Raw genomic sequence first — 87,432 nt, forward strand, 5'->3', positions numbered from 1 at the left:
TTTTACAAAACACAGGTTAGCACATTGTTTAGCAAAGTTAGGGTAAGAGCCAAGGTTTGGAAACCAAGACAGCCAGTGGTTTTTAAAATATTGCCAGATTTGTTTGTCTTGATCCATGCCCATAAACTCACCAACTAGCTCCATACATATAATTTCAGTATCGCTAAGTTTAGGCGCAAATCCGCCTCTTCTTAACGGTTTTTGAACGACTAAGTTGTAATATTGCTCTACCATCAGATAGATATTAATGATAAATTCGTCAAGTGGCATCTCATTGTCCTTGGTCTTCTTGGTCGAAAACTTTAAGGATAGTGAGGTGTCATTTTTTTTCAACCCCTAAAAGTGTTGAGAGTGGGGTAATATTTTTTAGTATCAATGGAGTTGATATGAGTTTGCCCAATCCTTTTTATCCACAAAACCCCATTCAGTTTTCAGCACAGGAGGTATTAAATCCAGAATATATTGATAGACCTTCTAGGCAGTTATTTAAATTAATATCACCCCTTTATAGTGCTGATGAAGAGGAGTGGCTAGGTCAATTATTGCCTCTAGCAGAACCTAGAGTGACTAACGGGGTGAGTGAACGAGATGCCATTAGCGAGCAAACCAAAAGCTTGGTTGAGCATGTCCGCAGCAATGATAAAGCTGTAAAAATGGTGGATTCATTATTATTAGAATATAGCCTTGATACCCAAGAAGGTATCTTATTGATGAGTCTGGCTGAAGCTTTGATTCGGGTGCCAGATAACGCCACTGCAGATGCTCTAATTCGTGACAAAATGAGTGTGGCAGACTGGAAAAAACATCTAAAAGATGACAACGGTTTTATCGTCAATGCTTCAACCTGGGGCTTGATGATGACGGGCCGTGTGGTGAGTATTGACAGCTCTACCACAGCGGCTGGCTTCTTGGATCGTATGACGAAAAAAATGGGTGAGCCGGTGATTCGTAGTGCCATGCAGCGGGCTATGAAAATTATGGGCCAACAGTTTGTATTGGGCGAAAGTATTGAAGAGGCTAACCGTAACAGCCAGCCTTATCGTAATAAGGGCTACACCTATTCATTCGATATGCTAGGGGAAGCTGCGGTTACCCATAAGGATGCTGAGAAGTACTTTAGTGACTATCTACATGCCATTCGCTCTACTGCCGATATCAAGGTCAAAGAGGGGATGCCCAAGCCTTCAGTGTCTATCAAGCTGTCGGCATTACATCCTCGTTATGAAGCGACACAAATGGATCAGGTTCTAGGGCTACTGCGTCAACGCTGTATCTTGCTGATTGAAGCGGCGCGTGAAGTGGATGTTGATATCAGTATTGATGCAGAAGAGGCAGACCGTCTTGAGGTGTCATTAAAGCTATTTGAATCCTTATATCGTGACACCATGACTCAAGGCTGGGATGGCTTAGGACTGGTGGTACAAGGCTATTCAAAACGAGCTCTCGCCGTATTAACTTGGCTTGCCAGTCTGGCAAAAGAGGTGGGCGACCGTATCCCAGTGCGTTTGGTTAAAGGCGCTTACTGGGATTATGAAATTAAGTTGGCCCAGCAAAAAGGGATTACTGGCTATCCGGTGTGGACTCGTAAAGAGGGCACGGATGTGGCTTATCTAGCTTGTGCCAGATTCTTATTAACTGAACAAGTTCGCGGGGTGCTTTGGCCGCAGTTTGCTACCCATAATGCCCATACTTTGTCATCGGTGATGACCATGAGTCCGCACAGAGATTTTGAATTCCAGCGACTGCATGGCATGGGCGATGCTCTATACGATCATATCCTGCAAACCTACAACATTCCGGTGCGTATCTATGCTCCAGTCGGTGCCCATAAAGACTTGCTGCCTTATTTGGTTCGTCGTCTATTAGAAAATGGCGCTAACAGCTCATTCGTGCACCAGTTATTGGATAAAAGTCACCCGATAGAGCCGTTGACTGTGCATCCTTATGACACGCTGACCCAGCACGAGACGCTGCATAACCCCCGTATTGTGATGCCATTGGAGATTTACAAAGATAGGCAGGCAAGCTTCGGTCCAAATATCTTTGTTGACTCGCAGTGGCAGCCGTTTAAAGCGCAAGTGGACAGCTATCTACAACACACTTGGTCAGCAAATCCTGTTATTGAGGGACAACAAATTGATAAGACAGTGGCGCAAGAGTTAACTGCCCAGACTGTAGTAGCGCCTTGGAATCATGATGTGGTGGCCGGTGAAGTGGTCTACGCTGATGCGCAGCTTGCAAATAAGGCGATTGAGGCGGCAGTAGCCGGTCAAGACCAGTGGCAGCAGGTGTCGGTAGCTGAGCGTAGTGCTGTCTTAAAACGGATCGCAGACCTCTATGAACAGAACTTTAGCCAGTTGGTGGCTATGTGTCATAAAGAGGCTGGTAAGACTTTACAAGACAGTATTGATGAAATTCGTGAGGCAGTGGACTTTTGTCGTTATTATGCCAATGAGGCTGAGTGCTTAAGTCAGCAAACCAATACCTTTACCGATATTGCTGGCAACCAAATTACCCAAAGGCGGACTGCTCGCGGTACAGTGGTCTGTATTAGCCCTTGGAACTTCCCACTGGCTATTTATACCGGACAAATTGTCGGCGCCTTGGCCGCAGGTAATACCGTGGTTGCTAAGCCTGCTGAGCAAACCAGTTTGATTGCCTACTTTGGGGCACAATTGATGTATCAAGCTGGTGTGCCTGAATATGCCTTACAGTTTGTCACTGGGGCTGGCGAGGTAGGGGCAGCGTTGACCTCATCGCCATTAATTGATGGGGTGGTATTTACCGGCTCTACTCAGACCGCACAACTGATTAATAAGTCGCTACATTCTACTGAGCGTGTGCTTCAGTCGGGTACTGAGCAAAATACTGCTAAAGAGCTACCTATCTTGATTGCAGAAACTGGGGGTCAAAATGCGATGATTGTTGACTCAACGGCATTGCCTGAGCAAGTAGTGAAAGATGCGGTGTTATCAGCATTTGGTTCGGCAGGGCAGCGTTGTTCAGCTTGTCGTGTGTTGTGCTTGCAGCAAGACATTGCTGACACGGTTATTGAGCTGCTCAAAGGTAATATGGCTGAGTTGGTAGTGGGTAATCCTGCCAATGTGACCACCGACGTTGGGCCAGTAATTGACAAGGATGCACAGCAAACCCTGCGGGCTCATATTGAAGCTATGCGTAATGACAGCCGAGCTCGTGTCATAGCCCAAACCCCAATCAGCTCAGAGTCTGCAGAGCACCTAAGTAATAGTACTTTTGTATTGCCAACCGCTATTGAAGTGGAGGGTATTGATGTGATTGGTGGTGAGCATTTTGGCCCCATCATGCATATCTTACGTTATGAAGCTGGCAAGCTTGATGAGCTTATAGAGGAGATCAATGCTACCGGTTATGGGCTAACGCTAGGTATCCACAGTCGTATTGAAACGGTGGCTGATCATATTGAGCGCCGTACTAAAGTGGGTAATACCTATATTAACCGTAACCAAATTGGTGCAGTGGTAGGCGAGCAGCCCTTTGGCGGTCGTGGATTATCAGGGACAGGGCCCAAAGCAGGAGGCCCGCGTTATGTGGCTAGATTGACGAAGTGGCAAAACGTATAAAACAACGTTAGCCCTTCGATGAGGTACAGGTTATCTCATAACTATAAGCAATGACATTAAGGATAAGCTCATGAATAAAGTATTTAAACAAGATCAGGCCCAGCAGTGTGAAGCTTGGGCGCAATTAGGGGCGGTAAAGCGCAGTATTATTTTGGCAGAAGCGAGTAGCGATTTGGCCGACATTAGTCCCAATGGGGAGCAGGCACAACATTTATTTAATCATTTGTTGGCTCAAGCCCAAAAACTAGAAGAGGTTATGCGCTTGGAGGGAGCTACAGGGGAATCTAATGACTTGTACTTAGCCCCTCGCGGGAAAACCATGGTATTGGCTACTGAGTCTGCCAATCCTATTGCTTTTTTAGGAACGCTTATCGCAGCATTGTTGACGGGTAATGAAGTGTTTTTACGTTATCCAAGTCAGCAGCAGCTTTGTGAAGAGGCTATGGCGGTTCTCAATCAAGCTGGGGTTTACGCTGGTGTAATGAGTATTACCAACGATTCCGAGTTGACCACGCTACTTAATATCAGTCGTTTGGCGGTTGTGGGTGCAGTGGGTACACCGCAAGAGTTATTGCAAATTGGGAAAGACTTGTCTGAAACAGAGGGTATTTTAACGCAGCTAGTAGCGGTAACAGATCTGGAAGGCTGCAGTGAAATGTTCCAACCCGACTATCTGGAGCGCTTTTGTACCGAACGCGTTAAGACGGTAAATACCACGGCTATTGGGGGTAATGCGAGCTTAATTGAGTTGGGTATGGGCTAGCAGATTTAGGATATGATTTATTTTTAGCCTATTGTCTATTAGTTAAGCTGAGGTCGCAATACTGGAGAGGTTTAATAAATAGCCTAAGCAAAAAAAGCAGCCATTAATAATGGCTGCTTTTTTTATTTGATTCCAGTTAACTTACAAATTAGGATTTAACAAACTAGGACTTAACAAATTAGGCTCTGCGAGCAGGCTTCTCTAAAGTGATATTTAGGAAGTGCTCTAAAGAGTCATCCATAATTTTTAGCCAAGGTTTAGGTAATTTAGGGGCCAAGGTACCGGTTAGAGTAGAGCGATAAGATTTCTCTCGGAACGTCATAATGCCTTCTTTTTTGTCTTTCTTCCACTGTTTGAAAATCTCACCTTGCTTTTCAACTTCAAACTCTGGGTAATCTGTGGCGTTATATAAATCACGGATATAGCTGGCTTGGAAGTCAATTTCGCTGTCAGCATCGGTTAACTGAGCCTGACGTTTTAACCACTGCTGCTCATCTTTTTGACGCTCCTCTAAGCTAGGTAATTCAATCTTACCTAAAATGACATCACGAGCGTACCAAGCCTGGGCATCAAACATATTAAAGGTGAAGTACTGATCTTGCATGCCTAAATATATTAACTGTGGGTTAGGCTGCCAGAAAATCCCTTTGTATAAATTTGCCGGATATAAGCAGTTGTGGGTCTGTAGACGAAGTTCATCGGGTAAGAATGGGAAATGGAATAAATACCCGGTACACATAATGACCGCGTCAAATCTTTGGCTAGTGCCGTCTGAGAAGAAGGCTTTATCGTCTTCAAAATGAGTAACTAAAGGTTTTTCTGAGATACCTTCAGGCCACTCATAGCCAAGAGACTGGGTACGATAGCTAATGGTAACTGATTTTGTCCCATACTTATAGCATTGGGTACCGATGTCTTCAGCCGAATAGCTACTACCAACCAGTAGAATGTCTTGGCCTTCAAACTCTAGCGCATCACGGAAGTCGTGAGCATGCAGCACCCGCCCAGTATAGTGCTCTAGGCCCTCAAAGTAAGGCATATTTGGGGTTGAGAAATGACCTGTTGCCACAATGACATGGTCGAATTCATTGGTTTCTTGTTCGCCTTTTTTGTGATCCATAACGGTGACAGTAAACTTTTTGGTTTCATCATCGAAGGTCACCCAACGTACAGGACACTCAAAGCGGATGTACTTATTAATATCTTGTTTTTCTAGACGACCCATAATGTAGTCGCGCAAGACTTCACGAGGGGGATAAGAGGGGATGGGAGCGCCAAAGTGTTCTTCAAATGAATAATCGGCAAACTCTAAACACTCTTTTGGACCGTTTGACCATAGATAGCGATACATACTTCCATGCACAGGCTCGCCGTTTTTGTCTAAGCCGGTTCTCCAGTTGTAGTTCCACATGCCACCTATTGCATTTTGTTTTTCATAACAGACGATTTCTGGTAGGTTTTTAACGCCTGCTTTACGGGCCGCTTCAAAAGCTCGCAATTGAGCTAGACCGCTAGGGCCTGCACCTAGAATTGCAATCTTTTTATGACTCAAAATTATCTCCTATATAATTAAAGTTTATTGATCGGGCTATTTACCATAACATTTTTGCAATGGTTTTTTTAGGGAAATGACTGCTTAGTTCTGTGTCGATGATAAAAATGCTTGATTTATTTCTGACGACACGAGCTGACGTAAATAAACCAAAGTTAACGATTGTTCTCTTGTTTACTACCTAGAAATTGCTTAACCTGATAGCAATATATAAGGTTAAGAATACTAAATAATAAAAAAATATAAGGCTAAATTATGGAATTACTTTCATTTATCCCTATGACTCTAGCATCAGTCTTAGCATCGTTTTCGACAGACAGTGCCAATATAGAAGAGGCAGTTATTAGCACTCATGTTAGTCCAGAAATTGCAGGGGTGTGGGAATTAGATCTGACGGTCACGCCTGATTTTGCTTTGCCTAATGCAACTATTAAGAGTCAAGACAGCAAAGGTAATGCCAGAAACGAAGATTTAGAAAATTTGATACTGGCCATTCAAGAGTCGAGTCGCATTGCTTATGAGGCTGAAGCTGCTGCTGATGAGGCAGAGACTATGAGTAGCTATCAGCAGAGTGATGTTGATAGCATGGTTGATGAAATTAAAAGCTCTGCACAAAGTACCCAGTGCCGCGAGCGTTATAATTTTGGCGCGGATAATGTGGTAATGACTACCAGTGGTGAAGAGTGGACCTATGGTAAATATGTATATCATCACCAAGAAGAGGGCCTGCCTATTATTGCCATTACTACCACTTATGATAATAATGAACCGGATTGCTCAGGGATGCAGATTGATCAAAAGGGCGAATCCATGATTGCTTATGTTGATTATCAGCCTGAAAATAATCAAATGCGTTGGTGTATCGATGGGGAAGCGGATAACTGTTTCTTAACTTTTAGAAAATTATTGCCTTAGCAACTGCTAATCTAATAAGCCAGCCTACGAAGTTACTGTTACAAGTCCTATGATTGATAATTAAAAAATTAGGCTTTAAAGTTTGTACTTTAAATTTTGTGCTTTAGAATGGGGCTCTCGCTTCAAAAGCTATAATCGATCACTAGGCCATTACTCACGAGCCCATGGCGCTATCCAGTGCGGGCAACTCCTCAGTTATGTGAGAGAGGTCAGTAAAAACCTTAATACCCTATAACATAAGACCGTACTCATGAAACAAGCGACCGCACTCGATATTTTAAAATCCGGTAAAAACGTATTTTTGACAGGCTCGGCAGGATCTGGAAAAACCTATACGCTAAATGAGTATATCCATTATCTACGCGCCCGACGGGTGCCAGTGGCCACAACGGCAAGTACTGGCATTGCTGCCACCCATATGAACGGGATCACTATCCACAGTTGGTCTGGTATTGGTATTAAAGATGAGTTAAGTGAACGAGATCTTGCCAACTTATCACGTAAGAAAATTCTAAAGGACCGCTTGAGAGAGACAGCGGTGCTTATTATTGATGAAGTCTCCATGCTACATGCCAAGCAATTGAATGCGGTCAATCAAGTGTTAAAACACATGCGTCAAAGCGAAGAGCCTTTTGGCGGCATTCAGTTGGTCGTCGCGGGAGACTTCTTCCAGTTGCCTCCTGTCGGCAGTCGCGGTGAAACTAACCGTGAAAAGTTTGCTTTTATGTCTGAGGCTTGGTTAGAGGCAGGATTTAAAATTTGTTATTTGACCGAGCAGCATCGTCAAAACACTGACGAAGAAGATGACACTATAAATCTTGATACTATCTTGAACCAGATACGAGGTGAGGAAGGGGTAAGTTTTGAAGCCATTGAGGCTCTACAAAACACTTTTTATCAAGATGTGGATATCAATAGAACACGACTATTCACCCATAACGTTAATGTCAATAAGATTAATGAGCATGAGCTGGCCTTATTAAACGGAGAAACCGTTACCTATCATGCAATAGCCCACGGGGATAATAAGCTGGTAGAAACCCTGAAGAAATCGGTGCGCACCAGTGATGAGCTGATCTTAAAGGTGGGCGCTAAGGTTATGTTTATAAAAAATAATAATGAACTTGGAGTCTCTAACGGTACCATGGGCGAGCTGGTAGGATTTACTACCATAAAACCGTTGACCTCTAGTAGTGACCGTAGCGCTATTAGTGATGATTCAGAACCTGACGACCTAGATAATGAGGTTACAGAAACTGATAATGAAGAGACTGACGAGACGATAATTGCAGTAGATGGCGAGGACGAACCTGAAAGCAAGGCATTGGTCTCTACAGATCGTTATCCGGTTATTAAACTCAATAATGGTCGGCAAGTTATCGCTGAAGCAGAGGAGTGGGTTGTAGAGGATGAGAATGGCGAGATTTTAGCCAGTTATAGCCAAATACCACTGACACTTGCCTGGGCGATTACCATTCATAAATCGCAAGGGATGACCTTAGATGCTGCCGAAATTGATTTGTCTAAGACCTTTGAGCTGGGTCAAGGATATGTGGCACTGTCTCGTCTTAAATCGCTAGAAGGATTGAAGCTGTTAGGCATGAATGACCTAAGTTTGCGTTTAGATCCTTTGGCTCGGGGAGCAGATGCAAGATTTAAAGTGCTTTCTTCTGAAGCTGAGCAAGCCTTCGAGAAGATTAAGGCGGAAGTGCTAGAAGAGTCACATGATAGATTTGTGTTGGTTTCGGGAGGAACTTTGAATAAAGCGCATATTGAAGCTTTTGAGAAAAGTTTGAAAAATCGAAAAAAGAAACAAGCTCAAATGCTAGCACAAAAAGACAAGCTGCGTAATCAGTTAAGCGATCATTCAGACAGTACACTAATGACCACTAAGCTGTTGTTAGAGGAGAGCTTAACCATTGCTGAGATTGCTGAAAGTAGAGGTCTGGCCCAGTCGACCATTATGGGTCATGTAGCCCGCTTAAAGCGTCAGTATCCAGATTTAAACTGTGAGCACTTGCGCCCTGATGTGTTGACTTTGGATAAAGTAAGCGAGGCAGTAGAAGCAATCGTAGCGGCGGCTGATCCCAATGATTTTCAACCAGACTCCATGACAGAGGACGCTGGCGAAGCTGCTAATAGCAAACAGGCTATCAATCAATTTAGTAAAGACAGAATCAAGCTACGTCCTATTTATGAATATTTAAAAGAGCAAATAGACTATAATACTATTCGTTTGGCCTTAATCTTTATTGATTAATGCTAAGTGTTTGATGGTCGTTGGTTGTTTTGTTTATTCCTTGAATTTAAGTAGCTTCTATGTCATTTTCTGCGCTATCAGCTGTTAACCTTACCACTAACTCAAAAGCGCCTCTACGAGTTGCCATTAATGGCTTTGGGCGCATTGGGCGCAATGTACTTCGGGCTTTAATTGAGCGCTTTGAAGTATTAGGAACCTTGGTGCATATTGTGGCCATTAATGATGTCGCAGACGCTGATACCTTGCTGCATTTGCTGAGGTTTGACAGTACTCATGGTCGACTTAGTAGGTTAGGGGTAGAGGCGAGTGTACAGCCGACAGGCTTTGGTGCGCATCAGCTGTGCCTTAGTAAAGAAGGTGAAACCTACTGCATAGATTTATTGGCGATATCGGCTCCAGAACAGCTGCCTTGGCAAGATTTGAAGGTGGATGTGGTGCTTGAATGTACCGGTCACTTTAGATCTTACGAAGATGCCAGTCGCCACCTTAGTGCCGGTGCCCAGCAAGTTATTGTTGGCGCTGCTCCCTTTGATAAAGTGGATGCCAGCATTGTCATGGGCGTCAATGATGAGTTATTGACTCGAAACCTGCCCATTATTTCTAGTGTCTCCTGTACCACACAGGCTTTGGTGCCGCTAATTTATGTGTTAGATAAGGCCTTTGGCACCCAATCGGTGATGATGACAGAAATTCATGCGGTAACCGCTGACCAAAATGTGTTGGACCAGCCGCACCGAGATAAGCGTAGAGCTCGAGCCTCAGGACACAATATTATTCCCACTACCTCCAGTAGTATTGCCGCCACAGAGCGTACCTTGCCCAATATGTTAGGCAAAATTGATGGTCACTCGATTAGAGTGCCGACCATTGATGTGGCCGCAATCGATGTCAATTTCATTTTTGAAAAACAGGTGACCTTAGAGCAAGTTAGAGAGGTGTTGAAAGCTGCCTGTGAGCCTGGTAGCTCGCTATATGGCATTATGGGCTACACAGACCTGCCATTGGTCTCTAGCGACTTTATTCACCAGCCAGAGTCGTTAATTATAGATGGACAGCAGCTGATGCAAGTCGGCTCTCAAGTGAAAGTGTTCGCTTGGTATGATAATGAATGGGGTTACGCTAACCGACTGCTAGACATGTGTCTGTACTTACAGCAAGCTAAATAACCATCAGGCCAAATAGCATAAGAAATAGGGTAAGGTTCACGTTTACTTAATCTGTAAAAACGAAGCGTTGTTTAATCACAATGATTGTTAAAATTTAGACAATAAAAAAGGGCCAACTTAGTGATAAGTTGGCCCTTTTAATATCTGGCGGAGTCGGAGAGATTCGAACTCTCGAAGGGCTATGAACCCTTGCCGGTTTTCAAGACCGGTGCATTCAACCGCTCTGCCACGACTCCAATAGGTTGACTATTATAAGCATTTTTTGAATGATTGCAAGGGCAACAGGCCCAGAATTTTAATAAAAATTTATTATGGTTTATAGTCAGAGCATCACCCAAATTTTAAGTATAAAAAAAGCCAACTTATTGCTAAGTTGGCTTTTTAGTATCTGGCGGAGTCGGAGAGATTCGAACTCTCGAAGGGCTATGAACCCTTGCCGGTTTTCAAGACCGGTGCATTCAACCGCTCTGCCACGACTCCGTAGGTGCAGTATTATAGAGGGTTTGATTTTGATTGCAAGTATTATTTTTGATTTATCACAAAAAAGTAATTTTTATTTATTATCTTTAGGCTCAAGCTGTTCTTCTAATAAGCCTTTGGTTGCAAAACTGCTGTGGGTATCAATAATCGCCTTTTCAATAATTGAGGCACTTACTCCGTTGGCACGAAGTTTTTCGATGAAGACTTCATCATCGGCTAGGGTATAGCCATCATTATCACGGTCTAAACCCTGGCGAATATATAAACGGATTAAGCCTTGGATACGCTTAAAGCCATGCTCTTCAGCAGTCTCTTTTAGCAGCCTGATCATCTCTTCAGATAATCTGATGCTAACAGGACGGGTAATCTTTTGAGGGTGATCAGAAAACTTATTACGAATACGTGGAGGAATCATAGCCATGTCATTTCTTATAGTAAATTTGAGTTAATACAGTACATTATAAACTAACATAATCTGTCAGGCTTAACTAGTTGAGGTGACAGGTTTTGGGGCATAAAAAAAAGTCCTAATCATATGATTAGGACTTTTTATAAGATTTCAAATTAATTGATAAGTATTTAAAATCTTTTAGAATTTGGCTCCCTAACCTGGGCTCGAACCAGGGACACACGGATTAACAGTCCGATGCTCTACCAACTGAGCTATTAGGGAAGAACTTGTTTGACACCTATGTTTTGCAAGGGGTCTTAACTAAGTGATGCGTATTCTAGGCAATCTTCGGATGAGTGTCAAGCCTTAAAATCAAAAAAAATGCAAAATCTTCTATTTTTTTGATTTTATGTCCAAAATTAGCGGTTATTGCTTGATTTAATAAATCTTTTTAACCAAATTGGTATCGCTGTCTCAATAATAGGGAGACAGAAATAACGTAAATGATTAATCTAAAGAAAGATTATGCTCAATAAAAAACCATCTCACTCACGACCATGACCAAGCTAAATAAAACAACTAGACTATAGTATTTAAAGTAGCAGTGCTTTAAAAAAACATTATATTCAAAAGACAGCTAGTTTTATAATAGCCTGAATTGAATTGTGATTAAGACTAAATTTTGCACAAAAAAAAGTCCTTATCTATCAAGATAAGGACTTTGGCATATGCCATAAAAGAATTGCTTAGTAGCAATGTAGCATGAAATGCAAGTAAAGAGTCATGCTAGAATTTGGCTCCCTAACCTGGGCTCGAACCAGGGACACACGGATTAACAGTCCGATGCTCTACCAACTGAGCTATTAGGGAATAACTGGGTTAACCTGCTTATGTGTTAAGCTGTTTGCGTTAAGTGGGGCGTATTCTATCAAATATTTTTTATCCGTCAAGCCTTTTTTGAAAAAAAAATTGAAAATTTATCAAATTTTATCGATTTTGACGTTTTTTAGCTATAAATAAGCAGATTCCGATTGCGGCAAAGCAGTTTTAGTTGCTCGGTATGTTTTAGTTGCTTTGCATATAGTTCAGTATAGCAGATATGCTGCGATAGTCAGTACGGTTTAGCCTCAGTTTTGATAAAGTAGTATACTTACAATGATTTAGTGTAGTAAATCAATACAAACTTACCCCTTACTTTTTTGTCTATATAATAAAATAATAAAGGAAAACTATGTCACAAATTAATACCTCAACCAGTTCAGTTAGGGTCCCTGTAAAACATGAGTTGTATATGTCAGTGTTAATGACGCCAGATATGGCTAACTTTATTGGCAATGTACACGGGGGTGATTTACTCAAGATGCTCGATCAGGTCGCTTATGCTTGTGCTAGCCGTTACAGTGGCGGTTATGTTGTGACCTTATCTGTGGATCAGGTTATGTTTTTGGAGCCTATTTATGTGGGTGAATTGGTTACTTTTGCGGCCAGCATCAACCATGTGGGCAGAACCTCAATGGAGGTGGGCATTCGAGTAGAAGCTGAGAATATTCAGCAGCGCACTGTGCGTCATACCAACAGCTGTTATTTTACTATGGTTGCAGTAGATGATAATGGAAGGCCAACCCCTGTACCACCGTTAGAGATTAAAAACGAACTCATGCAGTGTCGATTTGATGCAGCGGAACAGCGAAAAAAGATGCGCATGCAACAATCCAATCGTCCCAGTTGTGAAGCACATAAATCACCTAACGAAGAGCTAACAGGGGCTCATAAACCTAGCGATGATTTATCGGACAAGTAAGGTAGGGAATAGCAGTCATTGCCTAATGCTTTTTAAGGTCTAAAACAATTTAAAGGTATTAGCTCTACCGTCATTATTAGTCCTGTCGGCTCTGTTAATGCAAAAAGCATTACCAATAGTACCAATAAGCAGCAGGTACCCTCGATGCCTCGTTAATTAAGCTCCTTGAAATCACCCGTATGACAGAAATGATGCAATCTATATCCGTTACCCAAAGCGATATGATGGCGTCTATCATCGAGTCTACGCTTAAGCAAAAAGACTTAGAGCAGATGACAGCGAAGCAAAGACAGGAAATGACGCGAGTGCTGACCCGATATACTCAGCAGATGCTTGCAGAGACCAACAAAGCGACCGTAGAGTTGGCACAGAAGCACTTTATTACTGTGGCAAAAAATCACTACACTCAAGCGGAAGTGGATGCTCAAATAGCTTTTTTTAGTACGGAGGTGGGTCAAAGTATACTGGATAAACAGCCTAAAATGATGTAGGAATATATGAAGGTGCTAATGCCTGAGATTATAGAGATAGCCAATGCTACTCGTGAGAAGTTAACTCCGCAGTTGGAAAAAGATCTGAAGGCTATCTTTAAATAATTCCATTGTAATAGTTACTCATAGCAATAGTTTCTCATAGCGTTAATATTTGAGCAGCAAGATACTGTAACTATCCGTCAGTAGTAAAGTGAACAGTGACTCCCTAAAATTGAGCGCAAACTTTGCAATAAAAATTATTTAGGTCAATATTTATGTCAGTTTCTCACCCGTCTTTGAAATCTGCCTTTAAGCCGCTGTTGAGGATGGCTTTGATGACATCATTAACTGCTGCATTGGTAGTCCCAGCGCAGGCAGAGCTTGTTATCAGTAGTGGTAGCGACTCATCAACTGTTCGAGCTGTTGGTTCGGTAAATAAGGGGCAACAACTAACCCATACCCAAACGACACCCAGTGATGCCTCAGTGCTCAAGCTTATGCAAGTAATGCATGTGGATGAGCAAATAGAGGCCATTGTAAACAGCCAGCAAGCTATGGCAGATATCCTTGAGCAGCAAGGAGATAAGACTTCTGTAGACGATAAAAAGCTCAATAAGCGCCAGCGTGAAATGGCGCAAAGCATGCAGGGGGTTCTAGAGCAATATACCAAAATCCTAGCAGGTGGTATCCAAGGGACAGCGACTAAGGAGGAAATGGTTGAAGCTTATAAAGCAGCAGCTAAGGCCCACTATACTCAGCAAGAGGTTAGTGCCTTAATTGATTTTTATGACACGCCGATGGGTCAAAGTATTTTGGAAAAAAATCCTAAAGTAACCTCCCAGTTTCTAAAAGCATCTTTGCCCGATGAAGGTGAAATGAGGCAAACCACTAAGCAGCTTGAAGAGCTGATGCCTCAGATAAAAGATATTTTTAAGGGCATCTTTTGAACAAAAGCTCTTAAGTAAACAAAAGCTTTTAAGCAAAAAACTTTAAGCTTGCTTTAAGACATTTTTTCTAAAACACTTTTGTTCTAAAACACAGAAGGGAGGTTGCTAATTAGCACCTCCCTTTTTTTATAGGTTTTTAATATAAGTTATTTTGATGAAGTAAATAGCTTACAGGGGCGGTGAGGGCTTTAAATTATTGGATTTAACCCCATAATAACAGCTATAAACAAACATAATAAACGAAAAGATACTCATTATGCGAATGCCTGAACCAAGATCTTCAAGACAATTAAACCAATTGGCCACTCAGCTTCAAGACGAAGCTGAAATTACTGGGGTTAACGTCTCTGGTACCCTAATCTCTAGCCGTGCTTTTGAGATGGTAACCGACTTCGAACCTGCCGGCGATCAGCCTCAAGCCATTGAAAAACTGGTAAAAGGGGTAGAGTCGGGTATGGATGCCCAGCTATTACTGGGGGTAACCGGTTCTGGTAAAACTTATACCATGGCTAAAGTGATTAGTGAGACCCAGCGTCCAACTATTATTATGGCGCATAACAAGACCCTGGCGGCTCAGCTGTATGGCGAATTTAAATCCTTTTTCCCCCATAACGCGGTTGAGTATTTTGTTAGTTATTATGACTATTACCAGCCTGAAGCTTATGTGGCGGCTAGTGATACTTTTATCGAAAAAGACAGTGCCATTAACGATCATATTGACCAAATGCGTCTGTCTGCTACCCGAGCCCTGCTTGAGCGCCGTGATGCGATTATTATCTCCTCGGTATCCTCAATCTATGGTCTTGGTGACCCAGAAAGTTATCTAAAGATGCTGCTGCACATTGTGGTTGGCGATGTGGTAGATCGCAATGCATTAGTCAAACGCTTGGTGGCTTTGCAATATACCCGTAACGAGCTTGACTTTGAACGCGGTACTTATCGCCTGCGTGGTGAGTTATTAGATATCTATCCTGCTGAATCGGAACAATTGGCTGTGCGTATCAGCATGTTTGATGATGAGGTGGAGAAGATCAGTTGGTTTGATCCATTAACTGGTAAAACGGTACGCAGTGTGCCACGCATAACTATTTATCCTAAGTCGCACTATGTGACCCCGCGTGAGAAGCTGGAAGCTGCGAGTAAAACCATTCGCGCAGAGCTTGAAGAGCGTCTGCAGTATTTTCGCGATAACGATAAACTGATTGAAGCTCAGCGTATCAAAGAGCGTACTCAGTATGATCTAGAGATGATCCAGCAGCTGGGTTATTGTAATGGTATTGAGAACTACTCACAGCATTTGTCGGGTCGTCCAGCAGGTGAGGCGCCGCCCACTTTGTTTGACTATATTCCTCCTGATGCACTGCTATTCATCGATGAGTCTCACGTGACTGTGCCTCAAATCGGGGCGATGTATAAAGGCGACCGCTCGCGTAAAGAGAACTTGGTTAACTACGGTTTCCGCTTGCCAAGTGCCATGGACAACCGTCCTATGAAGTTTGAAGAGTGGGAGAAAATCAAACCGACCACAATTTTTGTTTCAGCCACGCCGGCGCAATATGAGCTGGAGCACAGTGAACAAATCGTTGAGCAGGTAGTACGCCCAACCGGTCTGATTGACCCTGAGATTGAAATACGTCCAGTATTGACTCAGGTTGATGATGTGTTATCGGAGATTACCAAGCGGCGTGCCGTTAACGAGCGAGTATTAATTACCACGTTAACTAAGCGCATGGCTGAGGACTTGACGGATTATCTAAAAGAATATGATGTCAAAGTGGCTTATCTGCATTCAGACATTGATACGGTAGAGCGGATGCAGATTATTCATGAGTTACGTACAGGCGTGCATGACGTATTAGTGGGTATTAACTTGCTGCGTGAGGGCTTGGATATGCCCGAAGTATCTCTGGTGGCAATCTTTGATGCGGATAAAGAGGGCTTCTTACGCTCTGAGCGTTCATTGATTCAGACCATTGGCCGGGCCGCGCGTAACTTAAATGGTAAAGCTATTTTATACGCGGACAAAATCACACCGAGTATGGAAAAGGCGATTGAGGAGACCGAACGTCGCCGAGAGAAGCAGATTGCCTTTAATGAGGAGCATGGCATTATTCCCAAATCAGCTACGCGTAGCATTACCGATAAGATTGATACTGGTGAGGATGAGGAAGATCTGAATGACAATCAGGCCATTCCAACCAGTAGTGGTCTGCCAGATGTGGATATTGAAATTCTACGTAGCCCAGACTTGCTGGCAAAAGAAATCAATCGTTTGGAGAAGCAAATGAAGCAGCTTTCTCGTGAATTAAAGTTTGAGGAAGCGGCCAAAGTGCGGGATACTGTGCTTCAGCTTAGAACTTATATTGTTCAGTAAAATTCAGGTTTAACATTAAAAGGCGTACCTATTAATTAGGTACGTTTTTTTTATTGTCTCTATTTTTATTGTTTCTACAGCTCTTCAATCTGTCTCGCCAAAGCCTGCAGATGCGGCACAATATAACTGATATAGCTGTCAGCCTCCCATAGCGCTCGTGGCACACTAGCATTTAACGAGTGAGTATATTCGCCCTTGATACTGTCGTATAGCGGAATGGCTACAGCCAAAATATCGGGTGAGTATTCCCCATCGGACAAACAATAGCCTTGCTTATGATAAAAATCAGCTGCTTTATTAAGTTTATTTATTGCTTCAATCTTTTGCTGAGAGTCATCTGTGTAAGGCAGGCTGTTGATGACTTGCTGCTGCATTGAAGGGATAATTGCAGCATAATAAGCTCTGCCCAAAGCCGTCTTTTCAAGTGGCACCGTTGACCCTACCGACAAATTCACCGCCAATCGTGCTGGACTGCGATAACAGGCCACATAGCGCATTTCTCCCTCATCTTCGGTAGCAATATTGACCGAGACCTGATGGTTGAGTGCAAACTCTCGCAGTAATGGTAGTGCTTCTTCGACAATATCCTGACTTTGCCAGACACTGCTGCTTAATTTGAGCAAATTTTTGCCGAGCTTATAACTGTCATTCTTATTGCGCTTGATAAAGTTTAACTGCTGCAAAGTATGCAATAGACGGCTGACAGTAGCTTTAGGCAGAGCGGTCTTGTCACACAGCATCTGATGGGTCAGTTCTTGCTCATCTTCAAAGGCACTTAGCAACAGCAGCCCTCGACCTAAAGCGGTAATAAAGGCTTTGTCATCCTGCTGTTTGGCTGTATCTAAATGATCTTTTATTTCTGAAATTAGTGAATTTTTCATCAGCCTTATATCCCTTGTATTTTTTCTTATAGAGCTTAAGAGTAGGTCTTTTTGACTGTTTAGGCTCTTATCTTTTTAAGATCTTATTCTCACAAAAAACAAAAATATCTTTACTTCAATAATTAATTCTGTTTTAATTAATTCAATAAATGAAACACAGTTTCACTATGCGAAACAATACTAAGTTTAGCAGTTTTATTTCAACTAATCTAGATTTATCAAAACTAGATTTACTTAAAGTAGGCTTATTAACAATAGCTAGCGCTTTTGATTCGCAATCTCATCAAGCAAGTTGTACAAATAACAGTTGATAAAAACAAGGAGCCAGTTATGTCAAATGAAACCAATACCGCTTATGCCACTCAAAGACCAACCTTCGAATGGTCAGATCCTTTTTTATTGCATAACCAATTAACCGAAGAAGAGCAGATGGTGCAAAGATCGGCACATGATTTTTGTCAAAGTGAGCTGATGCCAGGAATTTTACAGGCCAACCGTCATGAGAATTTTGATCGCAATATCATGCGTCAAATGGGCGAGTTGGGTCTACTGGGTGTTACCATTGATGGTTATGGTTGTGCCGGTTTATCAAGTGTGGCGTATGGGGTAATTGCCAAGGAAGTAGAAGCAGTCGACTCAGGCTACCGCTCTGCCATGAGCGTGCAATCAAGTTTGGTGATGCATCCAATCTGGGCTTATGGTACAGAAGCACAAAAAGAGAAGTACTTACCTAAGCTTGCCTCAGGCGAATACGTGGGCTGCTTTGGACTCACTGAACCAGACGCTGGCTCTGATCCAGGCTCAATGAAAACCCGTGCCAAAAAGGTAGACGGTGGCTATAAGCTGAAAGGCAGCAAAATGTGGATTACCAACAGTCCGATTGCTGATGTGTTTGTGGTGTGGGCCAAAGACGATGAAGGTGATATCCGCGGCTTTGTATTAGAAAAAGGCATGAAAGGCTTATCGGCACCGAAGATTGAAGGTAAGTTCTCACTGCGAGCTTCTATCACCGGTGAAATCGTAATGGACGATGTGTTTGTCCCTGAAGAAAACGCTTTTCCCGATATCCGTGGCTTAAAAGGCCCGTTTGGTTGCTTAAATAAAGCGCGTTATGGTATTGCTTGGGGTTCTATGGGCGCAGCAGAGTTTTGTTGGAAAGCAGCTCGTCAATATACATTAGATCGCAAACAGTTTAACCGTCCGTTGGCAGCTACTCAGCTAGTACAGCTAAAGCTTGCTGATATGCAAACTGAGATTGCGCTAGGATTGCAAGCAGCGCTACGTGTTGGCCGTTTGATGGACGAACACAACGCTGCACCTGAGATGATCTCCCTAATTAAGCGTAACAACTGTGGTAAGGCATTGAACATTGCTCGTGTGGCACGTGATATGCATGGCGGTAATGGTATCAGTGATGAGTTCCATGTGATTCGTCATGTGATGAACTTGGAAGCGGTGAATACTTATGAAGGCACACATGACGTCCATGCGCTTATCTTAGGCCGTGCTCAAACGGGTATTCAGGCCTTTGGCTAGATAACTTTAATTTGGCTAGAAAGCTCTTATTTGGCTAAATAGTTTTTATTGGGCTAAATAGAGTTTATAGCCATATAGATGGAAGGCAACAGCCGCCATAAGAGAGGTTTTGTTTCGGCTGTCATCAGCTGGTCAATCCTAACTTATGGCGGTTTTTTTATCGCCAAAACAGACATGAGGGATGATATGTTACACAATCAATCAACTGAGCCAAAGAGCACAGAGCAAAATCCAAAAGCCTTAAGCGGGATTAAGGTTTTGGATTTATCGCGGGTGCTGGCAGGACCTTCGAGTACCCAGATTCTTGCAGACTTAGGTGCGGAGGTTATAAAGGTAGAGCGCCCCGTGGTCGGTGATGAAACTCGGCATTGGAACCCGCCAAGTTTTACCGATGACAATACGGGAGAGCAAACGGCCGCTTACTTTGCTACTGTTAATCGTAATAAGAAGTCTATCACCGTAGACATCACCACGGCTGAAGGTCAGCAGCTGATTAAAAAATTGGCAGCAGACAGTGATGTGTTGGTAGAAAACTTCAAAGTTGGGGGCTTAAAAAAATATGGGCTGGATTATGACTCCCTAAAATCAGTCAATAAACGGCTGATTTATGCTTCATTAACGGGTTTTGGACAGACTGGTCCTGAAGCGCATAAGCCGGGGTATGATTATATCATTCAAGGCTTATCAGGCCTGATGAGTATAACTGGCCCTAGTGATGGTGAACCGCATAAAGTAGGTGTGGCTGTGGTAGATTTGTTCGCCGGTTTGCAGCTGACTGTGGGCATTCAAGCGGCACTTCTGGCACGCGCTAATACAGGAGAGGGACAGCATGTGGACGTGGCTTTACTCGATAGTGCCATTGCCATGCTCGCCAATATCGGTATGAATCAATTGGCCTCAGGCAAAACACCCCCAAGATTGGGCAATGCGCACCCCAATATTACGCCTTATCAGGTATATGCAACTGCCGATGACAGTCACTTTATTTTGGCTTGTGGTAATGATGCTCAATTTGCCAAAGTGTGTGCGGTGATTGGCATACCACTGCATGAAGACAGCCGATATAGTACTAACCCTGCACGAGTGGAAAATCGTGATAGCTTACAGCAAGTACTCACTGGGGTGTTTAAAACCAAAACTCGTGAGCAGTGGCTACAACTACTGCAACAAGCTGGCGTGCCATGCGGTCCTATTCATAATGTGACTGAAGCTCTTGCTATGCCCCAAGTTGCGGCGCGGGAGATGATTGTTAGCTTTGAGGATAGTCCAGTGCGTGCTTTGGGCAGTCCGATTAAATTATCTGCAACACCTGTCAGTTATCACAGTGCACCGCCTGCCCTGGGCGCTGATACCTTAGCTGTATTGCAAAATATAGGGTTAACTGCTGCACAGATACAGCAGTTGCAAGATAATCAGATTGTCTGAGTGAGTGACTAAGCGACTTTATAACTGTATAACTATATAACAGTGTGATTGCTTGGTTAATTACCTTACTGACTGTATGTATGTATGTATGGACGGCTGAGACCAGTGACAAATGATATAGCCAACAAACCTCTGCTTGTTGGCTATATTTTTATAGCTTTACTTTATACCCAGTGTTAAGGAGATATCTTTAGCCAATGACAGTAAAGCTTGGCTCACCGCTTCACGATGCTGCTCAAACTCCTCTTTGACGAAGCTGATGGCCATGCCAGCTAATGGGTTGCCGTCATTATCCACCACACAGGTGCCTAAGCAGTACATCCCCTCTCTTAATTGTCCATCATCTAATGAAATCCCCGTCTTGCGGATGTCATTTAACTCATCAATTAGCTTCTCAAGTGTTTGCACACTGCGCGAGGTATAGGCTTCAGGCATGTATTGTCCAAATAACTGAGCCAGTGTTTCATCATCATAAGTTGCAAGCATGGCTTTACCTGTGGCTGCAAATGGAGCAGGAACACGAACTCCTGATCGGAAAGTAAAGCCAAGCGGAGCAGGAGACTCATGACAGGCTAAGAAGACCACCTCTGTACCATCAATCTTAGATAGGGTGACGGTGTGCTGCAATAACAGGGGATGATTGACAATTAAATTATGGAATACATCGATAATGCTGTGCTGTTTTTCATACTTTCCTGCCCAGTAAAGTAGGTATGAGCCAAGGTGAAAACGATTGTCACGGTCTTTGAATACCAAGTGCTTAGACAGCAAACTCTGCAATAGATTGTGAGTACTACTACGTGGCAGCTGTAATTGTTCAGCAATTTCTGCAGAAGTTAGGGGGTAGTTGGTTTCAGTAATTAAATCGAGAATCAAACACATTCTGTCTATGGCGGGAACGCTAGCAGAGGTTTTTTGGTCATTAGGTTTCAAGTTGGTCATCCTATAAATAAAGCACTCAGGTAATGATTAAGTTAAGTCTGTTCAATATGTTGTAAGCAAAACACCCTCTGCTTTAATCCAATTAGAGTTAGCTTATGGATTGTGATAGTTGAAATGTGTAATTGAGGTGTTGCAATTATGCTCAAAGTAAATTTATAATAAGTTATCTTGTATATGAAATGCAAATTCAATATACTGAATTACAAGGATAAGTAGTTACAATATTATGATGGCGCAGTGATCTGCTAGGCGGCATTAAGTATTTAATAATAAAGGCAGTAGCGAGCTGCATAAGACAAGGATGGTTGATATGGTTACTTTGCAAAACCCTGATCTATTAAAAACTCAGTGCCTAGTTGGTGAGGGCTGGGTAGATGCCGAAGATGGCTCAACAATTGATGTCACCAACCCCTTCAATGGCGAAGTGTTAGGCAGTATTCCCAGCTTAAGCCAATCTCAAATTGAAAAAGCTGTCGCTGATTCTGAGCAAGCACAAATAAGCTGGGCTGCCAAAACTGCTGCTGAGCGCGCTAAGTTATTACATAAGTGGGCCGATCTGATTGATGAAAATCATGAGGATTTGGCGGTATTAATGACTGCTGAGCAAGGCAAGCCTTTAAAAGAGTCTCGTGGTGAAATTACTTACGCCAATAGCTTTATTCGCTGGTTTGCTGAAGAAGGCAAACGTGTTTATGGCGACGTCATTCCTTCCACCAAAGCCACTCAGCGTATTACGGTTCTAAAGCAGCCCGTTGGTGTCTGCGCGGCCATCACGCCTTGGAACTTTCCCTCAGCTATGATTACCCGCAAAGCCGCTCCTGCCTTAGCGGCTGGCTGTACCATGATTGTCAAACCTGCCACTGAAACCCCGTTTTCTGCATTGGCTTTAGGCGAGCTTGCGATTCAAGCAGGTATCCCCGAAGGTGTGCTGCAAATTGTTACTGGTAAATCATCTGTGGTGGGCGGCGTACTCACTTCTGATAAACGGGTTCATAAGCTGTCTTTTACGGGATCCACTGAAGTGGGTCGTACGTTGATGGCACAGTGCGCACCTACTATTAAGAAGCTCTCTTTAGAGCTTGGCGGTAACGCACCATTTATAGTATTTGACGACGCAGATTTAGACAAAGCAGCTGATGGCTTAATTGCTGCTAAGTACCGTAACGCAGGCCAAACTTGTGTTTGTGCCAACCGCATTTATGTTCAAGATACTATTAAAGATGAATTCTTAAAAATATTCTTGAAAAAAGTGGCTGAGTTATCAGTTGGTGATGGTCTAAAAGAGGGCGTAGATATTGGTCCTTTAATCAACCAAGATGCCCTCCAAAAAGTCACTGCCTTACTACAAGATGCCTTAGATAAAGGGGCAAATTTATTGGCTGGCGGCGATGTCAATGACATCTCTGAGTTGACCATGAATCCTACAGTTATTAGTGATATCACTGCTGATATGGACATTGCTCATGAGGAGATTTTTGGCCCAATCACTACAATTTTTACCTTCAGCAATGAGGCAGAAGTCATTAAGCATGCCAACGATACCATTTATGGCTTGGCTGCCTATTTTTATAGCAACGACTTAGCACGTTCATGGCGGGTCTGTGAAGGCTTAGATTACGGCATGGTGGGTCAGAATACCGGTATTTTGTCGACTGAGGTGGCGCCTTTTGGTGGGGTCAAGCAATCAGGCTTTGGCCGTGAAGGTTCTAAATACGGTATTGATGAGTACATCACTATTAAATACTGGGCCCAAGAGCTGGGCTAGAAATCGGTTACATAGCCACTTAATTAGCATTCAATTAGCGACAGAAGACTGGTTAATATCAGTATTAGCCAGCCAAATCAAATCATAGTTGGGTTAACCAACGACATTTCATAACCAAGCAATTGCCTAAATACAAGGGATGTAGATATGAGCAAACAAACCAACAAATCACTATTAGAGCGCCGTCTGGCTGTATTACCAAAAGGTCTTGGTGTGGCTTTCCCAGTCTTTGCTGACAAAGCATTGAATTCAGAGCTTTGGGATGTAGAAGGCAACCGTTACATTGATTTTGTCGGTGGTATCTCAGTATTAAATACAGGTCATAACCACCCAAAAATCACAGCCCGTGTGCGCGAGCAACTAGATAAATTTACTCATACTGCGGCTCAAATTGTTAACTATGAAAGTTATGTAAGCCTTGCTGAGAAGCTGTGTGAGCTAGCCCCAATTAGTGGCGATAAAAAAGCTGTGTTTTTTACTACCGGTGCTGAAGCCGTTGAAAATACCATGAAAATTGCCCGCGCTTATACTGGCCGTCATGGCGTTATCTCATTCTCCGGTGGCTGGCATGGTCGTACTCATATGTGTATGGGGCTAACTGGTAAAGTGATTCCTTACAAAAATAACTTTGGTCCTATGCCAGCTTCTATCTATCACGCCATGTTTCCAGCACCAGAGCTTGGGGTAACTGAAGAGCAGGCGCTAGAAAGTATTGAGATGATTTTTCAGTCATCAATTCACCCCAGTGACGTGGCAGCAATGATTGTTGAGCCAGTGCAGGGTGAGGGCGGTTTCCACCAAGTGACACCCACGTTTGCCAAAAAACTGCGTGAGATCTGTGACGAGCATGGCATCATACTAATCTTTGATGAAGTACAAACCTGCTTTGGTCGTACCGGTACTTTATTTGCCACTGAGCAATTGGGTGTTGAACCAGATTTAATGACCAGTGCTAAGAGTTTGGCCGGTGGTTATCCTCTCTCAGCAGTTATCGGACGTGCTGAAGTAATGGATGCACCACAGACAGGTGGGCTGGGTGGTACTTACTCAGGGAACCCACTGGGCTGTGTGGCTGCACTTGCAGTGATTGAAGTTATCGAAGAAGAAGGTCTACTTGAGCGCAGTAAAGTTATTGGTCAAACCATTGCTGATTTCTTACAAGGCTTAAATAGCGACAAGATTGGTAATATCCGCTACAAAGGTGCGATGTTAGCTTTCGATCTAGTAGATGCACAGGGTAATCCAGATGTAGAGGCAACCGTTAAGTTACGTGCCGATGCTTTTGAAAAAGGCTTGCTGCTGGCTTCCTGTGGCCGATATGGTAACGCCATCCGTATTATGGTGCCATTGACGGTTTCGGATGAGGTGTTACAAGAGGGTCTTGAGATCATTGGGGCAGCGTTATAGCGCTAAAGATTATCAGGAAGCAATCGCTATACCTAATAATGTTATGCATAGGAAAGTGGGTGGCATTATTAGGTTAAATAATCAGATGAAATCAGGGAGTTGATATGTCTGGATTAAAAAAATCATTAGGAATGATAGATATCATTGCACTGGCCTTCGGTGCGATGGTAGGTTGGGGCTGGGTAGTGCTAGCAGGGGGCTGGGTTATGTCAGCTGGCATTTGGGGTGCAGTACTGGCCTTTTTAATTGGAGGACTAGCGGTTATCTTTATTGGCTTTGCTTATGCAGAGTTAGCAGCTTCCATGCCCATCACTGGTGGGGAGCACACCTATACCCATAGGGCACTTGGGGTGCATGTCTCCTTTATTTGCTCATGGAGTATTTTATTCGGCTATTTGTCGGTTGTGGCGTTTGAGGCAGTTGCACTACCGACCGTTATCGAATATCTGATTCCGAATTTCAATCAAGGGCTGCTCTGGAATGTGGCGGACTGGGATGTCTATGCCTCTTGGGCAGGTGTGGGGATGATTGGCTCGATTGTGGTAACTTGGTTGAACATTCGAGGTATGGAAGTTAGTGCCTGGTTTCAGAAATTAGCGGTTGGCGGTATTTTAATTGTGGGCACTTTATTAATGATAGGAGCCATTTTATATAACCCTGCCAACTCTGATGCGGTTCAAGCACCAGCCTTTATCGGCGGTATCGGTGGCATGATGGCGGTTATTGTAATGGTGCCATTTATGTTTGTGGGATTTGACGTTATTCCACAAGCTGCAGAAGAGATTGATTTAACGCGACCAAAAATCGGCATATTTTTATTATTATCTTTGGTAGTGGCGGTTGCTTGGTATGCGGGCGTGGCTTGGAGTGTGGGTAAAACATTACCTTTGATTCAAGCTCAAAACTCAACGCTTGCCACAGCCGATGCTATGACCAATGCTTGGGGCGGTAAATGGGCCGGTATATTACTGGTTATGGGCGGTGTGCTCGGTATTTTATCGAGCTGGAATGCCTTTTTGGTAGGGGGCAGCCGTTTAATGTTTGCGATGGCCAAATCGCACATGTTGCCTAGCTTTTTAGCTAAGCTGCATCCGAAATATAACACCCCGGTTAATGCGATTTTATTAATTGGTGGTTTGGCTACCTTAGCTCCATTATTTGGTCGTCAGATGCTAGTATGGATTGTTGATGCCGGTGGCTTTGGTATTGTTATTGCTTATACCTGTGTTGCGATTTCCTTTTTGGTATTGCGTTATCGCGAGCCCGATATGGTCAGACCTTTTAGAGTTCCTGCCGGTAAGCTAATAGGGGTAGTAACCATTATTTTAAGCTCTGGTTTGTTGTTGTTATATTTACCAGGTATGCCTTCAGCGCTTACTGGAATTGAATGGGTTATCTTCTTAGGTTGGACCTTGTTTGGTATATTGTTATATGCTTACTCTATTTCAAAAAATCCGGGTAAGAGTAAAGCCTTTATGGATGCTGAAATTGTCGCTGTAAAAGAGATGAATGTGCAGTGGTTAAAAGATAATAAGCTGCTTTAAGTGGCCTCCTAACCCAATAAATAATTTAATAAAGTTCATAAAAAAGCTCTGCCAATGGCAGAGCTTTTTTATATAGGGCTATAGCATGTATAGTTTTTTGGGGGATAAAAAGTAAAAAATATGCACATAAGTTTGGTATTGTAATATTTGTAATAATTTAGTAACATTCGCTATCAATGTAAATGATAATAGTTCGTATTATTGATTGCATTAGTGAGATAAGAATTAAATAACCGAAAACTTAGTCATTGCCAAATTAGCAGAGTGTATATTATGCGTAAAACTAGCCTTAATAATTTATCTCCTCTATGCCTTGCCATTATGTCCATCCTTGTTACACAAGCGGCGAGTGCTGAGACAGACATGCCCACTATGACGATGCAGAAGATAACTGTCAGTGCCAATAATTCGATCGGTAACAGGGTACAAAATGAAGCAGTTTATAAGGAAGAATATGTGCCAGCTCAGCAAGCCTCTCATTTAAGTGACTTTTTAGAGGTGGTGCCTGGGGTGAGTGTTGGGGGTACTTCTTCAGTAAACCAACGTATTCGCGTGCGTGGTCTTGATGATACCAATCTTAAAGTTACCATTGATGGTGCTCGTCAAGAAGGGGCATTGTTTTATCATATGGGAGATGTGACTATCGATCCAGACCTGCTAAAGCAAACAGAGGTAGCCGTTGGTAACAACTCAGTGACACTTGGTAATGATGCTTTAGGGGGCGGTGTGGCCTTTAAAACGGTGGATGCCGCTGATTTATTAAAGCCTGGTCAACAACTCGGGGCCAAGTTACATACCGGCTATGCCAGTAATAATGATGAGCTATTAACTTCAGCAACGCTATTTGCTGCTCCGACAGATAATATAGATTTACTGGCCTATTACGGTAAGCGTGATATTAGCTCTGGTGAAGATGGTGAGGGCCGTGAATTATTTGAAGACAGTAAAGCGGAAAATATTTTATTGAAAGCGGGTATTGTCGTTGCAGATGACCACCGTGTTGGAGCGAGCTTTAACCGTACCGAAAAAAAAGGTACTTTCCCATTTCGTCCAGATTTCCCTTTAAGAGCTGACGATCCTATTCCACAACAAGTTAAACGCGATACTTATAATGTAGATTATGGCTTTAATCCTTCCAACCCACTGATTGATGTCTCTGCTAATGCGTATCAAACCAAGACCCAAATTTTACGTGATTCGGACCGCATACCCGGCTATGAATTCGATGCTGAAGTCAAAACTACCGGTGCAAAAGTTGAAAACATCAGTGTTATTGAGGGCCGCTTTGGTAACCATAAACTCATCGCTGGTGTGGAGCATTACAAAAAAGAGTCTGCAATGAGCCGTGATTTCGCTAAAGCAAGTAGTGATGATGCCAAAAATACTTCAGTATATTTAGAAGACCAATGGCGCTTTGACAAACTTACTTTAACCCCAGGAGTTCGCTATGACCGTTATAAATCCCCAGAATTCGTAGCCGGCGGCAAAACGTATGACAATGTTGTAGGAGCATTGGCAGCCAGTTATGAAATCGCTCCGAATACCCAAATTTTTGGTAGTTATACGGAGCTGTTTAATGGTCCTGACTTGGGACAGGCTGTTTTTAATAGTGATGGTGAGGGTATTTATGTAAATAAAGATCTAAAACCAGAAGAGGGCTACAACTCTGAGGTGGGTATTGCAACCACGCTAAGCGATTTGAGCACAGCCAATGATTCTCTGCTGTTAACTGCCAAATACTTTAAGTCTAATATTGAAAATTTCCAGCAATTTATGCGCACTGGTAATAGACCAGGTAGACATGGTATTGATTGTGAAACTGGGGCAATAGGGGGTAAATGCCAAGGTATTTATAATAGTAACGAAGATTATGAAATCAAAGGGGTAGAGCTGGCTGCTAACTATTCGACCAATAACTTTGGCATGGGTCTAAGCTATTCACGCGCGCGTAGTGAGGGCGATAAAACAGGCAATAGCATTCCATCGGTTAGTGGCGGCAGTGCCGACTCAGGTGATCGTTACACAGTCAACTTCAACTATGATCCAACTAATGAGGTGGGTCTAGGTTGGCGCAGCACTTATGTGGCCTCAATCACAGATAATAGCGGAGTTAGCAAGCCAAGTTATGATGTCCATGACGTGTATATGAGTTATGCACCTCGTAAGTTTCAAGATATAAAGGCAACCCTTGGCGTGTATAATATTTTTGATGAGACTTATGCTAGCCACTCTTCTCGATTAAGTGCAGATGAGGCTACTACTGACTTTGAACCAGGCCGTAACATCAAAGCCTCTTTGACATATCAGTTTTAATCCACTCAGTTAGCTTTTGAGTTAAAAAATCCCGCGGCCTTAATGGTGGCGGGATTTTGATTTGCTAAAGTATTAGAGTTCTTTATTTACCAGTCTATTAGCTTATTTGTACTAGGCTATTGCCTATACTCAGCTACTGCAGTTTAGCATCCTCTTTTGAGAACACCTGACCAGTTACGGTTTTATATAAAGCACAAACCATAATGACCATGCCCAATAAGCCTAAAGCAGGATAAAGCACGTTAATTAGGGTGCTAAATGGGAATAAAGAGGCCAGTAATGACAACACCACAAGGCTAATGGTTAAGGTGCGGAATTGTAGCGGATTCTTTTGTGAATCATAAAAACGAATCACACAGCCATACAAGTTAGTCACCGCCGTAGTAAACACTGCAACTACCAATACGATGCTAAATAAGATACCTACTATTGGGCTGATGTTTTTGGCAATTTGTAGGAAGGGGATTTGATATTCAATGACATTGCTTAGATCAGATAGCAAGGCCACAGTGATAAATAACAAACACAGACCCAAGAAGAAACCACCCATTACCCCAGCAACTCTCAGGGTTTTTAGATTCGATTCCTTACCGCCCATCGCCGTTAAAGTTGAGGTGGCCAAACTAACGTTGTAAGACACATAGACAACGGCTGAGGCCCACCAAAAAGGGGTAGCTAAAGTCGGAGTTAGGTTTTTTATGCTTTCATCAACCGTTGATAGTTGATCAAAGTGTGAGCCTAGGGTGACTAAAGAGATGGCAATAACGCTAAAGATAATAATAGGGGAGACGATGCCCAAAGCACGAACCGAGGACGAAAATCCGAAAATAACAGTGGCTAAAGTCATCCCCGCAATAATTAGCTTGCCGGTCATAACAGACAGTCCCCAATACTCATTAATGGCTGCCCCGCCGCCTGAGAACATAATACTTACACAGCCAAACATAAAAAATAGCAACACATAGTCGCCAATAAAGCCTAATTTGTTGCCACATAAATAGTTGAGTACATCTCGATGGCTGCAGGTTTGTAGTTTATTGCCAAGCTCCATAAACACTGAGCCATACCAGATAAACATAATGGTGGTGATAATTGCACCAATAATACCCACTAGACCATAGCCGGCAAAAAACTGTAACACTTCTTGCCCGCTGGCATAGCCTGCACCGATTACGGCGCCCACATAAACGCCTGCATAGCTAATGGCCCTTAAAATCGAGTTACTCATACCTTTATATCCCTATTAAAACTATCTGCTACACAGCAGTTGATGTAAAGCTTCTGAAGTTAACCCTGATGTTCTAGTTAACTGATAACGAATTTTGGGAAGTATATTAACAGTAAGTTATAAGAATACAAGGGCAGTTATTAGACGCTCAGTTAAACGATCGAAGGAACGATTGGTAATAATAGGGGTGGGTAGGCCGATATGAAGCTTCAAGTTGGATATGAATCTGAAGGTAAGAGTGAAGATAAGATTGTAGGTAATAATTGGTTAATAAATAGATAATAATTAGCCAAAAAAAAGAGGCCTGACATCAATCAGGCCTCGGCTTATCAAGTTAAGCGGTTGGTAATTATAGCTCTAAAGATATAGCTGTATTAAGAGTGCTGGTTGATCCAGTTTTGCATTAAATCAATTTCGGCCTTTTGGGCATCAATGATTTGTTGAGCCAACTTTTTCATCTCATCATTCTTACCATATTTTAATTGTACTTCTGCCATAGCTACAGCGCCTTGATGGTGAGGTAGCATACCTTTAGCAAACGCCATATCAGCATCTTGACTTAAGATACCTTGCATCATGTCATCATGCATCGACTTCATACTGGTATCATAAGCTTGTTGCATCTCTTTGGTATAGGCTTGTTCTTCGGTATCTGGATTGGCATCTAACCAATTCTTCATTTGCTTAATTTCAGCTTCTTGGGCGGCAATAATATCTGTTGCAAGCTTACGCATAGTTTCATCTTTACCATATTTAAGCTGAATCTCTGCCATGTCTACAGCGCCTTCATGGTGGGGCAACATACCTTTGGCGAAAGCCACATCCGCATCATTAGCCTGCATGCCTTGCATCATGTCCTCATGCATGTCATCCATACTATCCATATACTCTTTACCAAATTCGGTAGTGGCCGAGTGCTCTGCCATATTAGAAGTCATATCATGTGATTCATGGTCCACTGCGCTATCATGGGTGTCTGCAGTTTCCGTACTCATTTCAGTATCAATTTCACTACCAGTTTCCTCTGAGGCAGGCTGGCAAGCGGTAAAAGCCAAAGCAGATGAACACAACGCGGCAATCCCTAATAGTTTGGTCTTTGATGTTTTGTTATTTGATTTTTTATTAATAATAGAAACAGTACGATTATCTTCAGTATGATTAATCATCACAATAACTCCAAAATTAATTTGTTTAATTCTTTTTAAAGAACCTGTCAGTAAGAGGTTGGTAAGTAATAAGATAATTATAGCAACACTAATGGTCTAAAATGTTATGAATAATAGACAGTCAGTGAAATTTTGCTAGCAATAAGAGCTAATTTGTTACCCTAAGTGGGCGAAATATAAATTTATAGGTGCTTAATTATCAGAATAAAGCGAATTAATACAGAGATTTACCTCTATATTACTTCAAAAAAAGCGTTTGAAAAATAAGCACTTGTCACGTAAAGAGTCAATTAAAAAAGGTGCACTATGTATCAAGACATCATAGATTTTTGTTTTAAGGAAGTGGGGACTCAGAAGTTTTTTGAAAAGGATAATGAGTTTGATGAGCTACTCACTCGGCGTTTTGGTTCCACTTTAGAGCGAGCTGCAAAAGCAGAGTTGTATACTTGGCGAGCGCATCCGGAAGGGCGTTTGGCTGAGATTATTGTATTAGACCAGTTTTCAAGAAATATCTACCGTGATACTGCGAAGGCTTTTGCTCAAGATACAATGGCGCTGGTATTAGCACAAGAAGCTGTGGCGGCTGGCCTATTGCAGCAGCTTGAGAGTATGGAGGCTCGTCATTTTTTATTAATGCCATATATGCATAGTGAATCGAAGCTCATCCATGAGCAAGCTGAGCAGTTATTTAAGCAATATACCAACGAAGAGGTCTATGGCTTTGAAATCCGTCATAAAGTCATTATTGACCGTTTCGGTCGTTATCCACACCGCAATGAAATCTTGGGTCGTCAGTCTACTGCAGAAGAGATAGAGTTTTTAACACAGCCTGGATCTTCGTTCTAACTTTTATCCTATGATTCTTTGCGATGAATGACGACGTTATCACTTGGCAGGCATTAGCTCACCGGTGATAACTATGGGAATGGTGGTTCCAAAGATACCTGGGAAGGCGGTCACTCCGTAGTCATGACGATTAACAAGTCCTGTGGCTTTGAACTTTAAAGCACTAGGCTTAGTTTTTGACTGGGTATAGACGTCGGTTAAGGTCACTTTAACGGTCATAGGCTTACTTTGGCCCAATGCGATAAAGTTTCCGGTGACGTAGCCTTCTCGTGGATTGAGTAATCTAACCTTGGTAGAGTCAAACTTCAGGGTAGGGTACTGCTTGGTATTTAACAGCTCCTTTCTACGGATAAAGTAATCACGGGGCTTAAGATCGGTATCAATACTGTCAGTATAGACGGTAAAACGTATCTCGGTGTTCTGAGGGTTGGTTTCATCATAATTAATGACCCCTTCCAGCTTGTTAAATTTACCCTTGATAATAGAGTTTTTTAGGTAAGAAACCTCAAAGTTGACTTTGGTTTTTGCAGGGTTTAGCTGCCATTTTTGGGGAGGGGCAGCGCCATTAGCAATAAGAGGCAAGCACAAAATGGCAGAGGTACCTAAGGTTTTAATAAAGCGAGTGGTAGTGGGGGTGAACATGATAAAAATTCCAATAATCAGTAACCGTACTGAGTTCAAAATATTAAACAATAATAAATACTTAAATGCTTAATTAACGCATAGGTGCCTATTCTAACATGCAGGTTCGGTATGAAGTGAATGGCCTGCGTAAAGCATTTAAACAAGATAAGCATCTAGCAAATAAAAGTAGTAGAGGGAAATTAGCTATGGAAAATAAAAAACCATACAAAATTAAAGTTATGTTATAATATAACATTATGGTTTTATGACCTCTCGACACTTGCTATATTTCAGATATTTTGTGCTCAAAAACGCATCAGCTGTTGCAAATACCTTAAAGCCATAAAAACTATGCTTAAATACAAACAATAATAATTCTTATTTACATTCAAATCTGATTGTTGTAATATCCTTGCCTAAAAATAGGTGGCAACGAAGCAGGTAGCTTTAATCCCTAAGCTTTACGATGATTTAAACCTGTTAGATAACTGTTTATTAGATAAATCTGGCTTTATTTCTATGACAAACAAAACCAGCGATAACTCCAACTTTAACAAAGTTAATACTGCCACCGTAATTGCAGTTTTGGCGATGCATATAGGTATTGCAATGGCATTGACTCATATGCATGTCCCAAAAAAAGTGGTAGAAAAACCAGAAGAAGTGAAGCCGGTGGAGATACAGCTGTTATCTTTGCAAGAAGGGGCTGAGCCTATGCCAATAGAATTTGAGCAATCAACCTCAGAACAGTCAATGCCAACTGCTGAAAACCCAGAAACCAGTGTTGATCAACCCCAAAATCAGCCTAAGCCTAAAAAAACTGAACCTCAAGCCAAATCTGAGCCACAAGTTGAGCCTGAGCTGGTAGAGGAAACCGAAGCAGTCAATGAGTCTGAACCAGAGCTAGAGCAACAAACTGAGCCAGAGACTGATCTAGAAGCAGATCCTAAATTAGAGACTGAGCTAGACACTGATCTAGAGATTGTTACTAAAGTCAAAATAACTCCCATAATTGATACCAATGAACATCATCGTTTGATTGAGCAAAAAGGTCCAGAACAAAAAGGTCTAGAACAAAAAGGTCCAGAACAAAAAGGCCAAGAACAAAAAGGCCCAGAACAAAAAGGTCCAGGACAAGCACCTGCGAATGATACACCGAAGAGCTTCTCAGTAAGTCAAGCCCGCTGGAAGCGCAAGCCAGACTTTAAACTGCCAATGAGGGAAGATAGAAGGGTTAGTTTAGGGGAGACATTTAGTGTTACCTTAGAGCTGATAGTCGATAAACAAGGTAATGTCACTAAGGCTACAGTGATAAAGTCCTCAGATAACAGGGCTGTAGATGACGCCACTGTTAAAGCAGTGAAAAAAAGTAAGCTACATCCCTTCACAGAAAATAACTTACCTGTAGTTGGCAAGGTTGTTCTACCTGTTGATTATGAAAAAAAATGAAAATAGCTTTTTTAAAGCTTAGCAAGTTGAGCTCTAATCGCTTAGAAGCTAGCTAATTAGAACCTAATAAATTGAAATAAGTCTATATTATTGAAAATCATTCATTAAATAGAGATAACCCCCAAATTTTAGTAAGGATTTAACATGGATTTTGCAGCCTACTGGCAATATACCGATGTTGTTACCAAATTTTTGTTTTTTAGCTTATTGGCATTGTCTATTGCCTCTTGGATTACTGGGATACTGCGTCTTTATCAAAGTAGTCAGCTGAAAAGCAAAGTTGCTTCTGACTTAAAGCAAGCAGTAGGAACTGAGTCAAAAAACATCGAAACCCTACAAAGCACTGAACGTAAGACGGTGGTAGAACAGGTGTTGCTAAAAGAGATTGGTCGCTATCGCTTTGAAAGTGAAAAAGGCTTGCCTATTATAGGGACTACTGCTGCCATTGCCCCTTTTATAGGTCTGTTTGGCACAGTGTGGGGTATCTTTCATGCGCTACATAGTATTGGAGAGTCCGGTCAGGCTGGATTAAGTCAAGTCGCCGGTCCTGTGGGAGAAGCATTGATTATGACAGGATTGGGTCTGGCAGTGGCCATTCCTGCGGTTATCTTCTATAACATTGCGGTTCGTATTAATCGTAAAGTCTTGTTCATTGCCAATGATACAGCCTATGGGTTGTTGGCAGAAACAGCGAAATCTCAAAAAGCAGAATCAAAATTGCCACCGGTGACACAGGCTGGGACTACAAAAGACAACGCTTATTCCAATAGCTACAATCCTTCTGCCGCCAACCATTAAAGACAGTCGGGAAAGACATCCCAAGATAGGAGTGTGACATGGCTTTTCAATTAGGCGATGACGATATGCAAGCAATGAATGAGATTAATCTCATTCCCTTAATTGATATCATGTTGGTATTGATGATTATATTTTTGGTAACGGCAACCGTTATAAATCCATCAGTGCCATTAGATTTACCACAAACCAGTGCTACAGTGCAGCAAACCCCGCCCAAAGTAATTCAAATTAGTATCGACAAAGATGCCGGTATATATTGGGACGAGGAGCCGATCACTTTACAACAATTGTCGAGTCGATTGGACACAGAGTCGCAACAACAAACAGAGCCATCTATTCATTTACGCACTGACAAAGATGCCCGTTATGAAACTGTGGCCCAAGTATTGGCATTGGCCAGTGAGGCTGAGCTAACGAAGATTGCTTTTGTTACTGAATAGAGGCTTAATTACTAAAATAAATAATTATAAATAGAGATATCTTTATTTAACCCTACTAATCCAAAGCTTAGTAGGGTTATTTTTTTGCCGGTTTTAATTCTGTCTTTTAGCAGTGGTTATTTATAGTGACAAGGAGTACGTCAGCACAACTAATGTAGCGAGACGACTGTAGCGAGACGTCTTTAAGACACAAAAAGGCGTCCACTTTGAGTATCGTAAGTTTCGATATCGGTGTTGTAGATTGTGCTAAGTCGCTCTCGCGTCATCACCTGTTGAGGTGAGCCTTGTGCAATTACTTGACCCTCACTCATTAACAGCACTTCATCGCTGTATCGATAGGCATGAGTGAGATCATGTAATACCACAAGAATGGTCTTTTGTTGCTCAAGCACTAATTGTCTAAGATAATTTAATAAAAAGCGTTGATGGCGGATATCTAAGTGGTTGGTAGGCTCATCTAGCATCAATACTTGAGTCTGTTGCATTAAGGCACGAACCACTGCCAAACGTTGCTGTTCACCACCTGACAAGGTTTGAACCCGTCGATGTTGCAGATGAGATAATTCAAAGTTATGTAGTAAGTCTTGCGCTTTTAAGACTTGTTGAGAGTTGGCAGTTTGATACCAGCTTAGTTGTGGCGATACGCCTAACAAAGCATACTCTAAGACGTCGAGAGGCAGCTCAAATCGTTCGTGCTGACCTACCCAAGCGATGCTGCCGGCGCAGATTTTATTAGTAACGGTACTTAAGTTACGAGATGAGTTATGAGATGAGTTATGAGCTGAGTCATCAGATGAATTAGAAGATAAATTAGGGGTTAAAGGCTTGGTATTTGTGCAACTGGGCAGATGCGTGGCTATTGCGCCAGAAACTTTTAGACCCATACCTCCCTTTGGGTTCAATAAAGTATGTAATAAAGTGCTTTTACCAGCGCCATTTGGACCGATAAAGGTAGTCAGCTTTCGTTGATATAGAGTCAGATCAGGGATAGTTAGCAGCTGCTTGTGACCTGCATGAACTTGCAACTGTTTTATATTAAACAACTCGTTTAAACCAGAGTCTGTAGAGGGGTTGGTAAAGCAAGTTGCCATAGAAGAGTCGAGGGTAGGGTGGACCAAATCTGTGGTCATAAAGCACCTATGTAATTGTGGTAATTGCGGTAATTGTGAAATGTGATTGTGATTGTGAAATTAACACAATGGATTACAAAAAATTGGATCATAAAGTTGAGGGGCCAGATAGCCCCTGGGTGACAAATGAGACCATAAAATAATCCTCATTCATCCACAAAAAGCTATCAAGCACCGTGGCTTAAAGCAAAATTGCTCAATCAACTAAGTGCGGGTGCTACGAATAAATAACCAAATGAAGAATGGTCCACCCAGTAAGGCCAATACAATACCGATAGGCACATCAACTGGATAAGCAGCATAGCGAGTAAAGCTGTCTATCAGTAATAAAAATAGCGCTCCAAGCCAGCCGGACCAAAACATCAGACGCATCCTACCACCGCCGAATAACAAACTCAGCAAATTAGGTATCATCATGCCAATAAAACCAATGACCCCCGACATAGAAACCGCTGCACCTGTTAATAAAGCACAAGCGATAATGACCAAGGTTCGGACTTGTCCGACCTTAATTCCTAACGACAACGCCGTAGTTTCGCCTAGCATCAATCCATCAAGCTGTCGCCCGAAAGGTAGAATGATGGCTAGACCCAGAACGATACTAACTATGGCATAACGTAGAGGCACAAACCCTGCCTCTGCCATGCTGCCAGCCAACCAGTTGGTGGCACTGCGTAGCACCATGTCATTTGACATAAACAAAATCAAACTCACTAAGGCGCCACAAAAGGCACTGATAACAAAGCCTAAGATAAGCAGTCCCATCTGACCACCGCCTAAGAATCGATGGCAGCCTAAGATAAATAGACATACCAGTAAGCTGCCTACAAATGCTGCTAAGGGCACGCCAATTCCAGCTATGCCCAGTGCCAAGACCAATACCACCCCAAGAGCTGCACCACCTGAAGTGCCTATCAGGCTAGGATCAGCCAACGGGTTTTCAAACAATGCTTGTAGCGCCGCGCCACTAACCGATAGCGCTAAGCCAACAAGTAAGGCAGTGATCACTCGAGGATAACGCAGTTGCCATAATGTCCCCTCAAGCTGAAAAGGGTTACTCCACTCTCCAAACCCAACACCTAGACTGAACCAAATCATAGCCACAGATGCTGCAATCGCTATCAAATAGCCAACCGTCGACTTTGATACTCTCTTCTGTGCACGCAACGTCCAACCAGTTCTAGGAGCAGTGTTTGCAGCAGCATTTGAGGCAGAACGAGTGGCTGAGTACGTTGAAGCAGGTTTTGACATAACTGCCGATCCATAAATTAAGGGTTAACTTTTAAAGCAAATACGGCTGTTGTATAGATAATGATACGAGTCACTATTTAGCCAGTTTATGCAGTTTGTTGACCACTGCTGGAGAAGCCAAACCATAACGTAAAAACTCATCGGCATCCCAAAAGTAGATGTGATTGTTCTGAGCAGCTTTACTATCGGCAATTTCTGGACGTTGGCGGAAGCTTGCGACAGAGCCCAAGATAGGTCGGTTATGATCGGCAATGATAATCACATCTGGCTTGGCGGCTAACCACCCTTCACGTGATAAGGGTTTAAGACCTGTGACATTGGCAGCATTAATACCGCCGGCCCGCTTAATAAGCTCGTCAGCCACAGTGCCCTTACCAGCAACGATACGCCCGTCATAGCTGAGAATATAACGAGTTTTGGTTGAAGCTTTTTGGGTCATTTGTTTGCTCCATTTATTGGCTAGGCGATTGGCCTGAGAGGAGCGGCCAAGATAGCTGCCAACTTGCTTAATACTGCTACTATAACTGGCGATGTCCTCTTGCGGAGCAACATTTACCGCCTTTACATTTAAGCGGTTCAAGCGCTGGTAGATGCTGCTTGGTTGGGCCATATAGCTGCCCAATACTAAGTCAGGCTTGAGGGCCATTATTGGCTCAGCTGTGATATTTCGGTGGTTGCCCACACTGACGGCTTTGGATAAGCGAGGGCTTTTATTGAATTGATCTTTGCCCACAACTTTATCTGCCCCGCCTAAGGCAACCACAATGTCTGCCACATCTGGGGTAAGTACCACAATACGTTCGTAGGCTTGCGCTGATAAACTACTCAGAGGCAGTAAAAGGCTTAGCGCAACGGCTTTGAATGAAAGCTTAGAGATCATAAAGGCTCCTTGATAGAGGACGTTGCATAAGTAAGGGTTGTTTGAATAAGCACTATTTACTTAAAAGATGCTGATCAATAACAGTGGCGGTCATTTGTTGCCAATAGGCTTTCTCAGGTTCGCCTTCTTGACGCAGACCAAAAAATGTAACAATTGTATTGCCATTGGCATCAAAGCCTTCGATAGAGGTGACAATGCCGTCTTTGGTTGGCCGTTTTATGCACCAAACTTGAGCCAGTGCTTCGTCATTGAGGTGTAAGGTGAAGTCAGTTTGTGACTTATCTAAGATATTTAGCCAGTCGCCTATACGTTTAACGTTATGCACGATACCAGTTTGGATTTGAACGATGCCTTTATTGCCAACGAAAGTCATGATTGGTTCAGCTTGCTGCTGAGCTAAGTTAAGTAGGCTTTCTATTGCCTTAGGCTCTAATTGGTAAGTAGTGCCCTCTGGGGCTTGGGCATAACTGCTGGCACGATCGATACCCAGTTTATTTATTACGATGTAGAACTGATGAATATCTGTTAATCCTAGCCATTTCTTGTGTAGTTTGGCGGTCTGCTCTTCATTTAGCTTTATGAACTGCCAAGGCTGCTCAGTTACGGGAGGCTGAAGGGAGGATATCAGCGCTTGGGTATCGCTATGCGATTTCATGGTGTGCTGTTCAATTAAGTTAAACCAATGGTTAATAGACTCACTCTTATAATCTCGCAAAAATATTTTAGCAATGGCCGCTCCAGTACCATCAAAGAATTGAAGGCTCAAAGAGCCTGGGTTAGTGGCATCCGCTTTGGAATCGTCAGTGATGGCGAGCATATGCTGCCACTTATCAATAAAGAATCTTAAGTCCAGTCCGCCCACGTCGATAGCAAGACCGGTATGTCCGCCAAGTTTTAAGTTTTTTATCTGTCCTAGCTTTTCGTGTACCGCAAATTCATTTCTAACAATACACTCAAGCTTTTCAAATTTTGTTAACGCTTGCAGTACCTCTACGCACTGCGTACCCATATATCGACTGTTAGGCGAAGCCAATAACAGTTCAAGTTCGCTGACGCCTAATTGTTTGGCCGCCTCTAAGGGAAACAAAAATCTGGTATTGGCTTTTTGCTCTAAGTACCTATTCCAAAGGGCAGTGTCTTTTTGGGCAATAAGGGAAGTGTCTATCGAGACCTTAGGCGTGGCTAGTGTATTCATGAAGATCCTTATTCAATGTATTAATGGGTTATAGCAGACATAGCAACTTTAGATATCCGCAAATTTCAACAAGTCTGTACATAGCTTTACTAACAGCTAGAGCACAGTTAGTAAGTTTGTAGGGGATTATAGCCATCAACATCCAATATGTAAATGATAATATTTCTCATTGATAATTGATTATCATTTATCATTAGTATACAGTACGTTACAAATAAAGATAAATTGGCAACTTATATACATGTATTAGCAATAGGTTGTATCAAGCTGATTCCAAGTTGTGCAGACTTGATAGAAGCATTTTTTAATGCTCTCCGTACCGTTCAAGACAATCCTTAATGCTTAAAATTTAATTAAAAAGGTTCGCTATGATTCAAAAAATTTATACTACCCATCCTCTGAAACGAGCTATTTTATTGACCATAGCGGGTATGTGTGCAGGGTATACGGTGAGCTCTTATGCGCAAGATCACTCTACGCCTCAAGCTGATAATCATCACCTAAATCTTACTGAAGAGGCTGAAACACAATCCTTTACTGTGCCGGTTGTTAAATTTGACCCCATTGTGGTGACCGCAACCCGCAGTAATAAGTATTTAAGTGAGTCGCCTGTGGCAGTACAGGTGCTAGACAAGATCAAGTTGGAGCAAAACCATGCCCATACCTTAAAAGAAGCATTACAGCTTTTACCCAATGTGTATTTGGCTCAGCTGCATGGCAAGACTGGTTATGAAGTTAGAATGCAGGGATTCACTGGTGATCAAGTGTTGGTACTTATCGACGGTCTACCTGTATCGGCTAGTACAGGTTCTAGCTTTAATATCAATCAATATCTGAATACAACGATAGAGCAAATCGAGATTATCCAAGGGGCAGCCTCTGCATAATATGGTAGTTCAGCGATGGGTGGGGTGATCAATATCATTACCAAACCTATTAGTGATACGCATGCTTCAATTACCGCAGAGCTTGGTACTAATGGCTCACAAAACCCTTCTGGTAAGAGTTTTGATAATAATTACAGTTTCTTTGAGGCTGGTATAGAAGGTGCATTATCAGCAGATAAGCGTCTAAAAGCACGCCTGTCAGGAGCTTATCGAGAGGATAAAGGGCTTAGTGTGGATCATGAGGCTTGGCCACGTCTCAAAGATGCTTCTGAACAAAAACAAGTTCAGGCAAGAATTAGCTTCGTGCCAGATATCAATGATGCTAATGAGACCAATCCAAACAGTAAATATTGGCTAGAAGCTGGATATTATGATGAGCAGGACAGTAGCCGCTTTAATCATGTGGAGCGTGACGGTAGCGTTAAGCAGCAGCAACGTGATGAGGATATTAAGCGCAAAAGACTAAGTGCTGGCGGTGAGAGTAAGATTTTTGTTGGTGATAGCACCCAGGGCTACAAGCTTTCGGGCTCAGTGTTGCATGAGAATTATGACAGCCACTCGCATACTGCTGCCGATGGTCAGCCAAACGGGGTACGCGATTTTGACTCGAAAACTGATATAGCCCAATTCCAAGTTGATCTGCCACTTATTAACAGTGGTGAATATCAGTGGCATGCTCTTCAAGTCGGCATGAAATACCAAAAAGACAAACTGGATCAAAGAATTGACGGGGTCTCTGAATTTGTGACCGATAAGGTTGATAGAGATGTTGTTGAAGCTTATGTTCAAGATGACTGGGTACTTAGTGAAAACTCGGAGTTAGTGGCTGGCGTGCGTTATCAAGATGACAGTGATTTTGGTAGTCACTTCGCCCCAAAGCTTGCGCTGAAGCATGAATATTACGACCAAGATAACCGTAAGCATGTATTTCGTGCCAGTGTGGGGAAAGGTTACCGAGTTCCTAATTTAAAAGAGCGCTATCACTTGTTTAACCACAATAGGTATGGTTATAGAGTAATAGGTAACCCAGATTTACAGCCTGAGGAATCTACCAGCTATCAGCTTAGTTATCAAACTGAGTTAACGGACGCAGTGGCTCTGAGCCTTAATGGATTTTATAACGATGTAAAAAACCTTATCCAAACTGATAGAAAAAATCCAGTTATGGATGGAGTAATACCCGTTTATAGTTATGACAATGTGGATAAAGCTCAGACTTATGGCGGCGATATAGGAGTGAATTGGCAGTTTAATGATACGACGCAGCTTAATTTAGGCTATGGGTATCTACATACTAAGAATAAGACTACAGATACTGAATTAACCTTTAGTCCAGAGCATAAGATTACTGCCAACTTACAGTATCAAGCCACGGATAAGCTGCAATTAGTGCAACAACTGCGCTATGAGTCCAAACAATTGGTAAAAACGGATGCTAACAGTTATTCGCCTAGCTGGTGGGGGCTTGATACTCGGTTCAACTATGCAGCTAATCCTAATTTAGATCTGTATCTGGCAATCAATAATCTGCTTGATGATCAACGTAGTGCTAGTGATGCCAATGACCAGCGTCCTATCGATAACCGGCAGTGGTTGGTTGGTGCCAGTTATCATTGGTAAGGCTGGGATAGGTTATAGCTTAAAACAGATCAGAGAGTAACATTCTATGCTCTATAGCCTTACCATTGACATTAAGGTGATTTATGAAATTGAAAATTAATAACGAAAGATTAACTAGGGCCATTCAATTGTCCTTGATGTTTGGTGTTGGGCACTATGCTTGTGCACAAGCATTAGTCACTAATAAAGCCACTACTTTGGATCAGTCTCAAACTGAAATAGTGCCTACAGCCAAGCCGTTACCTATAGTCAAATCAGAGCCTACAGGCTTGTCTATGCCCAGCGCTATTTTTGATACTCTCACTGTGTATGCTGATAGCTATCGAACCACAGGTACCAAGACCAACCTTAACCCTGAAGACTCACCCATGAGTTATAACCGGATAGAACAAGAGGTATTGCAAAGTAGGCAAGCTGACAGTATTAATGCGGCATTACGTTATGAGCCCAGTGTTACTAGCGAAAGCCGTGGCACGGTTACTTTATTTGATGAATATAATATTCGCGGATTTAAGACCTATTCAAACTTTTATGATGGGCTCCGTCTACCATTTGATGGGGCTTGGAATCTTGTGCCACAAGTAGATATTTATGCTACTGAAGCTATCGAAATCGTCAAAGGGCCAGCGTCCTCACTGTATGGTTATGCGTCACCTGGCGGTATGGTGAATCAAATTGCAAAAACGCCCAGCAGCACAGAAGCTCATGAGTTAAAGACTAGGTTTGGCAATCAAAACTTAAAAGAGGTAGCTACTGATCATACTGGAGCATTGAGTGATACGGCTAATTACCGAATGGTTGCTTTAGCACGAAAAAAAGACGGTCAAATGCAGACCACTGAAGAAGAGCGTGTCATGATTAATCCGTCAATTGAGTGGCAACCCAGTGATGCCATAAACGTGATTGCTAGCTTTTTTTATCAAAATGACCCACATATGCTGCCATCAACACCGTTACATTCTATAGGAACAGTGTATAAAGCCAGTTATGGCAAACTTGATAGTGATGCTTATGCAGGTGATAAATGGGCCAATTATAGTAAGACAGTATTGATGCCAAGTATCACAACCAACTGGGATATTAAAGATAATATACAGTTTAAAAATGTGATTCGTTATACGGATGCTGAGGGTGAGCAGCGTAATATTTACAATCGTGGGCTTGCTAATAATACAGATAATATCCTTATTCGCTCGGCATATACCACTGATGAGGAGATGACTAACTTTACTACGGATAATCAGTTGGCTTATCAGTTTGACACTGGTGAGATGTCTCACAGCTTATTATTTGGCATTGAATATCAAAGCACCGATAGTAAGGCCACTTATAGAGATGCTGGTACTGCTGGAACACCGGTGCTTGATATGAATAATCCAGACTTTGATCAAATTAATGCGGCTACTCTACCTTTGGCAAATTATATTCAAAACGATCATATTAAACAGACACAGCTGGGTGTCTACTTACAAAATGAGACCCAATGGAATGATCTCACAGTCGTGGCTGGACTGCGTTATGATGATTTCGAGAGTGAAAATAAGCAAGTCAAAGCTGGAAATCCCGTCAAAGTCATTAATGAAGCCCAAGAAACCAGCGGCCGTATTGCTGCTACCTATAAGTTAGACAATGGTATATCTCCTTATGTCAGCTACTCTGAATCTTTCCAACCTGTGGTGGGTAGTAACTTTATTACCGGTAAGGCCTTTAAGCCTAGTACAGCAGATCAAATTGAAGTGGGCATGAAATACTTATCTGCTGACGCAAACACCAAGGCCTCATTAGCTTTATACGATATTACTAAGCAGAATGTGGTAGTAAGTGACTATATTAACTATCGCAATCAAACTCAAACGGGGGAGATTAGCTCTAAAGGGGTTGAAGTATCTGCTATTCAAAGGGTTAGCGATTGGATGGATTTATCAGCGAGCTATAGCTATACCGATGCTGAAATTACTAAAGATGAAGTTAATCCTCACTATGTGGGCAATATGCCTGAACAAGTGGCTAAACATAAAGCGACATTATGGGCAGATTTTTATCCCACAGATGACCTTACGCTAAAGGCAGGTTTGCGTTATCAACAAGGTATGCAAATCGATCGGCTGAATAGTGATGAGTTATCTAGTGTGACAGTGATGGATGTTGGAGGCAGCTGGCGTGTTAATGATATCTGGAGTATTGATGCTAATGTGAGCAACTTATTTGGCAAAACTTATGTAGGAACCTGTTTTGACACTTCAAATTGTTGGATGGGACCTGAGCGTCAAATGAGTATGAGTGTCCGTGCTAAATTTTAGCCATCCTTTTAAATGAACCTCTTTAACTGTTGTTTTGAACTACCATCCTTTTAAATTAACTTTTTAATTATCTATTACTCTTCTTTAATCAGCTATTAACACTGATAGTTAAAAGTTAGAAGCTGCGTTTAATCTTTGTTTAAACAGAGTTCGTAAAGCTTTACTGGGGCTGATTAATAAACGATCTGAAATAGAGAAGGCCTCGATTAGTTTAAGCTATAACAACAGTGATGTTATGAGGTTTAATCTTTATGGCCAGTAATAGAAGGGTTTCTAAATTTAATGGAAATGCTTGTAACGCCGGACCTAAGAGAATTTGCGACAAATTAGGCGCTTGTGTTAACGCCAACTGACTCAGCGATAAAATTCAAATTTTTATAGTTACGCTCTTAAAAAGACTCTTAAAAAAATAGTTATGCTCTTAAAAAGGTTAAAGTGCTCTTGTTGCTATGAGCATTTTGACCTTTTTTAATATCTTTCTTTATGATCTAGTGGTATAACTTGTTTTTATGGCGCATTTTTATAACCTACTTCTATAACATCGAGATGGCATCAGCGCTGGCTTGCTTTCTTTGTTCAGGGTTAAGCTCTATAAGTTTGCCTTGTTTCATAAGTAGCAGTCGGTCAGCATGCTCAAAGTAACTGTCATCATGACTAATGATAAACAAGGTTTTGCCTAAGGCTTTTAATTCAGGGATTAAACTTTGATAAAAGATCCGGCGAAAGGCGGGGTCTTGATCGGCTGCCCACTCATCTAACAATAAAATATCCTTATCTTCTACCACTGTGGTCAGCATTGCTAAGCGCTTGCGTTGACCTTGCGAAAGCTTGTCTGTAGATAATTTACTGCCTTCAATACTGACTTTGTTTTGTAGCTGTAGGCGGTGTTGCCAATGTTGAACCAGACTCATATCTGGGGGATTACCTTCAGGACCAATTAGCTGTTTAAAAATATACTGATCACTGAAAATAGCCGAGAAAAGCTGACGATACTCAGCTCGGTTGGTATCAGTAATAGGACGTCCATCGATGCTCAGTTGCCCCCCTGTAGGGGTGAAAATACCGGTAAGCACTTTGGCTAGCGTTGATTTACCACTGCCATTTGCACCTATTAAAAACACCACATCACCTCTATTTAAGGTCAAATTCACTTGTTTTAAAATCATATCTTGGCTTGAGTACTGATAATCGAGGTTACGCAGTTCAATACTTTGCCAGTTATTGTCCGTATTAGCTGTTACAAACTGAGGTTCATAATCTGCCAACTGTAAAGATTGGATTTTATCGAGCGCCACTTGCGCAGTTTGCAAAGTGGGATACGCACCCACAGCATGCAAAATAGGCGACTGCATAAACAATAAGGTTAAGGCAAAGGTAGTCGCAATACCAAGTGATAACCCCAGATAACTCGCCACCGCAAAAATAACCCCAATGGCAGCAAACATCATAATATTTGACCAATTCACAGCAGACAGATGATAAGTATCCGCCTTAATAATAGTTTTCTTGTAAGCGGTGGCATGACTAATCAGGTCTTGGGTATATAAATTCTTAGCACGATGCTGATTAAGCGCCAGCTCTTTACGGCCTTCAATAACAGCTTGATAATCTTGATAAAGCGCATCGTTAATATCGCGAATATGGGTTAGATTTTGATAGACATGTTTGACCAATAAGGTGCTTATCCAAATGGTCATAACTATCCATAGCATAATAATCAGTAGCAATGGCAAAGATAGACTGCCGAGATACAAGGACACTGCTAACGATAAAATAATACCTTGCACCAACTCTGGCATTCTGACAAAGGCAGTGGTTAAAGTTTGAATGTCCGTTGACAGACTGGCCATTAAAGGTGCACTTCCCAAATGATCTACCTGAGCCACGGGGGTGTCTAAAATTTGCTTAACTAACTGAGTTCTAAGCTGATAAACAAATTGATGACCCAAATAGGTCAGTGCATATTGGGAGGTAAAAGAGGTAGCAAGTAGTAGCAATACTAAGCCTGAAAATTGTGCGAAGCTTAGCCAAGATAACGCCTCAAAAACCTGACCGCTCAAAAACGTCTGATTGATATAGGCAATGATACCGACACTCACCGCCGCATTGAGCAGATTTAAAGCAATGACCTTAATAAAACCTAAGCGATATTGAGTCCAGATAAGAGCATATAAGGATGGTGAGGAGATGGAGGACATAGCAACTCGATAAGTAACTTCGGGGTAATAGATGAGGCCTAAGCAGCAGGCCATTAGTAAATAAAAGGGAGTAGGTCACGCCTAATCCCTTTTTTTAGTATTTATGATTTGCTTGACTAATTAATAAACAAATAAATTTATTAATTCAGTGTCAGTTCGCTTATTTGTACTAGAAGTCAAAAGTGGCTGATACTTTCAGCGCAGTTGGCTCACCGGCATTCAGATAGCCTTGGCCAGGATAGCCGCCCACTGATTGCCAGTAGTCTTCATCTGTTACGTTGGTTACCACGCCTTTGAAAGTCACCTCTTGCTTGCCTAATTGAGTACGATAGCGGGCACCCAAATCTAAGGTAGTATAGCCATCAACTTTTAAGGTATTGTCCGCATCGGCATAGCGACTGCCGGTATGAATCACATCACCGGTTAAGGTTAAGCCAGAGACAGTGGCAACGTCATACTCTACGTTTAAATTACTTTGTAGTTTAGGAATACCAATCACGCGCTTGCCATCTAAATCTTGTGAACCCGTATCGGTTTGCTTGGCATCTAAGTAACTAACCCCCGCATTAAGCCGCATATTCTCAGCGGGGCTACCAAAGACAGTTAGCTCAACGCCTTGATGGCGATTTTCACCGGCTTCCACAAAGGTATTGGTATCATTAACATAAGCGCGAGGCTGAGTAGTGCGATACAGTGCTAGGCTACTGCCTACTGTACCGTTGTCGTATTTTAGGCCGATTTCAGATTGCTTAGTCACGTAAGGGGCTAAGGTTTCACCCGCATTGGTGACCGCTTTATTCAATGAGGTAGCAGGGGCAGTTTCACCTTTACCTAAGCTTTCAATATAGTTGCCGTATAAGGACCAATCTTGATTGGGTTGGTACACTATACCGACGCTCGGTGTCCATTCACTTTGATCGTATTCGGAGGTTTGGGCTTGGGTATTGAAATCATAGCTATGGGTTTCAATATTCTGATGGCGCACGCCCAAAGTAGCCTTCAATTTATCATCCATTAAGCTGATGGTATCTGCAAGCGCCACGCTGGTTAGCTGAGTCTCAGCAGTACGTTTTGGATCATTAAGATTGCCACCGAGAGTGGGACTACCAGACCAGTTATTATTTTTATAAGCGGTCGGTCGATATAAGTTGGTGGCCAATTGATTAGCAGAATCAAAAGCATAAGCACCTTTTTCTTCTTGATCATAAAGATCCCCAGCTAAGGTCCAGTTATGCTGAGTGTTGCCGAGTTGCAGTTTGCCACGTAAGCCCAGTTGCGCACTTTGAACCCTATCTTCACGAGTGTTGTCAAAGCGATAAGTACTGCCTGTGCCGTCGGTATTGGTGACTGTAAGGTTGGCTAAAGAATTCTCTTCCTCACCTTTTCGCGCGCCGTAAGCGGCGTAACCCGTTAGGTTATTTTGAAAGTCATATTCAGCGCGCAAAGTACCAAACAGATCTTTTTCGTTGGAGTAACTCCAAGGCTGGGCCCAGTTTGTATCGCCTTTGGGTGCTTTAGGCACAGCAGTTACCCCACTTAAAGTAACATTAGGGCGAGTCTCATTTAGCTTATTGTCTTGCCAACCTAAGTCAGCAGAAATACGATATCTGTCGCCTCGGTAATCTAGACCAAGAGCGGCCAATCCTAATTTGGCAGACTCATTATCGACCGCACTGTCACCGTCTTGGTAAGCAGTATTAAAGCGAATTCCACCAGCATCATCTTCTCCAAAACGGTCACTGACATCAATGCCCACTCGGCCTTGATTACCTGCGCCGTAGCCTAAAGTTAACTGCCGCAATGGCTCATTGCCGGCACGTTTTGGTAGTAAGTTAATGGTACCGCCAGCATTTCCACCACTGGGGGCAGCGCCATTTAGCATGGCAGAAGCACCGCGTTGAAGCTCTACACGCTCAAATAACTCTGTGGCAATGTATTGGCGCGGTAAAATACCGTACAGTCCATTAAACATTGTGTCATCAGAATTGGTCACAAGACCTCGGATTAAATAAGCTTCTTGGAAATTACCAAAGCCTCTCGCCACCCGAACTGTTGGATCTTTTTTGAGTAAGTCACCAACACTATGAGCTTGTTGGTTTTTGATAAATTCATTGGTATAAGCGGTGGTTGAAAAAGGGGTTTCCATAATGTCTTGGTTGCCCAGCAAACCAACACGGCTACCAGTGGCAACTTGTTCACCTTCATAAGCTATCGGTAGACCTTGGGCCGAAGCATCTGCACTACTATTAACCACAATAGTATCAAATACAGCCACGGGCACTTCTTTTGAGTCCGCAGTCATATCAGATGCCGCCCAAAGTAGTGGGCTACTCCCGAGCATTACTGCTGATGCTGAAAAAATACCTAGATATTTTAATGAAGCCGTTCTATGAGTTTGATGAATGTGCAAGAGTGCAGAAAATAAAGGAGACAGTTGCATGACAAATTCCAGTCTGATTATAAAAATTGAGTATTATAATGATAATGATTTTCATTACAATAAATTTTAACACAGACAGACTAAACTTTTATCAATATCGTTTTTCTATTAATAAGAAGGATGGAGAATCTAAGGTTGTGTGATTGATAGTTTGGCAATAGATAAATCAGTTGAACAATGAGGGTAAAACCAACCATAGACTCATTATTCAACTGAAGTAAAAAAGGTAGTGTATTCACTCGGACAGATTAGGAACGTCGCAGAACAGGGAATTGCTTAACCATAAATAAGATAAGCAATAGTGCTACCAAACTTATCACCGATCCCACATAACCAATACTGGACAAAGAAATGTGAGTCACGGCATAACCACCGAACAGAGCGCCAGTACCGATACCTAAGTTGATAATACCGGAAAACATAGACATCAGCATGTCTTGAGCATGTTGGTCTACCATTAGTACTTTAGCCTGCATTGAAATAATAAGCAGCATTAAAGCCGTTCCCCATAGCGTTGCATTTAGACTAAGTGCCCAAACCGAATTAACTGCCAGTAGTAAGCTCAGCATAGATAACAGCATGATGATAATAGAGACAAACATCAGTAGAGTGCTGTGTCTGTCCCCCCAGCGGCTAAAGATAACACTGCCTATGATGCCTGCTCCGCCAAATAGCAACAATATAAACGTGGCGAAGTTTTCACTGATAGAGCCGATTTCACGCATGAACGGCTCGATATACGAATAGGCCGTATAGTGCGCAGTGAACACCGTGAAAATCAGTAAATACAAGCAGACTAATAGTGGGTTTTTCAGTAGTTCAGGGACTTTTCTAAAAGACCCTTTAAACATACTGGGTAACGTAGGTAATAGTCTTGCTTGTAATATAAATACCACCAAAGCAATGAAGCCAATACCGCCAAAAGTGGCACGCCAACCATACCATTGACCGATAATTCGGCCTAAGGGCACGCCAAGCACCATAGCCAATGAGGTGCCAGTAGCTACCACACTTAGGGCAAATGCCCTTTTGTCTTCAGGGGCGACACGAATGGCGATGGCGGCGGTAATTGACCAGAATATCGCATGAGAAAAAGCTATACCCACGCGGCTGATCAGTAAGACATTAAAGCTCCAAGCAACAACTGACAGAATATGACTGACAATAAAAACAGCAAATAAGCCCAGCAATAGCTTTTTACGTTCCAGTTTACTGGTGAGTAGCATTAGTGGCAATGACATGGCCGCCACAATCCAAGCATATAAGGTAAGCATCCAGCCAGTTTCAGCTGTGGTAATGGAGAAATCTCGGGCAATGTCACTTAGTAGAGCCACTGGTACAAACTCGGTGGTGTTCATTACAAAAGCACTGATGCCCATTAAGATAACTTGAATGTATTGCGTTCGGCGAGAGAGAGTCTCTGCTTTAGGAGTATGAGTCATAAAATCAAATACAAAAAGGGGCCAATTAATGATAATTAGCCTATGAGAAAAATAGAAAATTTAAGAGGGGATGAGAGAACAAACAAGATAACAAGTTCAGCCGCTAAGTTAAAGAGGACTTTTGCTATTACTTGAGTAATTTAACACTTTATAGTGGAAGAAAAGTTACAGCGAAAGCAAAAACCAGGTAAGTTTGATACCTGGCTTTTACTTAAAATAGCAGTTGATGTGAAATATGGCGATTAGTATTTCTCCAACTCATCAAGTAACCATTCACGAGCCTTATAAATGCGTCTTAGACCTAGGAATAGGCTGAAACACATGACCAGCAATACGAAGGTGAAGGGTAGGCCGGTACTGACAGAGCCAGATTGTAGCGAGGTAAGTGCTGCCTCACCACCGCCATACAATAGGGCAATAGCAATCAAACCTTGTGAGATGGCCCAGAAGATCCGCTGTGGTACGGGTGCTTCAAGCTTACCGCCTGCAGTGATGGTATCGATAACTAACGAGCCTGAGTCTGAGGAAGTAATGAAGAATACCAAAACTAGGATAATAGCGATGATTGAGGTGATCATGCCAAGGGGTAAATTATTCAACATCTGGAACAAGGTTAACGAGGCATCCGTAACCCCTTGAGAAAGCTCACCGACTTGGTTTTTGTATTGGCTCAGGCCTGTTTCACCAAATACGGTCATCCAAATTATGGTCACAAGAGTTGGAGCAATCATTACTGCGGTTAAGAATTCACGTACGGTGCGACCTTTAGAAATACGAGCGATAAACATACCTACGAATGGTGACCAGCTGATCCACCATGCCCAGTAAAATAATGTCCAGCCATGATAGAAGGTGGTATCTGTGCGACCTACTGGGTTAGATAACGGTAGAATGTAGGAGGCGTAGGAGACGCCAGTACCGAATATTTGACCGATAAGCTTTAGTGGATTAGAGACGATAAAGATGAATAGTAATAATAATAAAGCCAGTAACATGTTGAAGTTAGACAACAGCTTAACACCGCCATCTAGACCACGATAGACTGATAGGGTGGCTAACATAGTTACCGCAGCGATGATGATCATCTCAACGACGTTAACCCCTAAATCTATCCCGAATAGGTATTTAAGACCACCAGCAGCTTGCTGAGCACCTAGACCTAATGAGGTAGCCAGACCAAAAATAGTGGCCAATACCGCTAAGATATCAATGATATGACCCGGTAGACCCCAAGTTTTTTCTTTGAAAATAGGATAAAAAACTGAGCGTAAGGTCAATGGGAAACGGAAGTTGAAGGCAAATAGTGCCAGTGAAAGACCAACCGTTGCATAAATAGCCCAAGGATGAAGGCCCCAGTGATACATGGTAGCTCCCATGGCCGCTTTATAAGCTTCGGGAGTACCAGGCGCTATACCCAGTGGAGTACCACCCCAGTCAGTGGCATAACCTAAAGGCTCTGCAACCGACCAAAACATGAGGCCGATACCCATACCTGCGGCGAAAAGCATGGCTATCCAGGACAGACGGCCAAAGTCTGGGGTGGCTCTAATACCCCCAATACGAATATTGCCATAAGGAGAGATAATTAACAGTAGACAAAACAAAACAAAGATGTTGCTGGCACTAACGATAAACCAGTCGAAGGTATTTACTACCCATTCTTTGGCACCATTTAGCCAAGAGTTAGCCAACTCTGGCATGGTTAAGGTAAATACAACGAAAGCTAAAACTAATAGTGCGGTAATACCGAATACTGGGTTGTGAATATCCATACCCATGACTTGCACGTTATTTTCACCGACTTCGTGCTCTGTGGTATATAGCCGTTTGCGAAAACGACGGATTAACGATTTTGGAATTTTGTCAGGGTTGGGGATTTTGTTAGGGTTAATACTCATAATATTGTCCTATGTAAAGTTGATAAAATTCGAGCAAAGAGTTTTGCTTTTATTTACTACCTTTATCAATATTAGAGTCGCTTTATGTCATAGATGAGGCTTGATTGTCGCATTAGCGCTCGTTATAACGAAAGCTAATATTGAACTTGAACTCAATAAATAAATTGGGCTAAGTAGCTTAGACCAATGATAATCTCCGTAAAATGCTTAAGTTAGCAATGTTTTATTACGAGATAATGGAGAGAGGGGTATATTTAATATACAAAGATAGTATTCGTTAATAAATAAACTACTAATAAAATTTACTTGACAAAAAAACAGACCGAGTATCCTAACAAACAGCCGCTCTATGTCAAATAATAGTTACAGAAAATGAACATTTTAGAATTCGTTATGGAAAAGTAATTTGCTAGCAAAAGTTGTTTAAATGTAGGGCAGGGGGTAATTATCGCTGCAAAAAAAGCATATCAAACCTTGGTTTAATATGCTTGCTAACAGAGTGAGTGGTTAATTACTCAATGACTTTGGCCTTAATTACTCAATAACTTTAGCCACAGGTTCCCATAGTCCGTTTTGTACTTGAGACAAATAAGTATTTTTAGTAGCCGCATGTTTATCAGCATTCATCTTGAAGGTTACCCCTATTACATCATCAGTAAAATCAATGGTTTCAAGGCCTGCATTCAAACTATCTGCATTAAGATCAGGGCCAGCTGCTTGTAGTCCTTCTACTAGCGTCCGTGCTGATAAATAACCAAGCACAGCACCTGATGAGGGACGATCACCATTTACTTCGGTATAACTGTCTATCCAAGCTTGAGTTGCTGGCTCATCCTTACGGGTATGAAGGTCTTCCCAATAGGACACAGCATACAGCCCTTCAGAGGCCCCACCTGGTGCTGAAGCTACTGTCTCATGGAAGCTTGATACAGGGGCAATAAAGCTAACATCTTGCCAGCCCATAGCTTTGGCTTTACCAACGACACCTATGGTTGAGCGAACCCCTAAAGAGGTCGCAACTAGGCCACAATCCGCATCTTTTAGTCGTGCTAAAGTGCCGGAGAAGTCTGTTTCATCAGGGCGATGGGAAGTGGCTTGCGACAAGGTCACATTTGGGTTTGCTTCAGCAATATCAAGGGCTGCCTGATGGGTCTCTTCCCCAAAATCAGAAGGGATATACATAACACATAGATTGCTGATATCATTTTTATCAATTAAGTAGTTAATACCTGCTTTCATCGACTCATAATAAGTTGCACCTAAAGTATAGCGGCGATTAAACGGGCCTTCGGATTGCATAGGCTCAGCAAAGGTTAGAGGCAATATATTTGGTACGTTATTACGATCCATAATAGGGAAAGCGGCCAAATTATGTGGTGTACCAAGGCTCATTAGCATGGCAAATACTTTGTCACGATTAACTAGCTTATTAGTAGCCTGTACAGCTTTTGGCACTTGATAGCCATGATCTTCGACCACGTAGCGGATTTGACGACCATGGATACCACCATTGGCATTCACTTCTTCAAAATACTGATTGGCAGCTTTGACAGCGGGCGCCGAGAATACAGCAAATATACCGGACAAATCATGAACACCACCGATGACAATTTCGTCATCAGTAACCCCTTGAACGGGTATGCCACTGGTCGACTCCGCATCATGAGCAGTTGATTTCTCAGTTATGGCTGTTTCACTAGTCTCGCTAGAGGCAGTATTATCACTCTCAGTTTGAGTACACCCTGTTAGCCCAGACATAGTAATTGTCAAAGCCATCAAAGTTAATTTAAAGCTTCCTTTCATTGTATCTCTCCTTGCGACATTGTCGCTTAATACTGCAAATTTAAATTACTGCAGGTTTTAAAAAGTACCAATCTATCCAAAAAATGTGATAACTCACATAAAGAAGAGCAGACTAGTACATCGCATCGATCAAAGCATGGTGCCTTTTTTCGACAAAACTTCGTTTGAGCTTCATAGTAGCGGTTAATTCTTCATCTTCAGCGGTTAACAAGACATCTATAAGGCGGAAATATTTGATTTGTTCTACTTGAGCAAAAGATTGGTTGGCGTCTTGGATGACCTGATCTATCAAGTCAATTACTTGAGGGGAATGACATAAAGAGCTAAAGTCAGAAAAGCTTACTTGATTGTCTTGGGCAAACTTCTCCACATTTTCTTGATCAATCATAATAAGACAGGTCAGGTATTTGCGCTTATCTCCAATGACCACAGCGTCAGAGATATAGTGAGAAAATTTAAGTTTGCTTTCGATTACAGCAGGGGTAATGTTTTTGCCACCCGCAGTGATGATAATGTCTTTAATTCGACCGGTAATATAAAGGTAGCCTTCTTTTATTTCTCCCATATCGCCGGTATGCAGCCAGCCGTCTCTTAAGTCTTCTGCAGTTTTTTCCGGATTATTCCAGTAGCCATCAAAGATATGTGGACCTTTAATTAATATTTCACCGTTATCAGCTATGACAGCTTCGCTGCCAGGAATCAGTTGTCCCACGCTACCAAGTCGAATGTTACCTAGACTATTTACTGATATAACACCAGTGCTTTCGGTCATACCGTAGCCCTCATAGATACGTACGCCGATAGCATGGAACCATAAGATAACTTCAGGGGATATGGGGGCCGCACCTGTGATCGCTCGTCGAATATTGGACATACCAAGTAGTTCACGGATTTTTTTTAGTACTAGTGTGTCCCAAAACCTGTATTGTATTGAAAGCGCTGAGCTTGGCGTGTCACCTGCTAATGTGACAGTGGCATAGGCTTTACCGACTTTAACAGCGTTGTCAAAAGCCCAACCATTGAAGCTACTGGCATCACTGCGCATATTGCTCACCGTGGCGTATAGCTTCTCCCACAGTCTAGGAACGGCGGTAAAAGTATGCGGGGAGACTTCACGCAGATTATCAAATACGGTTTCTGTACTCTCAGCGAAGTTAACGATACAGCCTCTATGGATAGGAATGTCTACTGATACAACGCGTTCTAGAATATGACACAGGGGCAAAAAACACAGCTGTTCATCAGAGGGATAGACATCTAATACTGAGGCGGTCGCCTGTATTTCATACATACTATTGGCATGAGTGATAATGGCGCCCTTAGGATTGCCTGTGGTGCCTGAAGTATAAATTAAAGTGCGGATATCGCTAGGCTGACTAAGATCAATTAACTGCTCAAAGCGAGTCTCAGCGTTTGTGGCTTGTTGGCCTAATTCGATTAACTGCTCCAAGAACAATACGCTGTCATCATCTAAGTCGCGCAGACCCTTTTTATCAAAGACAATAATTTTTTTTAAGCTAGGCATTAACTCGCGGACTTGCAAATATTTATGCAGCTGCTCATCGTTCTCTACAATTAAAAACTCAGAACAGCTATCGTTAACCAAATAAACCAGCTGCTCTGGGCTATCTGTGGTGTAGATACCGTTAGGGATGCCACCGACTGCACAAATGCCTAAATCGCAATACAGCCACTCTTTATTGTCTTCACTTAGTATGGAGACAGTAGCGCCTTTATTGAGCCCTAAATCAATTAGTCCCATGCCGATATCACGAGCACAATTATAATAGTCGCTCCAGCTACTGCTCTGCCAAATACCAAGCGACTTCTCTCGATGTGCTGTTTGGTTACCACGCTCTTTGCAGACATGACGCCAAAGCTTAACTAAAGTGTCACAATCACTAATAGTTGTATGTGAAGAGACTTTTGATGATGTAGAAGTATGAGCTTGGATAGAGCTGGATAAGGAGCTATTAACAGTATCGTCTTGAGCCAGAGCGTTTTCGGAAAACGTAGGTTTATTTAAAGAGGCAGGTGCCATTATGGTGGGTGCTGTCGCTGGGGTGAGTAGCTGCAGCTTATTTGGAAAAAAGCTATAAATTAATGTGGGGCTAATTATTGTCATGGGTATTATCGCCAAGTCTTTTTGCGTTTGAATCGGGTGTTTGCATCTGTCGATTGTTGGGTTTGGCCAAGATAGAACTCTTTGATATCGTCTGACTGCATTAGCTCATCACTGCTACCAGCCATGACAATACGCCCTGTCTCTAATACATAGCCATAATCAGCTGCTTTGAGAGCGACACGAGCGTTTTGTTCTACCAGTAATATAGTGACCCCTTGCTCTTTATTGAGTCGACGAATAATAGTAAATATTTCTTGTACCAGTAGCGGGGACAGCCCAAGAGATGGCTCATCGAGTAGCATAAGTGTGGGGCGAGACATCAGGCCTCGACCAATAGCGAGCATCTGCTGTTGTCCCCCTGACAGGGTGCCAGCGGACTGGTTGCGGCGCTGTTTTAGAATAGGAAAATATTCATAAATCATCTCGATATCACGGGCAACCTCAGCTTTGTCGCGCCGAGTGTAAGCACCCATAACTAGGTTTTCAGCGACACTTAAAAAAGGGAAGACCTCACGTCCTTCTGGCACATGCGCCAAGCCTTTATTGACCAAGCGATCTGGCTGAACACCATCAATGCGCTCACCACGGAACCAAACTGCTCCTTTTTGCGGATGTAAGACACCAGAGACGGTCTTCATTAGCGTGGTTTTACCCGCACCATTAGCGCCTAAGATAGTGACAATCTTGCCTTCTGGTACTTCAATATTGACCCCTCTTAATGCCATGACTGGACCATAAAAGGCTTCAAGGTTACGCACTTCAAGAACATTATGAGTCACTGGAGTTTCGATTAAAGGCAGCGGTGGCTCAGGTAGGTTCGGCGAGGTTGCGGCTGGGGCTAGAGGTTTTTGCATTAGATTTCCTCCGAGCCAAGATAAGCTTCAATGACCACAGGATCTGCTTGAACTTCTGCGGCAGTCCCTTGTACTAAAGGTTTACCTTCTGCTACTGCCAACACTCTATCAGAGACGCGGTTAACCAGGCTCATATCATGTTCCACCATTAATATTGTCAATCCCAAATCCTTCTGCATATCTTCAATCCACCATGCCATCTCGCTAGTTTCTTCAACACTCAGTCCAGAGGCAGGCTCATCCAATAAGATAAGCTTGGGGTTGGAAGCCAAGCCGCGTGCAATCTCAACCACTTTACGGATGCCGTAGGGCAGCCCTGCAATAAGCTTATCGCGGTAAGCTTCTAGGCCTAAAAAGTCGATAACCTTTTCGACTGCATAGCGATGCTCACGTTCACTGCGGCGTACACTTGGCAAAAACAACAACTCTTGTAACCAATGGGTGTTTCGCTGAGAATGACGACCTATCAACAAATTTTGTAAAACACTAGAGTGATCAAACAGTTCGATATTTTGAAAGGTCCTAGCAATGCCCAGCTTAGCTATGTCATGAGCGGGTAGTTTGGTAATATCAGTGCCGTCAAACATAATACGACCGCTAGTTGGCTCGTATAGTCTGCTTATTAGATTAAATATAGTAGATTTTCCTGCCCCATTAGGGCCAACAATAGTGAACACTTCACCTTCTTGTACTTCAAAGCTGACGTTGTCTACTGCTTTAACGCCTCCAAAAGCGATGGAGAGTGACTGTACTTGTAATAAACTCATTGCATACGCTCCGTTTTAAGATAAGTTTTGGAGCGGCGAAACAGCCCTTTTCGGTACAATGGAAACATCTCTAACCAAGTCCGAATCTTGACCCAGATACCAAACAGACCACGAGGTTCGTAGATAATAATAGCGACAATAATCAATGCAAATAGAGCAGTGTCAATACCCGGGTATTCGGCAAGCGCAATACCAGTAGTTTGATTTAGAAAATCGCCTGAGATAGAGATAACTTGAGGTAGGAGGACGATGACAATTGCACCAAAGATAGCTCCTTGAATAGAGCCGAGACCACCGATAACCACTTGAAGTAGGAGAGTAATAGAGATTAGAACTAAAAAGCTTTCGTAATTTACTGCTTGCACAAAATGGCCATACATAGCGCCTGCTATACCGGTAATGGCACAGGATAGGCTAAAAGAGATGGTCTTAGCGCGAGTGACATTGACCCCAAGGGCCTTTGCTGAGACTTCACTGTCTCTTATGGCCAAAAATGAACGGCCAGTGGCACTGCGTAGTAAATTAATATAGGCCAGTGTAACTAACAATAGTATGCTAATACATAAGTAATAAAAGGTGCGAGGGGTAGCATAGCGATCTATTTGATAATCAAACAGCATAATAGGAGAGGCGTATAATCCAGCAACACCACCGGTAATGGGCTCGGCAATAATGGCAACATCTTCAATGATAATACTGAGAGCAAGGGTCGCAATTGCCAGATAGATACCGCTGGTTCGCAGTATAGGTCTAGCAATGATTGCACCGATGACCCCAGTAATGATAGCTGCCGCTAGTAAGGCGGGTATAAAGTGCCAACCTCTAATCATTAATGCCATATGGCTAAAGGCTCCGATCGCCATAAAGGCGGCATGTCCTAAGCTAACTTGACCGGTATGACCTATTAATAGCATTAGACCAAGGCCTGCGATGGACCAGATAAGAATGGCACTTAGCTCGCTAATATAATAACCACTAAGTAACCAAGGTGCTGCCATTAGTAATAGCAGAAGCAGGGCATACTTGAAGCGATGTGCATTGTCTTTAAAGATATTGATGTCTTGATCATAGCTGTGTTTGAACTGGGCTTTCATCTAAAATTATCATCCTTGATAAGAGGGAAGGAGCGTCGTAAGCCATTTAATTCAAACCTATAATGAAAGCGTTTGATTGGGTAGGGGTACGATATAAACCGTGTTTGCTGTGCTACTAAACTTTTTTCTGTTTCATTTGAGCAAAGATACCGCCAGGTCGAAGTATTAATACTGTCAACATGAGTACGTAAGGGGCGACCTGTCCAAAACCCATGGGTAAATAGCGACCGGCAAAGGGTTCAATTATGCCGACCAACAAGCCGCCGGCCAGTGCCCCAGGTAATGAGCCGAGTCCGCCTATTACTGCTGCTGCAAAAGCTTTAATGCCAAATAGTAAGCCGACAGAGGGCTCAATAGCCCCTTTTGCGGCAAATAATACGCCAGCGATAGCCGCAACCACACCGGATAAGGCCCAGACGATACCGTTAATACGCTTGACAGGGATGCCCATGTAATAGGCTGCCATTTGATTTTGGCTGCTGGCCTGCATGGCAATTCCTAAGCGAGTATGAGCAAAAAAGAAATAGAGGATGCTAGTAAGCGCAACCGTTGAGATGATAATAATGACATCGACATAAGCGATGGTAAGACCATATATGCTTAGCATGACCCCAGAAAAAGGTGTCTCTAGTGAAATGGGCTCATGACCCCAAATAACGCTTGCTGCGAAGCGCATCAAAAAGCCTAGAGCGATGGTTAGAATAATCATCGCAAACTGCGGTTGGCCAAAGATACCTCGAAGTACGAAACGATCTAATAAATAGCCAAATAGCCCCATTACTATGGAGGCTAGAGTGATACCGAGTAAGAAAGGTAGGTTGGCTTCTGAGGCATTGATGAAGGCGATACTTAAAAAGGCGCCCAGCATCATCATGTCGCCTTGTGCAAAATTAACAGCTTCTGTGGCTTTATAGATGAGCACAAAACCCAGTGCTAATAGACCGTAAATACAGCCGTTGGCAATTCCGCTAATAAGCAGTTGTAGAATATCCATAAAGTCCCTTTATGTGTTAAGTCGATCAATTAGTAATCGGCTTATATTTATAACCAGGTTAAATCACTGGTCCGTGTTCCGCAGTCCGATTGCGTTACTACGCTGTATTTAATTTAAGCAATAAAAATATTTATTATTAATTTTTTGTTAAGATTTGTTTACATTACATTAACATTCGACCTATGTCTATTAAATATATAAAATAAGTTAAATAAAAATGTATTGTTAGCTATACTAAACTCACAGGAGGGGTGGGTTGGAATATTACTATTTTGATATGAAAGGCTTGAATTGGGGAGTCGCTAAATTTATCACAGTGCTATGAGTACAGTAATGGTTTAAATTTAACGACTTAGATCGGCTATAGCTATGCGTGCCTTAGCTGCTACTAGCTATCCAAAAACTTTATAAGAATGGGTTAGATAGCTCTAGATTATACAGCTAAGGCATATTGGTTGATGAGATTGGGCTTTGAATACTAGAACTTGTAATTAAAACCTAGATTAATAGCGTCTATATCTGAATTTAAATAATCGTAACCTAGCTCAAGGTTGTATTTATCTCCCATTTTGTAGCCTACAGCCAAGCCACCTGCCACACTGGTTTTGTTATCACTGGTTTTTTCTTGGAATACAGTGGTATCAATCAGCTTTGCATCACGGATTTTGACAACATCTAACTCGGTTCTTGATACCCCTAATTTTGGTTTCAAATATACAGGGGAGTCATTCAATGTATACTTATAAGTGCCGTATAGCCCATAACTTTGACCGTCGAAATCCTGACGTCTATCATTAGCGATAAACTCCTTACCATCAGTCGCTAAATACTGGCCTTCAATAGCAAAGTTTTCATCAAACTGATAAGCCCCTTTAACCCCATAAGCAAATGAGCTTTTTGGCAGATCAAAATCAAGTTGGCCTAAAATTAGACCTACAGAAAAACCGGAAGCGTCCGTATTTTGTGCCATAGCTGCATTGCTTGCTAGTAGAGTCATAACAGCGATAATAATGGATTTTTTCATACAATAATTCCTGTGTTAATGTAATGTTATATTATAACATTACTTTTTTATTTTATGAACAATTTTTTGAGAAAATTAATTAGAATTCAACGTTCAAACTTAGCATGAAGTTACGCCCCATCTGTGGCACATAAGGCAAGAAGGAGTTATGCACGTAAATGTATTCATCAAGCAAGTTATTAGCTCGTAATGAGAGGGTGTAATCTACTGGATGCTTGGCATTGTCCCATGTATTTTTGTAATCCACTCCGACGTTTAGGAGTGAGTAGCCACTGGTAGAATCTTCAGGTACTTCCGTGACTTTTAAGCGGGATTCATCCCTTGGTATATTGACAACTGTCGCTGTGGAGGTTTTGTTTTGGGCAAAGACTCGAGTAAAGTCTAGTGAGGTTGACCAATTATCATTGTATTCATTGTTTAAGCGCAAACCTAAGCGTAGTGGTGACATACGTGGGGCGTTGCGTTCTGGGCGCTCGACTTTGTCGATACCAATAACTTCATAGTCTGGGTAGCCACACCACTCTTCATATACATCGTCGCCTGGCGAAGCACCACACTCTTCAGGTGGCATATATTTAATGACTTCATTCTGACTTTTGATTTCATTACCATAAACTGGGGCAAAGCCATACAACTTGCCACGCACATAGTCACCAAATAAAGTAGCACTATGGCCAGGTAGATATTCGTAGCCAACTTCGGCTTCTAAGCCTTGGATTTTGGCTTTGGATTGGGTCATACGGCGCATATATAGGTTGCCGTCTTTATGCAGGTTTTCAGCATGGACATAGTTGTCAAAGTGGTTGCTGTAAGCGCTGGCCTTGTAACGCCATTTGTCACCAGTAAACTGGATGCCTAGCTCGAAGTTATCTGACTCTTCTTTATCGAGGTCTTTATTGCCGTATAAGAAGGAGTTGGTCGCTAAGTTTTTGCCATGATAATAAAGCTCCATAGGTGTGGGCAGACGCTCATTGTGTGAATACGACATATCTAAGCGATATTCAGGGGTCATATCCCAGATAGCGCCTAAGGCATAAGAAAAAGCAGACTCTTGATAAGGGGTTAAGTCTGGCTGTTCAGGCTTCAATAATTGACCGAGAATCTTGTTTTGAGCTTCAATCTCGTCCAGGTTATAGGTAACTGGAATTTTTGAGTGCTCATAACGCAAGCCTGCTTCGAATAACCAATCATTAAGCTTATATTGCTCTACCCCAAACACGCTAAATTGACGATGTTTGTTTTCTACTAAAGGACGGCGGTTCTGAGGATGTTCCTCTTTAGAAGGGATCAGCGCACTGCTTTTATGAGATTGACTCTGAATACCCCAAACCCCTTGTAAATGCTCAGTAGGGGTGTGGTAGGCTTCTAGTTTTGCGTTGTAACCTTGATTGTCAAAGTAGGAAGGTTGTGCTTTAACAAATCTCTCTCCTTTAGCAGGGTCTGGGATGGTCTTACCATGATCGTGTTCTTCGTGATGATAGTCGTGATAGGCAACATTCAAACGTACCTTTTCGATAGCCGGTATAGGCTCTAGTAATTCGCCTTGTAAATAGTAGCTTTTACTATTCATATCAACCCAAGGTCCACCTTGGGTATGGTCATGATCATGTCCATAAGGGTTATCGTGGCTATGGGGTTCGTCTTCATTATGGTCGCTATCACAGTGGAAGTGAAAAGATTCTGCTAAGTCTTCATCGCCCATTAAGTGAGGATAAGCAGCTAGATAAGGTTTATTTTTATAGTTTTTTTGAGGATAGACCACGTGTCCATAACACCCATCCAACTTATGATTGTGACCTACTAAGCCATATTTGTCCTCTCGTTCACTATAAGCGACCCCGATATGACCTCTCTCCCCGACATAAGATAAGCCGATAGTACCAACGTTGGACTTATTTTGTGAGTCGGGTAGGTAGTTTAGTTTATCTCCGAGATTAATCTCGGGTACTTCATACTCATTTGCTTTACGAGTTAGCCCTTCGACACGCAGTGCCACATTGTCAGTTAAGCCAAAAGTTATACCTGCCGTTGCCACTCTTTCATCATTATTTTCATTAAAGCGTAAAGTTGCTTCCCCTGTATAGCCCTCTGGAACTTCAGTAGGGATACGTCCATCCACCACATTGATAACCCCAGCGGGTGAGGCATTGCTATATAGCAGCGTAGAGGCACCACGGATTAATTCAACCTTATCAGCAAGTAGGGTATCTACTCCAACCACATGATCTGGGGATAGGGTAGACATATCTATTGCATCCATACCGTTCTGTAAAATTTTGACACGGACACCCTCTTGACCACGCACCACAGGAGCTGAGGAGCCACCCCCAAAAGGATTACTATGCACGCCCAATTCATCTGCTAAAGCATTACCTAATGTGGCAGAGCGGTGACGTAATTTTTCATTATCAATGACGACATCGCTGGCTTTCTGAGCATTGTCAAAAGCCAGGCTACTTGGGACATGAGTTGATGAAGGCGGAACGGTGATGGTATCAAAGATGGCAATGGGGTTTGATGCAGAGTCAGGGGTTGAGTCAGTTTCAGAAGCCTGTTGTGAAGGGGTCTGCTTTTGGTCTTGAGTATCCGTTACCGTCTTAGAGCTAACGGCAGCTTGTGCCATTGGGGTGTGAGAAAGATAGGACAGCATAATGGCCGAAACGGCATAAGATAAGGGTTTTATTTTCATAGTAATTAAAAGCTTTTTATAACGGTGATAAAAAAATCCCAGACAGGAAGCCTGTTGGGAGCGGTAAACGAATCAAACCTGGCCAGCTTTAACTCTAAAGTAATATTATTGTTATAGTATAACATAACAATATATAACAATTGCAATACCTAAGCTTTACTCATTGAAAGACTGTGCTTGGATAAAAAAAGAAGTAAGTTAATTTAGTCCATTAAACGATAATAATTATCATTTACATAAAAAGAAAATTAATAGATAATGTTGTCGCTATATTTCTGGATTGTTGCTTCGTTAATAATGGTCCTGATCTCTTTCACAATCTTTAAAGGTACATTTAGGTATGACAAAAATATGCGTTAAAACAGTTTCTATCAACGATACCGGTAACCTAGGCAAAACAAGGGGGGATAGCCACTTACCAACACCGCGAATACTTAGTGTGATCGTGGTGGCTTTAATGACCCAGTCGGCAGTTGCCAATACCAAAAGCAGAACAGACGGTACTACCGAAGCTGGAACGGATATGAGCATCACAACCGATATGCCAAAGGTTACCTTTGATAAGATAGTGGTAGCTTCAGGCGCAGAGATGCAGGCAACACAAGCTACAGAAGACATAAAAACCAGTCAGGATATCAAAGAGCAGCAGATAGACAACTTGCAAGATTTGGTACGCTACAATACTGATGTGAGCGTGGCGGAGATAGGGCGTTATGGCAATAAGGGCTTCGCTATGCGCGGGGTTGATGGTAATAGAATTGCGTTGAGCCTGGATGGGGTAAACCTGCCGGATAGACAGGTCAACGAAATCTTCTCACGCTATGGCAATATGTACGAGGGCCGATTTAGCCCAGAGTTGGAAATGCTGTCTGAGATACGACTTCAAGTAGGGGCGGACTCATTTAAATCAGGTAGTGGGGCTGTAGGCGGCGCCGTGAATTACAAAACCAAAGACCCAGACGATTTACTGCAGTCAAATGAGCAGATAGGTGGTTATGCCAAGCTTAGCTATGCTGATGCTAATGAGGAATTTACCAAAGCGGTAGGGCTGGCTGGACGTAATGAGCAGGTAGAGGCCATAATCAATTATGTGCGCCGTGATGGTCATGAACTAAAAAACCATCGCATGATTGACTTTGATGCGGACAAGCTTAAGCCTAGCTATGATTTTGATAGTGATCCCAATTATCCCAATATTTATCCAGTAGAAGCCAGTTTGCCCGATCCGCTCGACTATAAAAGCGAGTCGGCCTTGGCCAAAGTATATTGGCATATAAATGATGAGCACCGCTTAGGTGTCCAAGGTATTTATCAAAAAAGAGACAGCCTATCTAATAATTACTCAACCCGCATAGCCTCTTATACTAAGCCGCCAGCTAAAATGGGTAGGGATGAAACTGAGCTGAAAAGCTATGCCTTAAACTATCGATATTTGCCGAATAATAGTGAATGGATAGATCAGATAAAGGCGGACATCAGTCATCAACAAATAACAGCTATCGCTCGGACAGAGGATCATAGAAACATTTATGGTAGCGAAGATTATTATTTGGATAAGACCGAATATCGGCCACAAACTGATAAGACCAATCAGCTACATATTGAGGGTCTACTGTATCCTATTGAGACCCAGAAGCTTGGCACACACACCTTATCTCTTGATGCGCAGTACGCCAAAGCCGATCATGATCTGATACTACAAACTCAGACTGAGTATGGGGACTGGTATACCTTCGTGGGTCCAGCGGTTAAGCGTGATGTGTTTAACATTGCTGTTGAAGACAAGATTGATGTGACCAATAAGCTAAGCACAACTTTAGGCCTTCGCTATGATGATTACGCTTATAAGCCTTATATAACTAAGATTAATAAAAAAGCACTTGCGCATCAAAGCGGCGAGTCATCCGTGAAGCAGTATTATGAGAATGGCGACTTTGAAAAAAAACAGCGCATGGATAATCTAGGCGCAATGGTGGCGGTGAACTATAAATTGAATCCGCAGTGGCAGCTTGGCTACAAATTCTCCACAGGGTTTTTGGCACCAGCGACGAGCCAAATGTACTCAGCGTTTGAGATATTGGGTAATAAGCTAACGCCTAACCCCAACTTAAAGCCCGAAACCTCAAAAAACCATGAGTTAACCCTAGCGGCTGATTATGATAATTTCAGTGTGAGTGCTACCGGGTTTTATAGTGATTATGAGGACTTTATACAGTTTATGCAGTTCGCTGGAAAGGATAATTGGGCCAATACGGTGAATTTAATTGGGGCTCAAAATATTGGGCAGGCACAGACTTATGGATTAAGATTGGGGGGAACTTGGGATGTGTCGGATTATGCTGGGACTGAGGGCAGCGTGAGACTATCAGGCAATCTAAGCTTCGCTAAAGATGAAACCGAACGAGGCATCAATCTATTGGCCACGGAACCGCTAGGGGCACAACTGGGCATCCATTATGAGTCGCCTGATCAAGGTTATAAACTACACAGTAGTGTGCGTTATTTGGGTGCCAAAAAAGCTGAGGATGCCAAAGTCTTTGCCGATACCAATAAACAGCCCTACGGGAATCCCATATATGGCATAGCACCTTTTGAGCTTATCAATCATTCAAAATCGACTGTGATTTATGATGTGTATGGTAGCAAGCAGCTAACTAAGGGTCTGACTTTATCGGCTGGCGTGTTTAATGTGTTTAATGAGACTTATATTCCTTGGAGCAGCTTGCGCTCACTAGCTGAGGTCAGTATTAACTCATCTCTTGGTCGTGAGGGTGCGGGTATTGAGAGATATACGGCGCCAGGACGTAATTACAAGGTGGGTCTGACGTATCAGTTCTAAGCTAAGCATCAGGAAGACGTGACATCCACAAAGCCGTAGCTACACAGACAGCAGTGGTTAGCCAAGCTAGCCACTGCAAACTATCTGAGAAGCGATAAAAAAGCATGGCGCAGGATAGACTCATCATGGTCCAAGCTAGATGTTTGGCTTTGCGCGGAATGGCTCGGTGTTGTTGCCAGTTTATGACCATTTTACCGAAAGTCTTGTGAGTAATTAGCCATTGATGAAACTTTTTTGAGCCTTTGGCCCAACAGGCGGCCGCCAGTAATATAAACGGTGTGGTCGGCAGTACTGGTAAGACTATACCGATTAATCCTATTAAAACAAAAACACCGCCCAATCCTATAAATAAGATTCGGATACCTTTATTGCTGTGCGGCGTAGATTTCAGCTGATATTGATTTGACTTAGGGTAATTGGTCATAGCATCCATTGTAGTGCTTGAGCAGTGAAGGAGGAGGACAGAATTATCTACAAGTCAATCATTATAAATGATAATCATTTTTATTTGAAATTTTTGTTTTAAAGTTTCTTTGGAGTTAGCCTAGTGGGTAGATATACTCTCAAGGGTATCAAAGCCTTGTTTATTGCCAAAATATAAGGCTTCAGTGGGGTGGTCTCTAAAAAAGCGCAGTTCGTTGCCTTTTTTATCAGTCACGGTAAATTCATTAAGTAGTTTTTGCCAATGCGCTCTTTTTTGGTCTTCGTTATGATTGGCATTAAAGGTTGGCCTTAATATATAGGAGATATCTTGGCTTTGCTCTGGTGTCATTAACGCAACTAAATCTTTGTGTTCGCACAGATGACGACAAATTCTTTCTATATCATCCAACGTTTCTTTGGTCTCAGTCAATTTTATAATTAACATGAGTATTGCTCCTTATAAAGTTTCGCTTTCATTTTAATTGAGAAAAATAAGTTTAAACAATAGGTGAAAGCGACTATTTTTACTTTGACTGACCCATTCGTCTTCTCAGTAACCATATAATCACTATAACTATCGCTGCTCCCAAGAAGATTTTGGAATAGGGGGCAAGAAATCTTTCAATGACCTCATAGTTTTTGCCAAAATGGTATCCTGCTAAGGTCAGTAAGGTGGTCCAAATAGCGGCGCCAGCAGTGGTGAAAATAATAAACGGAAGCAGTGGCATTTTGTTCATGCCAGCAGGAATAGAGATTAACGAGCGGATGCCAGGTACCATACGACCAAAAAACACCGCTTTCTTACCGTGTTTGTTAAACCAGTCATCGGCTGATATGACATCATCAGGCTTTACAAAGACATATTTTCCATACTTCTCGGTAAAGTCGATCAGCCTTTGTTTATTAAACAGACTACCGAAGTAATATAAGGGAAGTGCCCCTAGCACGCTGCCTAAAGTACCGGCGATAATAACCAATAATAGATTCAAATCCCCTCGAGCCACAGCAAAGCCTGCTGCCGGCATGATGACTTCCGACGGTATCGGGGGAAATACGTTTTCGGCGAACATGGCAAAAATAATACCTAAATAGCCGAATTTGGCCATTATGGCCAGTACCCACTCACTAATTTGATTCATTTTATAATCTTATAAATTTTATGAGGATTTATAATAACTTAGCAGACAATAAGACAGCGTTAAGGATTTGGTCATTAACGGTTAATATTTATTACCAAAAGTAAGACAGTGTTTATTACTATCTATTTCTCTTTATTCAGACTGCACCGTGGCTGCATCCCTATACGCTAACTTATTACTTATTTAGCTTATTACTAAATTAATTTTTTACTGCCTGAACCCATCGTTGCCTTGTTGACAGCTTTACTATAGATGACTTTGGGCCACTAGTGGGCTTTGGCACTTGCGCGTTGTTTAAAGACCACTAAGCAGAATACAATAAATACCAGCAGAGCGGCAGAAGCACCAAAACGACTTAATGCCAAGCCACCATGGTCAATAGGCTTGTCCAAAAAGTCGCCCAATACGGCACCTAGAGGACGGGTAAGTACAAATGCACTCCAGAACAGCAAGGTTTTTGATATTTCGTCCAAAAATGTGCCAACGCTATTAAGACCAATAAGCTACCAAAGATAATGGCACTAGTGGTATAGCCCATACCTTTGGTGTCAGCAACCCAGTCACCAAGCGCGGTACCAAGGGTTTGAGAGAACATAATGGTTGCCCAATAAAATACTTCTGACTTAGGGTTATTAATGCTATCGACAGAAATACTGCCCATGCTTTTGTACCAAGTAAACAAACTCAGACAAAGCAGCGCCAATAATAAGGCAGAACCGCCGGCAAAACCGATACCCAAAGAGCGGGTCACAAAGTCAGCAATCGTTGTGCCTAGCGTGGTAGTAGCGATAATAGTCGCCCAATATAGCCACTTATTAAAACGATCGGCTTTGATTTGGGTAGCCACGGCTATTGCAAAAATAACCGCAAATATTCCAGTGCTTACTAGATAACCTAAATTCAGGGACATGGACAGGGCATCACCCGCCGTTTCGCCTAAAGTAGTAGAAGCAATTTTTATTAGCCAAAAAATTAAGGTAACTTCAGGGACTTTAGCTAGTGCCGTATGGATAGCAGAGGAATTTGAGGGTTGGTGAGAAGGGTCAGTAGTTGCACTACTGCTTTCAACGCCGCTGTGGTTGGTAATAATAGCCATATCTTAACTCACTGTGAGCATCAACAGACAGCATGTCATGTTGGAGAGGATAAACTAACAGTGAGGTAGTTAAGAAATCGTTAAGAAAATAAACAGTCGCAATTAATCTAGTGCCTAATTGGTTTGAGATTTAAGTAAGCTATTTAAAATAGAGGCGATCAAAATGAAAGATATGCCCAAATACTGAACAGGAGCCAAAGATTGATGTAATAAAACAACGGCCAATAAAATGGCGGTTAGAGGCTCAAAAGTAGTAAAGACCGAGGCACGGGTAGCAGGGAGCTTCTCTAAGGCTTTCATATAAAGAGCAAAAGGAATTATAGTTCCGATCAATGATAGACCGGCGACATAGCCCCAAGTAGAAAGGGGTAAAGCGGATAATTGATAATAAGTTTCATAGGTGGTCGGCATGAACATCAGCACTGCTGCACTAAAAGAGACCGAGGTAAAGAAGACTAAAGGAGCGGGGTGAGCATCACCCATTGCCCGTTTGCCTAAAACACCGTATAGAGAATAACATACCCCAGACATCAAGCCGGCCAGTATTCCCCAATTAAAGTTGGCGTCTTCGCCTAGCATGGTTAGGCCAACGCCAATCACCGCTAGTAAAGCCAACATACCTGCTCGTTTGGTAATGTGCTCCTTTAATAGTACTGCTGAGAAACCTAAGCTAAATACAGGCGCGGTATAAAGTAGTGCCACGGCGGGTCCAGCGCCTAAGTTCACTACTGCTATAAAGTAAAAAACCGACATGCCAAGCACACCAATTAAGGATTGTAAGGCTAGAGCAGACCACTGTCTAAGGGTTAATACTTTAAGATATCGCCATAAAAAAGGTAGCAGTGCCAGCAATATTACCCCGGAGGTAACCACTCGCAGTATGGTCAGCTGCCAACCTGTGAAGCCGAAGCGATTAAGATAAGTCGAAAAGATACCTAGTGTGCCCCAACAGATGGCGGCCAATATGACTTGAGTTATGCCAATCCAAGTATTGTTGAGAAGGGGATACGCTGATTTTGCGGTGTATTGAGTCAACTTGTCACTCCTTGCACTTTTGGTTGCCAACCAGCTATCAAGCTCGAGCAAGAGCTATTGGGCTAAATGCTGGTAGCAATCAATCCTTTTTATCTGACGATTGTAATATATAGTGAGCTTAAGGGATAGGTTTGAGTTAGACAAGGGGTTGTTCATTAAACTCTAGATTTCTTACATGTCATTGTAGAAAATGACAAGGCAGACTGTAACGTTAAATCAGTTTACAAGCAGCTAATTATTCAAAAGCCTGAGTAGGCAATATTCATGGTGAGTTACTTATATGCAGATACTTCTTCAAATAATGTATATGAGTTTTATTTAGATGATAGAGAACTGAAGACTAAGTTTTTAGAGGGTAATTAAAGCCATTGATAAACAGCAAGTAGCATACATAACCTTAGAAGCATAACAAAATTGTTTAAATTGCACTCAAGCGGTTTGTATTTTACCTTTCCTTGCGTAATGATTATCAGGATTGTTTAAGGTGCGCATGGCGACACCCTACCTTACAACTGTGTAGGATGTATCTCACACACTAACAGGGGTAGTCTAGATAAAATTAAAAACACAAAAAAACCCCAAGTATAAATACTTGAGGCTGAAACTGTGTGCTTAATTACATAAGCAAACTAAGTTTTAAAATATGGCGCAGCGGACGGGACTCGAACCCGCGACCCCCGGCGTGACAGGCCGGTATTCTAACCAACTGAACTACCGCTGCTTAGGTCGCTTAGAAAGTTTAGCCACTTTCTAAAATAAGTGGTGGGTGATGACAGGCTCGAACTGCCGACATTCTGCGTGTAAGGCAGACGCTCTACCAACTGAGCTAATCACCCTGAGCAAAGATACAGATGAAGCACTGCTTCATCCTTTGCGCAAGGGAAATCCTTTAAATAGGATTTCCAAAAAACTAAAATCTTAATTGAATCATATAAGAATCAGTTTGATTTTAGCTTCGCAAGAGCCAAGCTGTGCTTGGCTAAAAGCTATACTCTCTTTAGATATATAATAACTTAATACGTCATATATCGTCTGAATGTAGGAGCGTATTATATACATAATTTCTTAGGTGTCAAATGTATTTTTCAGGTTTTTACTTGAATGCTGAAAATTTGCATTGTAAAACTGGCAATATCGCAAATACTTAAGCCCTCAATCTAGGTAGTAAATTAGGGTCGATAGTACGAAGCTTAATCTTTGAGTCAGGTGTCCATACCAGGTCCTTGTGCTCAACAGCTATCTGATAAGCCCAACTACTAATGGTCTCAGAGCGTTTTTGGTTGCTAATAAAGCCCATTGATTTGGTTTCATTGGTAATTTGTTTACCATACCTTTGATTTCTAGATAGCCATTGCCCATAAAACTTCTCTTCCGCTAGGTAGTCGCGCTTATTGTTATTACATTTATGATCTGCCAACACAAAGTTATGGGTAGTATCTATGGGATACTTTGACCAAGGGATAAAATGATCTATTTCTTGGTGGTCTTTAAGCTTTTTATGACAATAAAAGCATTGTCCTTGTTGAATGTCGTACAAAATTGGAACTAATGCGCCTAGATTTTGTCGAGGTTGGTCAAATAAAAACTCTTGTAAATCAATATCATCACTAAATAAGTCTTTATTGTTGCGGTTTTTACGCACAAAGTCTGTCCAATACTGTTGGCACAGCTTGAGCACGATTTGATTGAATCTTGAGAAGCAGTATGCAATGCCTGGTTTAAGCGTCACCAAGTCCTTGTTAAAGCTGTATAAGAAGTTGCGTTCAATTTTTTGATCTGCTATTTGCAGTCTTTCGATGGGGTTGTCTTTAAGAGTTCTAACAACCTGATTTATTGCTGTATCCCATGCTTTAGGATTAACTTTTTGGGCTTGTAACAAGCTTGGAGAAGACTTTTTTTGTAGGTCAAGAATACTATTAATAACCTTGATTTGACCCTTGTTAACAGTTTGACTGAGCACTGAGCTTGAGTCTTCTGCTGAGAAGGGCATGGTTTGTCGCCAATACAGAGCGATGAATTGTTCGGCTATCTGTTCGTATGAGAGTGTTAGGCTGCTTTGGTCGCTAATACCGGACTCAATAGATAAGTTAGATAGGGCAATAATTAGTGCAAACTTATAAGTAGTGTTATAGGAGCTGGATTCTAGTAGCCATTGAAGGTTTCTTAGGAAATCTATTTGAAAATCGGAAGAGGGAGGAGATAAGGTTAAATGATTTAGAGTTAAATGACTTGGAGTTAAATCACTTAGAAGATCTGGACTACTCATAATACTACTCATCTCAAAAATCGTGCTGCTCTGAACGAAAGTATGACCAATGTAGAAATATTACCACTTTCCTAAGCTTATCTTAAGGTTCACCTGTTGTAATAGACTCACAACACAGCCGCAGTGGATGCCTGATTGATTATAAGGACCATCCACAAGCGAACTTCATAATAGCTACTGATACAGTAGTCAGCTTAAGGAAGCCCTAGTCATGAGCCCAAAAGTATCCAAAATTAACATAGAAAATATTTCTAACCCTAACTTCTCAGCCTCTGAATCCATTTCTGCTTCTCAACAACAAGTTAAGATCTGGGATATTTTAGTCAGGTTTACTCACTGGGCAGTTGCCACCGGTGTCATTGCCAATTTAGCTTTTACCAAAGAGGGTAGCAATATTCACATGTTTGTCGGCTTTATGGTAGTGGCGTTGGTAGTGATACGCCTGCTATGGGGGTTGGTAGGCAGTAAATATGCTCGGTTTAGCGACTTCTTCCCGACACCCACACGACTTAAAAACCATCTAAATGAACTTAAAGCCCAGAATCTTAATAATCAAAGTGTTAAAACTGAGCATTTGGGTCATAATCCCTTAGGTGCATTGATGATGTTTGCCCTTTGGGGTGCTATTATCGGTTTGGGGATGACCGGTTATTTGATGGAATCACAAATTTTGGGAAACAAAGATTTGTTTGAAGGAATACATGGAGTATTGGCCAATAGCTTATATGTATTAGTGCCACTGCATGTGATATCGGCCATCGTTATGAGCCGTCTACAAAAGCAAAACCTTATCAAATCTATGATTACTGGTAATAAAACAGTGAATAAAACTGAATAAAGTTAAAACTGTATTTATCATTAAAAGTGCTATAAAAGAATTATCTAGTTTAAAGAAAGTGGCTACAACGAGGACTATTATGGCGCGGGTATTATTAATAGAAGACGACAGCACTATCGCAGAGGGCTTAATCTTAGGCCTCAAAAACCATGGCATGATGGTGGACTGGTTTAGTGATGCAAAGCTGGGAGAATTGGCGCTGCAAGAGTCGATTTTCGATGCTGTGTTGTTAGATTTGACCTTGCCAAATGGTGATGGCATGTCGGTCTTAAAAAGCTGGCGTGACAAGAAGCTGGATACGCCGGTGTTGATTATTACTGCTCGAGATGCCATCGCCAATAGAGTGGCCGGACTTAATGCCGGAGCTGATGATTATCTAGTCAAACCGTTTGCGCTCGATGAAGTGATTGCGAGGTTACAAGCATTAATGCGACGCAGTCAAGGTCGAATCTATCCTGAAATTAGCTTTGGAGAGTTGGTCTATTATCCTCATAGTCAGCAAGTGACTTATCAAGGCCAGTCGATTGACTTAACCACAAAAGAGGTGGCCATATTGGAGCAAATGATGACTCAACCACAAAAGATTCATAATCGGGCCAGCTTAGAGGACAAACTCTATGGCTGGCAACAAGATATTGAGAGTAATGCTATCGAGGTTCATATTCATCATTTGCGCAAAAAGCTGGGCAATGATTTTATATTGACCAAGCGCGGCATTGGCTATTATTTAAATCCCAACTATCAGCATGGTCCGGCTCAATAAGTTAACTGTTATTTATTGAGATATATTTATTAAGCTCTATAAGTCTCTATTTATCGACTGATAGTGCTAGCCTAGAACCCTTACTAGAACCCTTATATGAAAAGTATTCAGCAACGACTGTTAACCTCATTATTAATCGGCTTGCCACTGCTGTGGCTATTAACGTCAGGCTTTGTGGCTTGGCGTTTTTGGCATGAAATCAGTGAAATTAATGACACTCAAATCACTCAGGTGGCACGCTATTTGGTAAGTATCGCTAGTGATGAGGATCTTGAGGGGAATTACGAGAAAAAAAGGCTAGAGGATAAAAAATATAAGTCAAAAAGTCATGACGATGATGATGACAGTGATAATTACGATGACGACGATGAGCATGAGCATGATCACAACTATGCCAAAATTTATCGGTTAAAAAATCATCAGCTTTTAGGCAATCTAGGCAACGCAAAAGATGACTATATGGGATTTGCGATTTGGGACAGAAAAGGGCGATTACTGATGGCAGATGAAAACGGTGAGTCCTTTGCTTTTTTAGCCGATCAACAGGGATTTTTGGAGCGAGAAAACAGAGCCTATCGACGTTTAAACCCTTTTAGTCGGCGATGGCGATTGTTTTATATTCACGATGATAATTTTCGTCAGCATGATGGCCGAGTTATTGCCGTCGGTCAAAACCTCAAAGTACGCCGAGAGATGATTGCTAATACTTTAATGCTGCAAATTTTGCCAATGTCGCTTGGATTATTGGCGTTTATAGGATTGGTAATCTGGTCGGTTCGACGCGGTTTTGAGCCGTTAAATAAGATAAGTGAGACGTTAAACGCCCATCTACCGCAAGATGCCAGTCCTATTGTTACTGAAGTTCCTAAAGAGATTCAGCCGTTGGTCACTGCTTTAAATGCGCTATTTGTCAAAGTAGCGGATACTTTGGAGCGTGAGCAACGCTTCACAGCTGATGCTTCACATGAGCTTCGAAGTCCTCTAACCGCGCTTAAGCTACAGATAGACTTGTTGCAACAAAAATTAATGCAACAGCAAATATCGCAAGCCAATGAGCCGGCGCTCGATGATGATCTGCTTTATCATGCCCAGCGCATTAGCGAGGGTATCGATAGAGCAAATCACTTAGTAGAACAGCTGCTTATATTGGCCAAGCTTGCTCCACAACAGCAGTTACCAAAATCGCAGCTGCAACGCATTGATTGGTTGAGCCTAACCGATGATGTCTTGGCTGGCTGTAATCGTCAAGCAAGAGAGAAGAGTATCCAGCTAAAGCGATTAGTTCAATGCGAAAATGCAGAGGATATTCTGCCCATCGAAGTTAATCCTACCTTATTCAAATTACTGCTACGTAATCTAATAGACAATGCGATTCGTTACAGTCCAGAGGGCAGTGTGATTGAACTGAAATTGAGCTCACATGCCATTACCGTTATAGACAATGGACCGGGCGCACCTGCTGATCAGTTAAATAGATTAAGCGAACGCTTCTATCGCCCAGCTGGACAAAATGAGCGGGGTAGCGGCTTAGGATTGTCTATCGTTCACCAGATTGCAGAGCTTCACGGATTACAGCTGAAGCTTGGCAATCGGCCTCTACCAGAGACTGGGTTTATGGTGACGGTAAGTCTACCTAGTTAAAGATAATATGTGCTTATTTTTGATAAAAATTATATCTTAAGTTTCAGTTAATATTCATCGCATAAGATAACTCCAGTCAACAATGATTTGGAGTTTTTTTATGAGCACCCCTGTATTAAAGCCTTTACTAAAGCCACTATTAATCATATTAGGCTCTGCCTCAATGATATTCTTTGGCGGTGTTATTGCCCAAACTTTGCCCGACTCAGGCTTTGGCGGTAAAGACGCAACTGAAAATGTTACTAATGGCACTGATAACCTAACAAGCTTGGCAGTGTCACCAAGCAATACTATTCCAGCCAGCAGTATTATAAATGCACAGCAGGCCATGACGGCAGCAAATCAATACCTACCCAATGAAAGCTTGCAAGCTCCGATAGAGTTGGTCAACTACAATGGTACAGCGGCATATGAGGTGTCGCTAACCAGTGGCCCTGTTTATATTGATGCCACTTCTGCTGCAGTATTAAATCCAGCCCCTTCTAACATAAATACTTCTAAAGAATATCGCTATGAAGATGATGACGATGATGATGAACATCACAAAGATAAGCATCACAAAGATAAGCATGATGATAAGTCACATCATAAAGGCAGAGATAAACATGAAGATCGTAAAAAATATCGTGATGAAGATGAGGATGAATACAAGCATCTGATAGTAGCAGACTATCGTCTTTACGATGAGTCAGATCGCTCTAATAAGCACCATGATGACGAGGAGAGCTATGATGACTAATTCACCTAGATTAGCTAACAAGGTTGACCATAAATCAATAAAGAGTGCAGCAAACAAATCAGTAAACCAGGCAGCAAAAAAAGCGGAATCTTATCTTGGGGTCAAGAGCGCCATCTTGATGTTGTCTATCGTCGGTACGATGGGGGGCTGGCTAGTACTGCTTAATCAAGAGGACAGCTACGCTCAAGTAACGGATGAAAGTGGTTTAAGCTTTGAGCAAATGGTCGCTGATACTAATTTGGCTAATTGGGACGACGAAGCGGCCAAGCCGATGGCGGTAAGTATGACCACTACTGCTGGCGAGAGTCTGACCAACAATGCGTCAAACCAGAGCATAGATATCAACCAATTACGTCAAGTGAATACGGTGACACCAGTGCCGAATCAACCCGTTCGAGTGGTTGCAACAACTCAATCCTCTCGCTAAAAACCTAATATTTTCGCTAATAAATGATTGTTTTACAGAATAAATTAAAAAAACAGGAGTCGGCAATGAATCAGCCGCCTTTAAATATTAAAGCATTGGCTCTGAAAGCAATGGGGTGTCATATCCAAGTGCATTTGGACATGACAGCTATTAAATCCTTTCATTCAGACGTGCAGATTGAGCAGAAGTTAATACAACTTAAACAAGATATTGAACACACCTTGCGCAGTTGGGAACAGATATTTAGTCGCTTTGAGGACAGTAGTGAGTTGATGCGCTTAAATCGACTTAATCAATGTTCTGAACTAGATAGCCAGTGGATTACGGTGAGCGCTGAATTGTTTGAGGTATTAAAGCTAGCTGTATCCTTCGTTGACAAAACCCAGGGTCTTGTAACCCCAACTTTATTGCAGGTACTGTGTAATCTTGGCTATTCCCATTCCTTTGAAATGCTAACGACAGACTTAGTAAGCGATCAGTCTCCCTCAGCCGAACATTTACAAGATGCTACAAATATCGAATTTCGCCTTCTAAAAGAGGGAAGTCCTCAACTAAGGCTACCTAGGGGTATGAGCTTAGATTTAAATGGTTATGTCAAAGGCTGGGCGGCGACTAAGTTAGCTGAGAAGATCAGTTGGCAGCATCCGTGGCAAATGCCTTGTTTGGTTGATATGGGAGGCGATATTGCTATTGGTGAGCCTATTAGAGACAGTAGTTTTACATCACCTAATTGGGGAATCGCTATTGCTAGACCAAATGCTCTTAACCCAGAAGATGAGAGTCTTGATCAGTATCAAGCGTTAGGCAGTGATGTGGCTATCGTTCAGATAAATAGTGGCGGCATTGCAACTTCTGGACAGGACTATCGGCGCTGGAAGCATCATGGTCAGTGGCAGCATCATCTTATTAATCCTCAGACGCAAAAGTCAGCCCTGAGTGATGTGCTAAGTGCCTCTATCATTGCAGACAGCACACTTGAGGCAGAAGTATGGGCTAAGTACTGTGTATTACTAGGAACGTCTAAGGCAATATCTTGGCTGAACCAAAATAATTTAGCCGGTTTGATTGTCGACACAAACTATCAACTTATCACCTCACAAAAGATGGCCTCAATTGTGATTGTCCCTTGATATACCTAAACATCAGGCGATGAGCTTTTTAGCAAACATAACTTCAATACATAACCACAAAATTATTACTAGGAGGGTCAGAATGACCATTCACCCTAAGTCACAGTCTCTGTCTCATCTTAGCTTACAAAATAAGCTATTAAACGGAAGCAAGTTTTTGGTCACTGAGGCTCTAAAGGCTATTGGTTGGCTACTGGTCGTAATAATAGGGATAGGTCTTGGAGCCTTTTTCCTCTTAAGTTTGGGGCCACAAGTTACAGACCTACTGGCCCAAACTGACAAAAACGCTTGGTATTTGTCTCGAGCCAGCGGTTTTATTGCTTACACTTTATTTTGGTTCACCATGGTTTTCGGCTTGTTATTAGGAACAAGGCTAAGCTCTCAGTTAGGTCGATATTTTACTGCAAGCCGACTTTTTGAGTTGCATCAATTTACCAGTCTAGTCGCCATTGGCTTTGCAGGTTTTCATGCGCTAATTCTGTTAGCAGACGGCTACCTTAATTTAAGTATTGGGCAAGTGTTGACGCCTTTTGGTTTTGAGACAGATACTGTGGGTGTGGGCTTAGGTCAGTTAGGCTTCTGGCTATTGTTTATCTGTGCCATGAGCTTCTATGTCAAATCCTACTTGGGTCAATCGGTCTGGCGCTTGCTGCATTTCTTAACATTTATGGCTTATATGTTGATTAGTATTCACTTGTTTGTCGTAGGTTCAGACAACCAAGCCTTACCACTGTTAGTATTTTATGCGTTAAGTCAGAGTTTAGTCTTCGTGTTAATAGGATATCGACTGTGGCTTCTCAATCTGCGACAATCAGCCTAAAGAAATCTACCCACATAAAGTTTAACCAGAAGAAGATCTGTTATTTATGATGAATATAATTGAAACCAATCAGCAGCTGTTTGGCTTAGGAGGTTTGCTTTTCGTTGTGATGACTGCTTTGTGGGTAGTGCAGTATGTAATTATTGGTTATGGCAAAAAAACACTTATTCAGCTTCAGCAATACTGGGTAAGTATAAAACAGAGGTTTGAACTAGATAAACGACGGCTTCAATTCAAAACGAAATACCCAAAGTTTTATCGATTTTTATCACAAAGGCTGCATTTAGAGCATTTTTATGGTCTGCTGTTAACAGTATTATCGTTGGTCATGGGCTATATCTTAGCTTTGTTTGTTGGGCTCGTTGAGGATGTGGTCACCTCGGATTCTATTGTGGCTATGGACCACTTTGTGTCTCAGCAGATGAGTGTACTGAGCGACTCAGCGGTGGTTAATTTCTTTATCGTTATTACCAGTTTGGCTTCCACACCGCTTACTGCTCTGGTGATATTGTTGACAGGCATTGTATGCCTTGTTATTCGCCAATATTACCTATTTATTGGACTGCTGATATCCGTTATAGGCAGCACTGCATTTACCTATTTAAGTAAGCTGGTGTTTCATCGTGAGCGACCGATAGATATCTTACTGCATGAGGCGACATACTCCTTTCCGAGTGGGCATGCGACGGTTGCAGTGGCCTTATATGGGTATGTTGCTTATATGCTGTTTCGCTTTAGCCATGATTTTGGCAGGCAAGTACGTATACTGGTCAATACGGTCTTCCTATGTATCCTAATTGGCCTGAGTAGAATTGTATTAAATGAGCATTATTTAAGCGATGTATTGGGTGGCTATTTGGTCGGTGCATTGTGGTTGACTGTAGCTATTAGTGTCACAGAGTGGCTAAATATGAAAGGCATGATTCACTGGCAGCTAGACTGGTCAATCTCGCAAGTTCGCTTAGTTTGGTTTAGTGCTGCTTGTGTCTTAATCGGAGCGCTGATATTTGCCGCTCTTTATCAGTTCCCTTTATTAGTGTAAATAACGTCTCTTAGTGGTAAAGGGATTGATTGGCAAACAGCCGGATGTACTGTACAATCGTAAGGTGATTGTTAGTTATAGAAATTTATAATACTATCACTTCATATGTTGCGTCATATTTTTATGTGACGTTTTTTTAGATCATTTCGTAACACGTTTTTTTGTAAACGTGTCACTCTTCAACGGTTAATCAAGTTTATTGATCAGCCCGCAAGCCCAGTTACCTACTAGTTATTAACCTAATAGCTATTAGTCAAACCGCTATTAGCTAAAAGTAACTAGCAACCAAACAACCGTCAATCAAATAAGTAGTGTGTCTATGCAAGATTCAAACTTAACAAGATTTGGTGTGTCTATGGAGGAGGGCCTACTTAAGAAGTTTGATAAGTTGGTTGCCCTCAAAGGATATCGTAACCGCTCTGAGGCATTTCGTGATTTAGTGCGTAAGTCAATTATGCAACATATTTATGAGGACAGTGAGCAAATAATCGCTGGTAGTATCTTACTGTTTTACAATCATGATCAGAGAAAACTGGTGGAAGAGATGACCAGAATTCAACATGAACATCATGATTTGATATTAGCGACCACTCACTTTCATGTCAGTGAAAAGAATTGTCTGGAGCTTATTGCGGTGAAAGGTAAAGTCAAAGCGGTACAAGAGCTTAGCTATGAGTTAACCACATTAAAAGGGGTTACTCATGGTGATTTTTCAATCGCACCTGCTGAGTGAACATAAGGTGTTTTTGCATAGCTTGTATTAGCAAAAACCCACCCTCCTACTGAATGACTTTTAAACACAGTTTTATCTTTATTAAAAAAAGAGCGTGCTTACATGAATACAAGATCCATTGGAATGTTTGGGTTAGTCGCCTTGCTACTGGTGATAATAATAGGATGTTCATCAGCGGATAATAAGACGGACAATAATAGCAATAACAAAATAGCTTCAGAGACAAAAGAAGAGCTTGTCTTAGCATTTGGTTCAGAGCCAGAAGCAGGTTTTGATCCGATTACAGGGTGGGGGCGTTATGGCTCTCCTTTATTTCAAAGTACATTATTGAAAAGAGACGATGACCTCAATATCGTAAATGACTTAGCGACCAGTTATGAAGTTAGCGACGATGGCACCGTGTGGACAGTACATTTGCGTGATGATGTTAAGTTTTCTGATGGGGAGCCACTAACCGCAAAAGATGTTAAGTTTACCTTTGAAAAAGCCTTACAAAGTGCTTCAGTTGTTGACTTAAATATCTTACAAAAAGTAGAAGCGATTGACGATACAGTGGTTCGGTTTACCTTAAAAAAACCACAATCAACATTTGTTAACTCGTTAGTTGCGACAGGAATTGTGCCGGAACATGCTTATGATAATAATTATGCACAAAACCCTATAGGCTCTGGGCCTTATCAATTAGTACAGTGGGATAAAGGGCAACAACTTATTGTCAAAGAGAACCCTGAGTATTATGGCAAGCATCCTTATTTCAAAAAGCTAACTTTTTTGTTCTTAAGTGAAGATGCAGCGTTTGCTGCTGCTCAAGCAGGCACAGTTGATATGACTTATCTTCCAGCTGCTTTTAGTAACAAAGAAATTTCTGGCATGAAGCTTAAAGCGGTGAAAACAGTTGATAACCGTGGTATTGCTTTTCCCTACGTTAAGTCAGGTCAAGTGAAAGAAAATGGCTTGCCAATCGGTAACGATGTGACTGCTGATCCAGCGATTCGTCATGCTATTGATGTAGCGGTAGACCGCAAAGCGTTAATCGACGGTGTATTAGAAGGCTATGGCTCTCCCGCTTATACCTCAGTAGATCATCTTCCCTGGTGGAATCCAGAAACAGTCATTGAGGATGCCAACTTGGATGCTGCGCGCAAAATATTGGCAGACGCAGGTTGGAGCGATACTGACGGCGATGGTGTGCTAGATAAGGGCTCACTAAAAGCTGAGTTTAAACTTTATTATTTAGCGAGTGACATAGTCAGACAGTCGCTAGCCATTGCTGTGGCTGATATGGTGAAACCTTTAGGCATTAAGATTGATATCGAAGGCGGAAGCTGGGATGTTATTAGCGAAAAAATGCATTCTGAAGCTGTTTTGATGGGGTGGGGAAGTCATAACCCTTATGAGCTGGTAAATATTTATGCCACCCAAAATGCTGGAGTAGATTACAACAACACCGGATATTACAGCAATAAAACTGTGGACCGCTATTTTGACAAAGCCCTGCAAGCCAACAGTGAGCAAGAAGCGAATGAGTATTGGAAAAAGGCGCAGTGGGATGGCACGACTGGCTTAAGCGGTAAAGGCGATGCAGCTTGGGTTTGGCTGGTGAATATTGATCATCTATATTTGATGAAAAATGAGCTAGATATTGGAAAACAAAGAATCCATGTTCATGGACACGGTTGGCCGGCGACAGACAACATCGTCGATTGGAGATGGAAGCAGTAATGTGTGGAAAAATATGGGAGGGGAAAATCGGGTCTTATTTCATATTTAAAGGACTAAGGATGGCATCTCTATTGGTTGCTATTAGCTTTATCTCCTTTATTTTGATGAAAAACTCTCCCATTGATCCCATTCAAGCCTACATTGGCGCCGATATGTTAAATGTCGGCCCTGAGCAGCGTGAAAAGATAGCGGAGTATTGGGGACTTAATGAGCCTGTATTGACTCAGTTTGTTAGTTGGGCTTCTGCATTACTGCATGGAGATCTAGGTACCTCGATGATTTATCGGCGCCCAGTCAGTGAAATTATTGGTGAGCGCTTTATGAGTTCATTGGCACTAATGATCGTCGCGTGGAGTTTATCGGGGATGATGGGCTTCGTTCTCGGTATTGTTGCTGCTATGAAAAAAGGCACTTGGATTGATAGCCTAATTCAGTGGTACTGTTATACCTTAGCTTCAACGCCAACCTTCTGGATGGGGCTATTAGTGCTGATAATCTTTGCGGTATGGCTAGGCTGGTTCCCCGTGGGTTTGGGTGTCCCGGCAGGGGTATTGGCGGAGGATGTTGTGTTATTAGACCGAGTGAAACACTTGGTGCTTCCGGCATTGACCCTAAGTATCTTAGGAGTAGCCAACGTGGCACTTCATACCCGTCAAAAGCTTATTGAAGTGTTATCGAGCGACTATGTGCTATTTGCAAGAGCGCGTGGTGAAAAAGGCTTTTCATTGTTTTGGAGACATGGCTTACGCAATATTGTTTTACCAGCCATTACTTTGCAGTTCGCCGCATTCAGTGAATTATTTGGAGGCGCTATTCTTGCCGAGCAAGTATTTTCTTATCCAGGGCTTGGACAAGCAACGGTAGAGGCTGGGCTAAAAGGAGATGTGCCTTTATTATTAGGAATCGTCTTATTCAGTACCATCTTTGTCTTTGCGGGTAATTTAATTGCCGATCTAATTTACTACATCGTCGATCCGAGGACCAAAGAAAGTAGAATGATATGACTGCAAGTAGCCTAGTAAATAAAAAAAATAAATTTAGCCTGTTTGGATTAAATCTCAGACAGCGAACGCTGCTGACTATTGTATTAACCACTGCATTTCTATTAACTATCTTACTTAGCGGCTTGATGTTGGATGAAGCAAAAATTGCCACAAATTTAACTCAGCGTAATCTCCCCCCTTCACTGCAATATTTCTTTGGCACTGATTGGTTAGGTCGAGATATGTTTACGCGTACGATTATGGGGTTGAAGCTAAGTATGGGGGTAGGGCTGCTAGGCGCAGTAGGCAGTGCCTTCATAGCGCTCGTTCTGGGCATGGCAGCAGCGACAATGGGCAATCTTACTGATCGTGTGATTACATGGGTTATTGATCTTTTTTTGAGTGTGCCGCATCTGGTTACGCTTATTCTAATCTCCTTCATGCTAGGCGGCGGCTTTAAAGGCATTGTCGTTGGTTTGATGCTGACGCATTGGCCAAGTCTGGCGCGGGTAATTAGAGTAGAGGTGATGCAAATACGCTCTGCTGATTATGTTCAGGTGTCTCATCAAATGGGCAAATCTCGTTGGTGGATTGCTACAAATCATATCCTGCCGCATCTCATTCCACAGCTATTAGTGGGCTTTATGCTAATGTTCCCGCACATTATCTTGCACGAAGCTTCTGTGACATTTTTGGGATTAGGGTTGTCGCCTCATGAGCCGGCGATTGGCATTATTTTGTCAGAGTCGATGAAGTACTTATCCTCTGGGCTTTGGTGGTTGGCATTTTTTCCAGGGATAGCGTTACTTATCGTGGTGCGTACCTTTGAGATTACTGGTGAAAATTTAAGAAAACTGATGAATCCTAATGAAGCAAATCAGTAAAAATTGGAGAGACAGCTAGATGTCGATTTTAGAGGTAAATGATTTATCGATATCATTTAATCAATATACAGGTGGGCTCAGGCAGAGAGAACTCAAAGTTATTACTGATTTAGAAGTCAGCTTAAATAAAGGTGAAATACTGGCCATCGTGGGAGCGAGTGGCTCGGGTAAGAGCTTACTTGCTCATTCAATCTTGGGTATTTTGCCAGACAATGCAAACGTGAGTGGCAGCATCAAATATAAGGGCGAAACATTAACGGCTAAGCGGCAACAAGCACTAAGAGCGACTGAAATCGCCTTGATTCCGCAATCCGTTAATTATCTTAATCCACTGATGCGTGTCGGCAAACAAGTTAGGTCGCCTGTTAATGACAAAGCGACGATTGCGGCCCAAAGACAAGCTTTTGAGCGGCTGCGTTTAAGCCCAGAAGTTGAAGGTATGTATCCTTTTCAGCTCTCTGGTGGCATGGCACGAAGAATACTACTATCAACGGCTATTGTCAGAGACGCTGAGCTAATTATTGCTGATGAGCCAACGCCTGGACTAGATCCTGTTGTCATCAAAGAGGCTTTACAGAGCTTTCGAGAGCTGGCTGATGATGGGCGAACTATCCTGTTAATTACACATGATATCGAAGCTGCTTTACAGATTGCAGACCGGATTGCGGTGCTGTATGCCGGTACGATATTGGAGGTGGCTGCTGTAGATGACTTTAGCGGGAAAGGGGAGCGACTGCGCCATCCATATACCGAGGCATTGTGGCGAGCATTACCCCAGAATGATTTTGTTGCCATTCCCGGTTCGCAGCCTAAGGCAGCTGACCTTCCACCCGGGTGTTTGTTTGCACCGCGTTGTCCGCTGGTGATGCCTGAATGTAATCAAGCACAACCAGCTATGCGAGAGCTGCGGGCGGGAAGAGTGAGGTGTATCCATGCGGCTTGAAGCTAACAATCTTGGGTTTCGCTACGCAGCGGGACCGTGGCTATTTCGCGGCGTTAATCTAACGATAGAGCCTGGTGAAATCGTTGGGCTTGTTGGACCAAGTGGCTCTGGTAAGACCACCCTTTGCCGCATATTATCTGGCTATGAAAAGCCTGTAGAGGGAGGTGTCACCCTAAATGGTTCAGCCATCAATAACCGAGGCTATCATCCGGTACAGTTGGTTTTTCAGCACCCTGAAAAAGCGGTTAACCCTCGCTGGAAAATGAGGAAAGTACTCAATGAGGGGTGGCAACCGAATAAATCGTTATTGCAGTTATTAGGCATTGAAGAGGAGTGGCTCAACCGTTGGCCCAATGAGCTATCAGGGGGCGAGCTGCAGCGGTTCTGTGTTGCAAGAGCACTTGGGCCAAAGACGAAGTTCTTCATCGCCGATGAGATGACCACAATGCTAGATGCGATTACCCAAGCGCAGATTTGGCAAGCTGTGCTCGAAAGATTTGAGCGTAGTGAGGTAGGTATGCTGGTTGTCAGTCATGATATGGCTTTAGTCAAAAGACTTTGTCACCGTGTGGTTAACATAGCAGAGCTTAATAAGCACTCGCCATAATATTTGTCACCTTATATTTGTAACTTACCGAGAATCAATGTATAACGTAGGGTCTAAAAAATAGGGATTGTTTAGACACTATGGTTTTGCTCTGCGCAGCGCAGATATGAGTCTAAATGAGCGTTAGTTTATTTCAAGCTTTAGGAAAGGCCATGCTTCGTTTTATAGCGCGTCATAGCACATTAATTATGCCTCTTTGCGCAGTTGTGGGCTTTATATTTCCAGATTTATCCAATGCGGTGTTGGGGTACTTACCCGAAGTGCTGTTCTTCTTGATGTTTTTTACGTTATTGGGTATTGATCAGTTCGCACTATTGAAGCGCATCGTGACACGTTATGTCTGGGTCTTTGCGGTGCTCCAAAGTGCGGGCATGAGCCTCGTCTTAGTATTGATCAGTTATGCACTTGGTGTCCGTGGTGATTTGCTATTGGCAATAGCAGGGCTTGGTGCTACTGCGCCCTTGTTTGGAAGTGGGGCACTGGTCAATGCCGTGGGGTTTGATGCCCAATTGGCTATGGCAAAAACTATCGCTGCTACACTGGTTATGCCGGCTACCTTATTGGGTGTATTGTGGCTCTTGGGCGATAAGAACGCTCATTTAGATTTGGTAACTTATGTCCAGCGCTTGGTAGTGTACATTGTTATGCCCATGGGGCTTGCAGTGTTGGCGCGCCGCTTGATCGCGCCTGCAGTTTTGTCTCGCTATTACCCTAAGATTGGGCAGTTTAATATCTTACTGTTGCTACTATTCCCACTGGGATTAATGGCTGGGTTTCGTGAGACATTTGATTATAATCCGTGGCAGGCTTTCTCATTATTGATGCTCAGCTCTGTGTTGGCGCTGTTCTTTTATTTCAGCGCTTATTTTGTATATCGGCGTTTTGGTTATGAAAATGCCATTGTTGCCGCGCTAGTGTGTGGCGGACGCAATGTATTATTGGCTTACACCATCACTGTCCCCTTTATGGGCGCAATGTTTTTACCGTTATTGGGTGCTTTTCAACTTCCCGCTTTTTGCTTACCACTACTAGGTAAGTATATGGTGCAACGCCATAAGGCACACCAGTAGTGACCTTATGAGTAACATACATAATTTTTTTCTGCAATATAAGAGGCAATTGTTTCTCGGAACAAATTCTACAAGCTATCGGCTTTGGAAGTTCTATTTAAAGGATTTCCCTTGCACAGCCAAAATTGGTGTGCAATTTTAAACGTTGCTCATAGGCCCTCTATGCGATAGTAATGACTTTGATTTTTGAACATCCATATCACTCGCCTTCTGTCGGTTGGTGTAGCGTGTATAAATTAGGGAACTGTTCCGCACTGACTACTTTGAATTCATTTTCATCTTCACGTACCAACCACTGGTTCGGCTTTAAAGTTATTACATCGTCGCCCTTAGTAAGTATAAGCGTCGGTAAGCCTTGATCGAATACAGCACTTGTTTTCACGTCACATTTCAAGTCATCAATCCAGTTCGCTAAATGTATTAACTCGCCACCACCAAACGGATGAGCTTCAACCAACTTACCGAACTTACTACAATATATTTTCATTTTCATTTCATTTTTCCTTATGTTTCAATCCATGCATCCGTGATTGGATGTGAAAAGTAGTTTTTTGCTTACGTGCAAGCTTTGCTAGTTTCAATCCAAGCACCCGTGATTGGATGCGAACCCTAG

Annotated in this window: 67 protein-coding genes, 6 tRNA genes and 2 pseudogenes; 38 read left to right on the forward strand and 37 right to left on the reverse strand. The window is 42.3% G+C overall.

All coding sequences use genetic code 11. The features are described 5' to 3' along the window. Positions 1-270 (reverse strand): annotated as a pseudogene (locus G561_RS14075) (IS982 family transposase); the annotation flags it as partial. A 116-nt stretch (positions 271-386) separates the two neighbouring features. On the opposite strand from G561_RS14075, the gene putA reads away from it, so the two are divergent. Then, positions 387-3,602 (forward strand): bifunctional proline dehydrogenase/L-glutamate gamma-semialdehyde dehydrogenase PutA, encoded by a 3,216-nt coding sequence (gene putA, locus G561_RS0106085; RefSeq protein ID WP_037031835.1) that lies wholly within the window; start codon positions 387-389, stop codon positions 3,600-3,602. 70 nt (positions 3,603-3,672) lie between these two features. Beyond that, positions 3,673-4,365 carry a 1-pyrroline-5-carboxylate dehydrogenase gene (locus tag G561_RS0106090; RefSeq protein ID WP_028858754.1) on the forward strand — a complete coding sequence of 231 codons (693 nt, stop codon included), beginning with the start codon at positions 3,673-3,675 and terminating at the stop codon, positions 4,363-4,365. Positions 4,366-4,543: 178 nt separating this feature from the next. Here the strand turns inward: G561_RS0106090 and G561_RS0106095 are convergent, their stop codons facing one another. Further along, positions 4,544-5,917 (reverse strand): NAD(P)-binding domain-containing protein, encoded by a 1,374-nt coding sequence (locus tag G561_RS0106095; RefSeq protein ID WP_028858755.1) that lies wholly within the window; start codon positions 5,915-5,917, stop codon positions 4,544-4,546. A 255-nt stretch (positions 5,918-6,172) separates the two neighbouring features. On the opposite strand from G561_RS0106095, the gene G561_RS0106100 reads away from it, so the two are divergent. The 3 genes from G561_RS0106100 (at position 6,173) to G561_RS0106110 (ending at position 10,258) form a co-directional block, all read left to right on the forward strand. After that, a complete protein-coding gene (locus tag G561_RS0106100) occupies positions 6,173-6,832 on the forward strand; it encodes a hypothetical protein (RefSeq protein WP_028858756.1) in 660 nt (219 codons plus the stop codon). A gap of 250 nt (positions 6,833-7,082) precedes the next feature. Then, on the forward strand, positions 7,083-9,092 hold the full coding sequence (locus tag G561_RS0106105) for an AAA family ATPase (protein ID WP_028858757.1): 2,010 nt from the start codon (positions 7,083-7,085) through the stop codon (positions 9,090-9,092). Positions 9,093-9,151: 59 nt separating this feature from the next. Beyond that, the gene (locus G561_RS0106110; protein ID WP_028858758.1) at positions 9,152-10,258 is read left to right on the forward strand and encodes a type I glyceraldehyde-3-phosphate dehydrogenase; all 1,107 of its coding nucleotides are present in this window, start codon (positions 9,152-9,154) and stop codon (positions 10,256-10,258) included. A 145-nt stretch (positions 10,259-10,403) separates the two neighbouring features. Here the strand turns inward: G561_RS0106110 and G561_RS0106115 are convergent. The 5 genes from G561_RS0106115 to G561_RS0106135 all read right to left on the reverse strand — a co-directional run bounded on the left by G561_RS0106115 (position 10,404) and on the right by G561_RS0106135 (position 11,999). Then, positions 10,404-10,494, reverse strand: a tRNA-Ser gene (locus tag G561_RS0106115). Between the two features lie 153 nt (positions 10,495-10,647). After that, positions 10,648-10,738, reverse strand: a tRNA-Ser gene (locus G561_RS0106120). 73 nt (positions 10,739-10,811) lie between these two features. Further along, complete coding sequence (locus tag G561_RS0106125; RefSeq protein WP_028858759.1) at positions 10,812-11,153, reverse strand: hypothetical protein; 342 nt, start codon at positions 11,151-11,153, stop codon at positions 10,812-10,814. A gap of 182 nt (positions 11,154-11,335) precedes the next feature. Beyond that, positions 11,336-11,411 (reverse strand) — tRNA-Asn (locus G561_RS0106130). A gap of 512 nt (positions 11,412-11,923) precedes the next feature. Further along, positions 11,924-11,999, reverse strand: a tRNA-Asn gene (locus G561_RS0106135). Between the two features lie 361 nt (positions 12,000-12,360). Between G561_RS0106135 and G561_RS14080 the strand changes: the two genes are divergently transcribed. The 4 genes from G561_RS14080 to uvrB all read left to right on the forward strand — a co-directional run bounded on the left by G561_RS14080 (position 12,361) and on the right by uvrB (position 16,724). Next, positions 12,361-12,930, forward strand: coding sequence for an acyl-CoA thioesterase (locus G561_RS14080; RefSeq protein WP_037031837.1), 570 nt, complete (start codon positions 12,361-12,363; stop codon positions 12,928-12,930). 188 nt (positions 12,931-13,118) lie between these two features. Then, a complete protein-coding gene (locus G561_RS15600; RefSeq protein ID WP_227674054.1) occupies positions 13,119-13,421 on the forward strand; it encodes a DUF2059 domain-containing protein in 303 nt (100 codons plus the stop codon). A gap of 317 nt (positions 13,422-13,738) precedes the next feature. Continuing rightward, positions 13,739-14,350: a DUF2059 domain-containing protein gene (locus G561_RS0106150; RefSeq protein ID WP_227674053.1), complete on the forward strand. Its 612-nt coding sequence runs from the start codon at positions 13,739-13,741 to the stop codon at positions 14,348-14,350. A 256-nt stretch (positions 14,351-14,606) separates the two neighbouring features. Further along, complete coding sequence (gene uvrB, locus G561_RS0106155) at positions 14,607-16,724, forward strand: excinuclease ABC subunit UvrB (RefSeq protein ID WP_028858761.1); 2,118 nt, start codon at positions 14,607-14,609, stop codon at positions 16,722-16,724. 74 nt (positions 16,725-16,798) lie between these two features. Here the strand turns inward: uvrB and G561_RS0106160 are convergent, their stop codons facing one another. Next, the gene (locus G561_RS0106160) at positions 16,799-17,605 is read right to left on the reverse strand and encodes an IclR family transcriptional regulator (protein ID WP_051584402.1); all 807 of its coding nucleotides are present in this window, start codon (positions 17,603-17,605) and stop codon (positions 16,799-16,801) included. A 330-nt stretch (positions 17,606-17,935) separates the two neighbouring features. Here G561_RS0106160 and G561_RS0106165 point away from each other — a divergent pair, with 330 nt between their 5' ends. After that, on the forward strand, positions 17,936-19,141 hold the full coding sequence (locus G561_RS0106165; protein WP_028858763.1) for an acyl-CoA dehydrogenase: 1,206 nt from the start codon (positions 17,936-17,938) through the stop codon (positions 19,139-19,141). A gap of 186 nt (positions 19,142-19,327) precedes the next feature. After that, positions 19,328-20,566 (forward strand): CaiB/BaiF CoA transferase family protein, encoded by a 1,239-nt coding sequence (locus tag G561_RS0106170; protein ID WP_028858764.1) that lies wholly within the window; start codon positions 19,328-19,330, stop codon positions 20,564-20,566. A 159-nt stretch (positions 20,567-20,725) separates the two neighbouring features. On the opposite strand, the gene G561_RS0106175 is transcribed toward G561_RS0106170, so the two are convergent. Continuing rightward, on the reverse strand, positions 20,726-21,499 hold the full coding sequence (locus G561_RS0106175; RefSeq protein ID WP_028858765.1) for an IclR family transcriptional regulator: 774 nt from the start codon (positions 21,497-21,499) through the stop codon (positions 20,726-20,728). Positions 21,500-21,818: 319 nt separating this feature from the next. Between G561_RS0106175 and G561_RS0106180 the strand changes: the two genes are divergently transcribed. From G561_RS0106180 to G561_RS0106195, 4 genes are all read left to right on the forward strand, one after another. Continuing rightward, positions 21,819-23,273, forward strand: coding sequence for an NAD-dependent succinate-semialdehyde dehydrogenase (locus G561_RS0106180; RefSeq protein WP_037031840.1), 1,455 nt, complete (start codon positions 21,819-21,821; stop codon positions 23,271-23,273). Positions 23,274-23,420: 147 nt separating this feature from the next. Further along, positions 23,421-24,680 carry a 4-aminobutyrate--2-oxoglutarate transaminase gene (gene gabT, locus G561_RS0106185; protein ID WP_028858767.1) on the forward strand — a complete coding sequence of 420 codons (1,260 nt, stop codon included), beginning with the start codon at positions 23,421-23,423 and terminating at the stop codon, positions 24,678-24,680. A gap of 104 nt (positions 24,681-24,784) precedes the next feature. Then, entirely contained in the window at positions 24,785-26,224 is a 1,440-nt protein-coding gene (locus tag G561_RS0106190) for an APC family permease (protein ID WP_028858768.1), read from the forward strand. A gap of 321 nt (positions 26,225-26,545) precedes the next feature. Beyond that, complete coding sequence (locus tag G561_RS0106195) at positions 26,546-28,537, forward strand: TonB-dependent receptor domain-containing protein (protein ID WP_227674052.1); 1,992 nt, start codon at positions 26,546-26,548, stop codon at positions 28,535-28,537. A 133-nt stretch (positions 28,538-28,670) separates the two neighbouring features. Here G561_RS0106195 and G561_RS0106200 read toward each other — a convergent pair whose 3' ends face one another. Together G561_RS0106200 and copM are read right to left on the reverse strand one after the other, a co-directional pair. Beyond that, a complete protein-coding gene (locus G561_RS0106200; RefSeq protein WP_028858770.1) occupies positions 28,671-29,765 on the reverse strand; it encodes a YkvI family membrane protein in 1,095 nt (364 codons plus the stop codon). Between the two features lie 374 nt (positions 29,766-30,139). Then, on the reverse strand, positions 30,140-30,931 hold the full coding sequence (gene copM, locus G561_RS0106205; RefSeq protein ID WP_081794391.1) for a CopM family metallochaperone: 792 nt from the start codon (positions 30,929-30,931) through the stop codon (positions 30,140-30,142). A 306-nt stretch (positions 30,932-31,237) separates the two neighbouring features. Between copM and G561_RS0106210 the strand changes: the two genes are divergently transcribed. Beyond that, positions 31,238-31,777: a DUF924 family protein gene (locus tag G561_RS0106210; protein WP_028858772.1), complete on the forward strand. Its 540-nt coding sequence runs from the start codon at positions 31,238-31,240 to the stop codon at positions 31,775-31,777. A 39-nt stretch (positions 31,778-31,816) separates the two neighbouring features. On the opposite strand, the gene G561_RS0106215 is transcribed toward G561_RS0106210, so the two are convergent. Continuing rightward, positions 31,817-32,419 carry a YceI family protein gene (locus G561_RS0106215; RefSeq protein WP_028858773.1) on the reverse strand — a complete coding sequence of 201 codons (603 nt, stop codon included), beginning with the start codon at positions 32,417-32,419 and terminating at the stop codon, positions 31,817-31,819. A 501-nt stretch (positions 32,420-32,920) separates the two neighbouring features. Between G561_RS0106215 and G561_RS0106225 the strand changes: the two genes are divergently transcribed. From G561_RS0106225 to G561_RS0106235, 3 genes are all read left to right on the forward strand, one after another. Then, the gene (locus G561_RS0106225; RefSeq protein ID WP_155954113.1) at positions 32,921-33,850 is read left to right on the forward strand and encodes a TonB family protein; all 930 of its coding nucleotides are present in this window, start codon (positions 32,921-32,923) and stop codon (positions 33,848-33,850) included. Between the two features lie 144 nt (positions 33,851-33,994). Further along, positions 33,995-34,648 (forward strand): MotA/TolQ/ExbB proton channel family protein, encoded by a 654-nt coding sequence (locus G561_RS0106230; RefSeq protein ID WP_028858775.1) that lies wholly within the window; start codon positions 33,995-33,997, stop codon positions 34,646-34,648. 38 nt (positions 34,649-34,686) lie between these two features. Next, positions 34,687-35,088, forward strand: a complete 402-nt coding sequence (locus G561_RS0106235) for an ExbD/TolR family protein (protein WP_028858776.1) — start codon at positions 34,687-34,689, stop codon at positions 35,086-35,088. Between the two features lie 182 nt (positions 35,089-35,270). On the opposite strand, the gene G561_RS14090 is transcribed toward G561_RS0106235, so the two are convergent. The 4 genes from G561_RS14090 to G561_RS0106255 all read right to left on the reverse strand — a co-directional run bounded on the left by G561_RS14090 (position 35,271) and on the right by G561_RS0106255 (position 39,544). Continuing rightward, positions 35,271-36,218, reverse strand: coding sequence for an ABC transporter ATP-binding protein (locus tag G561_RS14090; protein ID WP_227674051.1), 948 nt, complete (start codon positions 36,216-36,218; stop codon positions 35,271-35,273). Between the two features lie 204 nt (positions 36,219-36,422). Continuing rightward, positions 36,423-37,469, reverse strand: coding sequence for a FecCD family ABC transporter permease (locus G561_RS0106245; protein WP_081794392.1), 1,047 nt, complete (start codon positions 37,467-37,469; stop codon positions 36,423-36,425). A gap of 73 nt (positions 37,470-37,542) precedes the next feature. Beyond that, positions 37,543-38,349, reverse strand: a complete 807-nt coding sequence (locus G561_RS0106250) for a heme/hemin ABC transporter substrate-binding protein (RefSeq protein WP_028858778.1) — start codon at positions 38,347-38,349, stop codon at positions 37,543-37,545. 52 nt (positions 38,350-38,401) lie between these two features. Continuing rightward, positions 38,402-39,544, reverse strand: coding sequence for a ChuX/HutX family heme-like substrate-binding protein (locus G561_RS0106255; protein WP_028858779.1), 1,143 nt, complete (start codon positions 39,542-39,544; stop codon positions 38,402-38,404). 368 nt (positions 39,545-39,912) lie between these two features. On the opposite strand from G561_RS0106255, the gene G561_RS14955 reads away from it, so the two are divergent. From G561_RS14955 to G561_RS0106265, 3 genes are all read left to right on the forward strand, one after another. Next, on the forward strand, positions 39,913-40,431 hold the full coding sequence (locus G561_RS14955) for a TonB-dependent receptor plug domain-containing protein (RefSeq protein WP_051584403.1): 519 nt from the start codon (positions 39,913-39,915) through the stop codon (positions 40,429-40,431). Positions 40,432-40,446: 15 nt separating this feature from the next. Next, entirely contained in the window at positions 40,447-42,051 is a 1,605-nt protein-coding gene (locus G561_RS14095) for a TonB-dependent receptor plug domain-containing protein (RefSeq protein ID WP_051584404.1), read from the forward strand. A gap of 83 nt (positions 42,052-42,134) precedes the next feature. Continuing rightward, a complete protein-coding gene (locus G561_RS0106265) occupies positions 42,135-44,351 on the forward strand; it encodes a TonB-dependent siderophore receptor (RefSeq protein WP_028858780.1) in 2,217 nt (738 codons plus the stop codon). Positions 44,352-44,884: 533 nt separating this feature from the next. On the opposite strand, the gene G561_RS0106270 is transcribed toward G561_RS0106265, so the two are convergent. From G561_RS0106270 to G561_RS0106330, 12 genes are all read right to left on the reverse strand, one after another. Continuing rightward, a complete protein-coding gene (locus G561_RS0106270; protein WP_028858781.1) occupies positions 44,885-46,549 on the reverse strand; it encodes a multidrug ABC transporter permease/ATP-binding protein in 1,665 nt (554 codons plus the stop codon). A 169-nt stretch (positions 46,550-46,718) separates the two neighbouring features. After that, a complete protein-coding gene (locus G561_RS0106275; RefSeq protein WP_028858782.1) occupies positions 46,719-48,989 on the reverse strand; it encodes a TonB-dependent receptor in 2,271 nt (756 codons plus the stop codon). Between the two features lie 248 nt (positions 48,990-49,237). Then, a complete protein-coding gene (locus G561_RS0106280) occupies positions 49,238-50,431 on the reverse strand; it encodes a sugar transporter (RefSeq protein ID WP_028858783.1) in 1,194 nt (397 codons plus the stop codon). Between the two features lie 242 nt (positions 50,432-50,673). Next, positions 50,674-52,329 (reverse strand): BCCT family transporter, encoded by a 1,656-nt coding sequence (locus G561_RS0106290; RefSeq protein ID WP_028858784.1) that lies wholly within the window; start codon positions 52,327-52,329, stop codon positions 50,674-50,676. A 534-nt stretch (positions 52,330-52,863) separates the two neighbouring features. Next, positions 52,864-54,132, reverse strand: coding sequence for an ABC transporter substrate-binding protein (locus tag G561_RS0106295; protein WP_028858785.1), 1,269 nt, complete (start codon positions 54,130-54,132; stop codon positions 52,864-52,866). 112 nt (positions 54,133-54,244) lie between these two features. After that, positions 54,245-56,257, reverse strand: a complete 2,013-nt coding sequence (locus G561_RS0106300; protein ID WP_227674050.1) for an AMP-dependent synthetase/ligase — start codon at positions 56,255-56,257, stop codon at positions 54,245-54,247. A gap of 5 nt (positions 56,258-56,262) precedes the next feature. Further along, complete coding sequence (locus G561_RS0106305; protein ID WP_081794393.1) at positions 56,263-57,111, reverse strand: ABC transporter ATP-binding protein; 849 nt, start codon at positions 57,109-57,111, stop codon at positions 56,263-56,265. Then, on the reverse strand, positions 57,111-57,878 hold the full coding sequence (locus G561_RS0106310) for an ABC transporter ATP-binding protein (protein ID WP_028858788.1): 768 nt from the start codon (positions 57,876-57,878) through the stop codon (positions 57,111-57,113). Before G561_RS0106310 ends, G561_RS0106305 begins: the two co-directional genes overlap by 1 nt. Next, complete coding sequence (locus tag G561_RS0106315) at positions 57,875-58,972, reverse strand: branched-chain amino acid ABC transporter permease (protein WP_028858789.1); 1,098 nt, start codon at positions 58,970-58,972, stop codon at positions 57,875-57,877. The genes G561_RS0106310 and G561_RS0106315 overlap by 4 nt, the downstream gene beginning before the upstream one ends. 115 nt (positions 58,973-59,087) lie before the next feature. Next, positions 59,088-59,966, reverse strand: coding sequence for a branched-chain amino acid ABC transporter permease (locus G561_RS0106320; protein ID WP_028858790.1), 879 nt, complete (start codon positions 59,964-59,966; stop codon positions 59,088-59,090). Positions 59,967-60,444: 478 nt separating this feature from the next. Further along, positions 60,445-60,990, reverse strand: coding sequence for a porin family protein (locus G561_RS0106325; protein ID WP_028858791.1), 546 nt, complete (start codon positions 60,988-60,990; stop codon positions 60,445-60,447). Positions 60,991-61,069: 79 nt separating this feature from the next. Further along, positions 61,070-63,679, reverse strand: a complete 2,610-nt coding sequence (locus G561_RS0106330) for a TonB-dependent receptor (protein WP_028858792.1) — start codon at positions 63,677-63,679, stop codon at positions 61,070-61,072. A gap of 340 nt (positions 63,680-64,019) precedes the next feature. Between G561_RS0106330 and G561_RS0106335 the strand changes: the two genes are divergently transcribed. Beyond that, complete coding sequence (locus G561_RS0106335) at positions 64,020-66,518, forward strand: TonB-dependent hemoglobin/transferrin/lactoferrin family receptor (protein WP_115342949.1); 2,499 nt, start codon at positions 64,020-64,022, stop codon at positions 66,516-66,518. 1 nt (position 66,519) lies between these two features. Here the strand turns inward: G561_RS0106335 and G561_RS0106340 are convergent, their stop codons facing one another. From G561_RS0106340 to G561_RS0106380, 8 genes and pseudogenes are all read right to left on the reverse strand, one after another. After that, positions 66,520-66,942 carry a YbaN family protein gene (locus tag G561_RS0106340; RefSeq protein ID WP_028858794.1) on the reverse strand — a complete coding sequence of 141 codons (423 nt, stop codon included), beginning with the start codon at positions 66,940-66,942 and terminating at the stop codon, positions 66,520-66,522. 120 nt (positions 66,943-67,062) lie between these two features. Then, positions 67,063-67,386, reverse strand: a complete 324-nt coding sequence (locus G561_RS0106345) for a hypothetical protein (protein WP_028858795.1) — start codon at positions 67,384-67,386, stop codon at positions 67,063-67,065. Between the two features lie 79 nt (positions 67,387-67,465). Beyond that, entirely contained in the window at positions 67,466-68,080 is a 615-nt protein-coding gene (locus G561_RS0106350) for a DedA family protein (RefSeq protein ID WP_028858796.1), read from the reverse strand. A gap of 266 nt (positions 68,081-68,346) precedes the next feature. Next, positions 68,347-69,176: pseudogene (locus G561_RS14100) on the reverse strand (COG4705 family protein). 114 nt (positions 69,177-69,290) lie between these two features. Continuing rightward, complete coding sequence (locus G561_RS0106360; protein WP_051584405.1) at positions 69,291-70,211, reverse strand: DMT family transporter; 921 nt, start codon at positions 70,209-70,211, stop codon at positions 69,291-69,293. 644 nt (positions 70,212-70,855) lie between these two features. Further along, positions 70,856-70,932 (reverse strand) — tRNA-Asp (locus G561_RS0106370). Between the two features lie 39 nt (positions 70,933-70,971). Next, positions 70,972-71,047: transfer RNA gene (locus G561_RS0106375), tRNA-Val, on the reverse strand. Between the two features lie 308 nt (positions 71,048-71,355). Beyond that, positions 71,356-72,477 carry an HNH endonuclease signature motif containing protein gene (locus G561_RS0106380; protein ID WP_081794394.1) on the reverse strand — a complete coding sequence of 374 codons (1,122 nt, stop codon included), beginning with the start codon at positions 72,475-72,477 and terminating at the stop codon, positions 71,356-71,358. A 211-nt stretch (positions 72,478-72,688) separates the two neighbouring features. Here G561_RS0106380 and G561_RS0106385 point away from each other — a divergent pair, with 211 nt between their 5' ends. The 15 genes from G561_RS0106385 (at position 72,689) to G561_RS0106455 (ending at position 86,819) form a co-directional block, all read left to right on the forward strand. After that, a complete protein-coding gene (locus G561_RS0106385; protein ID WP_028858799.1) occupies positions 72,689-73,315 on the forward strand; it encodes a cytochrome b/b6 domain-containing protein in 627 nt (208 codons plus the stop codon). Between the two features lie 79 nt (positions 73,316-73,394). Next, positions 73,395-74,078, forward strand: coding sequence for a response regulator (locus G561_RS0106390; RefSeq protein ID WP_028858800.1), 684 nt, complete (start codon positions 73,395-73,397; stop codon positions 74,076-74,078). 96 nt (positions 74,079-74,174) lie between these two features. Beyond that, the gene (locus tag G561_RS0106395; RefSeq protein WP_028858801.1) at positions 74,175-75,719 is read left to right on the forward strand and encodes an ATP-binding protein; all 1,545 of its coding nucleotides are present in this window, start codon (positions 74,175-74,177) and stop codon (positions 75,717-75,719) included. Positions 75,720-75,819: 100 nt separating this feature from the next. Beyond that, entirely contained in the window at positions 75,820-76,458 is a 639-nt protein-coding gene (locus G561_RS14105; protein WP_051584406.1) for a PepSY domain-containing protein, read from the forward strand. Next, positions 76,448-76,885, forward strand: a complete 438-nt coding sequence (locus G561_RS0106405) for a hypothetical protein (RefSeq protein ID WP_227674049.1) — start codon at positions 76,448-76,450, stop codon at positions 76,883-76,885. Before G561_RS14105 ends, G561_RS0106405 begins: the two co-directional genes overlap by 11 nt. 65 nt (positions 76,886-76,950) lie before the next feature. Next, positions 76,951-78,015, forward strand: a complete 1,065-nt coding sequence (locus G561_RS0106410) for an FAD:protein FMN transferase (RefSeq protein ID WP_028858803.1) — start codon at positions 76,951-76,953, stop codon at positions 78,013-78,015. A gap of 82 nt (positions 78,016-78,097) precedes the next feature. Beyond that, a complete protein-coding gene (locus G561_RS14110) occupies positions 78,098-78,835 on the forward strand; it encodes a ferric reductase-like protein (protein WP_227674048.1) in 738 nt (245 codons plus the stop codon). A gap of 46 nt (positions 78,836-78,881) precedes the next feature. Continuing rightward, positions 78,882-79,877 carry a phosphatase PAP2 family protein gene (locus G561_RS0106420; protein ID WP_028858804.1) on the forward strand — a complete coding sequence of 332 codons (996 nt, stop codon included), beginning with the start codon at positions 78,882-78,884 and terminating at the stop codon, positions 79,875-79,877. 319 nt (positions 79,878-80,196) lie between these two features. Next, positions 80,197-80,610, forward strand: coding sequence for a nickel-responsive transcriptional regulator NikR (nikR, locus tag G561_RS0106425; RefSeq protein WP_028858805.1), 414 nt, complete (start codon positions 80,197-80,199; stop codon positions 80,608-80,610). A 102-nt stretch (positions 80,611-80,712) separates the two neighbouring features. Then, on the forward strand, positions 80,713-82,332 hold the full coding sequence (locus tag G561_RS0106430) for an ABC transporter substrate-binding protein (protein WP_028858806.1): 1,620 nt from the start codon (positions 80,713-80,715) through the stop codon (positions 82,330-82,332). 59 nt (positions 82,333-82,391) lie between these two features. Further along, positions 82,392-83,336, forward strand: coding sequence for an ABC transporter permease (locus tag G561_RS0106435; protein WP_037031843.1), 945 nt, complete (start codon positions 82,392-82,394; stop codon positions 83,334-83,336). After that, positions 83,333-84,199 carry an ABC transporter permease gene (locus G561_RS0106440; protein ID WP_028858808.1) on the forward strand — a complete coding sequence of 289 codons (867 nt, stop codon included), beginning with the start codon at positions 83,333-83,335 and terminating at the stop codon, positions 84,197-84,199. The genes G561_RS0106435 and G561_RS0106440 overlap by 4 nt, the downstream gene beginning before the upstream one ends. Positions 84,200-84,218: 19 nt before the next feature. Further along, positions 84,219-85,142 (forward strand): ABC transporter ATP-binding protein, encoded by a 924-nt coding sequence (locus tag G561_RS0106445; protein WP_028858809.1) that lies wholly within the window; start codon positions 84,219-84,221, stop codon positions 85,140-85,142. Further along, entirely contained in the window at positions 85,132-85,749 is a 618-nt protein-coding gene (locus G561_RS0106450) for an ABC transporter ATP-binding protein (RefSeq protein ID WP_028858810.1), read from the forward strand. The genes G561_RS0106445 and G561_RS0106450 overlap by 11 nt, the downstream gene beginning before the upstream one ends. A gap of 152 nt (positions 85,750-85,901) precedes the next feature. Further along, positions 85,902-86,819 carry a hypothetical protein gene (locus tag G561_RS0106455; RefSeq protein WP_028858811.1) on the forward strand — a complete coding sequence of 306 codons (918 nt, stop codon included), beginning with the start codon at positions 85,902-85,904 and terminating at the stop codon, positions 86,817-86,819. Between the two features lie 199 nt (positions 86,820-87,018). Here the strand turns inward: G561_RS0106455 and G561_RS0106460 are convergent, their stop codons facing one another. Continuing rightward, positions 87,019-87,312, reverse strand: coding sequence for a hypothetical protein (locus G561_RS0106460; RefSeq protein WP_028858812.1), 294 nt, complete (start codon positions 87,310-87,312; stop codon positions 87,019-87,021). Positions 87,313-87,432: the final 120 nt, after the last annotated feature.

Source organism: Psychrobacter phenylpyruvicus DSM 7000 = NBRC 102152 (assembly GCF_000685805.1).
In the GTDB taxonomy this organism is placed as follows: domain Bacteria; phylum Pseudomonadota; class Gammaproteobacteria; order Pseudomonadales; family Moraxellaceae; genus Psychrobacter; species Psychrobacter phenylpyruvicus.

Excerpts from the sequence above, each read along its gene's own strand:
- putA (WP_037031835.1), top strand. The coding sequence starts at position 387 with ATGAGTTTGCCCAATCCTTTTTATCCACAAAACCCCATTCAGTTTTCA.
- G561_RS0106090 (WP_028858754.1), top strand. The coding sequence starts at position 3,673 with ATGAATAAAGTATTTAAACAAGATCAGGCCCAGCAGTGTGAAGCTTGG.
- G561_RS0106100 (WP_028858756.1), top strand. The coding sequence starts at position 6,173 with ATGGAATTACTTTCATTTATCCCTATGACTCTAGCATCAGTCTTAGCA.
- G561_RS0106105 (WP_028858757.1), top strand. The coding sequence starts at position 7,083 with ATGAAACAAGCGACCGCACTCGATATTTTAAAATCCGGTAAAAACGTA.
- G561_RS0106110 (WP_028858758.1), top strand. The coding sequence starts at position 9,152 with ATGTCATTTTCTGCGCTATCAGCTGTTAACCTTACCACTAACTCAAAA.
- G561_RS0106125 (WP_028858759.1), bottom strand. The coding sequence starts at position 11,153 with ATGATTCCTCCACGTATTCGTAATAAGTTTTCTGATCACCCTCAAAAG.
- G561_RS14080 (WP_037031837.1), top strand. The coding sequence starts at position 12,361 with ATGTCACAAATTAATACCTCAACCAGTTCAGTTAGGGTCCCTGTAAAA.
- G561_RS15600 (WP_227674054.1), top strand. The coding sequence starts at position 13,119 with ATGATGCAATCTATATCCGTTACCCAAAGCGATATGATGGCGTCTATC.
- G561_RS0106150 (WP_227674053.1), top strand. The coding sequence starts at position 13,739 with ATGACATCATTAACTGCTGCATTGGTAGTCCCAGCGCAGGCAGAGCTT.
- uvrB (WP_028858761.1), top strand. The coding sequence starts at position 14,607 with ATGCGAATGCCTGAACCAAGATCTTCAAGACAATTAAACCAATTGGCC.
- G561_RS0106160 (WP_051584402.1), bottom strand. The coding sequence starts at position 17,605 with ATGAAAAATTCACTAATTTCAGAAATAAAAGATCATTTAGATACAGCC.
- G561_RS0106165 (WP_028858763.1), top strand. The coding sequence starts at position 17,936 with ATGTCAAATGAAACCAATACCGCTTATGCCACTCAAAGACCAACCTTC.
- G561_RS0106170 (WP_028858764.1), top strand. The coding sequence starts at position 19,328 with ATGTTACACAATCAATCAACTGAGCCAAAGAGCACAGAGCAAAATCCA.
- G561_RS0106180 (WP_037031840.1), top strand. The coding sequence starts at position 21,819 with ATGGTTACTTTGCAAAACCCTGATCTATTAAAAACTCAGTGCCTAGTT.
- gabT (WP_028858767.1), top strand. The coding sequence starts at position 23,421 with ATGAGCAAACAAACCAACAAATCACTATTAGAGCGCCGTCTGGCTGTA.
- G561_RS0106190 (WP_028858768.1), top strand. The coding sequence starts at position 24,785 with ATGTCTGGATTAAAAAAATCATTAGGAATGATAGATATCATTGCACTG.
- G561_RS0106195 (WP_227674052.1), top strand. The coding sequence starts at position 26,546 with ATGTCCATCCTTGTTACACAAGCGGCGAGTGCTGAGACAGACATGCCC.
- G561_RS0106200 (WP_028858770.1), bottom strand. The coding sequence starts at position 29,765 with ATGAGTAACTCGATTTTAAGGGCCATTAGCTATGCAGGCGTTTATGTG.
- copM (WP_081794391.1), bottom strand. The coding sequence starts at position 30,931 with ATGATTAATCATACTGAAGATAATCGTACTGTTTCTATTATTAATAAA.
- G561_RS0106210 (WP_028858772.1), top strand. The coding sequence starts at position 31,238 with ATGTATCAAGACATCATAGATTTTTGTTTTAAGGAAGTGGGGACTCAG.
- G561_RS0106215 (WP_028858773.1), bottom strand. The coding sequence starts at position 32,419 with ATGTTCACCCCCACTACCACTCGCTTTATTAAAACCTTAGGTACCTCT.
- G561_RS0106225 (WP_155954113.1), top strand. The coding sequence starts at position 32,921 with ATGACAAACAAAACCAGCGATAACTCCAACTTTAACAAAGTTAATACT.
- G561_RS0106230 (WP_028858775.1), top strand. The coding sequence starts at position 33,995 with ATGGATTTTGCAGCCTACTGGCAATATACCGATGTTGTTACCAAATTT.
- G561_RS0106235 (WP_028858776.1), top strand. The coding sequence starts at position 34,687 with ATGGCTTTTCAATTAGGCGATGACGATATGCAAGCAATGAATGAGATT.
- G561_RS14090 (WP_227674051.1), bottom strand. The coding sequence starts at position 36,218 with ATGACCACAGATTTGGTCCACCCTACCCTCGACTCTTCTATGGCAACT.
- G561_RS0106245 (WP_081794392.1), bottom strand. The coding sequence starts at position 37,469 with ATGTCAAAACCTGCTTCAACGTACTCAGCCACTCGTTCTGCCTCAAAT.
- G561_RS0106250 (WP_028858778.1), bottom strand. The coding sequence starts at position 38,349 with ATGATCTCTAAGCTTTCATTCAAAGCCGTTGCGCTAAGCCTTTTACTG.
- G561_RS0106255 (WP_028858779.1), bottom strand. The coding sequence starts at position 39,544 with ATGAATACACTAGCCACGCCTAAGGTCTCGATAGACACTTCCCTTATT.
- G561_RS14955 (WP_051584403.1), top strand. The coding sequence starts at position 39,913 with ATGATTCAAAAAATTTATACTACCCATCCTCTGAAACGAGCTATTTTA.
- G561_RS14095 (WP_051584404.1), top strand. The coding sequence starts at position 40,447 with ATGGGTGGGGTGATCAATATCATTACCAAACCTATTAGTGATACGCAT.
- G561_RS0106265 (WP_028858780.1), top strand. The coding sequence starts at position 42,135 with ATGAAATTGAAAATTAATAACGAAAGATTAACTAGGGCCATTCAATTG.
- G561_RS0106270 (WP_028858781.1), bottom strand. The coding sequence starts at position 46,549 with ATGTCCTCCATCTCCTCACCATCCTTATATGCTCTTATCTGGACTCAA.
- G561_RS0106275 (WP_028858782.1), bottom strand. The coding sequence starts at position 48,989 with ATGCAACTGTCTCCTTTATTTTCTGCACTCTTGCACATTCATCAAACT.
- G561_RS0106280 (WP_028858783.1), bottom strand. The coding sequence starts at position 50,431 with ATGACTCATACTCCTAAAGCAGAGACTCTCTCTCGCCGAACGCAATAC.
- G561_RS0106290 (WP_028858784.1), bottom strand. The coding sequence starts at position 52,329 with ATGAGTATTAACCCTAACAAAATCCCCAACCCTGACAAAATTCCAAAA.
- G561_RS0106295 (WP_028858785.1), bottom strand. The coding sequence starts at position 54,132 with ATGAAAGGAAGCTTTAAATTAACTTTGATGGCTTTGACAATTACTATG.
- G561_RS0106300 (WP_227674050.1), bottom strand. The coding sequence starts at position 56,257 with ATGACAATAATTAGCCCCACATTAATTTATAGCTTTTTTCCAAATAAG.
- G561_RS0106305 (WP_081794393.1), bottom strand. The coding sequence starts at position 57,111 with ATGCAAAAACCTCTAGCCCCAGCCGCAACCTCGCCGAACCTACCTGAG.
- G561_RS0106310 (WP_028858788.1), bottom strand. The coding sequence starts at position 57,878 with ATGAGTTTATTACAAGTACAGTCACTCTCCATCGCTTTTGGAGGCGTT.
- G561_RS0106315 (WP_028858789.1), bottom strand. The coding sequence starts at position 58,972 with ATGAAAGCCCAGTTCAAACACAGCTATGATCAAGACATCAATATCTTT.
- G561_RS0106320 (WP_028858790.1), bottom strand. The coding sequence starts at position 59,966 with ATGGATATTCTACAACTGCTTATTAGCGGAATTGCCAACGGCTGTATT.
- G561_RS0106325 (WP_028858791.1), bottom strand. The coding sequence starts at position 60,990 with ATGAAAAAATCCATTATTATCGCTGTTATGACTCTACTAGCAAGCAAT.
- G561_RS0106330 (WP_028858792.1), bottom strand. The coding sequence starts at position 63,679 with ATGAAAATAAAACCCTTATCTTATGCCGTTTCGGCCATTATGCTGTCC.
- G561_RS0106335 (WP_115342949.1), top strand. The coding sequence starts at position 64,020 with ATGACAAAAATATGCGTTAAAACAGTTTCTATCAACGATACCGGTAAC.
- G561_RS0106340 (WP_028858794.1), bottom strand. The coding sequence starts at position 66,942 with ATGACCAATTACCCTAAGTCAAATCAATATCAGCTGAAATCTACGCCG.
- G561_RS0106345 (WP_028858795.1), bottom strand. The coding sequence starts at position 67,386 with ATGTTAATTATAAAATTGACTGAGACCAAAGAAACGTTGGATGATATA.
- G561_RS0106350 (WP_028858796.1), bottom strand. The coding sequence starts at position 68,080 with ATGAATCAAATTAGTGAGTGGGTACTGGCCATAATGGCCAAATTCGGC.
- G561_RS0106380 (WP_081794394.1), bottom strand. The coding sequence starts at position 72,477 with ATGAGTAGTCCAGATCTTCTAAGTGATTTAACTCCAAGTCATTTAACT.
- G561_RS0106385 (WP_028858799.1), top strand. The coding sequence starts at position 72,689 with ATGAGCCCAAAAGTATCCAAAATTAACATAGAAAATATTTCTAACCCT.
- G561_RS0106390 (WP_028858800.1), top strand. The coding sequence starts at position 73,395 with ATGGCGCGGGTATTATTAATAGAAGACGACAGCACTATCGCAGAGGGC.
- G561_RS0106395 (WP_028858801.1), top strand. The coding sequence starts at position 74,175 with ATGAAAAGTATTCAGCAACGACTGTTAACCTCATTATTAATCGGCTTG.
- G561_RS14105 (WP_051584406.1), top strand. The coding sequence starts at position 75,820 with ATGAGCACCCCTGTATTAAAGCCTTTACTAAAGCCACTATTAATCATA.
- G561_RS0106405 (WP_227674049.1), top strand. The coding sequence starts at position 76,448 with ATGATGACTAATTCACCTAGATTAGCTAACAAGGTTGACCATAAATCA.
- G561_RS0106410 (WP_028858803.1), top strand. The coding sequence starts at position 76,951 with ATGAATCAGCCGCCTTTAAATATTAAAGCATTGGCTCTGAAAGCAATG.
- G561_RS14110 (WP_227674048.1), top strand. The coding sequence starts at position 78,098 with ATGACCATTCACCCTAAGTCACAGTCTCTGTCTCATCTTAGCTTACAA.
- G561_RS0106420 (WP_028858804.1), top strand. The coding sequence starts at position 78,882 with ATGATGAATATAATTGAAACCAATCAGCAGCTGTTTGGCTTAGGAGGT.
- nikR (WP_028858805.1), top strand. The coding sequence starts at position 80,197 with ATGCAAGATTCAAACTTAACAAGATTTGGTGTGTCTATGGAGGAGGGC.
- G561_RS0106430 (WP_028858806.1), top strand. The coding sequence starts at position 80,713 with ATGAATACAAGATCCATTGGAATGTTTGGGTTAGTCGCCTTGCTACTG.
- G561_RS0106435 (WP_037031843.1), top strand. The coding sequence starts at position 82,392 with ATGGCATCTCTATTGGTTGCTATTAGCTTTATCTCCTTTATTTTGATG.
- G561_RS0106440 (WP_028858808.1), top strand. The coding sequence starts at position 83,333 with ATGACTGCAAGTAGCCTAGTAAATAAAAAAAATAAATTTAGCCTGTTT.
- G561_RS0106445 (WP_028858809.1), top strand. The coding sequence starts at position 84,219 with ATGTCGATTTTAGAGGTAAATGATTTATCGATATCATTTAATCAATAT.
- G561_RS0106450 (WP_028858810.1), top strand. The coding sequence starts at position 85,132 with ATGCGGCTTGAAGCTAACAATCTTGGGTTTCGCTACGCAGCGGGACCG.
- G561_RS0106455 (WP_028858811.1), top strand. The coding sequence starts at position 85,902 with ATGCTTCGTTTTATAGCGCGTCATAGCACATTAATTATGCCTCTTTGC.
- G561_RS0106460 (WP_028858812.1), bottom strand. The coding sequence starts at position 87,312 with ATGAAAATGAAAATATATTGTAGTAAGTTCGGTAAGTTGGTTGAAGCT.